This is a genomic window from Chitinophaga sp. (assembly GCF_019236475.1).
Classification (GTDB): Bacteria; Bacteroidota; Bacteroidia; order Chitinophagales; family Chitinophagaceae; genus Chitinophaga.
Map to the genome: position 1 here is coordinate 1 of NZ_JAFAIX010000001.1, position 94,250 is coordinate 94,250.

The 94,250-nt window shown below is 44.7% G+C and carries 77 protein-coding genes; 41 read left to right on the top strand and 36 right to left on the bottom strand.

Going from position 1 to position 94,250, the window contains the following annotated elements; all coding sequences use genetic code 11:
- Positions 1–77 precede the first annotated feature (77 nt).
- Both JO154_RS00005 and JO154_RS00010 read left to right on the top strand, forming a co-directional pair.
- Positions 78–1,625, top strand: coding sequence for an IS1182 family transposase (locus JO154_RS00005; RefSeq protein WP_291940875.1), 1,548 nt, complete (start codon positions 78–80; stop codon positions 1,623–1,625).
- A 915-nt stretch (positions 1,626–2,540) separates the two neighbouring features.
- Positions 2,541–4,061: a hypothetical protein gene (locus tag JO154_RS00010; RefSeq protein ID WP_291940738.1), complete on the top strand. Its 1,521-nt coding sequence runs from the start codon at positions 2,541–2,543 to the stop codon at positions 4,059–4,061.
- Between the two features lie 61 nt (positions 4,062–4,122).
- Here JO154_RS00010 and JO154_RS00015 read toward each other — a convergent pair whose 3' ends face one another.
- From JO154_RS00015 to hemH, 7 genes are all read right to left on the bottom strand, one after another.
- On the bottom strand, positions 4,123–5,103 hold the full coding sequence (locus tag JO154_RS00015; RefSeq protein WP_291940740.1) for a LysM peptidoglycan-binding domain-containing protein: 981 nt from the start codon (positions 5,101–5,103) through the stop codon (positions 4,123–4,125).
- Between the two features lie 95 nt (positions 5,104–5,198).
- A complete protein-coding gene (locus JO154_RS00020) occupies positions 5,199–6,599 on the bottom strand; it encodes an RNA methyltransferase (RefSeq protein WP_291940741.1) in 1,401 nt (466 codons plus the stop codon).
- A 44-nt stretch (positions 6,600–6,643) separates the two neighbouring features.
- Positions 6,644–8,197, bottom strand: coding sequence for an NAD(P)(+) transhydrogenase (Re/Si-specific) subunit beta (locus JO154_RS00025; protein ID WP_291940742.1), 1,554 nt, complete (start codon positions 8,195–8,197; stop codon positions 6,644–6,646).
- 12 nt (positions 8,198–8,209) lie between these two features.
- Positions 8,210–8,527 carry an NAD(P) transhydrogenase subunit alpha gene (locus JO154_RS00030; RefSeq protein WP_291940743.1) on the bottom strand — a complete coding sequence of 106 codons (318 nt, stop codon included), beginning with the start codon at positions 8,525–8,527 and terminating at the stop codon, positions 8,210–8,212.
- Positions 8,528–8,582: 55 nt separating this feature from the next.
- The gene (locus JO154_RS00035; RefSeq protein WP_291940744.1) at positions 8,583–9,713 is read right to left on the bottom strand and encodes a Re/Si-specific NAD(P)(+) transhydrogenase subunit alpha; all 1,131 of its coding nucleotides are present in this window, start codon (positions 9,711–9,713) and stop codon (positions 8,583–8,585) included.
- Between the two features lie 62 nt (positions 9,714–9,775).
- Positions 9,776–11,122, bottom strand: coding sequence for a protoporphyrinogen oxidase (gene hemG / locus JO154_RS00040; protein WP_291940746.1), 1,347 nt, complete (start codon positions 11,120–11,122; stop codon positions 9,776–9,778).
- 18 nt (positions 11,123–11,140) lie between these two features.
- Complete coding sequence (gene hemH / locus JO154_RS00045; protein WP_291940748.1) at positions 11,141–12,175, bottom strand: ferrochelatase; 1,035 nt, start codon at positions 12,173–12,175, stop codon at positions 11,141–11,143.
- A gap of 328 nt (positions 12,176–12,503) precedes the next feature.
- Here hemH and hemA point away from each other — a divergent pair, with 328 nt between their 5' ends.
- The 16 genes from hemA (at position 12,504) to JO154_RS00125 (ending at position 33,460) form a co-directional block, all read left to right on the top strand.
- Positions 12,504–13,757, top strand: coding sequence for a glutamyl-tRNA reductase (hemA, locus tag JO154_RS00050; protein ID WP_291940750.1), 1,254 nt, complete (start codon positions 12,504–12,506; stop codon positions 13,755–13,757).
- A 4-nt stretch (positions 13,758–13,761) separates the two neighbouring features.
- A complete protein-coding gene (gene hemC, locus JO154_RS00055; protein WP_291940751.1) occupies positions 13,762–14,682 on the top strand; it encodes a hydroxymethylbilane synthase in 921 nt (306 codons plus the stop codon).
- 49 nt (positions 14,683–14,731) lie between these two features.
- The gene (locus tag JO154_RS00060; protein WP_291940752.1) at positions 14,732–15,388 is read left to right on the top strand and encodes a uroporphyrinogen-III synthase; all 657 of its coding nucleotides are present in this window, start codon (positions 14,732–14,734) and stop codon (positions 15,386–15,388) included.
- 2 nt (positions 15,389–15,390) lie between these two features.
- The gene (hemE, locus tag JO154_RS00065; protein WP_291940754.1) at positions 15,391–16,419 is read left to right on the top strand and encodes a uroporphyrinogen decarboxylase; all 1,029 of its coding nucleotides are present in this window, start codon (positions 15,391–15,393) and stop codon (positions 16,417–16,419) included.
- The gene (gene hemF, locus JO154_RS00070; protein ID WP_291940755.1) at positions 16,419–17,333 is read left to right on the top strand and encodes an oxygen-dependent coproporphyrinogen oxidase; all 915 of its coding nucleotides are present in this window, start codon (positions 16,419–16,421) and stop codon (positions 17,331–17,333) included. The genes hemE and hemF overlap by 1 nt, the downstream gene beginning before the upstream one ends.
- A gap of 27 nt (positions 17,334–17,360) precedes the next feature.
- A complete protein-coding gene (gene hemB, locus JO154_RS00075; protein WP_291940756.1) occupies positions 17,361–18,332 on the top strand; it encodes a porphobilinogen synthase in 972 nt (323 codons plus the stop codon).
- Between the two features lie 68 nt (positions 18,333–18,400).
- Positions 18,401–19,687, top strand: a complete 1,287-nt coding sequence (hemL, locus tag JO154_RS00080; protein ID WP_291940757.1) for a glutamate-1-semialdehyde 2,1-aminomutase — start codon at positions 18,401–18,403, stop codon at positions 19,685–19,687.
- Between the two features lie 153 nt (positions 19,688–19,840).
- Positions 19,841–20,431 carry an RNA polymerase sigma-70 factor gene (locus JO154_RS00085; RefSeq protein WP_291940758.1) on the top strand — a complete coding sequence of 197 codons (591 nt, stop codon included), beginning with the start codon at positions 19,841–19,843 and terminating at the stop codon, positions 20,429–20,431.
- A gap of 67 nt (positions 20,432–20,498) precedes the next feature.
- On the top strand, positions 20,499–21,500 hold the full coding sequence (locus tag JO154_RS00090) for a FecR family protein (RefSeq protein ID WP_291940760.1): 1,002 nt from the start codon (positions 20,499–20,501) through the stop codon (positions 21,498–21,500).
- A gap of 172 nt (positions 21,501–21,672) precedes the next feature.
- The gene (locus JO154_RS00095) at positions 21,673–25,008 is read left to right on the top strand and encodes a TonB-dependent receptor (protein ID WP_291940761.1); all 3,336 of its coding nucleotides are present in this window, start codon (positions 21,673–21,675) and stop codon (positions 25,006–25,008) included.
- 11 nt (positions 25,009–25,019) lie between these two features.
- Positions 25,020–26,627: a RagB/SusD family nutrient uptake outer membrane protein gene (locus JO154_RS00100; protein WP_291940762.1), complete on the top strand. Its 1,608-nt coding sequence runs from the start codon at positions 25,020–25,022 to the stop codon at positions 26,625–26,627.
- A gap of 51 nt (positions 26,628–26,678) precedes the next feature.
- Positions 26,679–27,101, top strand: a complete 423-nt coding sequence (locus tag JO154_RS00105) for a hypothetical protein (protein ID WP_291940763.1) — start codon at positions 26,679–26,681, stop codon at positions 27,099–27,101.
- Between the two features lie 129 nt (positions 27,102–27,230).
- Positions 27,231–27,647, top strand: a complete 417-nt coding sequence (locus JO154_RS00110; protein ID WP_291940765.1) for a hypothetical protein — start codon at positions 27,231–27,233, stop codon at positions 27,645–27,647.
- A gap of 125 nt (positions 27,648–27,772) precedes the next feature.
- Positions 27,773–28,885 carry an efflux RND transporter periplasmic adaptor subunit gene (locus tag JO154_RS00115; RefSeq protein ID WP_291940766.1) on the top strand — a complete coding sequence of 371 codons (1,113 nt, stop codon included), beginning with the start codon at positions 27,773–27,775 and terminating at the stop codon, positions 28,883–28,885.
- A 26-nt stretch (positions 28,886–28,911) separates the two neighbouring features.
- Positions 28,912–32,052, top strand: a complete 3,141-nt coding sequence (locus JO154_RS00120; RefSeq protein WP_291940767.1) for an efflux RND transporter permease subunit — start codon at positions 28,912–28,914, stop codon at positions 32,050–32,052.
- Positions 32,045–33,460, top strand: coding sequence for a TolC family protein (locus tag JO154_RS00125; RefSeq protein ID WP_291940768.1), 1,416 nt, complete (start codon positions 32,045–32,047; stop codon positions 33,458–33,460). Before JO154_RS00120 ends, JO154_RS00125 begins: the two co-directional genes overlap by 8 nt.
- A gap of 315 nt (positions 33,461–33,775) precedes the next feature.
- Here the strand turns inward: JO154_RS00125 and JO154_RS00130 are convergent, their stop codons facing one another.
- From JO154_RS00130 to JO154_RS00145, 4 genes are all read right to left on the bottom strand, one after another.
- On the bottom strand, positions 33,776–34,573 hold the full coding sequence (locus tag JO154_RS00130; RefSeq protein WP_291940769.1) for a dienelactone hydrolase family protein: 798 nt from the start codon (positions 34,571–34,573) through the stop codon (positions 33,776–33,778).
- Positions 34,574–34,704: 131 nt separating this feature from the next.
- The gene (locus JO154_RS00135) at positions 34,705–35,502 is read right to left on the bottom strand and encodes an alpha/beta hydrolase-fold protein (protein ID WP_291940771.1); all 798 of its coding nucleotides are present in this window, start codon (positions 35,500–35,502) and stop codon (positions 34,705–34,707) included.
- Between the two features lie 51 nt (positions 35,503–35,553).
- Complete coding sequence (locus tag JO154_RS00140; protein WP_291940772.1) at positions 35,554–36,351, bottom strand: class I SAM-dependent methyltransferase; 798 nt, start codon at positions 36,349–36,351, stop codon at positions 35,554–35,556.
- A 17-nt stretch (positions 36,352–36,368) separates the two neighbouring features.
- Positions 36,369–37,106: a glycosyltransferase family 2 protein gene (locus JO154_RS00145; protein ID WP_291940773.1), complete on the bottom strand. Its 738-nt coding sequence runs from the start codon at positions 37,104–37,106 to the stop codon at positions 36,369–36,371.
- Positions 37,107–37,287: 181 nt separating this feature from the next.
- Between JO154_RS00145 and JO154_RS00150 the strand changes: the two genes are divergently transcribed.
- Positions 37,288–38,616, top strand: a complete 1,329-nt coding sequence (locus tag JO154_RS00150) for a hypothetical protein (protein WP_291940774.1) — start codon at positions 37,288–37,290, stop codon at positions 38,614–38,616.
- 118 nt (positions 38,617–38,734) lie between these two features.
- Positions 38,735–39,679 carry a hydrogen peroxide-inducible genes activator gene (locus JO154_RS00155; protein ID WP_291940775.1) on the top strand — a complete coding sequence of 315 codons (945 nt, stop codon included), beginning with the start codon at positions 38,735–38,737 and terminating at the stop codon, positions 39,677–39,679.
- A gap of 123 nt (positions 39,680–39,802) precedes the next feature.
- On the opposite strand, the gene JO154_RS00160 is transcribed toward JO154_RS00155, so the two are convergent.
- The 3 genes from JO154_RS00160 to prmA form a co-directional block, all read right to left on the bottom strand.
- Positions 39,803–40,615, bottom strand: coding sequence for a M48 family metallopeptidase (locus JO154_RS00160; RefSeq protein ID WP_291940777.1), 813 nt, complete (start codon positions 40,613–40,615; stop codon positions 39,803–39,805).
- 129 nt (positions 40,616–40,744) lie between these two features.
- Positions 40,745–41,386, bottom strand: a complete 642-nt coding sequence (gene plsY, locus JO154_RS00165; protein WP_291940778.1) for a glycerol-3-phosphate 1-O-acyltransferase PlsY — start codon at positions 41,384–41,386, stop codon at positions 40,745–40,747.
- 122 nt (positions 41,387–41,508) lie between these two features.
- Positions 41,509–42,327 (bottom strand): 50S ribosomal protein L11 methyltransferase, encoded by an 819-nt coding sequence (gene prmA, locus JO154_RS00170; protein ID WP_291940779.1) that lies wholly within the window; start codon positions 42,325–42,327, stop codon positions 41,509–41,511.
- Between the two features lie 104 nt (positions 42,328–42,431).
- On the opposite strand from prmA, the gene JO154_RS00175 reads away from it, so the two are divergent.
- Positions 42,432–43,028 (top strand): hypothetical protein, encoded by a 597-nt coding sequence (locus tag JO154_RS00175; RefSeq protein WP_291940780.1) that lies wholly within the window; start codon positions 42,432–42,434, stop codon positions 43,026–43,028.
- 75 nt (positions 43,029–43,103) lie between these two features.
- Here JO154_RS00175 and JO154_RS00180 read toward each other — a convergent pair whose 3' ends face one another.
- From JO154_RS00180 to JO154_RS00190, 3 genes are all read right to left on the bottom strand, one after another.
- Complete coding sequence (locus JO154_RS00180) at positions 43,104–45,449, bottom strand: polyribonucleotide nucleotidyltransferase (protein ID WP_291940781.1); 2,346 nt, start codon at positions 45,447–45,449, stop codon at positions 43,104–43,106.
- Between the two features lie 148 nt (positions 45,450–45,597).
- Entirely contained in the window at positions 45,598–45,870 is a 273-nt protein-coding gene (rpsO, locus tag JO154_RS00185; protein WP_111590482.1) for a 30S ribosomal protein S15, read from the bottom strand.
- Positions 45,871–46,217: 347 nt separating this feature from the next.
- On the bottom strand, positions 46,218–46,913 hold the full coding sequence (locus JO154_RS00190; RefSeq protein WP_291940787.1) for an ATP-binding cassette domain-containing protein: 696 nt from the start codon (positions 46,911–46,913) through the stop codon (positions 46,218–46,220).
- Between the two features lie 264 nt (positions 46,914–47,177).
- On the opposite strand from JO154_RS00190, the gene JO154_RS00195 reads away from it, so the two are divergent.
- Both JO154_RS00195 and JO154_RS00200 read left to right on the top strand, forming a co-directional pair.
- Entirely contained in the window at positions 47,178–47,549 is a 372-nt protein-coding gene (locus tag JO154_RS00195; protein WP_291940791.1) for a BlaI/MecI/CopY family transcriptional regulator, read from the top strand.
- Positions 47,546–49,102: a M56 family metallopeptidase gene (locus JO154_RS00200; protein WP_291940793.1), complete on the top strand. Its 1,557-nt coding sequence runs from the start codon at positions 47,546–47,548 to the stop codon at positions 49,100–49,102. Before JO154_RS00195 ends, JO154_RS00200 begins: the two co-directional genes overlap by 4 nt.
- Before the next feature lie 73 nt (positions 49,103–49,175).
- On the opposite strand, the gene JO154_RS00205 is transcribed toward JO154_RS00200, so the two are convergent.
- A complete protein-coding gene (locus tag JO154_RS00205) occupies positions 49,176–50,354 on the bottom strand; it encodes an AIR synthase related protein (RefSeq protein WP_291940795.1) in 1,179 nt (392 codons plus the stop codon).
- A gap of 128 nt (positions 50,355–50,482) precedes the next feature.
- Between JO154_RS00205 and JO154_RS00210 the strand changes: the two genes are divergently transcribed.
- Positions 50,483–51,418 carry a bifunctional riboflavin kinase/FAD synthetase gene (locus tag JO154_RS00210; protein WP_291940797.1) on the top strand — a complete coding sequence of 312 codons (936 nt, stop codon included), beginning with the start codon at positions 50,483–50,485 and terminating at the stop codon, positions 51,416–51,418.
- Positions 51,419–51,519: 101 nt separating this feature from the next.
- Here the strand turns inward: JO154_RS00210 and holA are convergent, their stop codons facing one another.
- Entirely contained in the window at positions 51,520–52,515 is a 996-nt protein-coding gene (gene holA / locus JO154_RS00215) for a DNA polymerase III subunit delta (RefSeq protein ID WP_291940800.1), read from the bottom strand.
- Positions 52,516–52,536: 21 nt separating this feature from the next.
- Positions 52,537–53,262: a ribonuclease H-like domain-containing protein gene (locus tag JO154_RS00220; protein ID WP_291940803.1), complete on the bottom strand. Its 726-nt coding sequence runs from the start codon at positions 53,260–53,262 to the stop codon at positions 52,537–52,539.
- A gap of 107 nt (positions 53,263–53,369) precedes the next feature.
- Here JO154_RS00220 and JO154_RS00225 point away from each other — a divergent pair, with 107 nt between their 5' ends.
- Together JO154_RS00225 and JO154_RS00230 are read left to right on the top strand one after the other, a co-directional pair.
- Positions 53,370–54,335, top strand: a complete 966-nt coding sequence (locus JO154_RS00225; protein ID WP_291940805.1) for a hypothetical protein — start codon at positions 53,370–53,372, stop codon at positions 54,333–54,335.
- A gap of 442 nt (positions 54,336–54,777) precedes the next feature.
- Positions 54,778–55,173, top strand: a complete 396-nt coding sequence (locus JO154_RS00230) for a response regulator (RefSeq protein ID WP_291940807.1) — start codon at positions 54,778–54,780, stop codon at positions 55,171–55,173.
- 58 nt (positions 55,174–55,231) lie between these two features.
- On the opposite strand, the gene JO154_RS00235 is transcribed toward JO154_RS00230, so the two are convergent.
- The gene (locus JO154_RS00235; RefSeq protein ID WP_291940809.1) at positions 55,232–56,875 is read right to left on the bottom strand and encodes an ATP-binding cassette domain-containing protein; all 1,644 of its coding nucleotides are present in this window, start codon (positions 56,873–56,875) and stop codon (positions 55,232–55,234) included.
- 573 nt (positions 56,876–57,448) lie between these two features.
- On the opposite strand from JO154_RS00235, the gene JO154_RS00240 reads away from it, so the two are divergent.
- The gene (locus JO154_RS00240) at positions 57,449–58,111 is read left to right on the top strand and encodes a carbonic anhydrase (RefSeq protein WP_291940811.1); all 663 of its coding nucleotides are present in this window, start codon (positions 57,449–57,451) and stop codon (positions 58,109–58,111) included.
- 15 nt (positions 58,112–58,126) lie between these two features.
- Entirely contained in the window at positions 58,127–58,951 is an 825-nt protein-coding gene (gene murI / locus JO154_RS00245; protein ID WP_291940814.1) for a glutamate racemase, read from the top strand.
- Positions 58,952–59,108: 157 nt separating this feature from the next.
- On the opposite strand, the gene JO154_RS00250 is transcribed toward murI, so the two are convergent.
- The 8 genes from JO154_RS00250 to JO154_RS00285 all read right to left on the bottom strand — a co-directional run bounded on the left by JO154_RS00250 (position 59,109) and on the right by JO154_RS00285 (position 68,617).
- Positions 59,109–61,148 (bottom strand): S9 family peptidase, encoded by a 2,040-nt coding sequence (locus JO154_RS00250; protein WP_291940815.1) that lies wholly within the window; start codon positions 61,146–61,148, stop codon positions 59,109–59,111.
- Positions 61,149–61,197: 49 nt separating this feature from the next.
- Complete coding sequence (locus JO154_RS00255) at positions 61,198–62,583, bottom strand: Gfo/Idh/MocA family oxidoreductase (RefSeq protein ID WP_291940817.1); 1,386 nt, start codon at positions 62,581–62,583, stop codon at positions 61,198–61,200.
- A 139-nt stretch (positions 62,584–62,722) separates the two neighbouring features.
- On the bottom strand, positions 62,723–63,487 hold the full coding sequence (locus tag JO154_RS00260) for a succinate dehydrogenase/fumarate reductase iron-sulfur subunit (RefSeq protein WP_291940820.1): 765 nt from the start codon (positions 63,485–63,487) through the stop codon (positions 62,723–62,725).
- 59 nt (positions 63,488–63,546) lie between these two features.
- Positions 63,547–65,520 (bottom strand): fumarate reductase/succinate dehydrogenase flavoprotein subunit, encoded by a 1,974-nt coding sequence (locus JO154_RS00265; protein ID WP_291940823.1) that lies wholly within the window; start codon positions 65,518–65,520, stop codon positions 63,547–63,549.
- 19 nt (positions 65,521–65,539) lie between these two features.
- Positions 65,540–66,226, bottom strand: coding sequence for a succinate dehydrogenase cytochrome b subunit (locus JO154_RS00270; protein WP_291940826.1), 687 nt, complete (start codon positions 66,224–66,226; stop codon positions 65,540–65,542).
- 100 nt (positions 66,227–66,326) lie between these two features.
- A complete protein-coding gene (locus tag JO154_RS00275) occupies positions 66,327–66,890 on the bottom strand; it encodes a hypothetical protein (RefSeq protein ID WP_291940827.1) in 564 nt (187 codons plus the stop codon).
- A gap of 31 nt (positions 66,891–66,921) precedes the next feature.
- Positions 66,922–67,740, bottom strand: coding sequence for an N-acetylmuramic acid 6-phosphate etherase (gene murQ / locus JO154_RS00280; RefSeq protein WP_291940828.1), 819 nt, complete (start codon positions 67,738–67,740; stop codon positions 66,922–66,924).
- A 25-nt stretch (positions 67,741–67,765) separates the two neighbouring features.
- The gene (locus JO154_RS00285; RefSeq protein ID WP_291940830.1) at positions 67,766–68,617 is read right to left on the bottom strand and encodes an N-acetylglucosamine kinase; all 852 of its coding nucleotides are present in this window, start codon (positions 68,615–68,617) and stop codon (positions 67,766–67,768) included.
- A gap of 158 nt (positions 68,618–68,775) precedes the next feature.
- Here JO154_RS00285 and JO154_RS00290 point away from each other — a divergent pair, with 158 nt between their 5' ends.
- A complete protein-coding gene (locus JO154_RS00290) occupies positions 68,776–70,380 on the top strand; it encodes a S41 family peptidase (RefSeq protein ID WP_291940832.1) in 1,605 nt (534 codons plus the stop codon).
- A gap of 290 nt (positions 70,381–70,670) precedes the next feature.
- On the opposite strand, the gene JO154_RS00295 is transcribed toward JO154_RS00290, so the two are convergent.
- Entirely contained in the window at positions 70,671–72,788 is a 2,118-nt protein-coding gene (locus tag JO154_RS00295) for a carboxy terminal-processing peptidase (RefSeq protein ID WP_291940835.1), read from the bottom strand.
- Positions 72,789–72,969: 181 nt separating this feature from the next.
- Complete coding sequence (locus JO154_RS00300) at positions 72,970–74,190, bottom strand: PQQ-dependent sugar dehydrogenase (protein WP_291940837.1); 1,221 nt, start codon at positions 74,188–74,190, stop codon at positions 72,970–72,972.
- Between the two features lie 131 nt (positions 74,191–74,321).
- Here JO154_RS00300 and JO154_RS00305 point away from each other — a divergent pair, with 131 nt between their 5' ends.
- On the top strand, positions 74,322–75,575 hold the full coding sequence (locus JO154_RS00305) for an MFS transporter (protein ID WP_291940839.1): 1,254 nt from the start codon (positions 74,322–74,324) through the stop codon (positions 75,573–75,575).
- A 6-nt stretch (positions 75,576–75,581) separates the two neighbouring features.
- Here JO154_RS00305 and JO154_RS00310 read toward each other — a convergent pair whose 3' ends face one another.
- Complete coding sequence (locus JO154_RS00310; protein WP_291940841.1) at positions 75,582–76,076, bottom strand: YkgJ family cysteine cluster protein; 495 nt, start codon at positions 76,074–76,076, stop codon at positions 75,582–75,584.
- A gap of 164 nt (positions 76,077–76,240) precedes the next feature.
- Between JO154_RS00310 and gcvP the strand changes: the two genes are divergently transcribed.
- The 6 genes from gcvP (at position 76,241) to JO154_RS00340 (ending at position 84,001) form a co-directional block, all read left to right on the top strand.
- Positions 76,241–79,102 carry an aminomethyl-transferring glycine dehydrogenase gene (gcvP, locus tag JO154_RS00315; RefSeq protein WP_291940842.1) on the top strand — a complete coding sequence of 954 codons (2,862 nt, stop codon included), beginning with the start codon at positions 76,241–76,243 and terminating at the stop codon, positions 79,100–79,102.
- Positions 79,103–79,252: 150 nt separating this feature from the next.
- Positions 79,253–80,278, top strand: coding sequence for a histidine kinase (locus JO154_RS00320; protein ID WP_291940844.1), 1,026 nt, complete (start codon positions 79,253–79,255; stop codon positions 80,276–80,278).
- Entirely contained in the window at positions 80,275–80,970 is a 696-nt protein-coding gene (locus tag JO154_RS00325; RefSeq protein WP_291940845.1) for a LytTR family DNA-binding domain-containing protein, read from the top strand. The genes JO154_RS00320 and JO154_RS00325 overlap by 4 nt, the downstream gene beginning before the upstream one ends.
- Positions 80,971–81,076: 106 nt before the next feature.
- Positions 81,077–83,059 (top strand): TonB-dependent receptor, encoded by a 1,983-nt coding sequence (locus JO154_RS00330; RefSeq protein ID WP_291940848.1) that lies wholly within the window; start codon positions 81,077–81,079, stop codon positions 83,057–83,059.
- A 23-nt stretch (positions 83,060–83,082) separates the two neighbouring features.
- Positions 83,083–83,733 (top strand): hypothetical protein, encoded by a 651-nt coding sequence (locus JO154_RS00335; protein WP_291940850.1) that lies wholly within the window; start codon positions 83,083–83,085, stop codon positions 83,731–83,733.
- 25 nt (positions 83,734–83,758) lie between these two features.
- Positions 83,759–84,001 (top strand): hypothetical protein, encoded by a 243-nt coding sequence (locus JO154_RS00340; RefSeq protein WP_291940852.1) that lies wholly within the window; start codon positions 83,759–83,761, stop codon positions 83,999–84,001.
- A gap of 88 nt (positions 84,002–84,089) precedes the next feature.
- On the opposite strand, the gene JO154_RS00345 is transcribed toward JO154_RS00340, so the two are convergent.
- The 3 genes from JO154_RS00345 to JO154_RS00355 form a co-directional block, all read right to left on the bottom strand.
- A complete protein-coding gene (locus JO154_RS00345; protein WP_291940855.1) occupies positions 84,090–84,299 on the bottom strand; it encodes a heavy-metal-associated domain-containing protein in 210 nt (69 codons plus the stop codon).
- 27 nt (positions 84,300–84,326) lie between these two features.
- Entirely contained in the window at positions 84,327–86,543 is a 2,217-nt protein-coding gene (locus tag JO154_RS00350) for a cation-translocating P-type ATPase (protein ID WP_291940857.1), read from the bottom strand.
- Between the two features lie 198 nt (positions 86,544–86,741).
- Positions 86,742–87,995: an ectonucleotide pyrophosphatase/phosphodiesterase gene (locus JO154_RS00355; RefSeq protein WP_291940860.1), complete on the bottom strand. Its 1,254-nt coding sequence runs from the start codon at positions 87,993–87,995 to the stop codon at positions 86,742–86,744.
- A gap of 189 nt (positions 87,996–88,184) precedes the next feature.
- On the opposite strand from JO154_RS00355, the gene JO154_RS00360 reads away from it, so the two are divergent.
- The 4 genes from JO154_RS00360 (at position 88,185) to JO154_RS00375 (ending at position 92,024) form a co-directional block, all read left to right on the top strand.
- The gene (locus JO154_RS00360) at positions 88,185–88,697 is read left to right on the top strand and encodes a hypothetical protein (protein WP_291940861.1); all 513 of its coding nucleotides are present in this window, start codon (positions 88,185–88,187) and stop codon (positions 88,695–88,697) included.
- A gap of 45 nt (positions 88,698–88,742) precedes the next feature.
- Positions 88,743–89,633, top strand: a complete 891-nt coding sequence (locus JO154_RS00365) for a hypothetical protein (RefSeq protein WP_291940863.1) — start codon at positions 88,743–88,745, stop codon at positions 89,631–89,633.
- Positions 89,634–89,701: 68 nt separating this feature from the next.
- Complete coding sequence (locus tag JO154_RS00370) at positions 89,702–90,058, top strand: MmcQ/YjbR family DNA-binding protein (protein ID WP_291940866.1); 357 nt, start codon at positions 89,702–89,704, stop codon at positions 90,056–90,058.
- A 79-nt stretch (positions 90,059–90,137) separates the two neighbouring features.
- Complete coding sequence (locus JO154_RS00375) at positions 90,138–92,024, top strand: CocE/NonD family hydrolase (protein WP_291940869.1); 1,887 nt, start codon at positions 90,138–90,140, stop codon at positions 92,022–92,024.
- A gap of 49 nt (positions 92,025–92,073) precedes the next feature.
- Here JO154_RS00375 and JO154_RS00380 read toward each other — a convergent pair whose 3' ends face one another.
- Entirely contained in the window at positions 92,074–93,267 is a 1,194-nt protein-coding gene (locus JO154_RS00380; RefSeq protein ID WP_291940871.1) for an acyloxyacyl hydrolase, read from the bottom strand.
- A 101-nt stretch (positions 93,268–93,368) separates the two neighbouring features.
- Between JO154_RS00380 and JO154_RS00385 the strand changes: the two genes are divergently transcribed.
- A complete protein-coding gene (locus JO154_RS00385) occupies positions 93,369–94,091 on the top strand; it encodes an FKBP-type peptidyl-prolyl cis-trans isomerase (RefSeq protein WP_291940874.1) in 723 nt (240 codons plus the stop codon).
- Positions 94,092–94,250: the final 159 nt, after the last annotated feature.

The following is a 94,250-nucleotide window of genomic DNA, read 5'->3' on the forward strand; positions in this document are numbered from 1 at the left end:
GAGGGTGTCTCAAAAGGCACCCTCTTCTTTTTTATGGTTGGTCAAACCGATCAGGGGTGTTTTTCGTTTTTAATAATATGCCTAAAGGAAAAACACTATCTGTAATTTTTAAAGCTAACCTGCAACACCAGGCGATGCTTTTTCCGCCAGAGATCGGCGAGCTGATTGCTGAAAATCATCCTGTACGCGTAGTAGATAATGTGCTTGATAAAATCGATATCACTTTATTATTAAAGCGGTATAAAGCAGGAGGAACGAGCAGCTATCACCCCCGGATGTTATTAAAAGTGTTGATTTACGCTTATATAAATAACATTTACAGCAGTCGTAAAATAGAGGAAGCCCTGGGACAAAATATTCACTTTATGTGGTTAAGTGGGATGAGTAAACCGGATCACAATACGATCAACAGGTTCCGAGGCCAACGACTACAAAAAGTATTGCAGCCCATATTTACTCAGGTAGTTCTGCTGTTGTGTGAAGAAGGTTTATTAAATGTAAAAGAGCTATATACTGATGGGACAAAGATAGAGGCTCAGGCTAATCGGTATAGCTTTGTATGGGGTAATGGTATTAAGTATAGCAAAGAGAAAATAAAACAACAATTAAATGACCTCTGGAAATATGCCCAGTCAGTGGCGGCTTCCGAGTTAGATGATGATACAGATCCTTCAGGGTATGACAAAATAGACAGCGAAAAGGTCAGTAAGACCATAGCGGCTATCAATGAAGCCATCAAAGATAAACCAGTAGATAAGCAGATCAGACAAAAGCTGGGCTATGCCCGTCGCACCTGGCCTTCAACTCTGGAGAAATATGCCAAACAGGAAGAAATTTTAGGTACAGATCGTAATAGTTATAGCAAGACAGATCCTTCAGCCACTTTTATGAGAATGAAAGAAGACCATATGGGAAATGGTCAGCTTAAACCAGCATATAACCTTCAAATAAGTACAAATAATCAATACATCGTTAATTACAGCCTTCATCAACAAACAACCGATACATCAACTTTAATCAGTCATATACAACAGTATATAAAACAATATAAACGATTACCTGCTAATATTACAGCAGATGCAGGTTATGGTAGTGAACAAAACTATCAGTGGCTGGAAAATAAACGAATCACAGCTTATGTAAAACATACCTCCTTCGATCGTAATCAGCGTCAGTCAACGAAAGAAAAGGAAAAGTTCAAAACTGAAAACTTGCAGTACAATGCAGAAAAAGATCATTATATCTGCCCTGCCGGCCAACGAATGCGTAAAAAAAGTACATTCCCCAAAATGACTAAAAATGGTTATGAACAAACGGTAACCACCTATCAGGCCAAAACATGCGATGGCTGTACATTACGGCAAATGTGCCATGACGGGCAAACAAACCGCATCATAGAAGTAAATCATAATCTAAACCGCCTTAAAACCCTGGCTGACAAGCGATTAAAAAAGAAAAGGGGAATCCAGAAGCGAAAACAACGTTGCTATGACGTGGAACCTGTCTTCGCCAACATTAAGCATAACCATGGCTTTAAAAGATTTATGCTCAAAGGCATGGATAAAGTAGCGATTGAAATAGGATTAGTCGCAATGGCGCACAATCTTAGAAAGAAAATAGCATAAAAATCATGCTAAACTATCGCTTCTAAAAATGAGAAGTACAAAATCATTATAAAAACAAATTATCTAAACGAAGAAGCCGTCTCTTGTTTTGAGACGGCTTCGTTTATAAAGTGGGCATTTCAAATTTATTGTTAAGAAATCCATCTGCCTTAAATTAGAATAGTGTAAAATATGATGTCTATAAAATTGTAGGTATCAATTATCAACGTATATAGTAATTGGACTACAAAATATTGTAGGGACTGTGGCAATAAGGGGCGTGGCAATTGGTTCCCCTACAGGCCAAGTTGTTGCTAACATTAAAGTTGGTATTGTGCACTGCAGGTTAGCATCCATTCTATAAAAGGTGTGTAAACTTTTTGCTTTAGATGCGAAAGATCCCGCAATCGTGGTCAATAAGCAGGATACTAATAGTAGAAGTTTTGCTGTTTTCATTTTGGGGAGGCTTTTTAAGGGAAAAGCTAACTTTTAAATGTTACAAAATCATTTAGTACTTCTTGTGCTAGTAGAAGTTCTTGTTCCCCAGTAATCCCAAAGCAATTAAATATTTAATCCCTATCAAGAATTCCAGTTTTCCAAACTGAGTAACAAACTTTTTGAAAATCAAATAATTTATTCATAACAACAAAAATGAATGGGAGAATAAATATCAAGGAGATCCAATCCATATCAACAGTTTAGGATTTTGGGGTGCTCATCAACAATATATACTATTGTTAGGGTTGGTGTGTTTTTCCTCTATACTAAATTAACTTTTAATACATGTAACCACGCAGCAGTAAAGGTCTATGACATATCGCGTATTAAAATGATAGCATAATTTTTTTTCATCAGAATTATATAATATAGTTCTTTCCCGATTAAACCTTTGCTTGTTGTTATTGTTCTGTCTCTAGCCTAAAACCATGTTCACAGATGAAAAATCATTGTTTAATAGTTTTTTTATTTCTGTTTTATGGCATCCATACACAAGCACAAACGGAGCACGTCTTCATACAAACAGATAAAAGCATCTGTTATCCGGGAGATACCCTCTGGTTCAGAGGTTATATCACCAATGATGATACTATTCGAAAATCAAGTACTAATCTGTTTGTAGAAGTTTATGATACGAACAACCATCTGATAAATAGACAATTATTCCCAATCATTGACAATATGAGTTACGGTCAATTGATAACTCCTGCTCAAATAGGTCCCTACTGGATCAGAGCATTTACATTAAAGGGTGGCTCAGAAGGAATACAAACGCTTACAGTTCGGCCTGAAGCCGCAATAGATTTCACTTACCGCCAACTAACATCTCCTGTTAGTAATGGATTACCGATAATTCCGGTGAAAATAAAAATAGATGAAGATAGCTGTATTGTTCAGGTTCCAGATAGTTTAGGAATCAATTACGCTATTAGTATCACTCATATGGCATATGAGAAAAGTGCAGACTTGTTATCGTTTCCAGTTAGAAACGATTTCCCATTTCAATATGACACCAATTTTATCAAAGTAACTGCAAAAGTTAAAAATAACTTCAAACAAAAAACACCAGAAATAGTAACTGTTTTCACAAAAGACAGCATCACTAATACCCCTCAAATACTGATTCCTGATAGTTTGGGACAAATCTATATCCGCAATCTGTTCTTCTTCGATTCTGCTATAATACGGTATAGTATTAATAATCCAATAGGTAGTAAAAAAACTAAAGTTGAGTTAATACCGGCAGTCGATGTAATGCCAGCTTTCACTGCTCCTAAGGCTGTGTTGTATCACACAGACACCATCTTTCACGATGATCCTTACACCATAGAAATGATGAAGGTATTGTCAGACCGTAATATCCGGAATTTGAAACCAGTGGTTGTAAAAGCCAGGTGGCAAGACAGGCATCTTATGCTGAATAAGAAGTATGTAATGTCAAAGGAGTTTGCACCTATTGAACAATTTTCATTTGATTTGAGAAACCCAGTTAACCCAAGCAGAATATATTCAGTTATTGATTATTTAAATCAAGAACTACCGCCACTATGGGCCAAATACTACTTATCAAGTTCTGAATGCAAGGATACTAGTATTCAAGTATATATCGATGAGAAAAAAGTACTCCTAGAATATGCTCAAACACGTCCTCTTAGCGATTTCGCCTACGCTAAAGCCTTTCAAAGCCTCCACCCACCCTGCGCCTGTCTGGTACTCTACACCCGCAAGGGCGAAGATCTGCGCGCTTTACCATCTGCCATGAATACGCTCCCCATTACCGGCTATTCCAGATCCCTCACCTGGACCACTCCTGACCTCATCACTTACCATTGGAATCCTTTTGTAACCACGTCTACCTACAAATTTAAAATTCCTGCAAAAGCTTTTCGTGTAGCTATTGTAGGGAATACTGCTGAAGGAGACCCCATACAAATTAGTAAAGTAGTACAAGTGCCATAAATAAAAAATCCGCCATACTAAGATGGCGGATTCTCTATGAATATATGATGTCTTGTTAAAATCATTTCTCGTAACTCAGCTCGCAATAGAACCTGCTTTCGTTACTGCCCAATGCGTCTTGTGCGCTGTCGCTCAATTTGATAATCAGACCAGCATTGGCTTTCATCTGAGGAATTACATCCAGTACTTTCGCATAGATGGATTTTCCATTGAGCGGATTGGTTACTTTAATGATAGTACCACGTGGTGCAGTGTTATGCAGTGCATAATATTTACCTACTGCATTGCTTTTAAACCAAGTACCAGGGCCTTTTTCACCAGCAGCTTTCTTACCGTTGCTGGTTTGTTGGTTATATACTTCTTCAAAGTTTTCGCCAGTGGCTACCGCAACAGGTGTTCTTGTTGGTTTAGGTGCAGTAGTGGTAGGTGCATCTGCAATCTGTTCAGATTGTTCCTGTACCGGACGAGGCTCTGCTTCTTTCTTAGCAGATTCTTTTTTAGGTGCAGGTAAAGCAGGTTGTGGTTTCTCCACAGGTTCTGCTACTGGTTCTGCAGGTGTTTCCTTTTTCGCAACAGGTACTGGCGCTGATCCTGCACTACCGCCGGCTTTGAGGAAACCGATAATGATATAACTATCTTTTTTCAGGCCATCACCATTGAAATTATTCCATTGGCGAATATTATCCAGAGGAACTTTATTATGATTTACAGAGACACGATATAATGTTTCTTTCTCCGTTACTTTATGGTAAACAGGTGTACCATTGGCATCTGCATGCTGTGAGAAGTTAGCTGCTGTCAGTGGAATATGCAGGCTGTGTCCTAATTGTAATCCATGATCCATGGATGTATTATTAACAGATGCAATTTCTTTTGGAGGAACACCATATGCACGGCTAAGACTATAAAAGTTTTCTCCCTTCTTTACAATATGGTTAATATACAGATCAGGGCTGGTTCCCATTACCTGCAGCGTGTCCTGTGCCTTCACTGCTCCTACGCTCAAACCAAACAAGGCAATTGATAGAATCGATTTTAACATACTAACTCTTTTTATACTTTTTCGGGCAATAAATTAATCTTAATTCCTGACAATCTGCTTCAATAACAAACGAAAAATTGCAGCCCGTAGTATAGTTACAATCCGTTTATCTCTTTCAGAATTCTCAGTTCTTTCGGATAATAATTGTTGATCCTGTTGGGTAGAATTTTAGCCCATCCCAGGTTCATATCTTCGTAACGCATCAATGCCCATCCCTTCACATCGGCATGAATGCCGGGATCCTCTTTACGCAGATAATGCAATGCTTCCTGCAAGCTTAGGTTAACCCCTGGTATGTTGGCAGACACCAAGGTACTCGCGGCGAGCTGATGATCGGGTATTAATTCCTTCTGTCCTAATTGTCCGGCTTTCACACCCGCTTTGCGAATATACAACTGTTGCTGTAACAGTGAAATATCTTTTGCTAAATTTTTTGGTAAAATTAATACATCATCCTGGTGCAATAGAAACTCATATTGTTCCGGGGTACTTATCCAGTCATACAAACGTACCCTTTCCTTTGGCCCCAGGAACGTATTTTTTTGCTCTTTGAACTTACGTGGCTGTTCCCCATTCTTCTTCCTGAAACAGGCAATAAAGAAGCCTTCTCCCTGCAATTTATCTGGATAAAAACGATACCCCGTGCAGTTCTTGGAAGATACAGCAGCAACAATATGCCATTCTTCTTGCAAGGGAACCTCTACATTCTCCAGCTCAAAGTGCTCCGATAACCAATCCAGTATCTGCTCATCTTCTTCTCTAGAAAAAGAACAGGTGGAGTATATTAGGATGCCATCCTCTTTCAACGCAGGCAATACATCCGCTAAAATCCGCTGCTGGCGCTGACTACAAAGCGTTACATTTTCCGGCGACCACTCAGAGATCAATTCTGGATCTCTACGGAACAAACCAGAACCTGAACAAGGGGCATCAATCACAACTACATCGAAATATCCTGGTAAGCGACTGAAATCACGTGGATCATTATTACTCACCACTACGTTTGCACTGCCCCATTTGGTGATATTGTCGGCCAATAAAGCAGCTCTCGGCTTGATCACTTCATTCGTTACTAGCAAACTTTGTTCCGATATCAACGATTGTAACAAGGTAGATTTTCCACCAGGTGCGGCACAAAGATCCAATACCCGCAATTCCGCCTCTAGATCTACGGTTGCGCGCAATGCCTGTTCTACGAACATGGAAGATGCTTCCTGTACGTAATAAGCGCCGGCATGGAAATAAGGATCCAACGTAAAAGAGGGACGCTGTGGAAGGTAATAACCCTGCGTACTCCAAGGAACGCGCGTTACGCCGTTGGAGGAAAGCGATTGTAAAACGGATGCCTGTTGCTCGGCAGTGATCAGTTTATGCGGATTTAACCGAAGAGAGGTGATTTTTTCAGCAGACGCATGCACACGCAGAAACGATTCCCTGTCGAAACCAGGCAATCCTGCTAATGAGTCAATAAGTGCAGAAGGTAATGTATTGGACAATGATCTGTTTTTCGCAAATGTAAACAAAACATCCGCGTCGACAATTATACCTGCTTTATTTCGGCCACTAGCTGCTGTAATACCTGTTTGGCATCGCCAAAAAGCATGGAGGTTTTAGGTTGGAAAAATAAATCATTTTCGATGCCGGCATATCCTGGTTTCATACTGCGTTTATTCACGATCACCACTTTCGCATTCTCTACTTCCAGAATAGGCATACCGTAGATAGGACTGGTAGCATCATTTTTTGCGGCTGGATTCACCACATCATTTGCACCCAACACCAATACGGCATCTGTTGTGGGCAGTTCTGCATTGGCCTCTTCCATCTCCAGCAGCTTTTCATATGGCACATCTGCTTCTGCCAACAGAACGTTCATATGGCCCGGCATACGTCCTGCTACTGGGTGAATGGCATATTTAACGTCTACGCCCTTATCCTCCAGGAGTTTTTCCAATTCATGACATACGTGCTGGGCCTGGGCTACAGCGAGGCCGTATCCAGGCACTATCATTACTTTATGCGCATATGCCAGCACTACGGCGGCATCAGCGAGCGAAATTTCTTTATACTGACCCTGATCTTTTGCACCAACTGGTCCGGCTTTGCTACCGCCAAAAGAGCCTATCAATACATTCTTCAGCGAACGATTCATGGCCTTACACATCAGAATGGTCAGAATAGTACCCGCAGAACCAACGAGGATACCGCCTGTCAGCATCACAGGATTATCATACAGGAATCCGCCGCAAGCCGCTGCCACACCAGTAAAGGAGTTCAACAAAGAGATCACTACAGGCATATCAGCACCACCAATTGGCAATACGAACATCACCCCGTATACCAACGAAAGCAATAGCAGTCCATAAAAAACGAGGTTAAAACCAGGGGCAGACGTTTTGTCGTGCGCCCACAGTGGCAGCGTGTTATTGACGTCTATTAGCAATATAGCAGCCAAAATCACAATGAGTCCGAGTACTACCAGATTGACAATATGTTGCCCTGAAAAAGAGAAATCCTTCACCTTTCCGTTCAGTTTTCCCCACGCGATCACGCTACCAGCAAAGGATACAGATCCGATGATCAGTCCCAATAGGATGATCAGGAGGGTTCCGCGTAAATCAACATGGAAAAGCGCTTGTAACAGGTCCCTTTGTTGAATGTACTGTCCATCGCCAGTGCCTAACTGCTCTATCATCTGGCCGGCCCGTTGTACATGTTGCATGGCCACGGCCATTGCGGAGGTATTACTCCCTTGGAGGTGATTGAATTCTACTATAGAAATCAGGGCGGCGCAGGCGCCTCCCATACCATTGAACATACTCACCATTTCCGGCATGGCGGTCATCTTCACTTTCTTAGCCGCCATCACACCGATCACGGTACCTATCAGGAGGCCGGCGAATATCCAGCCGTAATTGTGGAGGGGTTGACCTTCAGGTTTATAGAGAAATATGGTTCCCAATATGGCCAGCGTCATGCCGGAAGCCGCTACCAGATTACCTTTTCGGGCAGTATCTGGTTTGCTGAGCATCTTAAGTCCGAGTATGAATGTAACAGAGCCAATCAGGTAGATGACAGATAGTATGCTGGACATAAGCTATGACTTTTATTTTTTATCCTTCTTATTTTTGAACATCTCCAGCATGCGATCCGTTACAACGAAACCTCCCACCACATTGATCGTTCCGAGAATGACAGCCAGGAAACCTAATATCAGCGCCAGATAATTGCCTGATTCGGCCTTTCCCATCACGATGATCGCACCGATGATCACCACACCATGGATAGCATTGGCACCGCTCATCAACGGGGTATGTAATACGGAAGGCACGCGGGATATCACTTCTATCCCTAGGAAAACAGACAATATCACCACATAAATCAACTCTATGTGTTGCTGAATAAATACGGATACTTGATCCATGGCTGATGTTTTTATATTGTTCGGATGTGGAATGATTATATAGGGAGACGACAGCTTATGCAGGCTGCAACATTCCTTTCACGCGCTGGTTCACGATTTCTCTGTTATGCGTGATGCAGGCTCCTGCAACGATGTCATCATTGAAATTAATTTCCAGTTTTCCTTCTTTGGTAAGTATCAGTTTCAGGAAATTGAAAAGGTTCCTAGCATAGAGTTTACTCGCATCTGAAGGCATAGTAGCAGCCAGGTTGGAGTCTCCGATGATGGTTACTCCATTGTGTAGATACTGTTCATTATTCCGGGTGGCGGCGGTATTACCTCCAGTAGCCGCTGCCAGGTCAACAATCACTGCGCCGGAACGCATATTATCCAACATTTCTGCGGTAATCAGCACAGGCGCTTTTTTACCGGGTATTTGGGCCGTGGTAATAATAATATCCGCCTTAGCGGTGCTTTCTGCAATTTTTTGTTGCTGAAGCAACTGGTATTCAGCGGATTGCTCTACCGCATAGCCTCCTGCCGCGGAAGCATCTGCAGCGCCTGCCACTTCTACAAACTTAGCGCCGAGGCTCATCACCTCTTCTTTCACAGCAGGCCGGGTATCAAATACCTCTACCACTGCTCCTAGCCTACGGGCAGTGGCAATTGCCTGGAGGCCGGCAACACCGGCTCCCAGTATCAATACTTTGGCAGGAGCAATACTCCCTGCCGCTGTCATAAACATGGGAAAATAACGACTGTAGGTATATGCTGCCAGCAGTACGGCTTTATACCCGGCGATATTGGCCTGGGAACTCAGCACGTCCATACTTTGGGCACGCGTAGTACGCGGAATGGCATCCAAACTTAAAGCAGTGATATTGGCCGAAGCCCATTGCTCCACTTCCCGCGGACGGTACAGCGGCTGAAGGGTTCCTATCAGGATTTTCCCTGCAGGAATGGACGCTAACAACTCCTCACCCGGAGGGTGAATAGTACAGATAATATCCGCTTTGGAAAGGATGTCGGAATGGGAGCAAATAACCGCTCCTGCAGCAGCGTACTGTTCATCATCGAAGAACGCGCTGACGCCGGCCCCTTGCTCCACCCACACGGTTACGGACATCTGCTGCAATTGTTTCACTACCTCTGGGACTAATGAAACACGGGTTTCCCTGTTTTTTTCTTTTAAAATTCCTACAATCATCTGGTGGAAAATTATATTGGAATTTAAAGAAAAAATGTATCACTATTTCCTTTTTCCCCGAATTAATTTTTTGCCATCTTTTCTGCAAGCTGGCTTGCATACTGTATCAGTGCGGGAACAGCCACTCCCTTAACATAATTACCGGCAATATGGATACCAGGCCAAGTATGCTCAAATTTCTCCACGGCGCTACGCACCTGGGCAAAACCCACATTTAACTGCGGAATAGCGTTCTTCACAACAGCAAAATGCTGCATCACAGGAGCAGCAGAAATATGTAATAACTGGCTTAATTCACTGAGAATCTGTTGGCGAAGAACGGCATGATCGCCCTCCTTCAGGAGATGTTGGAGTCTTGCCCCACCTGTAAATACGGTGAATAACACCTTTCCTTCCGGCGCTTTCTCCGGGAATATGGCCGCATTGCAAATAACTCCCAGGAAATGGAGTTTTTCGGCATTAGGCACTAAGAAACCAAAGCCGTCAACTGGATTTCCAATAGCAGCGGCATCATAACCCAGGTGGAATACGCCCATTTCAGGGTATTCCAGCGCCTGTAACAGACCTGCCAATGAAAGATCCAGGGGTTCTATCATATTGGCAGTACTATAGGCGGGAGTGGTCAGGATAATGCGGGAGAATTCCTGGAGAGAAAGGTTCCCATTCTCTATATACCCCACTTCATATCCAGATGCAGTAGATTGAATAGTATTAACAGCACAATTGAATTTTACAGGGGTTTGCAACTTGTCCAGCAAAGCTTTGCCAAGTTGGGCATTCCCTCCTTTCAAACTGATGATCTTTCTGCTGCCCATCGTGCCTTTTTCTTTCATCAGTCCTTTGGTGATGCTACCGTATTCTTTTTCCCAACGAGGCAGCATCGGCAGTATTTCTGCAATACTCAGCTTATCGGGATTACCTGCGTAAATGCCGGAAAGTACGGGATCAAACACATACTCCGCTATTTCCTGATTGAAACGGCGTGTAACGAAAGAGGATACAGACTCTTCACCTGCTGGTGGTACTGACTTGCGAAAGCGTTCTGTAAAGAGTTTCCATTTGCTGGCGCGACTCAGGTACTTAGAACCGATTATCTTAAAGGGATGCGGAGAAACGGCATGTAAGGCATTGTTTCTCACAAGGAACCTGTTTTTACTGGAGGCAGAAGCGACAAGGATCTTATCGCCTAGTCCCAGTTGCTGGAGATACGTGAGCATTTCCGGGGATGCAGCGAGGGAATTAGGACCTGCGTCCAATTCAAATCCATCTACGTGCAAGGATTTCAATACTCCGCCTGCATGATCCGACGCTTCCATTACCTGGTAAGGAATCTGGCGCTGTTGCAGCTCATAGGCGATACTTAATCCGGAAATTCCGGCTCCAACGATTAAAACGGGTTGCTGTGGCATAAGGATAATCTTTACGTTCTACTTTTCTATCAACTGAGTGCAATATTTCACAATCGCATTTACCCACAGTGGGTGTACATTCAAGCATGGTATCATCGTGAAGCTGTCGCCTCCATTGCTCATAAAGGTATGCTTCCCTTCTACTGCGATCTCTTCAAGGGTTTCCAGGCAATCGGATACGAATGCCGGGCATACTACCAACAGCTTTTTCTTCCCTTCTTTTGGCAACTCTTCAAAACGAGCAGCAGTATAAGGTTGAATCCATTCTTCCTTGCCCAATCGGGATTGGAAACTGATGCCCCATTTATCTTTTGGCAGGCCCAACTTCTCTGCCACCAGTTCTGCGGTAATCGTTACCTGATGACGATAACAGAACTCATGAGCAGGCGATTTCACATGACAACAATCATTTACCTGTAGGCAATGCTTGCCGGTGATATCTCCTTTTCGTATATGCCTTACCGGTACACCATGGTAACTGAAAAGTACATAGTCATAATCTTGCTGCAGATAAGGACGCATGCTTTCCGCTACTGCCTGGATATAATCCGGTTCGTCATAGAACGGAGGTACTAAGGTTAGTTTGAACTTGTATTTCTTTTTACGATAAACTTCTTTCGCATACTCTGCTGCTGTTTCATAAGAAGACATCGCGTAATGTGGATACAATGGCAGCATGATGACTTCTTTCAATTGAGGATTATCCTGCAACAGTTTATTGTAAGCTGCTTCCGGAGACGGACTACCATAGCGCATGGCTATCTCCACAGGTATCTCCATATCGTGCTGCACGGCGGTCTGTAATTGTTTGGTAAGTACCATCAACGGAGAACCTTCTTCCCACCAGATAGATTGATAAGCTTCCGCTGATTTAGGCGCACGTTTAGGAACAATAACACCGCCCACCAGCAACTTGCGCATTAACCATGGATAATCGATTACACGCTTATCCATCAGAAACTCCATCAAATACTTTTTAACATCCGGAACAGATGTTGAATCAGGTGAACCCAGATTCATCAATACAATTCCTACATCAGATTTATTGACCATGCTTTCTTTAAAATTGTAGCAAATTTAGGGGTGTTTCACTGATTTTTATTCAGGCTACAGTATAGAATATCCTAACTTGTGTATCGATGAAAGTGATAGGCAGCGCGTGAATGTCATCTGTTTGTAATGAATAAATCATACGATCTTAATTTTTGGCAGACAAATGCCGCTCTATGGCTGGCCGCATCTGCAAAAGGATGAAACCTGATAAATATCATTTTTTCATCGTATTGATTACCAGTGCAAGATATGACACACTAATGACAGCCTAATCCAGTTGTTTGCAGCGTATGCCAGTATTTTTGCACCCGGAAGCTTATACAGAAACATGCAGGTCAGTCACTCAAAAGAAATAGCAAATTTTCATATCGTTGGGATCAACTATAAGAAAACAGACGCTGCTATCAGGGGATTATACGCCATCAACCCGGCCCAATACCAACAACTCCTGGAGCATGCCAGGACTGTGCAATTAGATGATCTCTTTGTACTCTCCACTTGTAACAGAACAGAAGTCTATGGATTTGCTGCCAGTCCGGGGCAATTCATCGACTTATTGTGTGAACAAACAAAAGGCGATAGAGATCAATTGTTGGAAATCGCTTACACCAAATCCGGTGAAGAAGCCATCAGACATTTGTACCAAGTAGGAACCGGTCTGGACTCTCAGATCCTGGGCGACTATGAAATCATTGGTCAAATCCGCAATGCCGCCAAGTTTGCCAAATCAGAAGGCTCACTGGGCAGCTTCTTGGAAAGACTCGTGAACAGTGTTTTGCAGGTTTCAAAATTAATCAAAACCGAAACAGGTCTTAGCGCTGGAACCGTATCTGTGGCCTTTGCCGCCGTACGTATGATGGAACGTAAAGTACCTGATATCAAAGATAAAAAGATCGTATTGTTGGGTGTAGGCAAAATCGGCCGCAACACCACCAAAAATATGATCGAATATCTGGGGGTGAAAGAGGTAACTCTCATCAACCGTACCCTCCAAGTAGCGGAAGAATTCGCTGCTCAACACGGATTGAAATACGCGCCTTACGAAAATATGGTGCCTGAAATCCAACAGGCCGATGTACTGCTCGTAGCTTCTAATGCGCCACAACCCACTGTATTGGTGGATCATCTTCGCAACACTTCTCCAAAAGTGGTAATAGATCTCTCTATTCCATTCAACGTAGAAGCAGCCGTTGGCGACCTGGACCATGTGTCCCTCATCAACGTAGATGAACTCTCCAAAGTGCAGGACGAAACCCTGCAAAACAGACTCGGCGAAGTTCCTAAAGCCATTTCCATCATCGATGAATACATGGAGGAATTCCTCTACTGGTACAAAATGCGCAAACACGCAGTAGTACTGAAAGCGGTGAAGGATAAACTGCACGAAATTCACATGCGCGAAATTCAACAGCAGAAAAATGGCGCTACCTACAAACAGGAAGACATGGAACAAGTGTCCGGCCGCATCATTCAAAAAATGATTAATCTCATGGCAGGTAAAGTCCGCAAGGAAACAGAGAAAAGTGATCTCTACATCTCCATGATTAACGATATTTTCGAGACAGGAGTTAACCAGGAATAACAACATGGAAAAAGTTATCAGGATAGGCACAAGAGAAAGCCAACTGGCACTATGGCAGGCACACCAGGTAAACAATCTGCTGACCGCTCAGGGATACAGAACAGAACTGGTACCGATCAAAAGTGAAGGAGATATTGACCTGGTTACACCCCTGTACGAAATCGGTGTACAAGGCATCTTCACTAAAAGCCTTGACATCGCACTGCTAAATGGCCGCATCGATATTGCCGTTCATTCCTTCAAAGATGTACCCACACAGTTGCCACAACAAATAGTTACTGCCGCTGTGCTGGAACGCGGTCCTGTAAAGGATTTGCTAGTATACAAAACCAATACGGATTTTCTGGAGCAACCAAGCTATATCGCGAACATCGCTACCAGTAGCGTTCGCCGTAAAGCCCAATGGCTGCGCAAATACCCACATCATCAGTTGCACAACCTGCGCGGAAATGTAAACACCCGCCTGCAGAAACTTGCCGCTGAAAACTGGGACGGCGCGATCTTCGCCGCCGCAGGACTGGAAAGAATCAATGTACGCCCAGCAACAAGTATCGAACTCGACTGGATGCTGCCAGCTCCTGCACAAGGCGCTGTAGTAGTAGTATGCCGAGAAGACGATTACTTCAGCCTGGAAGCATGCGCTGCTTTCAACCACGCTCCTACCGCCCTGGCCACCAGGATTGAAAGAGAATTTCTACGTACACTCATGGGAGGATGCACCACCCCTATCAGCGCGTACGCCCATATTCAGAACGATACTGTGTTCTTCGAAGGTGAAATTTGTAGCCTCGACGGAACCAAATGTTTCAGGACCACCCGCCAAACCTCCACAGGTAACGCCGCCGGCACCGGTAAAGATGCCGCCGAGGAATTACTGGCTAAAGGCGCCGCTGAAATTGTAGCACAGATAAGAAATGTCAAATGATCATTACCGCATATTATGCACAAGACCAATCCCTGCAAGTCTGATCCAGATGGCAGCAGGCCATGGTATTGACATAACGGTAAAAGAATTCATTCAAATCTCTCCTGTCTATCTACCCGAACTCTCCGGCGAAGAAAATATCCGCAAGGTACTCACCGATATTCCCATGGCCTTTACCAGCGCACATGCCGTGAATATTCTTCGGGAAATACTTGGGGAAATAAATATCGCTAATGACATCTGCTGCATCTCTGGTAATACCAGAATAGCAGCAGAACAAGCCTTCCCGGCGTCTGCTATCATCGCACAGGCCCCTTATGGCATAGAGCTGGCCAACGCTATGCTCCAATTGAAAAATATTCATACTGTCAATTTCTTCTGCGGAAATATTCATCGCAAAGAACTCCCGGAAACCCTTAGCCAGGCCGGTATACAGGTGAATAAATATGTGATCTACGAAAATAATCCGCAACCGGAAACAGTGGCTGACCATTACCATGGTATCTTCTTCTTCAGCCCTAGCGCCGTTAGCAGCTATTTCTCTGCCAACAGCATCCCCGCGGATACCGTGTGCTTCGCCATAGGAACTACCACTGCCAACGCTCTCCGGGAAGTTACCCAAAACAAGATTATTATCAGCACCAACGTTGATGCCGACAGTATGGTGCAAACAACTATATCATACTTTAACAACAATAATTGCTAAGAATGAGCGCATTGAAGAATGACTTACTGCTAAAAGCCCTCAAAGGTGAAACTGTTTCCCGCACACCCGTATGGATGATGCGTCAGGCTGGAAGATACCTGCCGGACTATATCAAGCTGCGTGATAAATATTCCTTTTTTGAACGCTGCGAAAATCCAGAACTGGCAACAGAAATCACCGTTATGCCTGTTGATCAGGTAGGTGTGGATGCAGCAATCATCTTCTCCGATATCCTTGTGGTGCCACAAGCCATGGGCATGGAAGTGCAACTGGTGGAAAAAGTAGGCCCACTCCTCCCTCAACCGGTGAAAGGTGCGGCAGACCTGTCTCGCCTCTGCGTACCAGATGTACATGAGCGCCTGCACTACGTTTTCGATGCACTCAAACTGACAAAACAAACATTGGCTGGCCGCGTTCCATTAATCGGTTTCGCGGGCGCCCCTTGGACCCTCCTTTGCTACATGGTACAAGGTAAAGGCTCCAAAACTTTCGATGAAGCGAAAGGTTTCTGCTACCAACAACCAGCAGTAGCCCATCAACTGCTGCAAATGATCACCGATACCACTATCGCTTATCTGAAAGCGCAAGTAGCCGCTGGCGCTGATTTGGTACAGGTGTTCGACTCATGGGGCGGATTACTCAGCCCTGTTGATTTTGAAGTATTCTCCCTCCAATATATCCGTCAGATCGTTGCAGCAATGAAAGATGTCTGCCCTACTATCGTGTTCGCAAAAGGAGCATGGTTTGCACTGGAAGATATGGCTGCTACAGGAGCCCATGGCCTCGGTATCGATTGGGCGATCAAACCTGAACTGGCTCGCCAATTCGCTGGTGAAAACGTAACCCTCCAAGGTAACTTCGACCCTGCTAAACTGCTGGCGCCAATTCCGGAAATTGAGAAATCTGTGAAAGAAATGCTGAAAGGCTTTGGCAGACAGCGTTACATCGCTAACCTCGGTCATGGTATTTTACCTAATGTACCAGTAGCACACGCCAAAGCATTTGTTGAAACCGTTAAAGCACACGGATAATGAAGTCTGTCAAAAACGAATTTATCGCTTTTATACACCAGCTCCAGGATGATATCTGCCAGGCCTTCGAGAAAATCGATGGCAAGGCTACCTTCCGGGAAGATCTCTGGGAACGCCCTGGCGGCGGTGGCGGAAAATCCCGCGTAATCGCTGATGGTAATGTATTCGAGAAAGGCGGCGTAAGCACCTCCATCGTACATGGCCAGTTGCCAGAAGTAATGGCGCAACAATTCGGCGTTACCAACAGCCAGTTTATGGCTTGTGGTATCTCCCTGGTGATACATCCCCGTAATCCCTTTGTTCCTACAGTTCACGCGAATTTCCGCTACTTTGAACTGTATGATCAAGATGGATTATTGAAAGACAGTTGGTTCGGTGGTGGCGCAGATCTCACACCGTATTACCTGGATGAAAAAGATGGTATCCATTTCCACCAGACATTTAAAAATGCCTGCGATCCATTTGGTGCTGACCTCTATCCAAAATATAAAAAACATTGCGATGAATATTTCATCAATAAACATCGCGACAATGAAGCACGTGGTATCGGTGGTATCTTCTTCGATTACCTCCGCCCAGGCACTGCTGGCACTGTAGACGAAATTTTCGCCTTCTCACAAGCCACTGGAAAGGCTTTCCTGCCAGCATACCTGCCCATTGTAGAAAAAACAATGAACATTCCATATACAGAAGAACACCGCAACTGGCAAGCTTACAGACGCGGACGATATGTGGAATTCAACCTTATACACGACAGAGGAACCCTCTTCGGTCTGAAAACAAATGGCCGCACGGAATCTATCCTGATGAGCCTTCCTCCGGTAGCAAGATGGGAATACGATTACCATCCTACACCCGGTAGTCCGGAAGCAAAACTGGTAGAATACCTGAAGCCAAGAGAATGGGCAAAGTAACTTTGGAAAATTCTAAAACATTATAAGATGATCCGTAGAAACAGAATTTTGAGAACTTCTCCCGCCATTCGCGCAATGGTAGCGGAAACAATCCTGACACCAAGCGATTTTATCGCTCCGTTATTTGTAACCGAAGGAGAAAATGTGAAGGAAGAGATCAGCTCTATGCCGGGATATTTCCGCTATTCCCTCGACCTGACAGTACAAGAAGCGAAAGAGTTGTGGACCTTGGGCATTAAAAGCGTACTGCTTTTCGTTAAGGCTCCTGACAATGTGAAAGATAATAAAGGTACGGAAGCCGTTAATCCAAACGGATTAATGCAACGCAGCATCCGCGCTATCAAAGCTGCCATTCCTGAAATGGTAGTAATGACAGACGTTGCCCTAGACCCTTACTCCTCCTACGGTCATGATGGTATCGTGGAAGGAACTGAAATTCTGAACGACGCAACAGTAGAAGTACTGGCACGTATGAGTCTGAGCCATGCCCAAGCTGGCGCCGACTTCATTGCCCCTAGCGATATGATGGATGGCCGTATCCTCGCTATCAGAAATATCCTGGAAGAAAACGGTTTCGATAAAGTAGGTATCATGGCTTACAGTGCGAAATATGCATCCTGCTTCTACGGTCCTTTCCGTGACGCACTGGATTCCGCACCAGGCTTCGGCGATAAAAAATCTTACCAAATGGACTACGCTAATTCCCGCGAAGCTATCCGTGAAACACTGATGGATATTGAGGAAGGCGCAGATATCGTGATGGTAAAACCTGCAATGGCTTACATGGACATTATCCGCATCATTAAAGATCGTACTACCGTTCCCGTTAGTGCATACCATGTGAGCGGCGAATATGCCATGATTAAAGCCGCCGCACAGAATGGTTGGCTCAATGAAGAGAAAGCGATCATCGAGTCACTCACCAGCCTAAAACGTGCCGGTGCAGACCTCATCGCTACCTACTTTGCTAAAGATGCAGCTAAACTGCTCCAGCGATAAAAAAACCTGGTACAATTTTTATCGTAAATTGCACCGGTAAATTAAATTCAATAAAAACTATTCACCGCATGTACAGCAAAAGTGAAAATCTTTTTGAGCAGGCGAAACGTGTAATCCCAGGCGGAGTAAACTCTCCCGTACGCGCATTCAAAAGTGTAGGCGGCACTCCCATCTTCATGGAACGTGCACAAGGTTCTTACATGTATGATGTTGACGGCAATAAATACGTCGATTATATTAATTCCTGGGGCCCAATGATCCTTGGCCATGCGTATGAGCCAGTGGTGAAAGCCATCCAGGATTATGCCACCCGCTCTACTTCCTTCGGTGCTCCCACTGAACTGGAAACACGCATTGCTGAACTGATCATCGGCATGGTTCCCAATATCGATATGATTCGTATGGTGAACTCCGGGACAGAAGCATGTATGACAGCCATTCGTATTGCTCGCGGTGTTACCGGCAAAAATAAATTTATCAAATTTGAAGGTTGCTACCACGGACATGCAGATGCATTCCTCGTTAGCGCCGGCAGTGGCGTGGCCACCCTCGGTATCCAGGCGGTACCAGGTGTAACCACTTCCGTATCGCAAGATACCCTCACTGCACCGTATAACAACCTGCCTGCTGTACAACAACTGATCGCAGAAAACCCTGACCAGATCGCAGCCATCATCGTGGAACCTATCGCAGGTAACATGGGCTGTATCCTCCCTCAACCAGGATTCCTGGAAGGCTTGCGTCAACTCTGCGATGAAAATAATATCCTGCTCATTTTTGATGAGGTAATGACTGGTTTCCGCCTCGCTCGCGGTGGCGCCCAGGAATTACTTGGCATCCGTGCCGACCTCGTGACCTTCGGTAAAATCATCGGTGGCGGTATGCCTGTTGGCGCCGTGGCTGGCCCTAGAGCCATCATGGAAAACCTGGCACCTGCCGGTAAAGTATATCAGGCTGGTACCCTCAGCGGTAACCCTATCGCGATGATAGCTGGTTATACCCTCCTGAATACACTGAATGAAAACCCGGTTATCTATCAGCAACTGCAAGAAAAAGCGACTTACCTTGTAAATGGTCTCCGTGAAGCATTTGGCGGCGCAGGCGTAGTACACCAGATCAACCAGATCGGATCTATGCTCAGTGCTCACTTCACCGAATATCCTATCATCGATTTCGCATCTGCTTCTGCTGCCAATAATGAGCTGTTCAGAAAATTCTTCCATGCCATGCTGGAACGCGGTATTTATCTGCCTCCTTCTGCCTTCGAAAGCTGGTTCATGTGCAATGCACTGACCACCGAGGACCTGGATGCTACCATACAAGCCGCTAAATCGGCCATGCAGGCAATCAAATAGTTAACAATTCAATCCTTGTGCTGAGTGGTAAACCGTTTCATATTCCCATATGAAGCGGTTTTTTGTTGCCCGCACCTCTCTAAATCAATACTTTCTTATACTAAACTAACACTATCTTAACCAACGTTATCTGCTAATGTAATTTTCATTATTTTGTTTGCAGTATTCCACCGCATGATCGCTGTAACCAACTATACAGATAATGAGTTGCTGACTCTACTCAAAAGTGACAGCAATCCCGCGTTTGTGGAAATATATAACCGATATTGGGCAGAACTCTATACCGCTGCCTACCGCCGCATCAAATCCAGAGAACTCGCAGAAGAAATAATACAAGACATCTTTACCAATCTCTGGATGAACCGACTCACCATCGATATACGACATTCTCTCCGATCATATCTACATACTTCTATCCGCAATGCGGTACTTAACCACCTGGAAAAAGAAGAAGTCCGCGAACGCTGGAAAGCATACCTGAAAGCCCTCTCCAGCGATAGCGACGATTCCCTAGAGGAAATCATTGCCTCCAATGACCTGTCGGCCCTCGTAGAAAAAGAAGTGGAAAAACTCCCCCTTAAATGCCGGGAGGTATATCAACTCAGCAGAAAAGAACATTTACCTAATAAAGAAATTGCTGCTAGGCTCCATATTTCAGAAAAAACCGTGGAAAGTCATCTGACCAAAGCCTTGAAAACATTGAAATTGCAACTGAAAGACGGCCTGCTCTCCCTCCTGCTATAATTTTTTTTAGTCCCGACTCAGGGATACCTTCCATTCACCTGTCTTTATTCATAAGGACCTTTACGTTATGAATAAATACGAAATTCCACCACCGGATCTAATACGGCGTTTCCTCAACGATACCTGTACGGATCAAGAAAAAAACGAAGTACTGCAATGGTACGCAGCCTGGGAACAGGAGGAAGATCCCCTGCAACAGCTCCCAGCAGCCGATTTGCAGGCACTCCGGCAAAAAATGCTCTCGGGTATACAACTACGTATACAACAGCTTTCAATGCCCGTTACGATCCCTGTAACACCTAAGCCTGTGTTCAAATGGGTACGGTATGCTGCTGCAAGTGCCGCCGCTGTGGCCTTGCTGATAGTGGGTATCAGTAAATACAGCGCTCACTATAGCCCGGCACCAACCATGGTAGTACATGAAATCCTGCAAAATAACTCCAGTACTATTCGCACTTTCAAACTGGATGATGGCAGTATTGTATGGCTGAAACCTGGCGCCACACTTATCGCAGCAGAAGAATTCGGGAGCAAAAACCGAAACCTTCGCCTCACAGGGGAAGCCTATTTCGATGTAGCCACCAATACGAAACTGCCCTTCCGCGTCAGCAACAGATTCCTGACCACAGAGGTATTAGGCACCAGTTTCAGTATGAAAGAAACCGCCTCTAATGCAGAAGTAACAGTATTCTCAGGGAAAGTAGCCGTACGCCGCTTGCAACAAAATGCAGCAGCAACCACCGTACTGCCACACCAAAAAGCCAGTATACCAGCCGCTAGTCAACCAATTCAACTGGTCAATATAGACGCCACCACTCCCGATATTTGGGAAAGATGTGAACTTAATTTCAATAATTCAACCATAGACGAAATCAGTAAGGCACTAAACAAACGATTCCAAGTAAATATTATCATCCAAGACAGTACGATCGCTCGTTATACGTTAAAAGCAGACTTCTCAGGAATGCACCTACCAGCTATCCTAGATATGATGCACAAGGCAGTAAATATCAACTATTCCATTAACGGTCAGGAAATAATACTACAGCAACCATCATCACAACACTAATCGCATAATAGGATAAAAAATGCCCGGAGGTGGTACCAGCACCCCCAGGCACAACAGAAACTTACCTGCAAAAACAGGTAACAGTATCCATTATGTCTCATTTAAATCGCGAAATGAAACAATTAAATCTATGAAATTTCATTTACAATTTCTTTCAAGACTACCCATCGTTATGAAAATAACACTGAGTCAAATTTGCCTGGTTTTTCTATTCACAGGTGTGACTTATGCCAATACCTCAAAGGGTCAGACGGTATTGGAGAAAACTGTCACTGTGAACGCCGGCGCCAATAACCTGGGCAACCTGCTTAATTCCCTGGAGAAAACAGTTCCAGTGAAGTTTGTTTATAGCCGTGATTTCGTTCCGGTCGACAAACAAGTGAATGTAGAGTCCAAACAGTGGACACTCTCCGCACTGCTCAATAAACTGCTCCAGCCAGAAGGCATCACCTACGAGCTTTCCAACGGTATGATCGTGCTGACGCAAAGAAAAAATGACACCGAAACAAATAAAGTAACTACCATGGCTACACGCGCCATTCCTGTAATGGGCCGTGTAATGGACGCTACCGGCAATCCATTGCCAGGCGTGGCTATCATGCTGAAAGGAACTAGCAAAGGCGCCGTTTCTGATCCAAATGGTGAATATAGATTTGAAGTGCCTGATGCCAATGGTATCATCGTCTTTAAACTCATGGGCTATGTAACACAGGAAATGTCTGTAGCCGCAGCCTCCGGCAACATCGTGCTCGCGCAGAATACGACCAACATCAACGAGGTGGTTGTCGTAGGTTACGGTACGCAGAAGAAAGTAAGCGTAACCGGCGCGATTGCCAGCGTCGGCACAAAAGAATTATTACAAACACCTTCCTCCAATCTAAGCAACTCCCTCGTAGGCCGCCTGCCTGGGCTTATCGCTACCAATACCAGCGGTAAACCCGGCAGTGGCTCGAGTATCTCTATCAGAGGTAAAAGTACCTTCGGTAATAACGATGCGCTGATTGTGGTAGATGGCGTGGTACGCCCCTTCGATCAACTAGACCCTAACGAAGTAGAATCAGTAACCATCCTGAAAGACGCGGCCGCAGCGGCCGTATATGGTGCTCGTGCTGCCAACGGCGTTATCCTAGTAACCACCCGCAGAGGACATACCGGAAAACCGCGGTTTAATTACTCCGGTTATGAGGGACTGCAAATGCCAACCAGATACCCTAAACTGCTGAATGCTTACGAGTACGCACAAACGAACAATGCTGCCCGTATCAACGCCGGCCAAGACCCTAACAATCCGCAATATTCATCGCTGTTCTATACAGACGCTCAAATGGCGGACTTCAAAAGCGGCAAAGTGGGCACCGACTGGTACGCAGCATCTTTCAAAAAGAATTCCCTGCAATCCCAGCACAACCTAACAGTAGACGGCGGTACTGAAAATATTAAATATTTCTTCTCTGCCGGATACCTGAACCAACAAGGGATGTACGATAATATTTCGTTTACCCGTTACAGTTTTAGGTCTAACGTAGACGCACGTATTAACAAGCGCTTCTCCATCAGTGTAGATGTAGACGGCAGATTAGGCAAGAACACTAGCCCTGAATTCTCAGATGCTACCATCTTCGGCCACGTGATCCGCCAGAAGCCCGTTTTCAATGCCTATAACCCTGACGGTACTCCGAAAAACACCACCGGCGAACATCCTGTGGAAGAAATCAGAAGTAAAGGTTATATGCGCAATGAACTGGCTTCTTTCTTTGGTACTATCAGCTTCAAACATGAGCTGGACTTCATCACCAAAGGTTTAAACTTCACCGGTAAAATGAACTATAACCGCAACACCAACTTCAAAAAAGAATTTGATGTGCCTTATAACATGTACGATGAAGATGCCAACGGTAATATCATTTACACCAAAACGGTTGGTAAAAACCTCACTAAAACTGAGTTGTCCCAGGGCATGGAACAAAACGGTGGCACCACTATCAACCTGGCATTAAACTATGCGCGTGATTTTGGTAAACATCATATCGGCGGATTACTCTTATACGAACAATATACCAGTCGCGCTGATACTTTCAGTGCTTACAGAACCAATTTTCCAAGTAACCTGGTAGATGAACTCGGTGCTGGTGGCGCTATCGATAAAAACAACGATGGTTCTGCCGCGGAAACAGGCCGCCTCAGCTACGTAGGAAGAATCCATTACGATTACGATACTAAATACCTGGCGGAAGTCTCTTTCCGCTATGATGGCTCCGAAAATTTCCCTCCAGGCAAAAGATTCGGTTTCTTCCCGGCTGCATCACTCGGCTGGCGCATTTCTGAAGAGTCTTTCTTCAAAAACGCCAGCAGCCTGCATTTCATCGAAAACCTGAAAATCCGTGGCTCCTACGGTTTGCTGGGTAACGACAGAATCGGACCTTTCCAATATAACCAGTATTACAGCTTCGATAAACCAGCAGTATTCGACGGAAAAGTAGACCAGTCTATCGTTTACGGTGTATATCCTAATCCAAATGTTACCTGGGAGAAAGCCAGAACTACCGATATCGGCATCGAAGGTTCTATGTTCAAGGGTAAACTGGGCTTTGAAGCAGATTACTTCTACAAACGTACTTCTGATATCCTCCGTCAGCGTACCCTCTCTATTCCAGGCACTTTCGGCCGTACCCTGCCGGATGAAAACTACGCAATAGTAGATAACACTGGCTTCGAAGTATCGCTGAGCACCACCGGTAACATCGGAAAATTAAACTACTTCATTAAAGCGAATGGTAGCTATGCGCACAATACAGTAATCGTACTGGATGAAGCGGACAACACGCCTTTCTATCTGAAACGTAAAGGCAAACCAATTGACTATATAACCGGACTCGTGTCTGATGGCCTGTTCCAGAGCAATAAAGATGTGTATAGCAATCCAATGCAGTACGGTAAAAATATCGCTAAACCTGGCGATATCAAGTACAAAGACCTGAATGGCGACGGTATCATTGACGACTACGATAATACCGTGCTTTCTTACAACGGTACTACGCCTAAAGTAATTCTGGGCTTATACATGAATGCTAACTGGAAAAATTTCGATCTCGGCATCCTCTTCCAGGGCGCGTTTATGAGCAATGTTATGCTCACCGGCACCGGCAGAAATATGTTTGATACGGGTGGTGGTTCCAACAGCTTCGCCTACCTGCTCGACTACTGGACGCCCACAAATACTACTGCTAAATATCCAAGAGCATATCTCGATAAACAATCCAATAACGATAGAGATTCCGATTTCTGGTTGAAAAAAACCGGATATGTGCGTCTGAAATCTTTCGAGCTGGGCTATACATTCCCTAAAAACCTGATCCGTAATATCGAACGTTTACGCATATACGCTTCTGGTCTGAATGTATTCACCATCGATCAGTTCAAATTATTCGATCCTGAATCCACTGCTGGTAAAGGCGCTTACTATCCTCAACAGAAGAGCTTTAACCTGGGTGTAAACTTAACCTTCTAATGCTGTCCAATATGAAGTCAAATAGATATATCGCATCGCTGCTAGTGGCAGTGCTGCTTTCCTCTTGCACGAGGATCCTGGATAAAAATAGTCTCAACCAAGTTGACTCAGATGCCGTATGGAAAGACGAAAATCTCACCAGATTATTCCTCAATAACATCTACGCCAACAGACCCGGTTTCGATAACGGGAATCCTCCTATTCAGGATAATATTTGTGATGAGACACGTGTTGCTGGAACCACCGGCAACTCATTCAATGTTATTTACGGAGCCTGGACTTCTTCGTCCAACTATTTTGATTACTGGGCTTATGCAGATGTCAGGAAGGCGAATGAATTCATTCTGGGTATAACAACGAAGTCTACTTTAAGGGATGCGCTAAAGAATCAATACCTGGGCGAAGCTAAATTCCTCCGTGCTATCACCTACTTCGATATGGTGAAAAGATATGGCGGAGTGCCTATTATCACCACGCCGCAGGATATCAATGATAACCTGCTGGTAAAAAGAAATACCATCGATGAATGCTTCCAGTTTATTGTGAAGGAATGTGACGAAGCAGCAGCCCTCTTACCTGATAAAGGTAAAACGCAGAATGGTCGCGCTACACGTGGCGCCGCCCTGGCACTCAAATCCAGAGCTTTGCTGTTCTATGCTAGCCAATTGTACAATACCCAAAATGACCTAGCTCGCTGGGAAGCCGCTGCGCAAGCTGCTAAAGCAGTAATGGATCTGAAACAATACACCCTCTGGGCAGATGTACGTCGTATCATGCTGGATAAAAGCAATGATGAGGTAATTTTCGAAGTACAATACAGCAAACCAGATAAAGAACATGGTTGGGATGCACAGGCCAAACCTTTGTCTATCGCCAATGGTATCGGTCCAAAACGCTGCCCTTTACAAGAACTCGTAGATGCGTTCCCGATGGCAAATGGCCTCGGCATTTCGCAAGCTGGCAGTGGTTACGATCCCAACAATCCATATGTAAACAGGGATAAACGTTTCTATGCTGCGATCGTCTACAATGGCTCCGATTATTGCGGCCGTACGCAATACACCAATGTGGAAGACCCTGATGGCATCGGTAAAAACTTCTGTACGAACACCGGTTACTATCAACGTAAAGGTGTAGATGAAACAAACAAAGGTTACAGCTCTGGAAAAGGTAGCGATCAAAACTGGATTGAGATCCGTTATGCAGAAATTCTGCTGAACTATGCAGAAGCCCGCAACGAAGCTACTGGCCCGGATGCAACGGTGAATAGCGCACTGAATACGCTTCGCGCCCGTGCAGGCATTTCCAATCCGCTGGGGACGAATATCAGCCAGGATTCCATGCGCAACCTGATCCGCAACGAACGCTATGTGGAATTATGCATCGAAATGAAAAGATATTGGGATCTCAAAAGATGGAAAATCGCCGACAGACCTGATGTGCTCAATGGTAGAAAATATACGGGTATGAAGATCTCTAAATTGGGTACCGGATGGAAATATGACAGAGTAGTGGTAGACACGAAACCCACTGTCTTCCTGCCTTTCATGTATTATATGCCGATTCCGTTCAATGAACTGATCAAAAACGCCAACCTGATCCAAAATGATGGCTGGTAAGCCCGAGCGACTTTCGTCTCCCATTATTCAACTCTTAAACACATTTTTCATATGTATAAATACTTAATAGCTGCTTTTCTGTTTATTACTGTCTATGCTTGCTCTAAGGCAGATGATCAGCCTATTGGCGCCAAAAGCGATCAGGCGCTGGTACAAGACGTTTCTGTAACCGACTCCCTGCAAAACGATGTGATCGCCACGAAGTCGGTTCCGAAAATAGTGACAGATCCTATTTCCAATGTGGAAAAGCTGGATCAACCCACTAATCCGCTGGTCATCACCGTTACACTGAAACCAGGAACAGATATTAAAAATATCAATGTACGCTTTACGCTGTCGTCTCAATCCAAATATGCGAAAGTATCGCCGGCATTGGGTCATATGGGCGATTACAGCGCTGGTGGCAACTATACCGTGACCTCCCAAAGCGGAAAAAATGTCAATGTATATGCTTTAGTAATAAAAGGGTCATAGAAAGCTGAAATCTACTGCCTGTCGTGCCTGCCCGCTGGGCAGGCGCGATACAGCCTACTTTTTATTTGTGCAAATACCATTCACCACAATCGCCACAAAAAATTAGGCATAATCCATTATTTTTGTGAGATGTTGAAGGTCCGCTATATACTGTCACTGGTGCTACTGCTGTGTTTACAGCTAGCTGCCAGCGCACGTGTACATACGCACCAGAAAGCACCGCTCACGCTGTTCCAACAGATAGATCAGGAAGAAGCACAGGAAGAATACTTCGAAAATCTCATCGAACGACTGCACCTAAAAACAGATCTCGATGAAGATGATATTCCTGATTCGCTTCATGCCACCAGGAGCACACGCAAAACCAAATATTATCTTTCTGCTACTAACCAACAAAGCAGCATTGCCAACCGTATCACTTACATCGATACGGATGGCATTGCGGAAAGTATTTACTTCTCTCCGCTAAAAACTGGCAGATACTTGCCAGGCAAGTCTTTCCGGCCAGCATATTACTCCTTCCTATTCCGCTTCACCCCTTTTTGAGTACAGCCATTTTTCGTTTAGCCTGTAATAGGCCACTATTGCCAGCCGTGCAAACGGTTTGTGCATTGCTATTTGCTGTATTTAAAAAATAATTTGCCGTCAGGACGGCACAATAACTTATTGCTATGCGTCAATACACAGGGATATATACATCGCTGATCGTACTTTTTATGGCCGGATGTGCCACCAAAGCGGAAAAGAAAGAAGACCTCAAATCATTGCCAGTAGCCAGGATAATAGCGAAAGACACCATTTTACATCGCGCGTATGTAGCAGATATACAAGCGGTGCAAAATGTAGAAATCCGCGCCCGTGTAAACGGATTTCTGGATAAGATTTATGTAGACGAAGGTCAGGAAGTCAAGAAAGGTCAACTATTGTTCGGGATCAACGATGCAGAATATAGAGCGGAACTTTCCAAAGCAAAAGCTGTACTGAGCAGCCTGACAGCAGAATCTAAATCTGCTGCGCTGGAACTGGAAAGAGTGAAATTACTGACCGAGAAAAAAGTAATTGCAGCCTCCGAATTGGAAGTGGCTACTGCCAAATTAGCCGCTGCCAAAGCAAAAATCGATGAGGCACAATCGGCCGTAACGAATGCGGAAATGCGGCTCTCCTATACCAGTATCCGCGCACCTTTCGATGGTATTATTGACCGTATTCCACTGAAAAACGGCAGTTTGATCAGCGAGGGCACATTACTTACAACGGTATCGGATAATCGCGAAATATATGCTTATTTCAACGTCTCCGAAACGGAATACCTCCACTATCAGAAAGCACAACATAAAGGCAATACCAATTCCGACCAGGTTCAGCTCGTACTAGCCGATGGCACCGATTATCAGCTCCCAGGAAAAATTGAAACCATGGAAAGTGAATTTGAGGAAAACACCGGGTCTATTGCCTTCCGTGCTCGTTTTCCCAATCCGTCCAAATTATTGAAACATGGCGCCAGTGGTAAAGTAAAACTGAGCAATGATATCGATAGTGCAGTCATCATTCCGCAGAAAGCAGTTTTTGAAATGCAGGATAAAAACTATGTGTTTGTGGTAGACCAGAAAGGGGTGGTAAAGATGAGAAATTTTGTACCGGAGACACGGTTCGCTCATTACTACATCGTGCAATCTGGTCTTCGCCCAGGCGAGGATATCGTATGCGAAGGCGTACGCAATATCCGCGATGGTATGCAGATCTCTCCAAGATCTGTAGCGATGGACAGCCTACTGAGTTTATAACACTGCATTACCAAAACTGACAATTCATGTTTTCTACATTCATAAAACGACCGGTGCTATCACTGGTCATATCTCTTATTATCACACTGGTAGGCTTACTGGCGTTATTTACACTGCCTGTAACCCAGTTTCCAGATATCGTGCCTCCTTCTGTAACCGTAACCGCTAAATACACCGGCGCTAACGCAGAAGTATGTGCTAAAGCCGTGGCCACTCCTGTGGAACGCGCTATCAACGGGGTTCCCGGCATGACGTATATGTCGTCCGTTTCCAGTAATGACGGTATTACTGTTATCCAAGTTTTCTTCCAAGTAGGTACAGATCCAGATCAAGCCGCCGTAAACGTGCAAAACCGCGTGGCCACTATCATCGACGAACTACCGGAAGAAGTCATCAAAGCAGGTGTTACCACCGAAAAAGAGGTGAACAGTATGCTGCTCTACCTCAATATCATGAGCGAAGACACCACCCTGAACGAACAATTCATCTACAACTTCGCAGATATCAACGTTCTACAGGAACTAAAACGTATCGATGGCGTTGGCCGCGCGGAAATTATGGGCGCCAAGGAATACGCGATGCGCGTATGGCTGAAACCTGATCGTATGTTGGCTTACAACGTATCTTCTGAGGAAGTCATCCAGGCCATTCGCAAACAAAATATTGAAGCCGCTCCCGGTAAAACCGGCGAAAGCTCGGATAAACATCCCCATATGTTGCAATACGTTTTGCGCTATACAGGGAAATTCTTTGAGCCAAAGGAATATGAAAACATCGTACTCCGCGCTGGCAATGATGGCTCCGTACTACATCTGAAAGATGTAGCAGATGTGGAATTCGGTTCCCTCACTTATAGCATGGTATCCAAAACAGATGGTAAGCCTTCTGCTTCTATCATGCTGAAACAACGCCCAGGCTCCAATGCCCGCGATGTTATCAACAACGTAAAAGCGAAGATGGAGGAAATGAAAAATACTTCTTTCCCTCCTGGTATGACCTATAACTTCAACTACGACGTATCCCGCTTCCTGGACGCTTCTATCCATGAAGTAGTACGTACCTTATTCGAGGCTTTCCTGCTGGTGTTCTTGGTGGTATTCATCTTCCTGCAAGACTTCCGCTCTACGCTCATTCCTGCCTTGGCTGTGCCAGTAGCCCTCATCGGTACACTCGCGTTCATGCAAATGATGGGCTTCTCGATCAACTTACTGACACTCTTCGCGCTGGTACTCGCCATCGGAATTGTGGTGGACAACGCGATTGTAGTGGTGGAGGCCGTCCATGTGAAGATGAGCGAGGAACATCTACCTCCCATGGAAGCCACACTGGAAGCCATGAAAGAGATCAGCGGCGCACTAGTGGCGATTACGCTGGTAATGTCGGCGGTATTCATTCCAGTGGCTTTCCTCTCCGGCCCAGTGGGTGTATTCTACCGCCAATTCTCGCTCACACTGGCTATTTCCATTGTGATCTCAGGGATCAATGCGGTAACGTTAACGCCTGCACTCTGTGCGATCATGCTGAAGCATAATCCAAATCAACCTGCCAAAAAAAGCCTACTGCAACGGTTCTTCGGAGGATTCAACAAAGGATATACCGCTACAGAAAATAAATATGCGGCACTGATTCGCAAAATCGCAGGCAGGAAAATAATTACGATAGGATGCCTAATCTTTTTCTTTGCTGCCACTTACGGCATCAGTGCGATCCTGCCTTCTGGCTTCATTCCTACGGAAGACCAAGGTATGATTTATGTGAATGTAACCACTCCTCCAGGCGCTACAGTGGAGCGTACAGAAGAAGTATTGGACCAAGTGCAGGCAATCGCGGCACAATCGAAAGAGGTGGAATCTGTATCTACGCTCGCTGGTTATAGTCTGGTGAATGAAGTGGCAGGCGCTTCTTATGGCATGGGCATGGTGAACCTGAAACCATGGGACGATCGCAAAGCTTCTGTTCAAGATATCATCGCACGACTCCAATCCCAAACTGCCAATATCGGCGATGCCACCATTGAATTCTTCCCTCCTCCTACTGTTCCAGGTTTCGGCAACAGCTCTGGTTTTGAACTGCGTATCCTGGATAAAACCGGTGCCGGCGATATCAAACAAACGGCAGATATCACAGAAAAATTCATTGCTGCCCTGAAGCAACGAAAAGAAATTGGTAGTGCCTTCACCAGCTTCGACGCTAACTTCCCGCAATATATGATTCATGTGGATCAGGCCATGGCAGCCAAAAAGGGCGTTAGCATCGATAATGCCATGAGCAATCTGCAAACATTAATGGGTAGCTTTTATGCATCCAACTTCATCCGCTTCGGACAGATGTATAAAGTGATGGTGCAGGCAGATCCTCGCTATAGAACCAAACCGGAAGATCTACTGGCCCTACATGTAAAAAATGATCGCGGAGAAATGGTGTCTTATGCAGATTTCATCAAACTGGAACGGGTATACGGTCCTGAACAGTTGACACGCTATAACATGTACACGGCGGCGATGATTAATGGAGACGCGGCTCCGGGATATAGCAGTAGTCAAGCAATTGCAGCGGTGGAAGCGGTCGCGAAAAAAGAACTACCTCGTGGGTACAGTTACGAATGGAGTGGTATGACGAGAGAACAAATTCTCTCCGGTAACCAAGCGGTATATATCTTCCTCATCTGTTTAGTTTTCGTATACCTCTTGCTGGCAGCGCAATACGAAAGCTTCTTACTACCACTACCAGTCATACTTTCCTTGCCTGCAGGTATTTTTGGCGCATTCCTTTCGCTGAAATTATTAGGCCTGGAAAACAATATCTATGCACAGGTGGCCTTGGTTATGCTGATTGGTTTGTTGGGTAAGAATGCTATCCTCATCGTGGAATTCGCGATCCTGAAAAACAAACATGGCGCGGGCATCATGGATGCGGCTATCTCAGGAGCGGTATCCAGACTGCGTCCTATCCTCATGACATCTTTTGCATTTATTGCCGGATTGATCCCGCTGTGTATTGCTTCCGGCGCCGGCGCTATGGGTAACCGTTCTATCGGTACTGCGGCGGCTGGCGGTATGTTGATAGGAACCATTTTCGGCGTGCTTGTCATACCAGGACTCTACGTACTCTTTGCTTCCATGGTTCGGAAGAAAGAGGTCACTATAAATAATTATACCAATGAATAAATTACATCAAGGCTTGCTAGTATTGGTTTTCGCGGTGAGCGCAGGCGCTTGCACGATACCAAAAAATCTGGAAACACCTCCGTCTATAGCAGTACCTGTAACGGTAACGGATACACTGGATCTTGCCAGTTTCACGCAAGTATTCCAGGATACGCATTTGAAATCGTTGATTGATACAGCCCTTGCTGCCAATTTCGATTTGCTGGCAGCCGCACAACGCGTGCTAGCAGCGCAATCCCAATTACGCATCGCCAGGAATGCCTGGCTGCCAACGGTGAATGGCGTTATCAGCGCCAGTGCTGATAAATTTGGCGACTATACCATGAGTGGTGTGGGTAACTTCGATACTAACCTCTCCCCCAATATCGATAAGGATCAGCAAGTAGGTGTAAATCCTACCCCGGAATTTTTCATCGGATTCCGCAGTAACTGGGAAATTGATTTGTGGGGAAAAATCAGGGCACAGAAAGACGCGGCGCTTTCGCGCTATCTCTCTTCCGCTGCTGGTAGGAAACTGCTCAGCACACAGGTAGTAGCGGGTGTAGCCACCCTGTATTACGATCTGGTAGCATTAGATAATGAACTCATCATCATTCGCCGTAACATCGGATTGCAGGAGGCGGCAGTCAATATGGTAAGTATACAGAAAGAGGGCGGTCGTGCCACAGAGTTGGCTGTTCAACAATTCAAGGCGCAGCTACTCAGTACCCGTGCACTGGAGAACAATATCAAACAACAGATCGCGGCCACAGAAAATCAACTGAACGCCTTACTCGGCCGATTGCCACAACCGGTACAACGTACTGCGGATGCGGGTAGCGTCCTCCCTGCTACGCTGCATAAAGGTATCCCGGGCGATATGCTCTTGCATCGTCCGGATATCCAGCAAGCGGAATTAGACCTCGCTGCTACGAAGGCGGATGTACGGGCAGCCAGAGCGGCCTTCTTCCCATCGTTGACCATCACGCCATATACAGGATTTAACGCGTTTAAAGCCGGTTTGCTGTTCCAACCAGGGTCTATTGCTTGGGGCGCATTAGGCGAACTTACCACGCCTGTATTCAATCAAAAGCAATTGAAATCACAATACAATATATCACAAGCCAATGCCATGACGGCATTTTACCGTTATCAGCAAACGATCGTAGATGGATACGCAGAAGTAGCTACGGTGATGAGTAAGGTGGAAAATGAACAGGCTGTCTGGCTACTAAAACAACAAGAAGTAACAACACTCCAAGAGGCCGTGTCTACCGCAAACCTGCTCTTTACTACCGGTTATGCCAATTACCTGGAGGTAATCACTGCGCAAAAAAGCGTACTGGAAGCGGAACTAGCCCTAGTCACCACCAGACGAAACGTTTACCAGGGAATGATTACGCTCTATCGTGCACTGGGAGGAAACTAAAAGCAAAACACTCCTGCCTGTGGTCCCTGCCCAGCAGACTGGATCAAAAGTTTCTCATTGGGCAGTTAGCTAAAACCTCCTGCCTATGGTCCCTGCCCAGCAGGCAGGATCAGAAGATTCTCATTGGGCAGTTAGCTAAAACACTCCTGCCTGTCGTCCCTGCCCAGCAGGCTGGATCAGAAGATTCTCATTGGGCAGTTAGCTAAAACCTCCTGCCTGTGGTCCCTGCCCGGCGGGCAGGGACCACAAAAAATATACAAACCCGCAATTGACGTCTGCGACGTCAATTGCGGGTTTGATGTTTATGTAGGCAGACTACTTCTGCTTATGACTAAACAACCACTCTAACACTCCCGGCTGCACGAAAACATTATCCCAACTATTATGTCCTACACCTTCATATTCTGTGTATTTATATTCCGCGCCTAAACTTTTCAGTTTCTCTACATAAAGGCGGGATGCGATCACAGGCACTACCGGATCTGCTCCGCCATGGAAAATCCATACCGGCACTTTTTTAGCGAAATTCACCGCAGCATCTACATTACCAGCACCACAGATTGGGAAGGCAGCAGCAAACATTTGCGGATACTTGGTAATCATATAGAACGTTCCCATACCTCCTAGCGAAAGTCCGCCGATATACACTCTTTTTGTATCTATTTTACCGGTAGCGATCAGTGAATCCAATAATGGCTTCAGCAAGGCAGTCGGTTTGGTAGGCTGACCATCTATAGGAAAATCGAAGATCATTCGTTTTAATGTCGAATCATACTTGGGCTTCATGGGCGCCCAGGTTTCGTTCACAGGGCATTGCGGGAAGATAACATATGCCGGAAATGCCTCACGGAGACTATCATTCGACAGCCATTTACCACCATGCTTCAACTGGGCTTTATTATCATTGCCTCTTTCTCCGGCGCCATGCAGGAAAATGATCAGTGGATATTTTTTCTGAATATCATGGTGCAGCGGCGTCATCATGCGGTAACGGAGGGTATCACCCTGACGGATATACGATTCGTAACTAAATACCGAATCAGGCGTCTGAGCCCTTGTCTGTATGGCAAATACAGATAGTAGCAGACAGCATACTATTTTGAGGTAGCGCATAAGTGTGGATATTTCTACCAATATACTACCGCGATTGCGTTATAGCAAGCACTAATATTTAAGCATAAATGCAAAGAGGTATCAAAACGTAGATCTTTGGGCAATAGTCCACCGCGCGAAGCACGGAACCACTACCGCTGCTTGTGACTGAACAGCCACTCTAACAGACCCGGCTGTACGAAAACATTCTCCCAACTATCATGTTTTACGCCTTCATACTCTGTGTACTTATATTCCGCCCCTAAACTTTTCAGTTGCTCTACATAGTCGCGGGATGCAGTAACGGGAACTATCGGATCTGCTCCGCCATGAAAAATCCATACAGGCACCTTATGTGCGAATTTACCAGCCGTATGCACATTACCTCCACCACAAATCGGGAACGCAGCAGCAAACATTTCCGGATAGTTCGTAATCATATAAAATGTTCCCATTCCTCCTAAAGACAGTCCCCCGAGATACACTCTTTTGGTATCTATTTTACCGGTAGCGTACAGTGAATCCAACAATGATTTCAATAATGCAGTTGGTTTGGTAGGCTGACCATCTATCGGAAAATCGAAGTTGTACTTTTTAGCAATGGAATCATAGGTAACTTTCATTGGTGCCCAGGTTTCGGGCACAGGGAGTTGCGGGAAGATGACATATGCCGGGAAAGCCTCACGGAGACTATCATTCGCCAACCATTTACCGCCATGCTTTAATTGGGCTTTATTATCACTACCTCTTTCGCCTACGCCATGCAGAAAAATGATGAGTGGATATTTTTTATGATGATTAAGGTGCAAGGGCGTCATCATCCGGTAACGGAGGGTATCACCATGATGGATATACGTTTCGTAACTGTATACCGAATCAGGCGTCTGGGCCCTTGTCTGTATGGCAAATACAGATAGTAGCAGACAGCATACTATTTTGAGGTAGCGCATAAGTGTAGATATTTCTACCAATTTAATACCTCAAACGCGTTATCGCAAGTATTAATATTTGAGCGTAAAATGCTGCTTCACTTTGAAGTCTTTGCGGAAAAATACCAACCCGATAAAAAACAAGTCTATGGTATAAGTTACCTGTTCTGACTGCATAATCCGATGCCATACCTCTTCCATATCTGGGGTCCAGTGGATATCATCGAAGATCAGCACCGTATCGTTGTGTACATAGGGCAGGGCTTCTTGGAAATAGTTCCAGGTGGGTTCCTTCCTGTGATTACCATCGATGTACATCCAGTCCAGACGCGGTATTTGCTGGAGTAGTTTCGGCAATTCCGTATCGAAATTCCCGATACGTTGTTCTATATTTTTGATACCGAGGGAGTCAAAATTAGAGCGGGCTTTGGCGGCTATATTAGGACAGCCTTCTATCGTGTATACGGTGGCGTTAGGGTTTGCTTTTGCCATGTAGGCAGACGACATTCCCATGGAAGTCCCTAGTTCCACCAGGTATTGGGGTTGTAGGTACTGAATCAACCGGTAGAACAACTGGCCAAATTTAGGCTGTTTGGCAGCGTAGCGGGTAATATCCCGAACACGCCTGTCGTTACCGCCAGAAACAATGGAACCAGCGCCCAGGTCTGTAACCTGGATGGTTTCCTCGCTACGCAGCAACTGCTGGCGCAACAGTTCTATCTCACGAAAAGCAGGTTGCTGTTTTTTATCCCGCAGTACCTCCTCAATAAGAGAAAATACAAATGGGGAATGTACATCATGCCGGTTTCCTGCTGTGAAATAGTATTTCAGGTATTTACCTGCTACCGAAAACTGTTGCGCTAAACTCACTGACTCAGTTAATTATGTTAATAAATTTTGCCTTTGATAATACCCCATTTATGCAAGCGATGCTGGAGGGATACTCTCAGTACACCCAGGCCATAAATGGCGCTTCTTTTGAAATTGATGCTGCTGGCCTCATCAAAATACTTGGTAGGACAGGTGATTTCAGCAATCTCATAGCCTTTCATGAAGATCTGTGATACCATTTCATTATCGAACACAAAATCGTCATTATCAGCCATATAGTTGATATTCCGCAGTACCTCTCCGGAAAAAGTACGATAACCAGTATGATACTCGCTCAACTTCTGACCAATCAGAATATTCTGTGTCAGCGTCAGCATACGGTTAAAAATGTATTTATAAGCAGGCATACCACCTTTAAGCGCGCCTTTACCCAAAATACGACTACCGAAAACCACTGGATATACATCATTAGCAATGATACTGCACATAGCAGTAATCAGCTTAGGCGTATACTGATAATCCGGATGCAACATCACTACGATATCTCCACCCAGCTCCAACGCCTTATTATAGCAGGATTTCTGGTTGCCTCCATAACCTTTGTTTTTATCGTGTCGAACAATATGTTTAATACCCAGTTGTTGTCCAACAGCGATCGTATCGTCCTTGCTGCAGTCATCCACCAGTACTACTTCATCAACGATATCAAAAGGGATCTCCCTATATGTCTTTTCCAATGTAAGTGCCGCGTTATACGCTGGCAACACTACTACTACCTTTTTTTGATTCAACATGAATGCAGATACAATTTGTAGGTTCAGTGTGCAAAGGTAACTTACCTGACGATAATTCAAAATATAAAACCAATACCATCCATCATGATTTAATTTTAACTGTTATTTATTATTTATCTTTGTTCCTTACATTTTTGGCATCATATTTTCTCAAATTTTTGTTAACAAAAAGCAAAAACGCATGTTAAATCAACTACCAACGGGAATCCAACGTAACCACAGCGTTTCTCTCAAACGCAGCGTAGCATTGCCGTTAGTATATCTGGCTGAAAAACTTACTGTGAAAAATTGGATGAAACTAGTACCCGTATTCGTTGTCTTGCTGCTTTCTCTGAACGCCATGGCGCAGGAACCGGAGTTAAAATCTACTGTATCTCCTACCATTAAGACCCAGGATACTACTATCCGGCACATTATTGAGGAATTACAGCGTATTACAGACAGCGACAAACAGAACTCAAATTATATTCAGGCCCTCCTCCAGGGTAAAGAATTGGATAATATCAGTAAATATGAACTGATTAAATCCAATATCATCAATGCCAGCGAAACTTATTACCTGCTGAACAAAAAGATCATTGACCTGAAATCACGTACCACCACCAACAATCTGGACGTGTTCATCACGTCCCTGAACAACCCGGAAAGTAAGGCCCTTGGCTTCTCGCTGAGCGACCGTATCGTGGATCTGGTGGAAAAAATCATTCTGAAAAACAAATCGGAAAAAGGGGATAAAAACAGTAAAATCGTAGAATCCACCAAATCTATCATCAACAGTCCCATTTTCCAGAGCTTTACCAGTCTGACGCCGCCCCTGGCCATCGCCAACTCGGTAATGAACTTCCTGCACAGCGTGAGCGTGAATAACAAACAGATTAACCAGAAATCCTTACAGGACTTCGAAAAAGAACTGAATAAATACGTAGTGTACTATACTGCTCTCAATGATGCTAACCAGAAGTTCGAATATGGACTGAACTTCAATAAGGATCAATTGGGCCTCCTCCAGGAAAATCTGTTCGATCACCTGTCATTCACCGCTACCAGCCTGAAATTCCCTCCTCCTCAGAAAGGAAATCAGTCGCTGAGCGCTACCATGAATGATTACTTCTTCGACTTCAAAAAAGAAAAAGTGATCGACTTCTTCAATCAGTTGGAAAATAAATATACCGGCAAAAACAAACGTATCGACTACGAATCCCTGCTGAGAGAAAATCCAAACCTGAAAGAAGTAAACAACCAATTGGAAGACCTGGTTCTACAAACAAAACGTTTCGAAAACCTGTACAATGAGTACTTCACCCTGCTGGATTCTTATTATAGCAAAGTAAACAACGGGCTGAAAATCGCACAGGACAATGGTCTTGCTGAAAAGAGCGTCATCGATAACAAACAAGCAGAATTCAGATCACTGAAAACAGAAGCCGTACAAGAAATCCAGGCCTCTATCAATATCAGGGAACTGTATCAAAACACCGAAAAAATTAAATACCGCTACAGAATATTCTAAGCGGAGTCCCAACTATATAGGCATTGGGGATTTGAGGATTAAAACATCCTCAAATCCCCAATTTCTTTTTCAGGTTATATAGATTTTATCAATAACTTTACATCCTCAAAGCAAGGAAATGACGACTGTACAACTGGAGTATATTGTTGCGGTAGACACCTACAGAAGTTTTGTAGTAGCAGCAGAAAAGTGTTTTGTAACACAACCAACGCTGAGCATGCAGATCCAAAAACTGGAGGATGAGCTGGGGATCAAGCTGTTTGACCGCAGTAAATTGCCAGTAGTACCAACAGAAATCGGATCCGCTGTCATAGCACAAGCACGGATCATCCTGAAAGAAAATGCCCGTATTCGGGAAATCATAGCAGACCAGAAAAAAGAAGTCCAAGGCAATCTGAAAGTAGGTATTATCCCCACACTAGCGCCTTATCTACTGCCACGCATCCTTACCGGCTTCATGAAAAAATACCCAAAGGTAAAGCTGGAAATATGGGAATATCCTACCGAACAAATCATGCAGCAACTGAAACAAGAACTGCTGGATTGCGGACTGCTGGCCACTCCCCTGCATAATCCCCACCTGGAAGAACATCCCCTCTTTTACGAATCATTTGTAGTATATACTTCCAAAAACCACGAACTCTATGAGAAAAAGGTCATCCGCCCGGAAGATCTCGATGTGAAGGAAGTATGGCTACTCAATGAAGGACATTGCATGCGCAACCAGGTCCTCAATATCTGTAAAGACAAGTTCACCATGGGGGAATACAAAAACCTGGAATATAATACCGGCAGCGTGGAAACACTGAAACGCATGGTAGACCTCAACGATGGTTATACCATTTTGCCAGAACTCTCCCTCCAGGATTTATCTCCGAAACAACTGAATATGGTGCGCTATTTTAAGACGCCAGAACCAGTTCGTGAGATCAGCCTTGTGACACATAGGCATTTCATCAAACAAGCCTTAATTGAGGCCTTTAAATCCGAAATTCTGGCGCATATCTCTGATAAGATGAAAGCACAGAAGAATAAGAAAGTAGTGGAGATTATCAACGATTAATAAAAGCGATCTAAATACTCCTTGTCCTGCCTGCTGGGCAGGCAGGACGAAAAAAACCGGAAGGTGACGTCGTAGACGTCACCTTCCGGTTTTTTGATATAGCTTCTTCTATATACGCAATAATTATTTTTTTACTGCTGGTTTATAGTATTGCATGGCCTCAGGCATCAACTGCTGCAACTGCGCCACACGACGTTCGTCGCTAGGGTGAGTAGAAAGGAACTCAGGTGGCTTGCTAGAGCTAGCACTCATTTGCGCCATACGCTGCCAAAATGGAATAGCCTCTTGTGGATTGTATCCGGCCATTGCCATGAAAATCACACCCATGTGATCCGCTTCCAGCTCGTTCTGACGGGAAAATGCCAGTATACCAACATTACCACCCACACCCACTGCTTGGTTAAACAGATTCACCGCAGTAGGATTTTTACCCAATGCCAATGAACCAGCTACCTGGATACCTTGGGCTACCATCTGCTGACTCATACGCTCATTACCATGACGAGCAATCGCATGCGCAATTTCGTGCCCCATTACACAGGCCAGCGCGGTCTCATTTTGTGTTACTGGCAAGAGTCCTGTGTATACTACCACTTTACCACCTGGCATACACCAAGCATTCACTTCTTTACTATCTACCAGGTTAAACTCCCATTTATAATTTGCAATAGAAGCACCCTGACCTTTCTGGTTCATGTATTGGGTAACAGAATTGGCTATGCGCTGTCCTACTCTTTTCACCATATCAGCATCTTTGCTGGTGGTTTGAGCAACTACTTTATTGGAAGTCAGAAATGTCTGATATTCCTGTAATGCCATGGATTCCATGGTACTCTCTGGAAGGAGCAACAATTGTTTCCTTTCAGTAATGGGAACGTTCCCACATCCGTAAAGGAATGCGGCTGCGACAGTAAAGGCGAATGCGATCTTTTTCATGGGTTTATTCAATTTTTGCGATAAGCGATGCAAACCTAAGAAATATTTATCTTTTGTGATATGCATAAAAACAAAAGAGCCTATTGCAACATCCGTTCCAATAAGCTCTTTTAATATTATTTAAGAAGATTAATGTTTCTCTTTGCGGTTCTTGAACAAAGGTACTTTGCTCTCATTTCCTTTCAGCAAACGACCAATATTCTTCTGATGCGTAAGTACTACCATCAACGCTACAGCAATAGCAAATATGCGGTAATACAATTCCGGTTCATTGAAGATATACAGTATCAGTACAGGGAATGCAATACTAGCAATGATAGAGCTTAATGATACATATCTTGTCAGAAAAAGAATCATCAGAAATACGCCTACACAGCACAGTGCTACCACCGGTTGAATTGCCAGTACCAAACCGAAAAGAGTAGCAATACCCTTACCACCACGGAAACTAGCCCAGATAGGAAATATATGGCCCAGTACAGCCGCCAGACCCAAACCAATCTGGAAGTTTACCAACTGCGTGAGATGATCGGAATTTTGATAATAAGGAGCCAAATAAGCTAACCTCACTGCCAGTACACCTTTGAGCATGTCTACAATCATCACGAATGTACCAGCCTTAGGACCCAACACCCTGAAAGTATTAGTGGCGCCAGCATTTCCGCTGCCGTACTCCCGGATGTCCATCCCAAATACACCTCTACTTACCCATACAGCCGTAGGTACAGATCCTATCAGATAAGCGCAAAAAAGCAATAAAAATTCTGTCATCACAATAAGTTAGGTAATGCTAAGATAACGAATATTGTGTTAAAATTAAGCGAATATTAGGAAAGTTTATAACACAAAAGTTGGAAATTCAATAACTTTCATATGTGTTTTTCGCATAATTTCTATTGCACGATAAACTGCAGTGCCAGCCAGTTGTCTTTCTCAATTTTGCGCTGCAATTCAAATCCATGAGGAGTGGCTGCGGCCAGAATTTGTGTCTCGTCAGATGGCATGATACCACTTAGCAAAAGTATACCGCCAGGGGATAAAAGCCGGCGCATATCTGCCATAAAGTGCAACAGTATATTACAATTGATATTCGCTAGCAATATATCATATTTTTGGGAAATATCGCTCAAATTATCCGCCTGCCACACTTTTACCTTAGTGGTATGGTTCGCTTCTAGGTTCTCAAGGGTGTTATTCACCGCCCACTCGTCATAATCAATCGCATCCACTACTGCCGCTCCCATCATCTCCGCCAGAATCGCCAATATACCAGTACCTGTTCCAAAATCAAATACCCGACGCCCTTCAAAGGATAAATCCTTCATCAATCGAATCATGGAAGAGGTTGTAGCATGATGCCCCGTTCCAAACGCCATTTTAGGGGTAATCTCTATGTCGTACTGCGGCTGCGGCACAAATGGCGCATGAAAGTTCGCACGAATACCGCAAAAATTATCTACCAATACCGGCTGAAAATTACTCTCCCATACTGCATTCCAGTTCTGCTGTTGGATCAATTCCTGCGTATAGGTAATACCGTTAGTTCCCAGTAACTCTTCCAACACGCTTGCATCAAAATCTCCCTCCGGAATAAACGCTACCAGTGCCGTTTCCTGCTCCTCAAACCCCTCATAACCAACAGCCGATAACTGCGCGATCAGCAACTCCGCGACCTCGCCCGTTGCCTGTATTGTAATTGCGATGTGTGACATAAGCGGCAAAGATAACTGAATCCCCGCTATTATATGCGTCAGATGAAGTTGTTGAAAAAAATTGAAATAATATTATATTTGATTTTTATAATATCTATATACCTATGAAAACACTACTCATGCTGTTGTCTGCCATGACAATCTCCTGTGCAGCTATGGCACAAACCACTGTTATCAAGGTTCCCCCTCCGGAAGAACCCATGACCGATTCTATTATCTATGATGGGGAAAACGTCACCATCATCATCAACCGGGTATTCCTAATGGATTTTATGAAAACAATGGATACTTCCCTCCCACGCCAACAGTACAATGGGAAGGCTTTTAACCACGTGTCTTTCAAAAACTTCACGAAAGCAGAAATGGCCGCTCACTTTCAGAAAGCCTACTGCTACCTGGCAGATACCACCCATAAAGACTTAAACTTTAGCGCTACAAAAATGTACATGCAATGGGCGGAAGATGAAGGAATTCTCTTACCATACCTGGAATGTATCATACCAGACCTACTCAACCAGGCCAAACTGAAAGTGATTGAGAAATTTGTAAAACCTCAATTACCAGTTACCAGTTACAAAATGATTATGGAAGCGGTGCCAGGGGCTGATTTCAGAGCATTCCGACTAAACAACGGTAAACAGATTTTCAGAGAAAGTACTTATGCAGTGGAACAAAAACTCTCTCCACTATATTCCAGATAATTATTCCGAGAAATATATAAAAACAAAAGCCCGTCGCGCAATGCGACGGGCTTTTTATATAGCAGTTATTTCAGATTATTGTTCATCGAAATAAGGCTCCTGAGGTTTCTCAGGTTGGTTGCGATCTTCGCGAGGACCACGATCTTCACGAGGGCCACGGTCTTCACGCGGACCACGATCACGGAAATCACGTCTGTCGCCACCGCCGTTTCTTCTGTCGTCACGAGGACCACGTCTGTCACCACGATCACCACCACGGTCACCTCTGTCGCCGCGCTCTTCACGCTCAGGACGTTCTACGTAACCTTCTGGTTTTGGCATCAGCACTTTACGGCTCAGTTTGAACTTACCTGTTTTAGGATCTGTACCAGTCAGTTTTACTTTCACGGTTTCACCTTCAGACAGTACGCCTTCCATAGTATCCAGACGTTTCCAAGATACTTCAGAAATGTGCAACAGTCCTTGTTTGCCAGGCATGAATTCTACGAATGCACCATAAGGCATGATAGATTTCACAACAGATTCATATACTTCACCTACTTCAGGAACAGCAACAATACCTTTAATCCATTTCAGCGCTTTTTCCAGACCTTCTTTCTGTGCAGAGAAGATACTTACTTCACCAGTTTCACCAACTTCTTCGATGTTGATGGTAGTACCAGTTTCACGCTGAATTTCTTGGATAATTTTACCACCTGGTCCAATCACAGCACCGATGAATTCACGATCGATGATGATTTTCTCCATACGTGGAGCATGTGGTTTAGGTTCAGGACGAGCAGCAGGAACCGCAGCATACATCGCATCGATGATGTGCAGACGTCCTTTGTTTGCTTGTGCCAGCGCCTGACGCATTACGTCCATGCTAAGACCATCCACTTTGATATCCATTTGGATACCGCAGATACCATCGCGGGTACCAGTTACTTTGAAGTCCATATCACCCAAGTGATCTTCATCACCGAGGATATCGGTCAGTACTGCCCATTTGCCATCAGCAGCGCGGGAGATCAGACCCATTGCCACACCAGAAACGTGTTTAGGCAAAGGTACACCAGCGTCCATCAGTGCCAGGGAACCAGCACATACAGTAGCCATGGAAGAAGAACCGTTAGATTCTAGGATATCAGAAACAACCCTCACCGTGTAAGCGTATTCGCTACCTGGCATCATCTGCTTCAGGGAACGCATCGCCAGGTTACCGTGACCCACCTCACGACGACCAGGGCCGCGCATAGGTTTCACTTCACCGGTAGAGAATGGAGGGAAGTTATAGTGGAGAATAAATTTAACGTAGTTAGAAGTAGCTGCACTTTCGATCAGCAACTCATCTTCAGGAGTACCAAGGGTTACAGAAGTCAAAGACTGTGTTTCACCACGAGTAAACAGGGCAGAACCATGCGGAGAAGGCAGGATATCTATTTCCATTGCCAGCGGACGAACTTGCTCCAGTGAACGACCATCCAAACGGATTTTTTCGTCCAGGATCATGTTACGAATCACTTCTTTCTCCAGATCATGGAAGTATTGACCTACCAGTGGCTGATCTTCTTCAGGTAATTCACCCAGAGATTCTTTCAGCTCCTCTGCAATTTTCTTGAAAGCATCGCTGCGATCATGTTTTGCAGAAGCAGATTTTGCTACCTGGTAAATTTTATCTTTTGCGAAAGCAGCAATTTTTGCTTGCAGCTCTTCGTTAGTATGCGGTTTAGTGTATTCACGCTTGCCAGTCACACCTTTCAGTTGAGCCAGTTCTTGCTGTGCTTTCACTTGCACGCGGATAGCAGCATGCGCAGCTTCAATCGCCTGGATCAGGTCTTCTTCCTGACACTCCTTACTTTCACCTTCCACCATCATGATGTTCTTATCGGTAGCGCCGATAATGAAGTCCATGTCAGCTTTAGGGAGCTCGGAACGGTTAGGATTGATAACATATTTACCTTCTATACGGGCAACGCGAACTTCAGAAATAATTTCCTGAATAGGTACGTCGGAAACAGCCAGTGCAGCAGATGCAGCCAAACAAGCCAGCGCATCCGGCATCACTTCAGGATCTGAAGACACCAGTGTTACAAGTACCTGTACTTCGCAGAAGTAATCATCGGGGAACAGTGGGCGCAATGCACGGTCGATCAAGCGGGAGATCAGTACCTCGTAGTCTGACAGACGGCCTTCACGTTTGAAGAAAGAACCTGGGATACGGCCAGCAGATGCAAATTTTTCCTGGTAGTCAACAGTAAGCGGGAAGAATGACTGGCCTGGTTTTGGTTCTTTATTGGCAACAACTGTCGCCAGCAGAATGCAGTCACCCAGACGCACCGTAACCGCACCATCAGCCTGACGGGCTAATTTGCCGGTTTCGATAGTCACTATACGACCGTCTCCTATATCGAACTTTACTGAAATAGGTGTCAGATTCATAAAAAAGTGAGGATTAATAATTGAAAGCAATGTGCAACATGACGTTGTTCCTTTACAGACAATCAGTTAACGGAACAACAAAACATATACATACAAAAAAACTATTCCCAACCAGAAAGTTGGGAATAGCACTATAATTAAGTCTTGGTTATTTCCTGATACCTAACTTCTCAATCAGGGCACGGTAGCCGCTGAGGTTAGTTTTTGACAGGTAAGAAAGTAAACGCTTTCTCTGACCTACCATTTTCATCAGACCACGGTGAGTAGAGAAATCTTTTTTATTTGCTTTCAGGTGATTGGAAATGCTGTTGATACGCTCAGTCAGCAGTGCAATTTGTGCTTCCACGGAGCCTGTATTTTTCTCGCTTCCACCAAATTCCTTAAAAATATTGGCTTTCTTTTCAACAGTTAAGTAAGACATCTTGAATAATAATAAGTAATAATAATTTTTTTTGTCGCTATTTTTCCGGTGCAAAGGTAATTTAAAAAATACGAAATACCAATTTACCAGGGAATATATAATTATTTCAGAACTATTTATATGCATAAATAACTCTGATTCAATCATTTCATTATAATAACCCGCTTAAAAAAGTCAAGCGGACTCGCAATACCTGCGAAGTGCAGTACCTGCACAAGGCTGACCGAAAAGTCTATTTACATTCGTGATACTTGCGGTAGCAACCGCGTGAACAACGGCAAAGATAACAGAATTAAGATTATTTATCTGCCCTTCGGGAGATGACAGTCGCTCTGCCCACTACCTCCCTACGAAGAAAAGTTCACAGCGGCATTATCTGTCACATGCCCATTTTCTGTACGCAGTACCCTAGATGGGAATTTCTGTAACACAATATAATCATGTGTAGCCATCACAATAGCAGTACCTTCCCGGCATATACGGAACAATAACTGCATAATGCCATCAGAAGTTTCCGGATCCAGATTACCGGTTGGCTCATCCGCGAGAATCAGACGAGGAGAGTTCAGCATCGCTCGTGCAATGTCTACACGCTGCTGCTCACCACCACTCAACTCATAAGGCATCTTGAATCCTTTTGTACCCAAACCTACCTTATCCAATACATCTGTAATCTTTTCCTCGATCTGTTTATTATCCTGCCATCCAGTTGCTCGGAGCGCAAATTTTAAATTGTCGTGCACATTCCTATCCGTCAATAACTGGAAATCCTGAAATACAACCCCCAAATTACGACGCAGATATGGCACCTTCTTCCAGTCCATCTTCTTCAAATCAAAACCTACCACCTGGCCAGTACCATCCTTTAATGGCAAATCGCCATATAACGTCTTCAGCAAACTGGACTTACCGGTTCCCGTCTTCCCAATGAGATACACAAACTCCCCCTTGTTTACGGTAATATTCACATCAGACAATATCAGAGAATTTCCCTGATATACACTTGTATTCGTCAACTGTATAATTGGCTGTTCGGGCGTCATGTAGCGTTTTTCGTTTAGTTCTAGCTTGTAAGAAACAAAAATAACCAATTCGTATATAACTTCTTACGTAATCTCATAATAATTACAGATACCCCCCATTTTTTACCCCTTCCCCTCCCAAATTGACCATTTTCCAGCCTTTTTATCCCGTTTTTACCATTTCCATTCTCTCAAACTAATCTTTTAGTAGAAAAACTAATAAATTAGTTGTTCAACTAAAAAATTAGTTATAGTTTTATTCCAGCAAGTAAAATATACCGCATCATGAAACCATTGACCAAAGCAGAAGAACAAATTATGCAGGCCCTCTGGCAAACAGGACCCGCATTTGTGAAAGATATTATCGAGGCGATGCCGGAACCTAAACCACACTATAACACCGTGTCTACCTTAATCAAAATTCTCATTGAAAAGGGATTCGTGGAATTCAAAGTATTCGGCAAATCACATCAATACGCCCCTACTATCACCCGGGAAGCCTACAGCCATAAAACCGTGAGCAACCTGGTAAAAGGATACTTCGAAGGTTCTGTGAGCAACCTAGTCTCCTTCTTCGTGAAAGAAAAAGATATCAGCGTACAGGAATTGGAAAAACTAGTGGAACATATCAAAGATGCCCAAAAACATTCCAAATGAAAATACTCACCTATCTGCTCCAGGTGATCAGTTGCTCCGGTATCCTCTATGGCTACTACCTGCTGGCCCTGCGCAATAAAAAATTCCACGAGTGGAACAGGTACTACCTCTGCCTACTACCACTGGTATCCCTGCTGGTACCCCTCCTGAAAATCCCGCTGGAAGCCAATCACACAGATGCCTCTTTCGTATATGCTTATACGTATAAAGCGGTTACTATTCGGGAGGGACTTACCAGTCAGTCTACCTTCAATTATCAGGACTGGCTCAGCGCCGCCTACTCGCTCATTGCCAGCCTTCTATTAATCCGTCTCTTGGTATCCTGCTGGCGCATTATTCGCCTGGCAAAGCGCCTGCCACAGGAACCCATTCAGGATTATGTGCTCGTGGCATTAGATAAACCAGCCAGCCCGTTTTCCTTCTTTTCCTGGATATTCTGGCACCACAACACGCCATTATATGATGAACAGGGCAAACGAATGCTGCAACATGAGCTGGTACATGTACGCCAGCAACACAGCTTCGATAAAATATGGATGAACATCATCAGCGCTGTATGCTGGTTCAATCCTATATTCTACCTGACTAAAAAGGAACTCGCCCTCGTTCACGAATTCATTGCCGATAAACATGCCGCCGGAAAGGAAATCTCCGGATATGCGGAAGCCATCCTCCAGAACGCCTTTCAGAGCAAACAATTCGCTATAACAAATGACTTTTTTTATCCGCCAATCAAAAGACGTATTCTTATGCTTACACAATTCCAAAAAGACAGATTCAGCTATCTGCGCCGCGTGATGATACTCCCAGTAGCAGGTATTATTTTTTGTTCCTTTGCTTTCGTGGCTGCAGCGAAACAAGCTCCAATGCCTGTTGCAGCAGGTGTAACCACCACAACGCACCACGGTTATCCTGAAAAGCCGGCCATTTTCCCAGGTGGAGAAAACGCGCTGGAAGCATTCCTTATCAAAAACTTGAAATACCCTAAAACCGCTATAGACAATAAAATCAGCGGTACCGTAATGGTGCATTTCACTGTTGATGCAAATGGTAAAATCACCAATGCCCGCACCACCACCGGCAAGCCGCAGATCAGTAAGGAACTGGATGAAGAAGCACTCCGCGTAGTAAACAGTATGCCCAACTGGCTTCCAGCAGAGCAAAACCATAAAGGAGTATCCTCTGAAATCGCGTTACCAATCACCTTCCTGCTCCCAGGCACACCACAAGAGCAAGTATTGACTTTCGTGGAACACCCGCCTCACTTTCCTGGTGGCGACGAGGCATTAAATCAATACCTTGCTAAAAACATTAAATATCCGAAAGAAGCGCAGGCTAGAAAGAAACAAGGCACGGTTTTCCTCCAATTTACAGTAGGTGCAGATGGCAAAATCAGAGATGCAAAAATCGTAGGTAGGATATTGGGGGATGGATTAGAAGAAGAAGGACTACGCGTGGTAAATTCCATGCCACAATGGACTCCAGGCACACATGAAGGTAAAAAGGTGGCAGTACAATATAATCTGCCCATTCGGTTTCAACTCAGTAAATAACTTTCCTCCCGACCATTAAAAAAGCCGGTATCTGCAGATACCGGCTTTTATTTTTCTTCTAAACAACACAACATTAATTATAAACAAAAGTGCCTGCAGGCGCTTTAACGGTTACTTGTTTCTGTTCTGCAGCCTCTACCCTTCCGATAATCTGTGCATCAATATTAAAGCTCTTGGAAATCGCAATAATATCTGCTGCAATCGCTTCCGGTACATACAGTTCCATACGATGGCCCATGTTAAATACCTGGTACATCTCTTTCCAAGAAGTGCCTGATTGCTCTTGAATCAGCGTAAACAAAGGAGGTACAGGGAAGAGGTTGTCTTTAATGACATGCAATTTCTCAATGAAATGCAGCACTTTCGTTTGTGCACCACCACTGCAATGCACCATTCCATGAATCTGCGGACGGAACTGCTCCAGGACTTTCTTAATCACTGGTGCATAGGTACGGGTAGGTGACAATACCAGTTTACCCGCGTCTACCTGACCAAATCCAGGGATATCAATTTTATCAGTCAATGCTTTATTACCACTGAAAACCAATTCATAAGGAATTCCTGGATCAAAGCTTTCTGCGTATTTCTCTGCAATAGCCTTATGGAATACATCATGACGAGCGCTGGTCAGTCCATTGCTGCCCATACCACCATTGTAGCTACTTTCGTAAGTCGCCTGACCATAGGATGCGAGTCCTACTACTACATCTCCCGCTTGGATACGATCGTTAGAAATCACATCCTCTCTTTTCATACGGCAAGTAACCGTAGAATCCACGATGATGGTACGTACCAGGTCACCCACATCGGCAGTTTCCCCACCAGTGGAATAAATGCTGATACCATGATTGCGTAGCTCTGCCAGAATTTCTTCTGTACCATTGATAATAGCGGCAATCACTTCACCTGGCAGCAGTTGCTTATTACGACCGATGGTGGAGGAAAGCAAAATATTATCAGTAGCGCCTACACACAGCAGGTCGTCCATGTTCATGATAATAGCGTCCTGGGCAATGCCTTTCCAAACGCTGAGATCACCGGTTTCTTTCCAGTAAACATAAGCCAGGGAAGATTTTGTACCGGCGCCATCGGCATGCATAATATTGCAATAGGCCTCATCACCACCAAGAATATCGGGCACTATTTTACAGAATGCTTTCGGGTAAAGCCCCTTGTCAATGTTCTTAATGGCGTTATGCACATCTTCCTTGCCTGCGGAAACTCCACGTTTGGCGTAAATATTCTGATCCACCTGGAATTTGAGATTTAGTAATTTAGAGATAGTAGAAATTGCTTCCGGCTGCAAAAGTAACAGATTCCGCGCAGAATGCCCGCCGAATGTGTTAGATTTGCGGGGCTTTTTGATTGTTATAGAATTATATGCAGGTTCACAGGGACTTAGATCACTTACCGGAATTCCGTAATGCGGTTGTTACCATTGGTACTTTTGATGGCGTGCACCTCGGCCATCGTTACATTCTGCAGCAACTAGAACAGGCTGCTGCGGCCTGCAACGGCGAAACGGTGATCGTTACTTTCGACCCACATCCCCGCGAGGTTTTGGGCAGCTCTCCTCAGTCGGTCAAATTACTGACTACCCTTCCTGAGAAAATTGCCCTCCTGGAAAAACAGGGAATTGACCACTTGGTGGTGGTACCTTTCACAAAGGCTTTTTCTGAATTGTCGGCCCAGGCTTACTTGGAAGACTTCCTCATCTCCCGATTCCATCCACATACCATTATCATTGGCTATGATCATCGTTTTGGACATAACCGTGAAGGGGGACTGGAACTGCTAGAAGCGGAAAAAGAGAAATACGGTTTTGAGCTGATCGAAATCCCTCAACAGGTGGTACATGATCTCACCGTTAGTTCTACAAAAATCAGGAAAAGCTTACAGGACGCCCATATCCGGCTTGCCAATGAACTGCTGGGATACCGTTATTTTATGACCGGCACCGTGGTGCATGGGGATAAAATGGGCCGTCAACTGGGTTTTCCCACTGCCAACCTGAAACTAGCAGATGAACGTAAACTAATTCCGGAAGAAGGTATTTATGCCGTACAGGTATCGCTGAACCGCCACTGGACCACTATTCCAGCGGTGATGAGCATCGGCACCCGACCCACTTTCAACGGTACTGATCTGAGGTTGGAAGTCCACATTTTCGATTTCAACCGTGAAATTTACGGACAAACACTGACCGTTTATTTTGAAGAATATATTCGTGCTAACCAGAAATTTGACAATATCGATGATCTGATAAAACAGATTGCCGATGATACAGATAAAGCGAAGGAAATCCTTTCTAGATAATATTTGCCAGCACAAGAGAACGGCCCGTCAGCTTCGCTGACGGGCCGTTCTCTTGTTTATCCGCACGCCTCTGGCGTGCGGATAAACAAGAGGCAGAAGGTCTATGCCATAATTTTATACATCAATTCTTTCATTAACTCTCCATCTTCCACCCCACTATCGTTAATACCGATACTCCGTAAGTTGTAATGATGCAGCAACAAGATAGCTCTATCTGTTGCTTCCGGGCCATAGAGGCGGGCTGCCGCGATATAATCCTTTACAAAAAAGGGATGTACCCCCAGTGCGGAAGCGATTTCTTTTTCCCCACCTTTCACGACAAAAACGAGGCTCATCTTGGAGAAATAATTATAGAGGGCAGGCAGCATCATTTGCATAGGAGCCGCTTTAGGATTGGCCGCGAAATAAGCAATAATCTTATATACCTTGGCAGCGTTTTTCTGGCCTAATGCGCTTTGCAGCTCAAATACATTGTATTCTTTACTGATCCCTACATATTTTTCAATATCGCTTTCATCGATTTTCTTCTTCTCTGGCAGGTTTACCAGGAGTTTATCAATTTCGTTGGCGATGCGGGAAAGATCGTTGCCAATATGATCCACCAGGAGAATAGCAGCTTTTTGGGAGATAGCCAGTCCTCGACTACTTACATATCCTTCCGTCCAGGCGGGAAGCTGGTTATCATATAATTTTTTAGTGGAGAGGAGTACGCCTTTATCTTTAATCACCTTAGCCATTTTACTCCTTCCATCGATTTTGCCTTGTTTATGGGCCACCACAAACACCGTTGTGCTGAGGGGATTATCGATATAGGCTTCCAGTTTGAGGAGATCACGCATGGCCTGTGCTTCTTTGAGCACAACCACCTGGCGTTCTGCAAACATCGGATAACGACGGCAGGCATTGATGACCGTACTCCAATCCGTATCCTTTCCATAGAGGACAGTAAGATTGAAGCCTTTTTCCGCTTCTTCTAGCAGTTCATGTTCCGCATAGTTCACCACTTGGTCTATGAAGAAGTCTTCGTCTCCTTCCAGCCAGTAAAGCGATTTGAATTTTTTCTGTTTCCAGTCTTTTATTATATCCTGATAGTCCATGGATGGTACGAGCTGTTAAAATTATTTGATCACCACAATATCTTCTGGCAGCAGCAATGGTAATCTTTTGAACCGGAGCAGGAGTTGAGCTACGGCCAGTACATCTTTCTGGCAATAGGTGGCAATTCGTTCCAGGTCTTTTGTTTCCCAGAATACCTTTCCTACCATGCTACCATCTATATCATCCTTGGAAGAATCGATACCCATGATGGCTGTTAGCAGTTTCAGGGAGGTATAATGTTTGAAGTCACCGAAGCGCCAGAGGTGAAGGGTATCCACCACGGGTACTTCCCATGGTTTGAGGCCATGTAGCTGCAGTGATTTCGGCAAAGATAATTGATGTATCACAGAACGGCGGCAAATAAAGGGGATATCAAATTCCCGGATATTATGGCCAGCATACTGGAAACTGGGCATCCTCTCTTGGAACTTTTGAACCAATTCAAAGAAGTTATTCAGCAGTGAAACTTCGTCTTCACTGGCAAAAGATTTCAAGCGTAATTGATATCTGTTATTTTCCAGGTGAAAGAAACCTACTGATATACAAACGATTCTGCCAAACTCAGCAAAAATGCCCGCTCTATCTGCGTATGAAGCATCTTCACTTTCTGATTCTGGCGCAATTTTTGTATTTTTCTCCCGCCAGAGCACCTGCAAATGTGCGGGGAGTAGCTCCAATGCCGCCTCACCTGGCGTCGTCTCTATGTCAAGGAGCAATAACTGATCTAGTCCAATATTAGGTAACACGGATGGAAAACTGTTTTTTTAAACTTGACTATTATTAAATAATTTTAATGCCTACTTTTGAATAACGATTTTTAACCATATAACACATAAACATAAAACAAACAACTATGACGGAGAACACTTTTAACACACCTGCACCGGGATCTCCCGGACCAGAAAAACCCCGCAGCAGTCGGAATGTATTAATTTATGGTATATTGATCGCTGCCCTGGCAGGTACCTGGATATACATGTGGTTCGATAAGAACAAATCTAACGAAATCGTAACTACTCAAAAAGTCCAGATCGATTCATTAAACACTTCACAAGACGCTTTGAAGCAGGAATATGACGCTGCGAATGCACGTCTGGATGATCTGATCAGCCAGAACACACGCATGGACAGTCTCGTGAAAACCAAGGATAAGGAAATCCAGGATATGAAAGCGAGGATTTCCAGTATTCTGAGCAAGAAAAATGCTACACAGTCCGAACTGGCAGAAGCTCGTCGTTTGATTGAGCAATTGAAATCCAACATTGAAGGCTACCAGCAGACTATCGAGCGTCTGGAAGGTGAGAAAATTGTGCTGGCTGGTGAAAGAGATGTAGCACGTAAAGAGAGAGATTCTGTATCTACTGTAAAAGACAGTCTTGGTAAGAAAGTAGAATTGGGTTCTGTACTGCATGCCTCTAATATCAGGCTGGAGCCAATCCGCGTAAAAAATAATGGTAAAGAAGTAGCTACTACTAAAGCCAAGAAAGCGGATATGATGCGCGTAGAATTTGACCTGGATGATAACAGGATTGCACCTACCGGCGACAAAGAAATCTATGTAGCAATTTCTGCTCCTGATGGATCACCACTGGCAGTAGAAGCGCTGGGTTCTGGCAAATTCACACTGGAAGATGGTACTGAGAAACTGTATACAGCTAAGAAAACTGTAAACTATGTACAAGGTCAGAAACAAGCAGTATCTATGGATTGGAAACAGAATTCTGATTTCAAACCAGGTGACTATGCGGTAGAAATCTATCACAATGGCTTTAAAATTGGTCAAGGCAAAGTGACTTTGAGAAAGGGTGGATTATTTTAATGACTTGTTAATACATACAAGAAATTGCGAAAAGGCGGAACAGTTGTTCCGCCTTTTCTGTTTAAATGCGACAAAAAGTTCAACTTTTTTCTCTTGATGCTTTGTTAATGATTAGTTATTGGAGAAAAGTTATATATAAAAATAAAATTAAATTAACGTTCTTTGTGTTCATAATCAGAAAGAGATAGCCGGAGGCCAGTAAGCACTGGAACAAAGAAACCAATGCATTAAAGCAGCTAGTGACCAGGACGTTTATCGTGTCGGAAAACCCATATTAAAACTAATCGATTGCAGATTTCAGATTATCCTATTCAAACCCTGAAGTCGGAAGATCCTTTGTTTTAACTATGCCGATCCGGCTCGTTAATCAAATGAAAAATTGATGCTTTACCTGCCTAAAGCTATTACCGGAATAGTTCAGAAGCCCAATTAATACATAAGCATGGAAGACATCAACAAAATAGTGTACGTTGTAGATGATGATGAGATATTTCATTTCATCATTAAAAAAATGTTGGTACAGCAGGACGACAATCTGGTTGTGACATCATTTCTTTGTGCAGAGGAAGCCCTGGACCATCTAGCAGCCGTACCTCAGCCGCCATTGCCTTCTCTTATTATCCTGGACATGAATATGGACCGTATGAATGGATGGGATTTTATAGAGGCGTATCGTGGTCTGAAAACATCCCTCAAAAACTCGATTCCGATTATTATGTGTTCATCCTCTGTGGATGTTCGGGATTTGCAAAAAGTGGAAAAGACGCCGGAGTTAATGGCGTACATCACAAAGCCCCTGGACAAAAACAAACTAAAGGTGATTGAGGAATATCTCTAAAAGAAAAGGCCCTCTCTGCTGCGCAGAGAGGGCCTTTTAGATTTATGTATCTTAACGACTATGCTAATACCGCGTTGCCGTACATTTCTTCACGCAGTGTCTTCACTCTCTCGTCTGCCAGGTATTCATCAAAGGTCATCATTCTGTCGATAATGCCTTTAGGCGTCAGTTCGATAATACGGTTAGCTACGGATTGCATGTAGGTATGGTCATGTGTAGTGAACAGTACGATACCTTTATAGTTGATCATGCTTTCGTTGAAAGACTGGATAGACTCCAGATCCAAGTGGTTGGTAGGCTCATCCAAGATTACCACGTTTGGATCTTGCAGCATCATGCGACTGAGCATGCAACGTACTTTCTCACCACCGCTCAATACGGAAGTTTTCTTCATGATCTCATCACCACCGAAAAGCATCTTACCGAGGAAGCCACGCAGGAATGGTTCATCTACATCTGTTACGTGCGCAGGCACATACTGACGTAACCAATCCAGCAGGTTTACATCCTTATCGGTGAAGAATTCTGAGTTATCGTTCGGCAGATATGCTTTGGTAACGGTAGTTCCCCATTCCATTTTACCACTGTCGGCAGCTACTTCGTCGTTGATTACTTGGAAGAAGGTAGTCAGTGCCAGGTGGTCTTTAGACAAGAAGGCAACTTTATCTCCTTTATTCACAGAGAAAGTAACATCTGTAAACAGTTTGCGGCCATCAACAGATTTTTCCAGTTTCTCTACGTTCAGGATCTGGTTACCAACTTCACGGATTTGTTTGAAGATGATACCAGGATATTTACGGTTGGAAGGCTGGATATCTTCGATAACCAATTTTTCCAATGCTTTCTTACGGGAAGTAGCCTGTTTAGACTTGGAAGCGTTCGCAGAGAATCGGGCGATAAAGTCCATGAGGTCTTTACGCTTATCTTCCATTTTCTTGTTCTTATCGGCAATCTGACGGGCCATCAATTGGGATGACTCATACCAGAAGGAGTAGTTACCGCTGAAGATCTGGATTTTCGCACGGTCAACGTCCGCAACGTGCGTACATACGGCATCCAAGAAGTGACGGTCGTGGGATACAACGATCACGATGTTTTCGTAATCTGCCAGGAAGTTCTCCAACCAACCGATCGTTTCCACGTCCAAGTCGTTGGTAGGCTCATCCAAGAGCAGGATATCAGGATTACCGAACAGCGCCTGTGCTAAGAGCACACGTACTTTCATGCTACCTGCAATATCTTTCATTAATACATTGTGCAGTTCTTCTTTTACACCCAGGTCGCCCAGCAGTACGCCGGCATCACTTTCAGCCGTATAACCGCCCATTTCGCCATACTCGCCTTCCAGCTCGCCTGCACGGATACCGTCTTCTTCAGTGAAATCCTCTTTCGCATAAATGGTATCACGCTCGTTGGCAATCTCCCACAGCTTCTTGTTGCCCATTAATACTGCATTCAGTACCGTAACTTCATCAAATTCAAAGTGGTTCTGTTTCAGTACGGACATGCGCTCGCCGGGAGTGATTTCCACGGTACCTTTGTTCGGCTCGATTTCACCGGACAATATCTTCAGGAAAGTAGACTTACCTGCTCCATTGGCCCCAATCACACCATAACAGTTCCCTTTTGTGAAATTGAGGTTTACTTCGTCAAACAATACTCTCTTTCCAAAAGAGAGGGTTACGTTTTTAACACTGATCATGCTGGCTATGTAAATTTTGAAGCCGCAAAGTTACGAATATATACCCGGCTTTCCAAGTTAACAGCAAGTTAGCAAGTCAGCAAAAAATACAGGCATTAATAAACTATTAGTGAAAGTTTTATATATTGGCTTATACTTCATATATATCTATGCCCGATCATCAGAATATTCATTACGCCAGATGAACTGTAAGCCGCCAGAAAAGCAGCGTAAACAATTCTCCCAAAGGCTATTTATCCACTTTTTAACGATATCAGCCTTGGGGTAATATCATCCCACCAAAAACTTGATAGCTGTTAAATTATTATACCGAAGTTCATAAAATTGATACCCTGCTAAATGCAGGTACCGATCCAGCCACTATCGCCACCAAATCTGCAATGTCCCTGGCAGAAGTGCAAGCTACCATTCGCACTATTCAGACCTATGAAGCCGCCCACCCTGGCACCGATCTATGCCAAATCTATGTACCTGGATAATTTCGCCGATACACTGGAATTGGATATGAACAAATTATGAGCTGTATCATGAAATCTATTTCGTCCGTATCTTTAGCGCAAAATAACTGCCGCTATGACTGATTATAATCAGGTTTTTGAGAACAACAGAAGGTGGGTTGCTTCTAAAACAGCCACTGAAGCCGATTTCTTTGAGAAAATGGTGGATTCCCAATCACCCAAATATCTTTACATTGGTTGTAGCGACAGCCGTGTACCTACGAATGAAATTATGGGCCTGGAAGCCGGGGAAGTATTCGTACACCGCAACATTGCCAATCTCGTCTGCAATACAGACTTGAATGTGATGTCTGTGATCAACTATGCAGTGGTACACCTGGAAGTGAAACACATCGTAGTTTGTGGTCACTATAATTGTGGCGGCGTGAAAGCTGCTATGCAACCACAAGACCTCGGTATCCTAAATCCATGGCTCCGGAATATCCGGGATGTATATCGCCTGCACATGGATGAGCTCAACAGTATCACTAATGAACATGAACGTTACAATCGCCTGGTAGAACTGAACGTACAGGAACAATGCATCAATATTGTCAAAACGGCTGCTGTTCAGAAAATGTATACCAATCGCGGCTACCCTACTGTTCATGGTTGGGTATACGATCTTAAGAATGGCTTACTGAAAGATCTCCAAATCGATTTCGAAGGGGTACTTCACGAAATACAACGTATTTACGACCTGACTGGTCAAGGCCTGATGAAGAATGATCCTGAATAATTACAACTAATAACTATGGGTCCTATCGGTATTTTTGACTCAGGCTATGGCGGCCTGACGGTCATGAAAGAGATTGTAGCTGAGCTACCGGATTTCGACTATATCTACCTCGGAGATAATGCCCGCGCCCCTTATGGCAACCGGGGATTTGACTCCATTCATACCTATACCCTACAATGCGTTCAGCAATTGTTCCATATGGGATGTCCACTGGTGATCGTAGCCTGTAATACCGCTTCTGCCAAAGCACTCAGAACCATTCAGCAAAAGGATCTGCCGAATATCGCTCCAAACAATAGGGTACTGGGCGTTATCAGACCTACTACTGAAATGGTAGGCTCTATCACGCAAACAGGAGAAGTAGGTATCCTCGCTACCAACGGTACGGTTAATTCAGAATCCTACCCGATAGAAATTGCCAAATTCTATCCGCATGTGAAAACATTCCAGCAAGCCTGCCCGATGTGGGTACCGCTGATTGAGAATAATGAACATGACAACGAGGGCGCGGATTACTTCGTGAAAGAATATCTCGATAAAATCCTCTCCCAATCTACTAATATCGATACCCTGGTATTGGGCTGCACCCACTACCCTTTGCTGATGCGCAAAATACGGCAGCATCTGCCAGGTGGGATCACGGTACTGGCACAAGGAAAAATCGTCTCCCGCAGCCTAAAGGAATACCTGAAAAGACATCCTGAAATGGAAAAGCGGCTAACGAAAACGCATAAACGTACTTTCTATACAACAGATGATCCTGGGATCTTTGATAAGATGGCGGAGATTTTCTTTGGACATGCAGTTTCTTCTGAAAAGATTGATGCAGAAAAATTATAATTAAGAAACTGTATCAAAAAATGGGAAAAGGGAAATGATGTCTGCGACATCATTTCCCTTTTCCCATTTTTTCGTCGCCCCTGCCCGCTGGGCAGGGGCGACAAGCAGGATAGCTTTTTTATCCTGCCGCTTTTAAGACGACAGGCTGGAGCGTTTTTTAATATCCTTCCAATTTTAACAAGAATGCGAATTCCAATGCCTTATCCTTCAGGGCTTCAAATCTCCCGGAAGCCCCTCCATGGCCGGTTTCCATATTCGTATGCAATAACAACAAATGATGATCGGTTTTCATCTCTCTCAACTTGGCCACCCATTTTGCAGGTTCCCAGTATTGCACTTGTGAATCATGTAGTCCGGTTGTTACCAACACATTCGGATAGTCAGTACGACGCACATTATCATATGGAGAATAAGACAGCATATAATCATATGCATCTTTGTTCTTAGGATTGCCCCACTCATCGAATTCCCCGGTGGTAAGCGGTATGCTCTCATCCAGCATGGTGGTAACTACATCTACGAATGGCACCTGTGCTACCATACCATTCCACAACTCCGGACGCATGTTCATCACTGCACCCATCAACAGGCCGCCAGCACTGCCACCCATGGCATATAAATGTGCCGGTGAAGTATATTTTTCCCTGACCAGAAAATCAGCGCAATCTATGAAATCAGTAAAGGTGTTTTTCTTCTTGAACATCTTCCCATCTTCATACCACTGACGACCCATATCTTGCCCGCCGCGGATGTGAGCGATGGCATATGCAAAGCCACGATCCAGTAAACTGAGGGTCGTGGAACTGAAATATACATCCATGCTATGTCCGTATGATCCGTATGCATATAGCAATAGCGGGCGACTCCCGTCTCTCGTAAAACCTTTACGATACACAATAGATACAGGTACCGATGTGCCATCGGTGGCTACTGCCATTAAACGCTCTGAGACGTACTGCGACTGATCATATCCCCCCAACACTTCCTGGCGGCGCTTCAGCACGGATTCCTGCGTCTGCATGTTATAATCATACACGGAGCTGGGCGTTATCATAGATACATAGCCATAGCGAAGCTGGAAGCTGTCCATCTCCGGATTATTGCTGATATAGGCAGAATAAGCAGGTTCAGAGAATTTGATATATTGCTCCTTGCCAGTTCTGAATTCGATAATACGAATCTGCGTGAGCCCTTGGCTACGCTCATTCAGAGCCATATATTCCCGGAAAAGCGAGAGCTCCTCCAGCAATACATCACTACGATGCGGAATTAATTCCTGCCAATGCTCCCTGGAAGTCTGATCCAGCGAACATTGCATCAGTTTGAAATTCAGCGCGTCCCAGTTGGTGAGTATATAAAATTTATCATCGCGATGATCCACCTGATAGAGCATTTCACGGGTACGCGGATGAAATACCACGAACTCCGCTTCTGGCGTTTTAGCGCTGATATAGCGGATTTCAGATGTTAGCGTGCTCTCGCTGGTGATCATAATATATGCACCGGATTTGGTTTTATGAACACCTACATCAAAGGTTTCATCTGTTTCTACATATACCTCTTTATCATCGGTTATGCCCAGCACGTGGCGCATTACACGGTCAGACCGCAAGGTAACAGGATCTTTTCGTGTATAGAACAACGTTAGATTATCTGCCGCCCAGGTGTATGAAGGCGATGTATCCAGGATACTGTCTGGCAGCAGTTCTCCGGTGCTCAGGTCTTTTATGCGAAGGGTATATTTACGGCGACTTACCGTATCAATGCCATAAGCTAGCAGTCGCGCATCCGGACTGATAGTGAGTCCACTCACCTGGCAGTAGCTATGTCCTTCTGCCAGGATATTCACATCTAGGATGATTTCCTCCGGGTTGTCCAGGTGCTCTTTTTTGCGGCAATAGATGGGATATTCTCTCCCCTCTTCGAATCGGGTATAGTAATAGTAGCCGTTTTTCAAATAGGGCACGCCCATATCTGTTTCTTTAATACGGCCTTTCATCTCATGGAAAAGCTGTTCCCGCAACTCTTTTTGAGGAGCAAGAACAGCTTCCAGGTATGTATTTTCGGCATTCAGGTAATCAATTACCTGTTGATTTTCGCGATCATTCAGCCAGTAATAGTCATCTTGACGGGTATGTCCGTGGATGGAAAGTTTTTTTGCGATCTTCTCTGCGGACGGTGGGGTAATGTTTTCCATGCTCATCTTGCATTGTTTTGAATGCAGATAAAAATACGGAAAATATTACCTATACGATTTTCATGGCCACCGGATCCCAATGAATCAATTGTTTGCTGAAATAACTTTCGTTAGAAAGCAGTGCTGGACCGGCTGCACGGAGGCCGAAAGTTGCATCTTCCACCACTTGTTTGCCGGTGCGTACCGATTCAAAGAAATTCCGGAAGTGATCTAAGCGATCATCATAGCCTGCAGGAGCAGTAAAATTAGAGGTGGTTACCTCCGCCTTACTAGGATTAGCCCCATATTGTTGTTTATAATTATCGACAAACTGTTGCTGAGTGGCCTCTGGGAAAGTATTGAAGGTGTCCCATCCGCCATAGCCGGGCGCCTGCGGCAGTTTATGTTTTTTGATTTTGAATTCGTTGCCACCGAGTTCCATCACGCCATCCGTACCGATAAGGCGCGTAAACTCGCCACCACCGCCACCATCCGCGAAATTCACCCGCAGCGTCATTTGGAAAGCAGGGTGTGTACTGGTGGCAGGATAATCGAAAATAGCCACTACTACATCTGGCACATCTCTGCCATCCTTCCACTGCACCAGGTTGCCGGTAGCATATACTCGCTCAGGCCCCAGAGAACCTGTGATATAATGTAGCCCAGAAATCAGGTGTACAAAGAGATCGCCGGGAATGCCCGTTCCATAGGCCTTATAATTGCGCCAGCGGAAGAAGCGTTTCGGATCGAACGGTATTTTGGAAGTATCCTTCAGGTAAGTATCGAAATCGACTGTTTTAGGAGAAGCATCTGGCGGAATAGAGTATTGCCAGGCGCCGAGTGCAGAATGGCGGTCCATACGGGCTTCCACGATATTGAGCTGCCCTATTTCCCCTGCCAGGTATTTTTTCCGGGCTTCTGCCAATACAATACTGCTCACCCGCTGGCTCCCCACCTGGAAAACGGCTTTGGTGCGCTGTTGTGTGGCAATTACCTGGTGCCCTTCGTCAATTTGCTGCACCATTGGCTTTTCACAATACACTGCTTTACCGGCATTCATGGCATCAATCGCCATGGTATCATGCCAGAAATCGGGCGTAGCAATGATCACCGCATCAATATCTTTCCGACGAAGGATTTCGCGGTAATCGCGCGTAGTAAAGACTTGTTTGCCATAAATTTCTTTTACCCGGGTGAGATGCCCGTCGTATAGATCGGCTGCTGCTACAAATTCAACACCTGGGACTTTCAGGGCGCAGTTAACATCGCCGAAGCCCATAATACCCATGCCGAAGCAAGCGAGTCTGATTTTATCATTGGAAGACACGTAGTCCGCGGGCTGCAGTAGTTCCATGGTTTCGCGGTCTTTGGCAAGAGCTGCCAGTGGGCCAACTCCCAGCAGGGCCGCGGTGCTGCCGAGATGTTTGATAAATTTTCTGCGAGATTGTTCAGACATAAGGTTTCAGTTGAGAGAAACACATGATAGTAAAAAAATCCCGGAAGGCAGGTAATAGAAGGATGAGTGGCGGGCAAAAAAAATCCTCTCCACGAGGGAGAGGACTTTTAAATATTGCATCAGTTAGTAAAAAGCTGACTTATTTCTCTGTGGTCATACCAGCGCTGATGAACTCACGGTTCAGGCGAGCGATATTGGTCAGAGAGATTTCTTTAGGACATTCCGCTTCGCAAGCGCCAGTGTTGGTGCAGCTACCGAAACCTTCTTTATCCATTTGTGCCACCATGTTGAGGGCACGTGTTTTTCTTTCAGGATCACCTTGTGGTAACAGTGCCAGTTGAGAAACTTTCGCAGATACGAAGAGCATTGCAGAAGAGTTTTTACAAGCAGCTACGCAAGCGCCACAACCGATACATGCAGCAGCAGCGAAAGCCAGATCAGCTTTATGTTTATCCACAGGAATGCAGTTAGCATCCTGGGCGTTACCTGTGTTTACAGATACATAACCACCCGCTTCGATGATACGATCGAAAGCGCTACGATCTACGGTCAGATCTTTAATCACAGGGAAAGCACCTGCTCTCCAAGGTTCAACGGTGATAGTATCGCCGTTTTTGAAAGCGCGCATGTGCAACTGGCAGGTAGTAGTACCGTCCCAAGGACCGTGAGCGCGACCATTGATGTGCATAGAGCACATACCGCAGATACCTTCGCGGCAATCGTGGTCAAATGCGATTGGATCTTTTCCTTCGTTGATCAGTTCTTCATTCACCACGTCGAACATTTCCAGGAAAGACATTTCAGAAGAAATATCTTTTGCCTGCAGTGTTTCAAATCTACCCTGATCGTTTTTATTTTTCTGCCTCCACACTTTTAATGTGAGGTTCATGTTATAATGTTCCATGTGTTGGACAATTATTTGATTATTAATCGTGGCCGTATTGTACAATGTGGCCGTTACCCTTATTTGTAGCTACGTTGAGTAGGTTTAACTTCTTCGAATACCAGGTCTTCTTTGTGAAGAACGTAATCGGAAGGACCTTTGTATTCCCATGCAGCTACATAGCTGAAGTTAGCGTCATCGCGTTGTGCTTCACCATCTTCTGTTTGTGATTCTTCACGGAAGTGGCCACCGCAAGATTCGCGACGATTGAGCGCGTCCATGCACATCAGTTCACCCAGTTCGAGGAAGTCAGCCACACGGCCAGCTTTTTCGAGTTCAGGGTTGAATTCGTTGATATCGCCAGGGATACGTACATCTTTCCAGAATTCAGCGCGGAGGGCTTGGATTTCCTGGATTGCTTCTTTCAGACCTTGTTCGTTACGTGCCATACCACATTTATCCCACATGATTTTTCCCAGCTTTTTGTGGAAGTGGTCAACGGATTTGGAACCCTTGATGCTCATCAATTTAGTGAGCGTATCGCGCACTTTGCTTTCAGCAGCAGCGAAGGCAGGGTGATCAGTAGGGATAGCTTTCGTACGAATTTCGTCTGCCAGGTAGTTACCGATAGTGTAAGGGATAACGAAGTAACCATCCGCCAAACCTTGCATCAGTGCAGATGCACCCAGACGGTTTGCACCGTGGTCGGAGAAGTTAGCTTCACCCAGGGAGTACAGACCAGGAACAGTTGTTTGCAGTTCGTAGTCAACCCACAGGCCACCCATGGTATAGTGAACAGCAGGGTAAATACGCATTGGTGTTTCGTAAGGATTTTCACCAGTGATTTTAGCGTACATATCGAAGAGGTTACCGTATTTCTCAGCAACTACTTCTTTACCCAGTTTAATGATTTCTTCTTTGGATACACCGTGCATTTGGCGTTTGTTGGCTTCGATGTTACCATAACGCTCGATAGCAGCAGCGAAGTCCAGGAATACCGCTTGTTTAGAAGTACCTACGCCATAACCAGCATCGCATCTTTCTTTCGCAGCGCGGGAAGCCACGTCGCGAGGAACGAGGTTACCGAAGGCAGGGTATCTTCTTTCCAGGTAATAATCTCTTTCTTCTTCAGGGATATCGCTGGCTTTGCGGGTATCGTTTTGTTTTTTAGGCACCCAGATACGACCGTCGTTACGCAGTGATTCTGACATGAGGGTCAGTTTAGACTGGTGATCGCCGGAAACCGGGATACAGGTAGGGTGAATCTGTGTGAAGCAAGGGTTTGCGAAGTAAGCACCGTTTTGGGTAGCTTTCCAGGCAGCAGTTGCGTTAGAACCCATTGCGTTGGTAGAGAGGAAGAAAACGTTACCGTAACCACCAGAGCAGATCAGTACCGCATGACCGAAGTGACGCTCCAGTTGACCAGTGATGAGGTTACGAGCAATGATACCGCGTGCTTTACCATCGATTTTCACGATGTCCAGCATTTCGTGGCGGCTGTACATAGTCACATTACCGAGAGCTACTTGGCGTTCCAGTGCGGAGTAAGCGCCGAGCAACAGTTGCTGACCAGTTTGACCGGCAGCATAGAAAGTACGTTGTACCTGGGTACCACCGAAAGAACGGTTGGAGAGCAGGCCACCATATTCACGTGCAAAAGGAACACCTTGCGCCACGCATTGGTCGATGATGTTACCGCTCACTTCAGCCAGACGGTGAACGTTGGCTTCACGGGCGCGGTAGTCGCCACCTTTAACAGTATCGTAGAAAAGACGGTAAACGGAGTCACCATCATTTTGGTAGTTTTTAGCAGCATTGATACCACCCTGGGCAGCAATACTATGCGCGCGGCGAGGGCTATCCTGAAAGCAGAATGCTTTAACTTTATATCCTAACTCACCTAATGAAGCCGCTGCTGAAGCACCAGCCAAACCAGTACCAACAACGATAATTTCCAAATTACGTTTATTGGCAGGGTTTACCAGCTTACAATGTCCTTTATAATCTTCCCATTTTGTATTTAATGGGCCTGCAGGAATTTTTGCGTTCAACATATATCCTAACTTTTCAGAATTATTTATTTAAATAGATAAAAACGGGAATGGCTGCGAAGCCAACAGGAATCAGGACACCGAAGATCCAGATACCGATAAAATTGATGATTCCGTTGTATTTACTATGATTCAGACCGAAAGTCTGGCAGGCACTTTTAAAACCGTGGATCAGGTGGAAAGACAATGCAATCATGGAGATTACATAGATGATCACCATTAAAGGATTGGTGAAGAGATCATAAGTAACAGCGTAAAGATCTTTCAGTGGTTCTGCGATGCCTTCATAAGTTTGAGTAGGCATTTCACCGTAGTGGAATTTACCCCATAATTGAGAGAGGTGGAGAACGATGAAGATGAACAAGATACTTCCCATAATCGCCATCTGACGGCTAAACCAAGAAGAGGTCTGATTTCCCGGACTAACGGCATATTTCACCGGACGGGCAGCTCTGTTTTTAAAAGTGAGCTGGATGGCAATGAATGCATGTAGCAGGATCACAATTTTCAATCCCCATGCAATAAATTGAATTAAGCTGTTGTGTCCCATAAATTGGGCGTAGCTGTTAAAAGCTTTACCGCCGTCTTTGTACAACAGTTGCAGGTTTCCTACGAGATGTACGAGCACAAAACTGCAGAGAAACAAGCCGGTAGCACCTACCAATAACTTTTTACCGATAGAGGTATTAAAGAACTGTGACCACTTCATAAGTAAAAATCTAAGCTTCCTAGTATAAAAAAAGTTGTTGAAATGTCGCGCAAAGTTAGGGCAGGAAAAATTAAATCCAAATGATATTTATCAGTAAACCTTATTCCAGCCGTCTTAACATCACATTATCAACCATGTTAAACAAGTGCATTGGCTGATATGTTCGCCATTTCTCGTCGTCCATGAAATGCACATAATTGTATAACCGCGCCTTCTCGAATTCTTGACGGGTATGCGTAGGCATATTGAGGACTACAATCCAGCCACCATCGTCTTTAATGTCATCCCACCACTCTTCGTAATAGCTATCGTCGGAGGAGTGAAAGTTCATGACATTTTCCGCAATGAGTATGAATTTCCTGATACCTTCCGCGATCATGAGATCAATAACTTCCCGTTTGAGGGTCATAATGTCATTATCCAGGGTATCATTCCATTCTCCCAGGAGTTCAATGATGGCGAAATTAAACTGGTAATCAGCGTAGAGTACCTTCAGGTAAAGGTTACGGGAGCCAAATTCGTCCCATTGAGGGTGTACGTAATAATTATATACGGTATTTGAGTATTCGAATTCACTGTATTCGCGGCCGTAGAAGGGTGATAGTTCATCCTCCTCCGCCGTATATAAATGGCGCCAGTTGTAATATGGCTCAATGTCGTGCATAGCAGGTTATTGGAACAAATGTGGGTTAAATTCAGGCTTTTTCAAAATCCTCCACTGCTTTTTTAACGCTGCCAGCCTTCAGCAGCATGCGCTGTGCTTCTTCATAATCCGTCAGGGAGAGTTGTTGCATCAGCATTTTCACGCCACGGTCTACCAGTTTCTCGTTGCTGAGCTGCATATTGACCATTTTATTATCTTCCACTCTTCCCAGTTGAATCATAACAGCAGAAGAGATCATATTCAGGACCAGTTTCTGGGCGGTACCGCTTTTCATACGGGTGCTACCAGTGATAAATTCAGGGCCCACCACTACTTCTACGGGGAAATCTGCGGAGGCAGAGATAGGAGATTCCGGATTGCAACTGATACTACCGGTGGTGATACCATTGCTACGGCATTTATCCAAAGCGCCAATTACATAAGGAGTAGTTCCGCTGGCAGCAATGCCTATTACTACATCTTTTTCGTTAACGCCGAACTCCTGGAGGTCCTTCCAGCCTTGTTCCCTGTTATCTTCTGCAAATTCCACCGCTTTGCGAATGGCCGCGTCTCCCCCTGCAATAATACCGATTACAAGGCCATGTGGCACACCAAAGGTAGGCGGACATTCAGAGGCATCAACAATACCGAGGCGTCCACTGGTACCGGCGCCCATATAGAACAATCGGCCACCAGCCAACATTTTATCTGCAATTACTGCGACCAGCTTCTCTATCTGAGGAATGGCCTTTGCCACTGCCAGGGGAACTGTCTGATCCTCTTTGTTAATGTTTGTCAGCAATTCCTGTATGCTCATTTTTTCCAGGTGGTGGTAGTGAGATTCCTGTTCAGTAACTTTTGTGAATGCCATATTATATATGTGATTTGAGATATTATTATGAATGATGATATTCGATCAGGCCTTCCATAGGGGTACGTAAGATACGGCCCATCGGGAGTTCATAGAGATCGCACAGCTCCTTGATGATATCGCGGAAATTCCAGGCTACGCCGCCTACAAAGTGCAGGGAGGTAGTCCAGCTTTCGCGGTATTTATAAATATGATTGAAGAAGAAGTCATTCAGTCCGTCTTCCAGGATATTTTCTATCATATAATGCTGACGGTTCTCAGACAGGAATGACGCAAAGCTTGCCAGGTAACGATTGGCCAAAGGTTTCCGGTAGACATTCTCCAGGATTTCATCCTTGTTGGTATTATATTTCTGGTCAAATCGGGCTAGCAGTTCCTCATCGAAGGTATTATACAGGTAATATTGCAATACCTTTCTCCCAAGATAAGCACCACTTCCTTCATCTCCAAGTACATATCCCAAGCCCGGATTGTTTTTAATAATAACATCTCCGTCGTAATAACAGCTATTGGAACCCGTACCTAGGATACTGGCGATACCTGGTCCGCGACCACATAAGGCCCTGGCAGCGCCCATCAGATCGTGGTCTACTTCAATATAGCTCTCTGGCCATACTGCTTTTAATGCCGTGGTTACAGCGCTTACATTCTTAGGTTGGGAAAGTCCGGTGCCATAAAAATAGATATCATCTATCTGTATACCCGCTGGCAATTGTGGCAATAATTCCTGCCGAAAAATGTCAATTATTTGTTCTACCGTCTGAAAGTAAGGACTTATACCCTGGGTTTTGTATGGTCCCGGGGCTGCTGCCCCAAGCAGGCCCCATTCGGCCTTGGTAGATCCGCTATCTGCTATCAGCTTTATTTTTCCAGGCATGTCCGTTTATTTATCAATTTTAAGATTCGTAAAGGTTTGCACCCGATTATTGCTATTTTTGTCACAATTTAAACAAAAGCGTTCCATAAAAGCAAATAGGGATCTTGAAGTTTAGGTTGCAAGACTGGTCATAAAATTCGCGGGATAATCATCAAATTATGTCTAACAGGAAGCTGAATGTTTTTTTACCTCTATTAATGGCCGTGGTGCTGGCACTGGGAATGTTCCTTGGCCATAAAATGCCCGGCTCCAATACAGGCGGTACCACTGTATTTTTTACTAAACCCGATAAAGGCCCCGTGCAAGAAGTGCTGGACCTGATCAAACAAAAATATGTCGATACCCTCAATACAGAAACCCTCCAGCAGGAGGCCATAGAAGGCATCCTAGCCCACCTGGACCCCCATTCTGTATATATTCCACCTTCTCAGCTCCAAGCGGTAAATGAAGACCTGGAAGGTAATTTCGAAGGTATAGGCGTGGAATTCAACATCACCTCCGATACCGTAAATGTGGTATCCGTGATCAGTGGCGGTCCTTCAGAAGCTGCTGGCCTTCAAACCGGCGATAAGATCCTGAAAGTCAATGATTCCCTTGTTGCAGGTAATGGCATTACTTCGGATAAAATCCGTAAACTGCTCCGTGGCCCTGCTGGCTCTATCGTGGCTACCACCCTGCTCCGCAACAATAAACAGATCGTTGCCCAAATCAAACGTGGACTTATTCCGCTCTATAGCATCGATGCTAGCTACATGATCGCTCCAGGAGTGGGTTATATCAAAATCAGTAAATTCTCTGCCAAAACATACGACGAGTTCCTGGAAGCAATGCGCAAGCTGACCAAAGCCGGTATGAAGAAGCTCATGATCGATGTCAGACAAAACCCTGGCGGATTCATGGACGCAGCTACCCGCATTGCGGATGAACTACTGGGCGACGGAAAACTGATTGTTTATACCAAAGGAAAAGACTTCCCACGGACCGACTTCAAAACCAAACGTCCGGGTATGTTCGAAAAAGGTGCACTGACCATCCTCACAGACGAAGGTTCTGCTTCCGCCAGTGAAATCCTCGCAGGCGCCATCCAAGACTGGGATCGGGGTACTATCATTGGTAGACGTACTTTCGGTAAAGGACTTGTACAAGAACAATATGACCTGGACAACGGCGGCGCACTGCGTCTGACGGTTGCCCGCTACTATATTCCTTCCGGCCGTAGCATCCAGAAACCATACACCGATGGCCGTGATGCTTACGACGAAGATATCTCCAACCGCTTCACGCACGGGGAATTTGTCAACAAAGACAGTATCCATATCACAGATACCGTTCCTTACCAAACAGCTTCCGGCCGTAGAGTGTACGGTGGCGGCGGTATTACACCGGACATCTTTATTCCATTCGATACCACCCGCTTCTCTACTACCCTGATGGCGATTTATACCCGTAATAGCTTCAGTAATTTCGCTTACCATTACTATACTGCCCACAAAGATGAATTTGCCCAGTATAAGGATGCAGAAGATTTCACCCATAAATTCCAGACTACTCCGGCTATCTACGATCAGTTCAGAGAGTATGCTAAGAAAGACAGCGTGCCTGGAATGGATAGGGTGAGCGCCAAAGATGAAGTGGAGATCAAATCTCGGATTAAAGCGCTACTGGCGAGACAATTGTATAGAAGTCAAGGGTTCTATGAGGCGATTAATGCTACGGATCCTGTAGTGAAGAAAGCACTGGAAGTGCTGGAGAAAGAGAATTAATTACATTTTGTTTGTATAAAAAGGGAAACGACCGGCAAGCCGGTCGTTTCCCTTTTTTATGTTGTTCCGCGCCTGACGGCGCGGGGGCCTACGGCGTTATTGTGTTTTGTTCTGTTGAGATTTTAGGGAGACACGTGCCTGGTGTGCGGCGGCCTGCAAAGAAAATTAATGATATTTTGTTTGTATAAAAAGAGAAACGACCGGCAAGCCGGTCGTTTCTCTTTTTATGTTGTTCCGCGCTGGACGGCGTTATTATGCTTTATTCTTTTGATTAAATATAATCAGAGAATTTATTGCGGTTTACGCTGCATTTTAGGCAGACTTTGAACGATAAGGTCATTCATGACATTCACTGCTTCATCCAGGTAAATATCCTTGGTTCTAGCTTTTAACCAGTCTTTATTACGAGCCACCTTGGAGGAGTCGCTACCGATTTTATCTAGATCCACTTTCATACTGGTGATGTTCAGTTCTTTCACCTTATCATTAATGCTGTCATATTTCTTCAGTGCAGCAGTGTTTACTTTCTGTTCAGATTTGTAAGTATTCAGGTTCAGGGAATAGCTGTCCTGTTTCTCGAGCCTTTTCAGGGTAGCGAGGTTTTCATTCAGCAGTTTGAATGCAGGGCTTGCAGCCATTCTCTTTTCACTGTTTTTAGCCAGTGGCTCTACATTTACTGGATTAGACCAGTAATTGAAATTAGACTTAGGAATTTCATCCCATGCCAGTGCATCACTGTCTTTGCGTTCAGATACTTCATAATAAGGATCTGGCAATACGATGTCTGACGCTACCCCTTTCAACTGAGTAGATCCGCCATTAGCGCGATAGAACTTCTGTTGGGTAAGTTTCAGCGCACCTAGGCTCTGACCATCTTTAGCAGAGTAGAAATCGTCCAGTGAGAAGAGGCGTTGAACAGTACCTTTACCGAAGGTTTGTTTACTACCAATGATCACCGCACGTTTGTAATCCTGCATAGCAGCCGCCAGGATCTCAGAAGCAGAAGCACTGTATTCATTTACCATAATAGCCAGTGGGCCATCATACTGTACATTTTTATCGCGATCGCGCAACACGACTGCATCGCCTCCGCGGGAACGTACCTGTACAATTGGTCCTTCTGGTACAAACAGACCTGCCATTTGTACTACTTCAGGCAGCGAACCACCACCATTGAAACGCAGGTCAAGGATAATACCTTCTACCTTTTCTGCTTTCAGTTTGGCTACTTCTTTTGCTACATCATCTGCACAACGGGCGCCGTTACGGTCGTTGAAGTCGGAGTAGAACTCTGGCAGGTAGATATAACCAATTTTATGGGTACCGTTGATAACAGCAGATTTCGCAAAGGTTTCTTCCTGGATAATCTCATCACGTACGATAGTGATTACTTTCACAGTACCGTCCACACTTTTCACGGTGAGTTTTACAACAGTTCCTTTAGTACCACGGATCAGTTTTACCGCATCTTCCACAGGGTAACCTGTGATATCTACGGCCTCTTTATCTCCCTGGGCAACTTTCATAATCACATCATTCACTTTCAGGTGTCCTTCTTTCCAGCTAGGGCTACCAGTGATGATACTGAGCACTTTTATCTTATTGTCTTCCTCTTTGAGGCCAGCGCCAATACCAAAGAATTTACCAGCCATTTGTTCCTCAAACTGACGTTTTTCATCAGGAGGGAAATAATCGGTATGCGGATCCATGGTAGAAGTGATCGCATTCACGTAGAGGCTGAAACGATCATTATCGTCCTGATGATTTTTCAGTCTTTCGAAATAACGATCATACACTTGTTTCACCTTCGCGCGTGCTTCGGCTTCCAGTTGTTGATCGGTTTTGTTCTTTACACTGTCTTCTTTCGATTTTTCACGCATTTCCTGGAGATCTGTTAATTTCTCCATGGTGCGATATTTCAGGACTTTGCGCCAAGCTTCGTAGCGGGCATTTTCGTCTGCTGGGTAATCGATTTTGTCTACGTCCAGCACTACGTTTTCATCCTTGGTGAAATCGAAGGGTTGTGCGAGAATTTTGGGGTAGATAGCCGCTGCTTCCATCACGCGCTGTTTGATAACAGTGTTGACATTGCGGAAGGCATCCAATGGAGCACCCTGCAGCTCATCATCGATGTGAGTAGACAGTGGCATCAAGGTATTGATGTCAGATTTCAGGAAGAACTTCTTCTCAGCATCTAGACTACGCAGGTATTTATTAAAAGCTTCTTTGGAAAAGGCATCATCAATCGGCTTCGGTTGGTAGTGGCCCTCTTTAAGCATCTGGCCTACCAGGTTCATTATTACTTCATAACGACCTGGAGGATCGCCATAATGACCTAATTTGGTAAAGGCAAGCACGCCTGCGGAGAGGGTGAGCAACACTACCGGGATTATCACTTTCAGTCTCATATGTAACTCAGTTGAACAACAAAAATTGTCAAATCAAATATAAAGTAATTTCATCCGTGACAAAGGGAATTATTTACCTTTTTAACAAAAATTTGGCCGGGCTGAAATGCCCGCCCTCCTTACTTCGGATAACGAAAAAGGAATAGGTAATGTTTGCTTAGAAACATGACTTTGTTTTGCATTAATTCTTCACCACTTTGTAAATAGCTCCTTTAAAGCCATTTTTGGTAGAAGAGCTGGTCAGCATGTATAATTCTCCTTTTTCATCTTCGCCCCAGCTAAGGATTTGGAGACTTTCTTCCGGAGGATTGGCAAACTTCAGATCTGCGCGTGTCCACTGGGAGCCGTTCGGGATAAGTACAAATGCTTTTCCATTGTAATCGCCAAAAACGTAAAGTCCTTTCAATGAAGGTATGGCATTGCCTCTGTATACATAACCACCTGTAATACTGATACCCAGATCGTGATTGTATTCATGGATGGGCGGGATCAATTTCAGTTTATTGGTGCCTGGAGGTACGTTAAAATCATGGAATCCTTCCATGATCCGCCAGCCGTAGTTACCACCCTTTCTGATGATATCTACTTCTTCATACAAGTTCTGTCCTACGTCCCCTGCGAAAAGTCTGCCAGTTCCGCGGTCAAAAGAAAACCGCCATGGGTTACGGAGGCCATAGGCCCAGATCTCCGGCTTAGCGCCGGGCGTTTTCACAAAAGGATTATCAGCAGGTACTTTATACGGACTACCGTTCACATCTATACGAAGAATTTTTCCCAGCAGGGTACCGAGATCCTGGGCGTTTCCAATAGTGCCGTGTTTATCTCCGCCACCACCGCCATCTCCGAGACCTACGTACAGATAGCCATCAGGACCGAAGGCCAACTGGCCGCCATTATGATTGGATTCTGGATGATCCAGTTCGAATAATACTCGCTCAGATTTGGGATCAACGGCATTTGGGTTACTGGCCGATACCGTAAATTCCACCAGTCTGGCCTTGTGGTTCAAGCCTTTCACCGGATTGGGAACTGGGGCACTATAGTACACATACAATTTATGATTTTTCTTAAACTGGGGATGGAAGGCCATACCCAATAAGCCACGCTCATCATAGGCAGGGTTGATCTTCACCATTTCTGCACTCACATCTGCAAATGGCTGTGGGAGCAGCTTTCCGTTCTGCACCACCCATACTTTACCTTCCTTCTGACAGAAGAATAATCTGCCACTGCCATCATGAGGCACTGCCATATTTACCGGGGAGATGAATTGGTCTGTTACCAGTTCCAGTTTAACGGTTCTGGCAGGCGGTTCCGCCGGATTTGTGGGTTCTCCAGCCCTAGCAGTAAAGGTATTCAATGCCGACAGTAATATAAGTCCGATAAAACGGTGTCTTTTCATAGAATGCAGAATTTTAGCAGGATAAAAATAATCAATGGGAGGAATAATCCGTATAGATTTGATGGATGGCATTTATCATTTATTGGGATTATTTTAGCGACCTGTTTAACTTCGCATAAAATTTCAACAGCTTGGACTCGACGGCATCTCCCAGAACGGACGCATACGCTTCACTACGTTACCCGGAATTCAAATTTTACCTTGTAATTCGCTTTGCGCTTGTATTTGCACTGGCAATGCAGTTTGCCATTATTGAATGGAAAGTAAATGAACTGGCCAGAGACCCGTTTGCACTAGGTTTGATAGGATTGTCCGAAGTAATTCCCGCCGTATTACTGGCCCCATTTGCTGGCCATATTGTGGATAAACGGGAAAAAAGGGGCCTCCTGCTGAAATGTGTCATTGCCTATATTATCATCTCCACCGGCCTGTTTTTACTCACTTGGGACCAGGTGGTGAAAGGCATTCCTACCCACTGGGTGTTGAACATGATTTATGCCTTGGTGTTCCTGGGTGGCATTGTAAGGGCATTTACCAGTCCTTCCACCTTTACCTTGATGTCGCTGGTTGTTCCTAAACAATTGTATGCCAATGCTTCTACTTGGAGTAGTTCTGCCTGGCAGATAGGCGCGGTGCTGGGACCCGCACTGGGCGGTTTTCTCATCTATTTATTTGGCGTGCATTGGTCGATGCTACTGGTAGTAGTTATTTTGCTGGCTCCATTATTCAGCCTGATACAGATAAAGCCAAAGCCAATATACTACAAGGGTGGAGAGGGTTTTGTGGACAGTCTCACAAAGGGGATGAAGTTTGTTTGGAATACCAAAGTAGTCTTTGGCGCCATGGCCTTGGATATGTTTGCTGTACTCTTTGGAGGGGCTATTGCCATGTTGCCGGTATTTGCTACAGATGTGCTGCACACGGATTCCCTGGGATATGGCATCCTGCGTTCTACGCCAGCTATAGGCTCCCTGATTACGATGTTTATCCTGGCTCACAAGCCTTTGAATCATAAACCAGGCATCAAATTGCTGGGAGCAGTGTTTGCCTTTGGCCTGACCATCATTGTATTTGGATTATCCACCAGCTTTATCTTATCTATGGCTGCTTTGCTGTTCAGTGGCGTGTTTGACGGGGTGAGTGTAATCATCCGACAAACAATTCTGCAATTGAAAACGCCAGACGACATGCGGGGGCGGGTAGCCTCTGTAAGCTCTATGTTTGTGGGATCTTCCAATGAGCTGGGTGCTTTTGAAAGCGGATTTATGGCCCGTGCCATAGGATTGGTACCCTCTGTAGTGTTGGGAGGCTGTATTACATTGGGCGTGGTTGTCACCACCTATGTCATTTCACCAGCTATGCGCAAGCTGGACTTGAAGCCCTGACAACTGTCAGAGCTTCATTTCGTCTTTTAATCTTTCCAAGACGTAGTATACTGCCGGGCAGATCGTGCTGTTATTGTACGTGATATTCGGGCGTTTATAAAAATCATGGCTGTCGGTATACGGGTAGTTATGGCAATCGCCGGGTCTTACATCGTAGATACCGCAATAGTTATCTGCACCTAAGAATGGGCATGGGCTTGACTTTACCACATAATCCTCGTCTTTATCGATACGCAAATAGGTATCGATGAAGGTGGCTTCCTTCATTCCCAGGTGTTTGGAAATGCGTTTAATATCAGGTGCTTTGAAGCGGGGGCTGATAGATTTGCAGCATCCGGCGCATTCCAGGCAGTCTATTTTGCTGAATGCTTCCTCATGCAGCTCCGGGAGGAGCTTCTCCACTCCTTTTCCGCGCCGTGTTTGTAGTTTCTGGAGGAACTGTTTGTTGGCTTTCTGTTTATCTTTCGCTTTCTGTTCCCAGTTTTCAAGTAAGTTGCTCATCAGCGCAAAGATAGGCATTTAAGGAATGGACAATACTATGACATTCCCCGACTATTGAAAGTAGCTATTTATCACTGTTTTAACCAGCCTGGTGGCGGAGGTTTGGCAGTTGCTTAAAATCGTCATAGCTTTGCGCATTCTATTTCAAACTACCTGCTTACATCATGAATCTTTTTGATACTCAACAAAATGAATTCGTGACCCGTCACATAGGGCCACATGCAGCTGAGAAGAGCCAGATGTTGGAAACAATAGGCGTTGCCAATCTGGACGAGCTGATTAACAAAACTGTACCTGGCGCTATTCGAATGCAGACGCCACTGGCTATTCCCGCAGCGATAAGTGAAAATGATTACCTGCGCCACTTGAAGGAGATTTCACTGAAAAACCAGGTTTATCGTAACTACATCGGTCAGGGGTATTTCGACACGATCACTCCTAGTGTGATTTTACGTAATGTGTTCGAAAATCCAGGATGGTACACCCAGTACACCCCTTACCAAGCTGAGATTTCTCAGGGCCGTTTGGAAAGTCTGTTGAACTACCAAACCATGGTAAGCGACCTTACTGGTTTGCCAATTGCCAATGCTTCCCTGCTGGATGAAGCTACTGCGGCGGCTGAAGCAATGACCATGTTCTTCAACACGCTCAACAGAGATCACGACCACCTGAGCAGGCCTAAGTTTTTTGTTGACGAGAACACCTACCCTCAGACCCTCGACGTTATCTACACCCGCGCTACTCCACTGAACATCGAAGTAGTAGTGGGCGATTATAAAACCGCACAAATCGATGCCTCTTTCTTCGGCGCACTGGTACAATACCCTAACAACCTGGGTGCTGTTGAAGATTATCGCGGCTTCATCGAAACTGTACATGCAGCAGGCGCTTTTGTAGCAATGGCTACTGACCTGTTAGCACTGACCCTGTTGGCCTCTCCTGGTGAACTGGGTGCGGATGCTGCCCTGGGCTCTGCTCAGCGTTTCGGCGTTCCATTAGGTTTTGGTGGTCCTCACGCAGCTTTCTTCGCTGTGAAGGATGACTTCAAACGTACTATTCCTGGTCGTATTATCGGTGTAAGTATCGATGCTTTAGGTGGCCGCGCACTGCGTATGGCGCTCCAGACCCGCGAACAGCACATCAAACGCGAAAAAGCTACTTCCAATATCTGTACTGCGCAAGCATTGCTGGCCAACATGGCTGCGATGTATGCAGTATACCACGGTCCACAGGGACTGAAAAATATTGCTACCCGCACTGCTAAACTGGCTAAGACTTTGGGCGACAAACTCGCTGCAAAAGGTCTGAAACTGGCGGCTACCAACTTCTTCGATACCATCGTTGTAAGTGGCGCTGATGTTAGAGCTAAAGCAGAAGGTGCTGGTATCAACTTCCGTTATTTCTCCAATGGAAATGTCGGCATCTCCCTGGATGAAACCACTACTATCGGCGATATCAACGATATCCTCGGTGTATTTGGCGCAGGCAATACCGATGCAAACGCTGTAAACAGCAATGCTACCGCTATTCCTGAAACACTGGTACGTACTTCTCAATACCTGACTCACCCGCATTTCAACAGCTATCACAGTGAATCACTGATGATGCGTTACCTGAAACTGCTGGAAAATAAAGATCTGTCGCTCAATACTTCCATGATTTCACTGGGTTCCTGCACCATGAAACTGAATGCAGCCACTGAAATGATTCCTTTGAGCTGGGCACATTGGAGCAAAATGCACCCATTTGCGCCTAAAGATCAAACAGGTGGTTACCAACAGATGATCAATGAACTGAGTGAATACCTGAGCGTTATCACTGGCTTCGATGCTTGCAGTCTGCAGCCAAACAGTGGTGCACAAGGCGAATACGCTGGTCTGCTCACTATCCGTGATTATCATGAAAGTCGTGGTGAAGGTCATCGTAACATCATCCTGATTCCTATCTCTGCACACGGTACCAACCCTGCATCTGCAGTAATGGCTGGTTTCAAAGTGGTAGTAGTAAAAGCACTGGAAAACGGTTACATCGATGTAGCAGATCTGAAAGCGAAAGCAGCAGCACACGCGAAAGATCTGGCTGGTATCATGATCACTTATCCTTCCACTTACGGTGTTTACGAAGAAAGTGTGAAAGAAATCTGTGAAACTATCCACCAGTTTGGCGGACAAGTATACATGGATGGTGCAAACATGAACGCACAGGTAGGTCTGACCGCTCCTGGTCTGATTGGTGCAGATGTTTGTCACTTGAACTTGCACAAAACCTTCGCTATTCCTCACGGTGGTGGTGGTCCTGGCATGGGTCCAATCTGTGTAGCGAAACACCTCGCTCCATTCCTGCCTGGTCACGTAGAACTGAACAGCGGTAACGCTAGCAATGCTGTATCCGCTGCTCCTTATGGTTCTGCAAGCATCCTCCTGATTTCTTACGCTTATATCCGTATGCTCGGATTCGATGGTGTTAAACAGGCTTCTATGTATGCTATCCTCAATGCCAACTACATGAAGGCAAGACTGGAAAAAGCATATGACATCCTTTATAACGGTGTGAATGGTACCTGCGCACACGAATTCATCGTGGACCTGCGTCCGTTCAAAGCTACTGCTGGTATCGAAGCGGAAGATGTGGCTAAACGTCTGATGGACTATGGCTTCCACGCTCCTACCATGAGCTTCCCTGTTGCCGGTACTATCATGATCGAGCCTACAGAAAGTGAAGATAAAGGTGAACTGGATCGTTTCTGCGACGCACTGCTCTCTATCCGCGAAGAAATCCGCGCTGTAGAAGAAGGCAGAGCTGACAAACAAAACAACGTTCTGAAAAACGCACCACATACTCAGTTTGTAATCACTGCCGACGAATGGACTCGTCCATACAGCCGTCAGCAAGCTGCTTATCCACTGGAATATGTTAAACTGAATAAATTCTGGCCTTCTGTTAGCCGTGTTAACAATACACATGGCGATAGAAACCTGATCTGCACCTGCGAACCAGTAAGTGCTTATGAGGAAGTAAACGCTTAAGTTTTACCAGGAAAAGCAAGTATCAACAGGGCAGTCCGCAAGGATTGCCCTGTTTTTTTTATCGCCGGATTTCAACGTCCTATCGCGCTAACCGAGTAGTTCATCGCAACACCTGTACCAGCACCCCGCTATTTTTCTTACCTTTCTGTTATGGAGAGCAACCAACAATATAACTACCGCGTAATCGGGCTTCATGTGCTGATATGGAGCCTTATTCTGTTGCTCCCTTATCTTATCTCCAATGCGGCCAATGATTACAAAATAGGCCCTTTACCTGGCCTTTTTTTTACCCTTGCAGGGGTTATTTATATGGCCATATTTTACTTGCATGCTTATGTGCTGTATCCCAGATGGTGGAACAAAAAGAAATGGTGGCTGTATATCATCACCGTGCTGCTTTTATTGATGGTGTCTTTCCAGTTGAAATGGTTATTGCTACATCAGTTGTTTCCGGATGTGCTGCGCGATTATACGGCCTATAAATTTATTTTTGCCCCCTCCGTCATAGTGTATGTTTTCAGTTTGATTTATTGTCGGGTGATGGATAATATCGCGAGGGAAAAGCACGCCAAGGAACAACAAGCCCAGCAACTGGCTACAGAACTGAAGTTCCTTCGTTCGCAGGTGAATCCACATTTTCTTTTCAATGTATTAACCAACTTGGTGGCACTGGCACGCAAGAAATCTGATCAGTTAGAACCCGCGCTGTTGAAGCTCTCCGAGCTAATGAGATATATGCTGTATGATGCTTCCGGGAAGAAAGTCACCGTTCGCAAGGAAACCGAATATCTTGAAAACTACATCTCCTTACAACGACTCCGACTAGGCCATAGTATCAACATAGAAACCCAGATACAACTGGACGAAGTGACCGCCAACAGTGAAACAGATGCGATGCTACTTATTCCATTTGTGGAAAATGCATTCAAGCATGGTATTGGTCTCCCGGAAAAACCTACTATCCGCATCCTCCTCACGGGGAAAGATAAAGTCCTTACTTTTGAAGTCCATAATCAATATGCAGATCATACCCCTGCCCATAAAGACGATGGCTCTGGCATTGGTCTTGCCAATGTAAAAGCAAGACTACAGTTGCTTTACCCGGATCAACATACACTGACTATTTCGGATGTATATCCGGATTTCCATGTAAAATTAATGTTACAATTACCATGATACGTTGCATTGCCGTAGATGATGAACCACTGATAAGGGAATTGTTGGAAGATAATATCCGACAGATTCCTTACCTCGAATTGGTTAAAACCTGCAGCAGCGCTACAGAAGCATTGGCGGTGTTGCAAACTGAAAATATAGATCTCATCTTCCTCGATATTCAAATGCCCCGATTAAGTGGTATCAGTTTTTTACAATCCCTGCCTAATCCGCCAATGGTGATTTTTGTAACTGCATACGATCAATATGCCATTGAAGGATACAACTTACAAATTGTAGATTACCTGCTGAAACCCTTTAGCTTCGAACGTTTTCTCAAAGCGTGTAATCGTGCGCAGGAATTGTTTAAGATGAGACAGCCAGTTGTACCGGCCGCTTTCCCTTCTCCATTCTTCGTGAATGTAGAATACACCCTGGTAAAGATTAACCCAGAAGATGTATTGTATGTGGAAGGTTTGAAAGACTACATTAAAATTCATCTGCGCCAGCCATCAAAACCAGTGCTTACCCGCATGACCTTAAAAGCCATGGAAGAAAAGCTGTATCCTCCTGCGTTTCTGCGTGTCCATAGATCCTTTCTAGTAGCGGCTGCCGCTGTGACGGCTATTAAAAGAGATATGATTTGTATTGGGGAGACAGCAATCCCTTACAGCGACTTCTACAAGCAAAATATTGATCTACTCTTGAAATAAGTGTACAAAAACAATCTTTCTGTCGACACACTTTCACACCTAATCTACAGCCCAAAAAACACCTCCTCTTTGCCGGTAACTTTGTTTTCAGATAATCACATCTGCCATGAAACACTATCCGGCTATCACGATCATTTGCTTGCTGAGTTCCGCAATGCTTGCACAGGCGCAGGAAAAGAAGGACAGCACTTTGCTACCCGGTACTAAAAACTTACAGCAAGTAACTATTACCGCCGGTACATTTGAAGCCAGTGATAAAGCGAAGGGCGCTTCTCTTACGCCTATCGATGCTGTAACAGTGGCGGGGAATGGCGGAGATATCAGCATGGCGCTGCGTTATCTTCCAGGGGCGCAACAGATAGGAGAAACAGAAGGACTTTTCGTAAGAGGCGGTACTGCCAGTGAAACGAAACAGTTCATTGATGGTAGCCTCATGCCACATCCCAATTATCCTTCTGTGCCTGGCATCATTCAATATGCAAGGGTCAATCCATTCCTGTTTAAAGGGATATTGTTCAGCACTGGTGGTTACTCCGCATTATACGGTCAAGCGATGAGCAGTGCGCTGATCCTCGAAAGTGATGATCTACCAGATAAATCTTCGTATTCTTTTAGTCTCTTTCCAGCTAATACAGCAGCGGGTTTCCAGCGACTGGAAACAAATAAGCTAAGCTATGGTGCTACTATTAGATATTCCAATCAGCAGTTGTATAATCGTATCGTACCACAACGTCCTGATTTCTTTGCTGGTCCTAATTATACAGAGGCTGATGCCAATTTCCGTTGGAAGACGGGAAAATCAGGTATGCTCAAATTCTATACAAACTGGAGCAATAGCAATGTAGGCATGCGCAATCCGGATATAGACAGTGTAGCGTTGCGGGATGCATTTCAGGTGAAAGGACTCAACAGCTTTAGCACGCTCAGTTATCGGGATCGCCTCAACAATAATTGGAGATTGGATGCCAGTCTTGGTTATAATTATCAACGGGTCAGTAATCGTAATCAGCTAACCGATTCCGTTGGGGCCCCCGTTAAACTGATAACAGTTCCTTATATCTACAAAGATTTTGATAGTCGTAATACAGAACAGTTTGCACAAGCCAGGATGGTATTGACACATTATTTCCCAGGCAATCAGGTGCTACGATTTGGAGGAGAACAGTTTTACATCCATGAGAACGGAGTATCCAATGATACATTACTTCGTAGCACCAATTACCTGACAGCCCTATTTGCGGAAACGGATATCATGCTTACGGGTTCATTGGCTATTAAAGCAGGCGCACGATTGGAATATGCTTCTTTGTTGAGGAAGTGGAATCCCGCGCCGAAAGTGAGCCTTGCATGGAGGGCAGGTAGTAATAGCCAGTTCAACGCAGCTTATGGTATATTCTTCCAGGATGCATCGCAGGCAACGCACTATATTTTGAACTACACCTACAAGGCCAGCAATCGCCTGTTCAGGGCGGAAGCGTATTACAAGGAGTACACGTGTCTCCCGACACTCCTACCAACCTATGGCTATAACGGTAACGGATATGCGAAGGGAATTGAATTATTCTTCAGAGACAAACGAAGTATTAAAAACATGGATTACTGGATTACATATACTTACCTGGATGCCAGCAGGCACTATATGGATTATCCCTATAGTATTCGGCCGAACTATACTACGCCACATACCGCCACTATTGCCATTAAGCAACAGTTGCCGCAAATAAATACTTTCATCAATTTATCCTGGGCTTTTGCCACTGGACGGCCTTACTACAATATCCGGTATAGCAATGACGGGCAACATAGTTATATCGCAGATCAGGGTAGTACGCCTGTGTATAATACGGTCAATCTTCATGTTGCCTGGCTGACTAGTTTCTTCAAAGGCGGCAAGTGGAAAGACTTCAGTGGCATTGGCGCAGGCGTGGGCAATCTGCTGGGGAGCAAACAGGTTTATGGTTATCAATACAGCTATAATGGCAATATCAAAACTGCGATAACGCCACCGGCTACACGCACCTATTATATCGGCATCTTCATGAGCTTCGGAAAGGATCGTACGAATGATATACTCGACAATCTTAATTAATCATCTACATAAAATTGCATCAAATGAAAAAACTCACCTTACTGTTATTTGCCATGTGCATTGTTATTATGTCACAAGCACAGCAACACGCAGACGCATTATTGACGGCCGTTTCCAGACTAGACAAAGCCGTGTCTCCCAAAGATTATGAAGCACTAGAAAAGGAATTCAACAACATTGCTGTAACACGCAAAACAGAATGGTTGCCTTATTACTATGCAGCGCTTTGCAATGCACAGATCGGATTCCTCTACCAGGATGATGGCGATAAAATTGAACCATATAGCAACAAGGGAGCAGATCAAGCCAATACTGCATTGCATTTGCTGGATACGGCTCATCAAAAGCAGGAATTATCTGAACTATATGTAGTGATGAGTATGATTAATCGTACCAAAGTGTTTATTAATCCGATGACTTACGGTCGTAAGTATGGCCCGGTGGCGGAACAGTACTTGAAAGAAGCGAAAAGATTGAATCCGCAGAACCCGCGCATGTTGTATGCCAGCGCATGGGTGAAATATCATACGCCCAAACTCTGGGGAGGAGATAAAGGTTTGGCGAAACAAATGGCAGAAGAGAGTCTGAAATTATTTGCAGGGCAGCCGGTAGACAATGTTAATCCGCATTGGGGGAAAGCTTCCAGTGAAGCGCTCTTACAGAAAATGAAGTAAATATTCACATTTAAAATATATTGTTATGCCTTTCATTATTTTAATCCTGTTACGCATTATGTTTGGTGCCAGTATGGTGTTTGTGATCGGTTATGTATTCGGGAATTTCGCGTCACAACCAGTATTGGCAGGCATTACCAAGGTAGCAGTGATATTAGGAATTGTGGCATTTATTGCCGTTAATATTATACTGATGCGTATGGCATGGCATCGTAATGCTGATGGTAAGTGTATGCGGCCATGGGCTACAGAACGGATAGAAAAGTAGTGCTTTGCATTGCTTAAAATACAATAGGGCGTCTCAAATATAGAGACGCCCTATTGTTATATATCAGTATGCCCGTTTCCTGATTACATTATATTTTTTCAGCTTCGAAACCTGCTTTAGCTACTACTGCAGCTACTTCTTCAGCAGTTTTTCCGTTGGCTTCAACTGTTAGGATTTTCTCGTTTACTTTCGTATCTACTTCCCAGTGGCTGATACCTTCTGCTTTATTCAGATGTGGTGTTACTGCTGCTACACAACCACTGCAATTGATATTAGTTTTGAATTTGTAAGTTTCCATATTGATTCGAATTTTTATTTTAATTGATTAGAGTTTTGCGTATTTCAATCTTAAGCTATTACTTACTACAGATACAGAGCTGAGTGCCATAGCCGCCCCTGCGATCATTGGGTCTAGTTGGAATCCATTGATAGGGAACAATGCGCCAGCGGCCAGCGGAATACCAATCAGGTTGTAGATGAAGGCCCAGAAAAGGTTCTGGCGGATCAGTTTCACCGTTTGGCGAGATAATTTAATCGCTTTTGGCACTTGCAGCAGGTCAGAAGAGATCAGTGTCATTCTGGCTACATCCATTGCGATATCAGTTCCTTTACCCATGGCGATACTCACATCAGCCTGTGCGAGGGCGTGGCTGTCGTTGATACCATCACCAGCCATGGCTACCACATGTCCTTGTTGTTGCAATGCTTTCACAAAGTCTGCTTTATCGGAAGGCAGTACACCAGCTTTGAAGTGGGTAATACCTGTTTTATTGGCTACAATACGTGCAGTCTGTTCATTGTCGCCGGTCAGCATGTATACTGTTACACCCATTTCTTGGAGTTTTGCAACTGCTGCCGCAGACGTAGCTTTGATTTGGTCAGCAATGGCAATCACTGCGAGGGCTTGGTACTGGTCAGCAAACCAGATCACTGTAGCGGCGTTGTCTAACCATTGACGGGATTTACCTTCCAGTGTAGCCGGTACCGTTACCTTTTGTGCATCGATATAAGTACGACTTCCAACGAAGTATTTTTTGCCGTTGTAGATGGCTTCTACTCCTTTACCGGTGATACTGTTGAAATACTCCAGGGTAACAGGTTTGATGTTATCCATATATTTCACAACAGCGGTTGCCAGCGGATGTTCGGATTGTTGTTCCATAGAGTAGAGTACTGCTGCGGTATCGTTTTTATCTGCCCAGAGGATATCTGTTACTTCAGGTTTACCTTCGGTGATAGTACCGGTTTTATCCAGTACGATTGCGTCTACTTTATGAGCAAGTTCTAGGCTTTCCGCATCTTTAATCAGCAAACCGTTTTCAGCTCCTTTACCTACACCCACCATGATAGCGGTTGGAGTGGCAAGCCCTAAGGCACAGGGGCAGGCAATTACGAGCACCGTTACCATAGCGAGCAAACCTTGTGTGAAGCCATTATCGCCTCCGAAGATCACCCATATAACCATGGTCAGTAAAGCGATTCCTGTTACTACGGGAACAAATATCCCTGCGATTTTATCTACCAGTTTCTGTACCGGCGCTTTACTTCCTTGCGCTTCTTGTACCAGTTTGATGATGTGTGCCAACATGGTATCTCCGCCTACTTTGGTAGCTTTGAAACGCAGCACACCTTTCTGGTTGATAGTACCAGCAAATACTTCTGCATCCGCCTCTTTCAGCACAGGCAGCGGTTCTCCGCTGATCATGCTTTCGTCGATGTAGGTACTACCGGAGATTACTTTTCCATCTACTGGAATTTTTTCACCGGGTTTCACGAGGATCAGGTCATTTACCTGTACTTGTGCCAGTGGTATTTCCACTGCTTCCTCATTATTACGTATAACCGTTACCGTTTTAGGCTGTAAGCCAATCAGTTTCTTGATAGCAGAAGAGGTATTGGATTTTGCTTTTTCTTCTAGGAGTCGGCCTAGGAGGATAAAAGTGATCACTACTGCGGCAGCTTCGAAGTACACATGTGCGTGTAAACCGCGACTGTGCCAGAATTCAGGATTCAAAGTATTGAATACGCTGAATACATAAGCGATACTGGTACTGAGGGCCACCAGGGTATCCATATTGGCGTTACCGTGGCGGGCCTGACGCCAGGCGTTTACAAAAAACTGTTGACCGAAAACCAGTACTACTGGTGTGGCAAGTGCCCACATGATATAGTTAGCATAAGGTATATTCATAAGAAACATACCGATAATTACCAGTGGTACGGAGAAGATAAGAGACCATACCGCCTTGCGTTTCAGCGTTTGGAATTTCTGATGGTGCAGATCTTCGAGGGCTTCAGCAGCAGCTTCGCTATCATCTGTAACGAGGTCGTAACCGATAGATTGGAGGGCCGCTTTCATATTATCAGGCGTAACTACTGCTGGTTCATATTCCACGGTTGCACTGGAATTGGCGAAGTTTACACCTACATGTAAAACGCCTGGGGTAGCGCCTAACATAGACTCGGCGCTGACAGCGCAAGATGCGCAACTTAATCCTGTGATGGGAAAGGTTTTCTTTATGATTTGTTCCTGTACTTGCATATGTTTCAAATTGACCATACAAAGGTCGCTCACATACAGTCGGGAACTGTTATACAATCTTTACTATGATTTATATAATTTCTTGGGGTATAAAAAAGGAAGGCTGTATCAATAAAAAAGGCATTGACGTCTGCGTCAATGCCTTTTTGTTTTTTCGTCGTCCCTGCCCGCTGGGCAGGGACGACGTTCAGCAATGTTTTATTTCAGGATACTTTCCAGTACTTCCAGTTTTCCATCAATAGGTTGGGTGATATTGAGGCCCAGGATGTAGGCTACCATTGGATATACGTTTACGTTCTCGAAAGTAGCCAGGCGTTGATGGGCCTTGAATGCAGGGCCCCACGCCATGAAGATGGCATTCATTTCGGTGAGGTTGTTATCGTATCCATGATGACCCAATGGCGGTTTGCGGGAGCTGGTTTGGAATGCATAGCCAGGTTCAGCTACCAGGATGATATCTCCAATGCGGTTATAGATATCTTCCTGACCATAGTGCCAGCGAACAGGTGTTTCCTGTTTCAGGTAAGCAGTATAATGATTTTCGTGTTGTTTCAAGTATTCGTAGGCTTTCCCGATATCCTCTTCTTTATCGCCATAATACATTGTTTTTTCTCCACCAGGCAGTACTTTCAGGCTGCTCAGCAGGGTATCGGCAGGCAGCGGGATAGCATGTTCTGTATCCACTTTCAACATACCATGATCAGAAACGATCACGAAGCTTACTGGCATATTCAATTTATTTACTTCTGCCACCATCTTACCAATAGCAGCATCCACGAATTTCACCGCCTGACGTACGCTGTCGCTCTCTGGTCCGTAATGGTGCCCTGCATGGTCCACTTCAGGGAAGTAGAAAGTAATGAGGTGAGGGCGTTTTTCTTCCGGTAATTTCAACCAATCGGTCACTTGTTGAATACGTGTGTCGATACCGGTTTTTTCTTGGTATTTGAAGTAGTAAGTAGGGCGAACATTTTGAATAGCAGCTTCGGAACCTACCCAGAAATAACTAGCAGTCACCATTTTCTGTTTCTCTGCCAATACCCACAATGGTACGCCGCCGTACCAACTGCCGTCGGTTACTGCATCTGTATTACCTACTTTATAGGCTTCTTTACGTTTACGATCCCAGAAATGGTTGTCTACCAGGCCATGATGGGCAGGATAGAGTCCTGTAACAATGGAATAGTGATTAGGGAATGTAAGGGAAGGAAAAGAAGGTTGCATGGCTAATGCTCGTACGCCGCTATCAGAGAGGCGTTGGAGGTTTTCAGCGCCGTATTTCTCTACATAATCAAAACGAAAACCATCAATAGAAATCAGAATAACATAGGGTCTGGTTTGATTAGAGGCACTGTTGGTACGTCCTTCTACAATCTGTTGTGTGGTATCCTGCGCCTGTATGTTCAAACTGACGAATAAAGCCGCGGCGATAACAATAAATAACCGTTTCAAAATTGTTGTTTTAATGGTGAAGGGGGAATAAACAGATGAATCCTATAAGCAGTCCGCAAATTAGGTAATATTTACTTTCTGGCCATTTGGAGTAAAAACCGCTAATCGATTGAGCGCAACACACATATGTAAATTTTAATAATTGATATTTTTTGTATATATTAGCACATCTGAAAAACCATATATACCATGTCTGATTACACCTTTATGACAACGGAGGAGAACTTCCTGTTGCAGGAAGCCCTTAAGAAGAACAAACAACAACTGACGAAATTTTTCCTGGTAGGTGTTACCCTCCTGTTTTTGGCGGCCATTGTACCGCAACTTTATTTGTACACGCATAACGCTCAAAGTGATGCGGACCAGTCGAAGCTTTCCTACACCAACATCTGGTTCTGGGTATGGCTGCTCAGCTTTGTAATTGCGCTGATGTTTGCCCTTATCAAAGTGACGGATATACGCTACTGGTCGATTAAGAAAGACCTGATAACATTACAAAAAGGATTGATACAGGCGCCACTGGATGCAGTTTATGTAGAGAACAACGACACTCAAACCAATCTTTCCGTAAAGCTGGAAACAGGCCGTAAGCGACTGTTTTACTGGATGCGTGGGCAACTGGAAGGGTTCCGTGCTGGCCAGGAAGTAGAAATCAGCTATGCCAGGTATTCCCGCATTATTATTTCTGTCATCAAAAAATAGATTGACTATCGTTCCACATTTACCTATCTATTGAACACTTTACCTATGAAAACGGTCCGATCCCGATTCCTGCTATTAGCCACTGCTGTATTAGCCATGTTGCTGATTTCCGCAGCACTGATACGTCAAGATAAACCCATTATCCACAAACGAATGATATTGTTACATAAAGTAACCATTAATGGAAAGTTGGCAGACAGTATTATCTATAATGCAAAAGGGAAACTGGCGGAGATATGGTTCTATGATGATATTACGGGGAGATGGGATGCGCATAACAAATACGTGTACGGTCCAAAGGATAAAGTGGAGAAAGTATTGGAGTATTGGGGAGATGAGTTGATGGAAATTGATTCTGTTTACTATCATCCTACAGGATTTACGTGTTATTCCCTTTCCAGGAGGGCCGCCGCCGGCGTGTTGACCGATACCCTGCGTTTCTTTACCAATGAGGCAGGTAAACCTATCCAAATTGGCAATATGGACACGGTCGTTTATAACAACAAGGCATATCTGACGTACGATGCGATTCAATATCGGAATGCCAACCCACATAGGCATACTTCGTATGATTATTTTCAGACTGAAGAGGAAAATCAATATACCAGTCATCAGGTGATCACAGAACAGGAGTACGATAGTAATCCGAACCCGTTTTCGCCACTGTGCCGGGATTATCCGGGTATAGCGATGGCCACTTTCAACCAGAATATTCTGTTTGCAGATGCGGCCAATAATATGACCAAGCGTACGGTAACAGATTCCTATTCCGGAAGTCTTTCCAGTACCGCCAGCGAAACGGTGTCGTGCAGTTACCGCTATGATCCAGTAACACAGCTTCCGTTGGAGCAATCTTATATCAGGTATGAGTTGAACGACCAGGAAAAGCCTGTAAGAAAAAAGTACAATATCCAATTTTATTATCAGCAGCAATAAGGGTTTGCCAAAGTTATCCGATGCTGGAATTTCCTTAACTTGTGAGGGAATTTCAGCATTGGCATTTTATGGACATAGAAAAATTCAGAGAATACTGTCTCTCTCTTCCTGGTGTTACAGAAGAATTTCCTTTTGGCGAAACCACCCTTGTGTTTAAAGTGATGGGGAAGATCTTCGCCCTGACAGATCTTGAGTTATTTGAATTTGTTAACCTGAAATGTGATCCGGAGGAAGCCGTGGAATTGCGAGAGCGTTATGAAGGGGTTACTCCGGGGTATCATATGAACAAAAAGCACTGGAACTCAGTAAGTATGGCATCCGGTATCTCCAATAAACTTATCTTGGAATGGACCAAGGCATCCTATGACCTGGTGGTAAGCAGCCTTCCTAAAAAGGTGCGGGAAACGCTGTTATCACAGCAGTGATTTGCCATATATCCTTTTTTCCACCGGTAATAAGCCAGCTTTTTATTACTTTACGCCGTCTTAAAAAACTAAACTGTTTATGAGAAAATGGCTGCTGCTGGCCTATGCCGCACTATTTTTACCGGTTATCACCAAAGCGATCAACCAGGACTCTCTCTGGATGTATGAACACTACACGAAAAAGGAAGTCACTATTCCTATGCGTGATGGTGTAAAACTGTTTACTGCGATCTATATTCCAAAAGATCAGTCAGAAAAACATCCGATCTTGATGACCCGCACACCGTACTCCTGCTCTCCTTATGGCGAAACGAAGTTTTCTGCTTATTACGCCAAACAGTACAACCGCTATCTCCATGAGGGTTATATCATGGTGGTACAGGATGTTCGTGGCTGTTGGATGAGTGAAGGCCAGTTCGTAAACGTTCGTCCTTTTAATCCTAAAAAAGGGAAGAAGGATATTGATGAGTCTACCGATACTTATGATACGGTTGACTGGCTGGTGAAAAATGTTGCTGGCAATAACGGAAATGTAGGTCAATTCGGTATCTCTTACCCTGGCTTCTACTCTACTATGGGCGCTTTAAGCAACCATCCTGCGTTGAAAGCGGTAAGTCCACAGGCTCCTGTTACGGATTGGTTTATGGGAGACGACTTTCACCACAATGGCGCTTTCTTTATCGCAGATGCGTTTCCGTTCTACACTTCATTTGATCATCCACATCCCGCTCCTACCACTAAAGGACCGGCAGGATATAAATTCCCTAACCGCGATAACTACAAATTCTACCTGGAAACTGGTCCGCTGAAAAACTTCGCTAAAATCGTCGGCGACAGCGTGAAGTTCTGGCATGAAATGTACGCCCACCCTACTTATGATGATTATTGGAAAGCGCGCAACGTGCGTAATTTCCTGACAGACGTAAAACCTGCGATGCTGGAAGTAGGCGGTGTATTTGATGCAGAAGATTGTTTCGGTGCATGGAATACTTATAAAGCTATTGAAAAACAAAGCAAGGGCACTAACAACCGTATTGTAATGGGTCCTTGGTACCATGGTCAGTGGGCTTCCAAAAATGGCACCCACCTGGGCAATGTACGTTTCGGTAGTAATACATCTGACTGGTATGCAGAGAATGTAGAAGTTCCATTCTTCAACTATTACCTGAAAGGAAAAGGTACTGCAGCAGATATTGCAGAAGCTACCATCTTCTTTACTGGCGAAAACGAATGGAGAAAACTCCCAGTATGGCCTCCGGCTGATATGCAAGAAAAGAATATCTACCTCCAACCAGATGGTGGTTTAGCTTTCACCAAACCTACTGCTGCTAATAGTTTCAGCGAATATGTGAGTGATCCTGCCAAACCAGTTCCTTATACAGAAGATGTGCATTTCACTCGTACCATCAGTTACATGACAGATGATCAGCGTTTTGCTAGTCGCCGTCCGGATGTAGTAGTATTCCAGACACCTGTCCTGGATCAAGACATTACCCTCGCAGGTCCGTTGGTGGCTGATCTCATTGCTAGCACCAGTGGTACCGATGCTGATTTTATCGTGAAAGTAATCGATGTCTTCCCAGATGATTTCCGTTATGAAGATGATGCTCCTAGTGAACATGGCAGAATACCGTCCTCTACTTATCCAATGGGTGGTTACCAGATGCTGATACGTGGAGAGGTAATGCGTGGTAAATTCCGCAACAGTTTTGAGAAACCAGAAGCATTTGTGCCTAATCAACCTTCCGCTGTGAAGTTCACGATGCCAGATGTAGCACATACATTCAAGAAAGGCCATCGTATCATGGTACAGGTACAGAGCAGTTGGTTCCCGCTGGTTGATCGTAACCCACAACAGTTCATGGATATTTACCAGGCCGATGCGAAAGATTTCCAGAAAGCGAATATCCGTATCTACCACGATGCAGCACATCCTTCCAGTGTTGTACTGCCTATCGTGAAATAATATATTTACAAAGACATGTAGCAATCGTCCGCCAATGGGTGGACGATTGTTATTTATAGCCAAAGCGGTATCTCCCGCCACCTCCCCACTCGATCCAGTCTGCCACCCCACCGTCGAGGGTTTTCAGACCTATCTGCACAAATCCGTACTTCTGGATATTATATCGGAAGGCGATACGGAGGAACCAATCTCCTTTGTAATGATCACGCCTTAAAAGATAGGTTCCACCCTGGGTTACGATTTCAATATCCTTGATATGGATACTATGCCCAGCATGTACTCCCAGTAACATACGATCGAAGGGGGTATCGGAACCATATGTTTTCCGATATATCCAGCCCAAGCTACCATCATAAAATCCATCTACACCCGCTGATAGACTCCCAAAATTGCTATACCGATATGTGTAGTCCAACACCAGGGAAACGGTGCCATAAGAGGCATTCACACTATCCTTTTTGCTTAATTGCACCGAGCCTACTGCCAAGTAAGCACTCAACTGATGGTAGTGTGTAACAGGATTAATAGGCTTAAAGACACAGGTAGGCCGTCGGGAGGCAACATAGTCTTTATCAATCTGCGTTCGGACAATCCGGGCAATAGAATTGTAATGATAGCGTAGCCCCACATTAACACCCAGCATATTCAAACCTAGGTTGGGCATATACATACGCCCATTTGAAAAGTGAGTAACGTCTATCCCATATACGAAATCTAATGTTTTAGAGACTTCCCATACCCCGCCAATGTCTCCATTGAAATAGGCATTCACTTTGGAGCCGATCGCATCATTATTGGGATTTTTAAGGGAATCAAATGGCGCCAGATCATAAGTGAAGCCCAGCGACAGACCTAGCACGAAGTAATGTTTCTTACTTCTGTAGAATGGCGCATAGATAAATCCGTATACCCCGCTGGGATAGCCTAATTCACTTGGATCACCAATATTCCCCGTATAAAATCCTACCCCATAACTGGGGCAATTAAATACCCGCTGCCAGTTCTCACGGCCAGAGGATTGCCACCCCAGACGAACTTCCAGCGACTTATAACCATGAGCCAGAGCGCCTCCCAGCTCTCCAGCAGTATATAAATGTTCGCCCGCATGTAATTTTAATTCCAGGTACTTATGGCTTCCCAGGTTGGGATCTTTTTTTGCTTTCTGCCATAAGTCGGTTGTATCCTGCCCTTGTACAGATATGGCCAGCAAAAGCAGGTAACTAATAACAGTTATATATTTCATAATCCCTATACTAATCGCTTCAACAATTGGCCGGATGTTTTTGTTGGATTTGCTTAACTTGCAAGCATATCCCTTAAAACATAAAGGTTATAATCAACATTATGCTAAAGAAATACATCTTCCTGGGAGCACTGGGAGTATTGTCTGTACAAGGTTTCAGTCAAACAAAGCCTGCCGCTAAGCATGCGGCCAAAGCTACTGCTAAACCTGCGGCGAATTCCATCCTGAAAACCCGACTCGACAGCGTTAGCTATGGTATAGGCATTAGTATCGCTGAAAATATCCAGGCGCAGGACATGGCCAATGTCAATGTAGCTGTCCTGAGTAAAGCCATCAATGATGTGCTGAAAAAGAATCCTCAGTTAATAACAAATGAACAAGCAAATATGAGTATCAGTAATTACCTGCAGCAACTGAAAGCAGAAAAATCTGCTAAAAACAAAGCAGCCGGTGAACACTTCCTGGCAGAGAATAAGAAGAAACCTGGTGTAGTGACGCTGCCTAGCGGTTTACAATACCAGATTTTGAAAGAAGGTAATGGTGATAAACCTACCTTGAATGATAAAGTAAAAACACATTACCACGGTACATTAATCGATGGTACTGTATTCGATAGTTCTGTAGACAGAGGCGAGCCAATCTCCTTCCCTGTTAGCGGTGTTATCAAAGGTTGGACAGAAGCTCTGCTGATGATGCCTGTGGGCTCTAAATGGAGACTGTTTATCCCTGCTGATCTGGCTTACGGCGATCGTCAGGCTGGTCCGAAAATTGGCCCAGGCAGCGCGCTGGTTTTTGATGTGGAATTGCTGGAAATTGTAAAGTAATCTCCCTACATAATTACAAAAAGAAAGAGGGTGTCTCAAAAGGCACCCTCTTCTTTTTTATGGTTGGTCAAACCGATCAGGGGTGTTTTTCGTTTTTAATAATATGCCTAAAGGAAAAACACTATCTGTAATTTTTAAAGCTAACCTGCAACACCAGGC

Excerpts from the sequence above, each read along its gene's own strand:
- JO154_RS00005 (WP_291940875.1), top strand. The coding sequence starts at position 78 with ATGCCTAAAGGAAAAACACTATCTGTAATTTTTAAAGCTAACCTGCAA.
- JO154_RS00010 (WP_291940738.1), top strand. The coding sequence starts at position 2,541 with ATGAAAAATCATTGTTTAATAGTTTTTTTATTTCTGTTTTATGGCATC.
- JO154_RS00015 (WP_291940740.1), bottom strand. The coding sequence starts at position 5,103 with ATGTTAAAATCGATTCTATCAATTGCCTTGTTTGGTTTGAGCGTAGGA.
- JO154_RS00025 (WP_291940742.1), bottom strand. The coding sequence starts at position 8,197 with ATGTCCAGCATACTATCTGTCATCTACCTGATTGGCTCTGTTACATTC.
- JO154_RS00030 (WP_291940743.1), bottom strand. The coding sequence starts at position 8,527 with ATGGATCAAGTATCCGTATTTATTCAGCAACACATAGAGTTGATTTAT.
- JO154_RS00035 (WP_291940744.1), bottom strand. The coding sequence starts at position 9,713 with ATGATTGTAGGAATTTTAAAAGAAAAAAACAGGGAAACCCGTGTTTCA.
- hemG (WP_291940746.1), bottom strand. The coding sequence starts at position 11,122 with ATGCCACAGCAACCCGTTTTAATCGTTGGAGCCGGAATTTCCGGATTA.
- hemH (WP_291940748.1), bottom strand. The coding sequence starts at position 12,175 with ATGGTCAATAAATCTGATGTAGGAATTGTATTGATGAATCTGGGTTCA.
- hemA (WP_291940750.1), top strand. The coding sequence starts at position 12,504 with ATGCAGGTCAGTCACTCAAAAGAAATAGCAAATTTTCATATCGTTGGG.
- hemC (WP_291940751.1), top strand. The coding sequence starts at position 13,762 with ATGGAAAAAGTTATCAGGATAGGCACAAGAGAAAGCCAACTGGCACTA.
- JO154_RS00060 (WP_291940752.1), top strand. The coding sequence starts at position 14,732 with ATGGCAGCAGGCCATGGTATTGACATAACGGTAAAAGAATTCATTCAA.
- hemE (WP_291940754.1), top strand. The coding sequence starts at position 15,391 with ATGAGCGCATTGAAGAATGACTTACTGCTAAAAGCCCTCAAAGGTGAA.
- hemF (WP_291940755.1), top strand. The coding sequence starts at position 16,419 with ATGAAGTCTGTCAAAAACGAATTTATCGCTTTTATACACCAGCTCCAG.
- hemB (WP_291940756.1), top strand. The coding sequence starts at position 17,361 with ATGATCCGTAGAAACAGAATTTTGAGAACTTCTCCCGCCATTCGCGCA.
- hemL (WP_291940757.1), top strand. The coding sequence starts at position 18,401 with ATGTACAGCAAAAGTGAAAATCTTTTTGAGCAGGCGAAACGTGTAATC.
- JO154_RS00090 (WP_291940760.1), top strand. The coding sequence starts at position 20,499 with ATGAATAAATACGAAATTCCACCACCGGATCTAATACGGCGTTTCCTC.
- JO154_RS00095 (WP_291940761.1), top strand. The coding sequence starts at position 21,673 with ATGAAAATAACACTGAGTCAAATTTGCCTGGTTTTTCTATTCACAGGT.
- JO154_RS00100 (WP_291940762.1), top strand. The coding sequence starts at position 25,020 with ATGAAGTCAAATAGATATATCGCATCGCTGCTAGTGGCAGTGCTGCTT.
- JO154_RS00105 (WP_291940763.1), top strand. The coding sequence starts at position 26,679 with ATGTATAAATACTTAATAGCTGCTTTTCTGTTTATTACTGTCTATGCT.
- JO154_RS00110 (WP_291940765.1), top strand. The coding sequence starts at position 27,231 with ATGTTGAAGGTCCGCTATATACTGTCACTGGTGCTACTGCTGTGTTTA.
- JO154_RS00115 (WP_291940766.1), top strand. The coding sequence starts at position 27,773 with ATGCGTCAATACACAGGGATATATACATCGCTGATCGTACTTTTTATG.
- JO154_RS00120 (WP_291940767.1), top strand. The coding sequence starts at position 28,912 with ATGTTTTCTACATTCATAAAACGACCGGTGCTATCACTGGTCATATCT.
- JO154_RS00125 (WP_291940768.1), top strand. The coding sequence starts at position 32,045 with ATGAATAAATTACATCAAGGCTTGCTAGTATTGGTTTTCGCGGTGAGC.
- JO154_RS00130 (WP_291940769.1), bottom strand. The coding sequence starts at position 34,573 with ATGCGCTACCTCAAAATAGTATGCTGTCTGCTACTATCTGTATTTGCC.
- JO154_RS00135 (WP_291940771.1), bottom strand. The coding sequence starts at position 35,502 with ATGCGCTACCTCAAAATAGTATGCTGTCTGCTACTATCTGTATTTGCC.
- JO154_RS00145 (WP_291940773.1), bottom strand. The coding sequence starts at position 37,106 with ATGTTGAATCAAAAAAAGGTAGTAGTAGTGTTGCCAGCGTATAACGCG.
- JO154_RS00150 (WP_291940774.1), top strand. The coding sequence starts at position 37,288 with ATGTTAAATCAACTACCAACGGGAATCCAACGTAACCACAGCGTTTCT.
- JO154_RS00155 (WP_291940775.1), top strand. The coding sequence starts at position 38,735 with ATGACGACTGTACAACTGGAGTATATTGTTGCGGTAGACACCTACAGA.
- JO154_RS00160 (WP_291940777.1), bottom strand. The coding sequence starts at position 40,615 with ATGAAAAAGATCGCATTCGCCTTTACTGTCGCAGCCGCATTCCTTTAC.
- plsY (WP_291940778.1), bottom strand. The coding sequence starts at position 41,386 with ATGACAGAATTTTTATTGCTTTTTTGCGCTTATCTGATAGGATCTGTA.
- prmA (WP_291940779.1), bottom strand. The coding sequence starts at position 42,327 with ATGTCACACATCGCAATTACAATACAGGCAACGGGCGAGGTCGCGGAG.
- JO154_RS00175 (WP_291940780.1), top strand. The coding sequence starts at position 42,432 with ATGAAAACACTACTCATGCTGTTGTCTGCCATGACAATCTCCTGTGCA.
- JO154_RS00180 (WP_291940781.1), bottom strand. The coding sequence starts at position 45,449 with ATGAATCTGACACCTATTTCAGTAAAGTTCGATATAGGAGACGGTCGT.
- rpsO (WP_111590482.1), bottom strand. The coding sequence starts at position 45,870 with ATGTCTTACTTAACTGTTGAAAAGAAAGCCAATATTTTTAAGGAATTT.
- JO154_RS00190 (WP_291940787.1), bottom strand. The coding sequence starts at position 46,913 with ATGACGCCCGAACAGCCAATTATACAGTTGACGAATACAAGTGTATAT.
- JO154_RS00195 (WP_291940791.1), top strand. The coding sequence starts at position 47,178 with ATGAAACCATTGACCAAAGCAGAAGAACAAATTATGCAGGCCCTCTGG.
- JO154_RS00200 (WP_291940793.1), top strand. The coding sequence starts at position 47,546 with ATGAAAATACTCACCTATCTGCTCCAGGTGATCAGTTGCTCCGGTATC.
- JO154_RS00210 (WP_291940797.1), top strand. The coding sequence starts at position 50,483 with ATGCAGGTTCACAGGGACTTAGATCACTTACCGGAATTCCGTAATGCG.
- holA (WP_291940800.1), bottom strand. The coding sequence starts at position 52,515 with ATGGACTATCAGGATATAATAAAAGACTGGAAACAGAAAAAATTCAAA.
- JO154_RS00225 (WP_291940805.1), top strand. The coding sequence starts at position 53,370 with ATGACGGAGAACACTTTTAACACACCTGCACCGGGATCTCCCGGACCA.
- JO154_RS00230 (WP_291940807.1), top strand. The coding sequence starts at position 54,778 with ATGGAAGACATCAACAAAATAGTGTACGTTGTAGATGATGATGAGATA.
- JO154_RS00235 (WP_291940809.1), bottom strand. The coding sequence starts at position 56,875 with ATGATCAGTGTTAAAAACGTAACCCTCTCTTTTGGAAAGAGAGTATTG.
- JO154_RS00240 (WP_291940811.1), top strand. The coding sequence starts at position 57,449 with ATGACTGATTATAATCAGGTTTTTGAGAACAACAGAAGGTGGGTTGCT.
- murI (WP_291940814.1), top strand. The coding sequence starts at position 58,127 with ATGGGTCCTATCGGTATTTTTGACTCAGGCTATGGCGGCCTGACGGTC.
- JO154_RS00250 (WP_291940815.1), bottom strand. The coding sequence starts at position 61,148 with ATGGAAAACATTACCCCACCGTCCGCAGAGAAGATCGCAAAAAAACTT.
- JO154_RS00255 (WP_291940817.1), bottom strand. The coding sequence starts at position 62,583 with ATGTCTGAACAATCTCGCAGAAAATTTATCAAACATCTCGGCAGCACC.
- JO154_RS00260 (WP_291940820.1), bottom strand. The coding sequence starts at position 63,487 with ATGGAACATTATAACATGAACCTCACATTAAAAGTGTGGAGGCAGAAA.
- JO154_RS00265 (WP_291940823.1), bottom strand. The coding sequence starts at position 65,520 with ATGTTGAACGCAAAAATTCCTGCAGGCCCATTAAATACAAAATGGGAA.
- JO154_RS00270 (WP_291940826.1), bottom strand. The coding sequence starts at position 66,226 with ATGAAGTGGTCACAGTTCTTTAATACCTCTATCGGTAAAAAGTTATTG.
- JO154_RS00275 (WP_291940827.1), bottom strand. The coding sequence starts at position 66,890 with ATGCACGACATTGAGCCATATTACAACTGGCGCCATTTATATACGGCG.
- murQ (WP_291940828.1), bottom strand. The coding sequence starts at position 67,740 with ATGGCATTCACAAAAGTTACTGAACAGGAATCTCACTACCACCACCTG.
- JO154_RS00285 (WP_291940830.1), bottom strand. The coding sequence starts at position 68,617 with ATGCCTGGAAAAATAAAGCTGATAGCAGATAGCGGATCTACCAAGGCC.
- JO154_RS00290 (WP_291940832.1), top strand. The coding sequence starts at position 68,776 with ATGTCTAACAGGAAGCTGAATGTTTTTTTACCTCTATTAATGGCCGTG.
- JO154_RS00295 (WP_291940835.1), bottom strand. The coding sequence starts at position 72,788 with ATGAGACTGAAAGTGATAATCCCGGTAGTGTTGCTCACCCTCTCCGCA.
- JO154_RS00300 (WP_291940837.1), bottom strand. The coding sequence starts at position 74,190 with ATGAAAAGACACCGTTTTATCGGACTTATATTACTGTCGGCATTGAAT.
- JO154_RS00310 (WP_291940841.1), bottom strand. The coding sequence starts at position 76,076 with ATGAGCAACTTACTTGAAAACTGGGAACAGAAAGCGAAAGATAAACAG.
- gcvP (WP_291940842.1), top strand. The coding sequence starts at position 76,241 with ATGAATCTTTTTGATACTCAACAAAATGAATTCGTGACCCGTCACATA.
- JO154_RS00320 (WP_291940844.1), top strand. The coding sequence starts at position 79,253 with ATGGAGAGCAACCAACAATATAACTACCGCGTAATCGGGCTTCATGTG.
- JO154_RS00325 (WP_291940845.1), top strand. The coding sequence starts at position 80,275 with ATGATACGTTGCATTGCCGTAGATGATGAACCACTGATAAGGGAATTG.
- JO154_RS00330 (WP_291940848.1), top strand. The coding sequence starts at position 81,077 with ATGAAACACTATCCGGCTATCACGATCATTTGCTTGCTGAGTTCCGCA.
- JO154_RS00335 (WP_291940850.1), top strand. The coding sequence starts at position 83,083 with ATGAAAAAACTCACCTTACTGTTATTTGCCATGTGCATTGTTATTATG.
- JO154_RS00340 (WP_291940852.1), top strand. The coding sequence starts at position 83,759 with ATGCCTTTCATTATTTTAATCCTGTTACGCATTATGTTTGGTGCCAGT.
- JO154_RS00345 (WP_291940855.1), bottom strand. The coding sequence starts at position 84,299 with ATGGAAACTTACAAATTCAAAACTAATATCAATTGCAGTGGTTGTGTA.
- JO154_RS00350 (WP_291940857.1), bottom strand. The coding sequence starts at position 86,543 with ATGCAAGTACAGGAACAAATCATAAAGAAAACCTTTCCCATCACAGGA.
- JO154_RS00360 (WP_291940861.1), top strand. The coding sequence starts at position 88,185 with ATGTCTGATTACACCTTTATGACAACGGAGGAGAACTTCCTGTTGCAG.
- JO154_RS00365 (WP_291940863.1), top strand. The coding sequence starts at position 88,743 with ATGAAAACGGTCCGATCCCGATTCCTGCTATTAGCCACTGCTGTATTA.
- JO154_RS00370 (WP_291940866.1), top strand. The coding sequence starts at position 89,702 with ATGGACATAGAAAAATTCAGAGAATACTGTCTCTCTCTTCCTGGTGTT.
- JO154_RS00375 (WP_291940869.1), top strand. The coding sequence starts at position 90,138 with ATGAGAAAATGGCTGCTGCTGGCCTATGCCGCACTATTTTTACCGGTT.
- JO154_RS00380 (WP_291940871.1), bottom strand. The coding sequence starts at position 93,267 with ATGAAATATATAACTGTTATTAGTTACCTGCTTTTGCTGGCCATATCT.
- JO154_RS00385 (WP_291940874.1), top strand. The coding sequence starts at position 93,369 with ATGCTAAAGAAATACATCTTCCTGGGAGCACTGGGAGTATTGTCTGTA.